Raw genomic sequence first — 86,466 nt, 5'->3', positions numbered from 1 at the left:
CCGCGCTTTGCGTTGTCTTGTTCCCGGTCAGTGGATGCGCATTATAGGGAGTCAGAAAAATCTGGCAACCCCTTTTTTGCATTTTTTTATTCAACTGCTGCATTCCACAGCAAAACTCCTACTTATACTGACTTATGCACGAAGTTATCCACAACCTGAAAATAATTTTAAAATTATCGCGCATTACGCAAACGTTTGCGTTACAATTGGTTCGAAATTTCAGCATTGATTTTGTTTTTATGTTCTGAAATTGTTAGTGACTTATATATTGTTATAGAGAAAGTTGGCAAATTCCGCTTTGCTTTCATCAATAGATATAATAGGTATATAAGAAAAGCTCGTTGAGTTTTTCACTGACTGATATTCGTTATTGCCTTATTTATTCAAATCCAAGGGATCTATCTCATGCAACTGCTTCGTCCTATTCGTCGTGCCCTGCTTAGTGTGTCTGATAAAACAGGGGTTGTTGAATTCGCTAAGGCGTTATCTCAACGTGGTGTTGAGCTCCTATCTACCGGCGGTACTGCAAAGTTACTCGCTGAGTCAGGACTAAACGTAACTGAAGTTTCAGATTACACAGGGTTCCCTGAAATGATGGATGGCCGAGTAAAAACATTGCACCCGAAAGTGCATGGCGGAATTTTAGGTCGTCGTGGTACGGATGATGCCATTATGCAACAGCATGATATTGCACCGATTGATATGGTCGTTGTTAATCTATATCCATTTGCCCAAACCGTGGCAAAACCAAATTGTACCCTTGAAGATGCTGTAGAGAATATTGATATCGGCGGCCCAACCATGGTGCGCTCCGCGGCTAAGAACCATAAAGACGTAGCAATTGTAGTAAATAGTAATGACTATCAAATCATTATTGATGAAATGGATAACCACGAAAACTCACTCAATTGGTCTACGCGGTTTGACCTCGCAATTAAAGCTTTTGAACACACTGCAGCTTATGACAGCATGATTGCGAATTACTTTGGTGAATTAGTTGCCCCTTATTATGGTGATACGACCCAGCCTTCTGGCCGTTTCCCTCGCACCTTGAATTTAAATTTTATTAAGAAACAAGACATGCGTTACGGAGAGAACAGCCATCAAGATGCCGCTTTTTATATAGAAGAAAACCCAAAAGAAGCGTCTATTGCAACTGCTCAGCAGATCCAAGGTAAAGCCCTGTCTTATAACAATATCGCTGATACCGATGCAGCTCTTGAATGCGTTAAATCATTCGAAGAGCCTGCTTGTGTCATTGTTAAACATGCAAACCCTTGTGGTGTCGCTATCGGTGATTCGATTCATGCTGCTTATGATAACGCATTCAAAACTGATCCAACTTCTGCTTTTGGCGGCATTATCGCTTTCAATCGTCAATTAGATAAAGAAACTGCTCAAGCCATTATCGATCGCCAATTTGTGGAAGTCATTATTGCGCCTTCTGTTGCTAAAGATGCACTACCTATTCTTGAGACTAAACAAAACGTTCGCGTACTTGAATGTGGCGAATGGAGCAAACCAGTTACAGGATTAGACTTTAAACGTGTGAATGGTGGTTTATTGGTACAAGACCGTGACTTAGGTATGGTTGAAAAGGAAGCGCTACGTGTAGTCACAAACCGCCAACCTACAGAGCGTGAATTAAAAGATGCTATGTTCTGCTGGAAAGTCGCGAAGTTTGTGAAATCGAATGCGATTGTTTATGCCAAAAATGACATGACCGTTGGAATTGGTGCAGGGCAAATGAGCCGTGTCTATTCTGCAAAAATTGCAGGTATTAAAGCCGCTGATGAAGGTTTAGAAGTCGCTGGCTGTGCAATGGCCTCAGATGCCTTTTTCCCATTCCGCGATGGTATTGATGCCGCAGCTGCTGTTGGAGTAACCTGTGTTATCCAACCAGGTGGTTCTATCCGTGATGATGAAGTCATTGCGGCGGCAAATGAACATGGTATCGCCATGATTTTCACTAATATGCGTCATTTCCGTCACTAATTATTAGGAGTCTAGTAATGAATATTTTGATTATTGGTGGCGGCGGCCGTGAACATGCCTTAGCTTGGAAAGCGGCTCAATCCCCTTTAGCAAATAAAGTGTATGTTGCCCCAGGCAATGCAGGCACAGCATTAGAGCCGACCCTTGAAAACGTCAATATTTCGGCAACTGATATCAATGGATTGCTTCAATTCGCCAAAGATAAGCAAATTGGTTTAACTATTGTCGGCCCTGAAGCACCATTGGTTATTGGTGTAGTCGATGCGTTTAAGGCTGCTGGCTTAACTATTTTTGGCCCAACCCAAGGTGCTGCACAGCTTGAGGGTTCAAAAGCATTTACCAAAGATTTTTTAGCTCGTCATCATATTCCTACTGCGGCTTATGAAAATTTTACTGAAATTGAACCTGCTTTAGCTTACTTAGATAAAGTAGGCGCACCAATCGTGATCAAAGCAGATGGGCTTGCTGCAGGTAAAGGGGTTATTGTTGCAATGACTCTGCAAGAAGCGAAAGAAGCTGTTCATGACATGTTAGCAGGGAATGCCTTTGGTGATGCAGGCCACCGTATCGTGATCGAAGAATTTCTTGATGGTGAAGAAGCGAGTTTCATCGTTATGGTAGATGGTGAAAATGTCATTCCAATGGCGACTAGCCAAGATCACAAACGTGTTGGTGATGGTGATACTGGCCTAAATACAGGTGGAATGGGCGCTTACTCCCCAGCGCCTGTTGTGACAGATGAAATACATAAACGCGTAATGGAACAAGTCATTTACCCTACAGTTAAAGGTATGGACCAAGAAGGAAACCGCTACCAAGGCTTCTTATATGCAGGTTTAATGATTGATAAAGCAGGTAACCCAAAAGTTATCGAGTTTAACTGCCGTTTTGGCGATCCTGAAACTCAACCTATTATGATGCGCTTGCAATCGGACTTAGTCGCTTTATGTTTAGCTGGCGCGAAAGGTGAGTTAGCAGGTAAAGATTCATTATGGGATGAACGCCCTGCTTTAGGGGTAGTAATTGCTGCAGGTGGTTACCCAGGTGATTACCACAATGGCGATGTAATTTCAGGTTTACCAACCACTGAAGCCACGGATAGTAAAGTTTTCCATGCTGGTACTCGCATGAAAGATGGAGAAGTCGTGACTGCCGGTGGTCGCGTCCTATGCGTAACAGCATTAGGTAATGATATTGCTAAAGCACAAGCCAAAGCTTATGAAGTCGCCAAAGCGATTCACTGGAATGATAGCTTCTACCGCAACGACATCGGCTACCGCGCTATCGCTCGTATAAAATAATACAAAGTACTAAACCATTCCCTGGGCTGATAAGAGGAAACTTTTATCAGCTTTTTTATTTTCTATTTTTTGAATTTGTTTTTGCCTTTGACCATTCACACAGACAATGGCTCTAAGTATTTCGAATCACAGCAAAGCTGCAAGAGAGAGAATCTCTAGGAACATACATAAGTATGTGACTAGAGTGAGCGAACGTAGCAATATAGCTGAGGCTCGAAAGACGACGAGCGATTATTTATAAGCTATCTTTAGAAGGTTGCCAGCGGCAAAAATCGGTATCAGCTACCATCAAAAGCTGGTTTCCCTCTGAAGACTCCAACCACGCTAAATTTAGCTGGGAATGCCACACTTTTGCACGGTTTTGCAACCAATTTTCAGCATAGGGTTCGAAAGCCACTTCACGCACATCACCCTCACAGGTGGTCACTTTGCCTTGTTGCCAGCGACCTTGATAGAGTTTGACGCCGCCGACAATCAGTGCAGTGTTTGTCTCGAGTATGCGTTCTGCTTCAAAGCGCCAACGCGTGATTTCATCAGCCGAAAGTGATGTTTTATGGCCATCTTGAGCACGCTGCATAAAAATAACGTCATTATTTTTATCGAAACGTAATTGTTCAGTGATATCACCATTTTTTTGATTCAAGATTTGGCTACGAATTTGCCAGAGGTTACCAGAGCGGTACTCGAAGAAATTAACGGAAGTGTCTGTGCCTTTATAGGGGCTATAAACCACCATTAAGACCAGAGGTTGGCTTTTTGCATTATTTAGCCGCCACATACGAATGACGCCATCATCGGCAATAAAACCGCTTGCACTAAACTCAGGTAGCTTTGGTGCATTAGAAGAACAGGCGCTTAGCATTGAGATGGCTCCCAATACCAGCAACCCTTTTTGAATAAACAAAAGGGGTAGTTTTTTACCCCTTCTGGTGATTCGTCTGTACAATGTTCTTATTTTACAGCTTCTTTCAGTGCTTTACCGGCAGAGAAAGCGGGTACAGTTGTAGCAGGAATTTGAATTTCTGCTTTAGTTTGTGGGTTACGACCAGTACGCGCAGCACGGTGGCTAACTTTAAAAGTACCGAAACCGACCAGTTGGACTTGCTCGCCTTTTTTCAGCGTTTCAGAAATAGCATTCAGAGTAGATTCTAATGCCGCTTTTGCCTGAACTTTGGTCAGGTCCGCTGATTCTGCGATAGCATCAACTAATTCAGTCTTATTCATAAATTATCCTTACACAGTGTGTTTATCGTTTGCAAAGCATCGAGTGCGTCGGATATGCCAAATTGACAGCCCCTGATACACGCCCCCGATAGCCACTTCTTCTCGCCCCTAAATGTAGACCAGAGTAGGGGCAAATGTGAAGTCTTAGTACTCAGCATTACTGCGTCAAGTCACGTTTTCGATAATGAAAATGCGAAAATCAGCTTAAAGTAATACCTATATTGCTCACCCCCGCTTCGCGGAGGTCAGATTTTAATCCTTTAATTAACTCTAAGTCGCGCTCTTCACAAGCTGCCAGTAAGCGGAAAATGTCCCACTGGATATCCCATTCCTCTTCAACGGCCGGGATTTCTTTGAGTTCTTCTTCTGTCATTTCCCGCCCTGCTTGAGTCATTTCGAGCATGGCAACTGTACGAATGGATGCTTCGCTAACCAATATTGCGTGTTCGAGGGTTTCACCGCTCAATTTCGAATGAATAATTTCACCTAATGCAATACAGGCATCAATAGCTGGATACACACCATACATATCGAAATCATCTGCTGATGGGATAATTTCTTCTAATTTTTCTAACTGATTGTCGAAATTGACTTTGCTATCTTTAATGACCAAAGTTTCCCAAACTAAATCAAGGATGGAACGATAAACTTTTGCATCGGCAAATTCAGTTTGCTGACAAAACATTTGAAAGTTCGGATACATTCTTTCACATAGGCTCGCCATGAAAGTTGTATGTTGCCAGCTTTCTAATTTTTCCAACCTCAAATGAATGGGATTTCTTAACATAATTTCTGACTCATCAATCTTAATACTTCGCAGTTTACCTGAAAATCTGTCAATGCCACATATTTTGCTGATAATTAGCTGATTTTCTCATTCATTCGCTTAAAAAACGTTCGATTTGATGCAATTCCGTCAGCAAAACGCGTCGGTTCCGGCAACCGATAGCCTCTTAGACACTGCTTAACCCACGCTAGGGAAGACGAAAAACCTACTTTATGCCCCGGCGAAACATATAATGGTTTGCAGCGTTTTTTACTCCGCAACACCCAACCGAGTTGATTTTCACCTGCCATTAACGGCTGAACACTTTCAGGCTCTTCACTTAACTCAACCGCATCACCACATAAACGGCTTTTTGCTACACCAATTGTGGCTATATTCGCTTGTAACCCAAAATGGCAGGCAACACCAAACCGCCGCGGATGTGCAATCCCTTGCCCATCCACAAGCACTAATTCAGGTTTGTTTTGTATTTTTTCCCACGCCGCCATTAACCCTGGGACTTCACGAAAAGAAAGTAATCCCGGAATATAAGGCAATTGAGTCGGTATTCGAGCTATTTGATACTCAACAAGTTCTAACTGTGGCCAAGATAGTACAGCTACCACTGCACGTGTAATAGTGCCTTGCTGTTCAAAGCCTACATCGGCTCCACCAATCAATTTGAGTGGTGGAAATTCATCCTGCAAAATGATTTTTGAAGCTTCGCTAGTTTGTTCTTTTCGTAATCGTTGAGTATCTAAAACCATCATGCGTCCATTGCTTATGAGATTTAATTATTCTTAATCATAGATGATAATGGTGTACTTACAAGATTCTATAAATACACCACAAATCAAGAAGATCAATAAACGATAGTTATTGATGATATTGGCGGGATAAACGGTGAACAGCATCCACAAATGTACCTGCATGCTCAGGTGGAACATCCTGATGGATACCATGACCTAAATTAAATACGTGCCCTTCACCTTGGCCGAAGCCTGATAGAATATTTTGCACTTCTTCTTCTATACGAGCCGGTGGCGCATATAACATGGATGGGTCCATATTACCTTGTAAAGCAACTTTATCACCGACACGACGACGAGCATCTGCAATTTCAGTCGTCCAATCAAGCCCTAATGCATCGCAACCCGTTGCAGCCATTTCCTCTAACCACTGGCCGCCACCTTTAGTGAATAAGGTGACAGGAACACGGCGACCGTCATTTTCACGAATTAAGCCATCAATAATTTTATGCATATAATTCAATGAAAACTGTAAATAATCACGCTTAGTTAAGACCCCACCCCATGTGTCAAAAATCATCACGGACTGTGCACCTGCTCGAATTTGAGCATTCAAGTATAAAATGACACTATCTGCCAGTTTATCTAATAACAAATGCAATGTGTTCGGGTCTTCGTACATCATCTTTTTGATTTTAGTGAATGCTTTGCTACTGCCGCCTTCCACCATATAAGTTGCCAGTGTCCACGGGCTACCAGAGAAACCAATTAGTGGCACACTACCTTCAAGCGCTTTACGGATGGCACGAACTGCATCCATCACATAACCAAGTTCCATTTCAGGATCAGGAATAGGGATATTTTTTACATCTGCTGCGCTCATAATCGGTTTATGAAAACGTGGGCCTTCACCCGTTTCGAAATATAACCCAAGCCCCATTGCATCAGGGATAGTGAGAATATCAGAAAATAAAATTGCAGCGTCTAATGGAAAACGACGTAATGGCTGTAATGTCACTTCACAAGCCAATTCGGTATTTTTGCACAGAGCAATAAAATCACCAGCTTCAGCGCGTGTTGCTTTATATTCAGGCAGGTAACGCCCTGCTTGACGCATCATCCATACAGGGGTCACATCTACAGGCTGACGTAGCAAAGCGCGTAGATAGCGGTCATTTTTTAACTCAGTCATTATTTACTCCATTATTATAAGTGGCCGCCGCAAATGGCTAAGAGCGAAGTTCATTATTGTATCATGTTAATGGTAACAATATCAGCGCTGTGCTATTTGCCCGTTTCATATTCACTCTGACGACACAATGCGACCGTATCTTCAATCAAACGTCTAGCGATTGTGTCTGCCGGTGGGATCAACGGTAATTCATTGTAATGATACCAATTTGCGCTCACCAGTTCCTTAGGGTCTACTTTAATATCACCACTCTCATAATCCGCGAGAAAGCCCATCATTAAGGAATGAGGAAAAGGCCATGGTTGTGAAGATACGTAACGAATATTTTTCACTTTTATATGGCTTTCTTCCATGACTTCGCGCATAACAGCTTCTTCTAATGTTTCACCAACTTCAACAAAACCCGCAAGTACAGTAAATAATGGATTTTGCGAATGGCGCCGGTGCTGAGCCAATAGAATATGGTCATCACGGCGGATCCCCACAATAATACAAGGGGCAATCTGCGGGTAATAACGCTCATGGCAATGGTCACACAAACACGCCCATTCTGTTTCGCTATGGCGCATTGCCGTACCACAATAGCCGCAATAACGATGAGAGCGATAGAATTCCGCCAATTGCACACCTCGCCCAGCAAGACGAAATAAACCTTCATCTTGCGCAGCAACGATACGGGGAGATGACATATCTGATGGCATTTTTTCGGCGATCAACCAGACAATTTCCCCTAGCCACTCACCGATTGGCGTTGCTGTTTTTCCTTCTAACAAATAGTCCTTTGCCATACCTCGTGGAATATCCCCATGAGGTAACCACAAACGCCCGGAAAAACAGATAAACCACCAACCACTTTCTGTTCCTGATAATTTTAACTTATTCATTTTTTACATCTTTTGTTAGTTTTTATTGTCGATAAGATCAATCTATTAATGACACAATACACTTCTTTGACACAATGTCATTCAAACGTTTGTTTCATTATTTTTCTTTGTCAATTTTGACACTTTTTAGACGTTCCATTCCATAAAATGTCTAAAAACTGTCATAAAAGGATCAACTAACTGTCACTTCTTAAAATTAGGATGCTAAGTAACCAATACGGTTCACCGTTCTGCAAAAGTGAGAAAATAATGAAAACTATCGTTCCTGCGATTTTACTATCATTGACCGCATCCAGTGTGACATTAGCTGCTGATGCTAATTTAGCAGAGTTAATCGATGCAGCGAAAAAAGAAGGGCAAGTTTACAGCGTTGGAATGCCTGATACTTGGGCTAACTGGAAAGGAACTTGGCAAGACTTAGCGGCACAATATGGCTTGAAGCATCAAGATACTGATATGAGCTCCGCTCAAGAAATTGCCAAATTTGCCGCAGAAAAAAATAATGCGACAGCAGATATTGGTGATGTCGGTGCTTCTTTTGGGCCTGTTGCCGTGCAAAAAGGAGTGACTCAACCTTATAAACCAACAACGTGGTCACAAATTCCTGATTGGGCAAAAGACAAAGACGGTCATTGGGCTTTAGCCTATACGGGGTCTATCGCTTTTATGATTAATAATGATTTAGTGAAAGATGCACCGAAAAGCTGGGATGATTTACTAAAAGGGAAATATAAAGTCACCGTTGGGGATGTTGGTATCGCTGCACAAGCCAATAATGCTGTACTAGCTGCCGCATTTGCCCGTGGTGGTGATGAAAATAACCTAAAACCTGCCATTGAGTATTTTGCTGAACTCGCCAAACAAAAACGCCTATCCGTTAATGATCCAACTGTCGCAAATATCGAAAAAGGTGAAGTCGAAGTTGGCATCTTATGGGACTTCAACGCACTGAATTACCGTGATCAGATCAATCGTGATCGCTTTACAGTTGTGATCCCATCTGACGGTTCTGTCATTTCAGGTTACACCACTATCATCAATAAATTTGCCAAAAACCCAAATGCGGCAAAATTAGCTCGTGAATTTATTTTCAGTGATAAAGGCCAATTAAACCTTGCAGAAGGCTATGCTCGACCAATTCGTGCACAATATTTAACCTTACCTGATGATATTAAAGCCAAATTACTACCCGAAGAACAATATAAAAATGTTCAACCCATTAAGAATGCAGAAGGTTGGGAAAAGTCGTCTCGTAATCTCCCTAAAATGTGGCAACAGCAAGTTTTGATCCACCAGCAGTAATTTAATGTATTGATTTTAGGAAAAAATTGATGTCTGAGAAAGTCATACTTGTTGTCCTTGACGGTTTAAGTTATTCAGTAGCCCATCATTGTATGGGCTATCTCAACGGTTTAATCAAAGCCGACAGTGCAACACTTTACCGATTAGAGTGCGAGCTTCCTTCGATGTCTCGCCCTCTATATGAATGTATACTAACGGGAGTTCCACCTGTCAAAAGCGGTATTGTAAATAACCAAATTGTCCGGTTATCCCATTTTGACAGCATATTCTCTCTTGCTCGCCTTGCAGGTAAAACAACTGCCGCCGCTGCTTATTATTGGGTGAGTGAACTGTATAACCGAGCACCTTTCGTAGCAACAAGAGACCGTTTTACCCATGATGAGTCGCTAACCATCCAACATGGCTGCTTTTATCAAGCAGATCATTACCCTGATGACCATTTATTTGTTGATGCGGAATATTTACGTAGTCAATTTGATCCTGATTTCTTATTGATTCACCCTATGAATATAGATGATACAGGGCATAAGTTTGGCTTTGATTCCCCACAATACCGTAATGCAGCACGCCATGCAGATATTATCCTGTCGAATTATATTCCTACATGGGTTGAGCAAGGTTATCAAATTCTGATCACGAGTGATCACGGTATGAATAATGATCGCAGCCACGGAGGGACACTCCCTGAAGAGTGTTTAGTTCCATTGTTTGTTGTCGGTTCGCAATTTTCTCATCAACCCTGCAATATTGAGCAAACTGAGATTTGTGGAACCATTTGTCGTTTACTTGGAACCCACTCTCTCGATAAACCAGTTTGTGATGCGCTGTTACAAGGAGATTTGTAATGGCTGATATTCCTGCCCCCTGTGAACAGGCATACCAACAACAGGGAAAAATTGCCATGTTAAAAAAACGCTTTGCTCGTTTTCATTGGCGTGCGGCACTGCTACTGCTGCCATTCTTTGTGCTGTTTAGTCTATTCCAAATCGCCCCAATGATTTGGGTGCTAATTAATAGCTTTATCTACGAAGAAGCATGGTCATTAGGTAACTACCTTGAAGTATTCAATAATGATTTTTACTTACAAGCGTTTGAAAATACCCTATGGCTTTCCGTTATTTGCAGTGTAATTGGCTTATTCATTTCCAGTATCACGGCATTTTCCATTTATAAAATGCAAGGGAAAATTCGCCGGATAATGATCTCCTTCACCACCATGGCCAGTAATTTCAGCGGTGTACCCCTTGCTTTTGCATTCATTATTATTTTGGGCTTCAACGGCGCGATTACCTTACAACTCAAGGCATGGGGAATTATCGAAGATTTTAATATATACAGTGCCAGCGGGTTAATGCTGTTGTATGTGTATTTTCAGATCCCATTAGGCGTTTTGTTGCTCTACCCCGCCTTTGATGCACTAAAACCGGAGTGGGAAGACGCTGCGAAAACAATGGGAGCAAGCAAGCTAACCTATTGGTTAAAAGTTGCTATTCCAGTGCTTTCCCCTGCTTTACTTGGTACTTTTATTATCCTAATTGCTAATGCCATGGGCGCATACGCCAGTACTTATGCCTTAACGAGTGGTAATTACAACCTTGTGACTATCCGAATTGCCAGTTTAGTTTCCGGCGATTTGTTTCTCGAACCGAATATGGCTGCTGCGTTATCAATGCTACTTATCGCTATCTTAGCTTTTATTACTGCTATCCATCATTGGTTAATCAAGCGGAGCTACCATGCAAAATAATAATGTGATTAGCCAAATGATAACCAATAACAATAAACCCTCTGGATTATGGCTCCATAAGTTAGTATTAATCAGTGTTGCTAGCCTATTAGCGCTACCTATTATTGCCACATTTTTGTATTCCATCGCCAGCTCTTGGGGAGCCACTGTGCTACCCGATGCCTTGTCCATCAAATGGTATCTACAATTGTGGCAAGACCCGCGTTTTCTCATGGCATTTGGTCGTTCATTAATAATTTGCTTTGGTACGTTGCTGGTTAGCACATTAATTATTTTGCCGATGACATTTGCGGTATTTTATCGGTTCCCTAAACTCAAAGGGGTGATAGATTTACTGATTATTTTACCCTTTGCGATTCCGCCTGTCGTCTCGTCGGTGGGCTTGCTGCAAATATTTGCCGATGAACCATTCATGTTAGTTGGCACTCCTTGGATCCTGATTGGTACTTATTTCACCATCACGTTACCTTTTATGTATCGTGCTCTTGCGAATAGCTTTCAAGGTATTAATTTACATGACTTAATGGACGCTGCACATTTACTCGGCGCCAGTACTTTCCAAGCTTTTATGATGATTGTGTTACCAAATATTCGCAAAGGTATGTTGGTCTCATTATTAATTTCATTTTCATTTTTAATGGGTGAATTTGTGTTTGCCAATATTCTAGTGGGAACACGTTATGAAACCTTGCAAATCTATCTTTTCAATATGCGACAAACCAGCGGACATTTCACTTCTGCTCTGGTGATGTCATATTTTCTGTTTACCTTATTGCTGACATGGTTAGCAATGCGATTAAATCGTTCAGGAGATGAATGATGAGTTATGTTATTGCGGAAAACTTAGCTAAATCTTTTGGTACTAATCAGGTATTTGCTGATATTCAGTTTACTATCGAAAAAGGCGAATTTATTACCCTACTGGGCCCAAGTGGTTGCGGAAAATCAACTTTATTACGCTGTATCGCAGGACTTGAACAACTTAATGATGGTGAACTTTATATTAATCGCCAGAATGTAACCCACCAAGCTGCGCAGCAACGCGGGGTGGGTATGGTGTTCCAAAGTTATGCGTTATTTCCCAATATGACTGTGGTTGACAATATCGCGTTTGGTTTAAAAATGCGTAAAATTGATAGCCAAGCAAGGTCTAAAGCAGTCGCTGAAGTGATCGAATTAGTTGAGTTACAAGGAAAAGAACAACAATTTCCCCATCAGCTATCAGGTGGACAGCGTCAACGAGTAGCACTCGCAAGGGCATTAGTCATGAAACCGCAAATTTTGTTACTTGATGAGCCACTGTCTGCTCTTGATGCTCGCATTCGCAAGCACTTACGCCAGCAAATTCGCCAGATTCAACGCGAATTAGGTTTAACGACAATTTTTGTTACTCATGATCAAGATGAAGCGATGATTATGTCTGACCGTATTTTTCTTATGAATAAAGGCCAGATAGTGCAAAGTGGCACGGCAGAGAATATTTATACCCAACCAGCAACAGAATTTGTCGCTCGGTTTATGGGGCATTACAACCTTGTTGACTCCAAAAAAGCCAATACGATGTTAGGTCTTAATTTACAAGGTACACTTGCTATCCGCCCTGAGTCTATATATGTCAAAGAAGCAGGTCGCCAATATGGTAGCCATATTTCTCACCCTGTTGATGCTATTATTGTTGACCATCAATTATTGGGAAATATCATTCGTTATAGCGTCGATACACCTGCTGGTCACATGACAGTTGATTTACTCAATCGCTCATCTGAGCGTTTATTTGAACCGGGCACTCGCCTTGAATTGATGTTTAATAAAAATGAAATTCGCGCACTTAGTTAATAAGTAGATAGGAATATAATGCAAAACCAACTGGCCATTTTTGACTTAGATGATACGTTAATTCAAGGTGATAGCAGCGTATTGTGGACGCAATATCTGTGGGACAGGCAAATTATCAACGACCCACAGTTTGTAGAGGCGGATAAAGCCATGATGGCGCAATATAATGCAGGCACATTAGATATGCCGACTTACTTACGTTTTAACCTGCAAACTCTCGCCAATGTAAAAACGGAACAAGTAGATATCTGGCTGGATGATTTTGTACAAAGCGTGATTTTACCGCGGATCTACCCTGAAGCGATTAGAACGATCGCAAATTATCGAGCTAAAAGGATCCCGATTATTGTAATCTCCGCAACTGTTTCATTTATTGTGAAAAAGATCGCCGAAAAACTTGGTGCAGACGTCGCCATGGGGATCGATATTAAACAACAAAATGGCTGCTATACGACCGAAATTGACGGTATCCCAACCTTTAAAGAAGGCAAGGTTAAACGCCTTATGGATTGGGTTCGCCACCAGCCAATCACTGATGCCTATGTATATTTTTATACCGATTCTGCCAACGACCTGCCCATGTGCCAATTTGCCGATGAAGTATTTATTATCAACGGCGACGAACGCCTAACGCAAGCCGCACTCGAACACAATTGGCCACAATATCAGTGGAATTTATAAACCTTATTTTTATCTCAGCCTTGATTTCAATTTTTTAGGTTTTAACTAACTCGCCTTTCAAAGGTTCCTCTAAATTATTCGTGCTAGAGGAAGGAGATAAATAGAATTATCCCAAGGAGCATACACAAGTATGTGACTTGGGGAACCTAGCGCAGCCAACGCACTTATCGCTTGAAGAATGACGAGGAAAGCTTATACTGAAATCTCTTGTCGGAGTGCCTAGCATGCATAGCATCGGGCTGAGACCGTTAATTCGGGATCCGCGGAACCTGATCGGGTTAATACCCGCGAAGGGAACAAGAGTAATCACTCAGCGTCTTTTTGCCATCTCTCATTTGGCTAAAAATTAAACGCAATGTCTTTTTATTACTCCTCCGAACTCCTGACAAGCAACTTTCTTTCGATAAACCCGCTACACACTTAGCTGTGATAGCCGTGACAATGTCAGGAAATTGCTATGTCCAATAATACACAACAAAATATCATCCCTACAGCTGATTTATCGCCACAAGCAGCACCCGCTCGCACTCGTAAAGCCCAACGTGATGCCGCTGAAAACTTTATCAACACTGTTTCTGGCGTTTCATTTCCCAATTCTGAACGTATTTATCTTCAAGGTTCAAGAGACGATATCCAAGTCCCAATGCGAGAAATTCAGCTTTCGCAAACCCTTATTGGTGGCGACAAAGACAACCCGCAATTTGAAGACAACGAACCCGTTCCTATCTACGACACTTCAGGCCCTTACGGCGACCCAACATCAGAACTCAACGTTCACAAAGGCTTGAAAAAAATTCGCGCGCCATGGATAAACGAGCGCTCAGACACCACTAAAGTAGAAAATCTCAGCTCTGACTTCACACAACAACGACTTGCTGATGCAGGCCTTGACCATCTACGCTTTAACAACCGTCCCCACCCGTTAAAAGCCCAAACTAACAAGTGTGTTACCCAATTACATTACGCACGCAAAGGTATCATTACCCCTGAAATGGAGTTTATTGCAATCCGCGAAAATATGGGACGTGAACGTATTCATGACGAAGTTTTATTGCAACAACATCCAGGCCAAGGCTTTGGCGCAAATTTGCCAGAGAATATTACCCCTGAATTTGTTCGCCAAGAAGTGGCGGCGGGTCGCGCTATTATCCCAGCCAATATCAACCATCCCGAATCAGAACCAATGATTATTGGTCGTAATTTCTTGGTTAAGGTTAATGCCAATATTGGTAATTCATCGGTCACCTCATCCATTGAAGAAGAAGTAGAAAAACTGATTTGGTCAACACGCTGGGGGGCAGATACCGTCATGGATTTATCCACTGGCCGTTATATCCACGAAACCCGCGAATGGATTTTACGTAATAGCCCCGTGCCTATTGGTACAGTTCCGATTTACCAAGCCCTCGAAAAAGTGAACGGCGTCGCCGAAAATCTCACGTGGGAAATGTTCCGTGACACATTATTAGAGCAAGCAGAACAAGGTGTCGATTACTTCACTATCCATGCCGGCGTATTGCTACGCTATGTGCCAATGACAGCTAAACGCCTAACAGGGATCGTCTCTCGCGGTGGCTCTATCATGGCAAAATGGTGCTTGTCTCATCACCAAGAAAATTTCCTGTATGAGCACTTCCGTGAAATCTGTGAAATTTGTGCCGCTTACGACGTTTCCTTGTCGTTAGGGGATGGACTACGCCCCGGTTCAATTCAAGACGCCAACGACCAAGCTCAATTTGCCGAGCTCCATACCCTTGGTGAGCTCACAAAAATTGCGTGGGAATATGATGTTCAAGTCATGATTGAAGGTCCCGGCCACGTACCAATGCAAATGATCCGCCGCAATATGACCGAAGAGTTAGAGCACTGCCACGAAGCGCCATTCTATACGTTAGGGCCTCTAACAACAGATATTGCTCCGGGTTATGACCACTTTACCTCTGGTATTGGTGCCGCCATGATCGGTTGGTTTGGCTGTGCGATGTTATGTTATGTCACCCCTAAAGAGCACTTAGGATTACCGAACAAAGAAGATGTTAAACAAGGGCTAATCACTTATAAGATTGCAGCCCATGCCGCTGACCTTGCTAAAGGCCACCCAGGTGCACAGATCCGTGATAACGCCATGTCCAAAGCCCGTTTTGAATTCCGCTGGGAAGACCAATTTAACTTGGCGTTAGATCCTGAAACTGCTCGCAAATATCACGATGAAACCTTACCACAAGCCTCTGGGAAAATTGCTCATTTCTGTTCTATGTGTGGGCCTAAATTCTGTTCAATGAAAATATCCCAAGAGGTTCGTGACTACGCGGCCCAAAAAGAAGCAAATGAAAAAGAAGCGGGTATGGAACAGATGTCAGAAGCCTTCCGTGCCCATGGCAGCGAACTCTATCACGGTGCTGAAATTGTGAATGCTGAGGTGGATGAAAATGCCAAAATTGCCTAATGCTATAACTCTCCCAAATAGCCCTTTTCCTGAGACTGCACAACGCCTTGGGCTTTATCCCGTTGTGGATTCCGTTGAATGGATTGAACGTTTGCTTAATGCAGGTGTTTCCACAATTCAATTGCGTATCAAAGACAAATCTGACGCAGATGTTCGTGATGAGATTCAACAAGCTATTGCGCTCGGGGAAAAACATAACGCACGCTTATTCATTAATGATTACTGGCGGTTAGCGGTCGAGTTTGGTGCTTATGGCGTACATTTAGGCCAAGAAGATTTGGAAACTACCGATTTATTAGCAATCCACCAAGCAGGCTTACGTTTAGGAATATCAACGCACGATGAGCATGAATTGGCTATCGCAAAATCGGTTCGCCCTTCCTACATTGCCATGGGGCATATCTTTCCAACACAAACCAAAGAGATGCCTTCTTCGCCTCAGGGTTTAGAAACACTTAAAGCCATGGTGGAAGCAACACCTGATTACCCAACGGTAGCCATTGGTGGGATTTCCATTGATAAAGTGCCTGACGTGCTAGCAACTGGAGTGGGGAGTGTCGCGCTAGTCAGTGCGATTACTAAAGCCGATGATTGGCGCGCCGCAACAGAAACTTTGCTGAATTTAATTGAGCGGGATCACGCCAATTAGTCGATTTTTAATCACAAAATTAGCCCTAGTTTATCGTCATAAAAACAGGGCTAATGATGATTTAAGGAATTCAATCATGTTAAGTGACCAAGAATTCATGCGTTACAGCCGCCAGCTATTACTTGAAGACATCAGTCCTGAGGGGCAACAAAAACTGAAAAATAGCAAAGTCCTAATTGTCGGTTTAGGGGGCTTAGGCTCTCCCGCATCCCTTTATTTAACGGGCGCTGGTGTCGGCGAATTGTGGCTAGCTGACCACGATGACTTACACGTTTCTAACTTACAACGGCAGGTACTTTACGATACCGATGATATTGGCCAGTCAAAAGCCCAGCTTGCCGCAGATAGGCTACATCAACTCAATCCGTTGGTAAGAACCCATGTTATCGCACAAAAGTTGGATGTTGAGACTTTAATTCCATTAGCGGAACAAGTCGACTTAGTGCTTGATTGCTGCGATAACATGGCCACTCGTCATGCAGTTAATGCCGCCTGTGTCATGACCAATACAACCTTAGTCAGCGGCAGTGCTGTTGGGTTTGGTGGCCAATTAATGGTACTTGAGCCGCCATTTAGTACCGGTTGCTATGCCTGTTTATACCCAGACCAAGATGAACCCGAACGCAACTGCCGCACTGCTGGGGTATTAGGGCCAGTGGTTGGGATTATCGGCACGTTGCAAGCACTGGAAGCCATTAAATTACTTGTCGGCCTTCCCTCTTCACTGAGCGGTAAATTGCGTTTATTCGATGGAAAACAGCAACAATGGAATACATTGCAATTAATGCCGTCACTGCAATGTCCAATCTGTCGGGAAGAAACATGCATATCATAATTAATGACCAACCTATGGAATTCGACGCCCCACTGACGGTTAATCAATTATTTTCCACTCTCGATCGCCCAATGGTGGGAACTGCACTTGCCATCAATCAAGTGATCATTCCGAAGAGTCAGTGGGATTCATATCTCATTAATGACCAAGATAATATCTTGTTGTTTCAAGCTATCGCGGGGGGCTAATGATGTTAAAAATCGCAGATTTTACTTTTCACTCACGCCTATTTACTGGAACAGGTAAATTTGCCAGCGCCAACCTCATGCAAGACGCCATTGCGGCATCCGGCAGTCAATTGGTGACAATGGCAATGAAACGTATTGATTTACGTGGGCAAGATGACGGTATTTTACAACCTCTACAACAATTGGGCGTGAAACTATTACCGAATACTTCAGGGGCGAAAAATGCCCAAGAGGCGATATTTGCTGCACGCCTAGCTCGTGAAGCCCTTGGTACTAACTGGGTCAAACTCGAAATCCATCCGGATATGCGTTATTTACTACCGGATCCCATCGAGACATTACTCGCCGCAGAGCAGCTCGTTAAAGAGGGATTTGTTGTATTGCCTTATTGCAGCGCAGACCCGGTGTTATGCCGTCGTTTAGAAGAAGTTGGCTGTGCCGCTGTGATGCCATTAGGCGCACCGATTGGCACAAACAAAGGCTTAGCAACGAAAGAAATGCTCCGTATCATTATTGAACAAGCTTCTGTACCTGTCGTTGTAGATGCCGGAATTGGTGCACCAAGCCATGCGGCAGAAGCCATCGAAATGGGCGCTGATGCCGTTTTAGTCAACACTGCAATCGCTGTAGCAAAACAACCTGTACTCATGGCAAAAGCGTTTAAACTCGCGGTCGAAGCGGCTGAATTAGCTTATCAAAGTGGTTTAGCTACGCCGAAGCAACAGGCGCAAGCGTCCAGCCCATTGACCAGTTTCTTAGGGGCCTTATCATGATCCCAAGCTTCCAAGAACGCTTACAAGCACTGGATTGGGTCGATACGACACTGCGGATAAACAGTAAAACACCTGCCGATGTAGAACATGCTTTAGCGGTGGATATACTCACACTCGATGATTTTATGGCACTGCTTTCCCCTGCTGCCCGTCCCTATATTGAGCTGATGGCACAAAAAGCTCAGAAACTCACCCGACAACGCTTTGGCCATGCCGTTGGGTTTTATGTTCCACTTTATTTATCGAACCTATGCGCAAACGATTGTACTTATTGCGGTTTTTCGATGAGTAATAAAATTAAACGTAAAACGCTAAATGACGCTGAAATTATCAATGAGTGCGAAACCATTCGCAAAATTGGTTTCGATAGCTTATTGCTAGTCACCGGAGAGCACCAGAGTAAAGTGGGTATGGACTATTTTCGTCACACATTCCCCATCATTCGCCCTTATTTCAGTTCCTTAATGATGGAAGTGCAGCCATTAAGCACAGATGAATATAAGGAATTAAAAACTCTGGGGTTAGATGGTGTGATGGTTTATCAAGAAACCTACCATGAGCCCACGTATCAACTCCATCACCTCAAAGGCAAAAAACAGGATTTTCACTGGCGCTTAGCCACGCCAGAACGCTTAGGAGAAGCGGGTATAGATAAAATCGGCCTTGGTGCGTTAATTGGTTTATCAAACAGTTGGCGTACTGATTGCTATATGGTTGCAGAACATTTGTTGTACCTACAGCAATACTACTGGCAAAGTCGTTATTCTATCTCTTTTCCTCGCTTACGCCCTTGTGCGGGTGGTGTTGAACCGGCATCACTGATGAATGAAGCCGAATTAGTGCAATTAATTTGTGCTTTTCGCTTACTGGCGCCAAATGTAGAGCTTTCACTCTCAACCCGTGAATCACCTTATTTCCGTGATAACGTGGTGCCATTGGCAATTAACAACGTCAGTGCTGGCTCGAAAACCCAACCAGGCGGCTATGCAGATACCAAAGAAGAGCTAGAACAATTTTCTCCAAATGATAACCGCAGTGCCGCACAAGTAGCGAATGCACTTGTGCAAGCCGGTTTACAGCCCGTTTGGAAAGATTGGGATGGTTATTTAGGCCGTTAGAATTTTACTGAAAAAGAGCATTAGCTGCACAACCGCTTAGTGCTCTTTTATTATTTAGGAGATTTTATCCCACTTGATCGTATTTTCTAAAATAAGAGCCAATATAATGCCCATAAGTAACCCATTACCCAGTAAAGAACTAAACATTGTTGGTAACGAATTTAGTACCGCAGCAGGGGCTGACATCAAAAAAATGCCAATAAAAATAGGTAATGCGAGGCGATAAATATTACGTGCATTCAGTTTCATATCCGCAAGAAATGAAAATGAAGAAAATAGCAGCGGCAAATAAGTCGCTAACATAACCGCGCTACCAATGGCTAACGGCAAAGAGCGGAAAAATTGAGTCAATACCGCAACGCCCCCCACGCATAAGAAAATAAGGCTACCAATCGTAAAAGAGATACGTGAACTGTCTTTTGTTTGAGTAATTAGACCAATTGATGAAACAAACGGTGAAAAAGGCACTACGCCTATCGGCGCTGCTAATATTGTTACAACTCCTGACATCATAAAACTACGCCGATATAAGGACTTAACGGGTAATGAATCGGGGTAAAATACATCCGTTCCTCGCATTGCTCCAAACGTATTTGATGTGTTTAATATCCCAGCCAAAATCGCTGTTATCACAATACTTATATTAATTTCATCGGAGCGGCCTAATGGAAATAGCCCCCATTCTCCTGATGAAACAGATGATATCGTGCTGCCAAATAACCCACTATAAGCAACCCACCCTGTGATTGTTCCTATTAGTAATGCATATTTACTAATATTCACGGGTAAATACACAATAATTCCTATCACAAATACCAGTACTGTGAGCGCCAAAAAGAATACAGGATAATTAACTGTAATATTTTCACTGCCAACACCAAAGGGTAGCCCTAACATCCCTTTTAAAAAAATAGTGACCAGCTGCGCGCCAAGTAAAAACATAAAGACCACCAGCACGCCTGGCTTAAACAAACCCGCTAACCAACCACCAAGACCGCTTAGGCCAATAAGAATAGTAATAATCCCAGACAGAAAAATCCCCATGGCCAAACTCCATCCAATCGTCTCAAGAGGAGTTCCTTGCATAGATTCTGACAAAGTTACGGTTAAAATTGTTGCCCACCACAACCCTGTTGGCCCCTCCATCACAGAGCGTTTATGGCCTATAAATGCCTGCAACAAGCAAGCCAAAGCTGTTAATAAAAAAGCATACTGAGTAATAACAAACGTGGTTTGTGGTGACAAATGAAAAGCAGACTGTAACGTCGGGGGAATAACAACCGTATTACAAAAGATAAAAAAGAACCATTGAAAGCCAGAAATAATATTATTTTTTGTAATAGCAATATTCCGCATTTTCATTCCTTGCTTTATATTTATGTATACGCTTGCATATCTTTTTATTTGAATTTTTTATCGAACTACACAAGACAAATGTTATTTTGATTTCATCATGACAAAAAAGTCACTTATATGCTATTAAAAACACATGTGATTTTACATATATTAAATTTCACGCTACTTACTGATTTATTAACCTATTTTATTAATTTACAATTAGCTTCCCGTAAAAACAATATGGATACAAAATTAAAAAATTTATTATATTTGACATAAAAACAAGTAAAAACACTTAATTAGTAATTATCAAATAGATATTAAAATTATAATACAAATAATAAAAACAATAACCATCAGTTAATTATCTCTATAAAGTAACGAATTAAGATATTAAAAACCATTTAAAGTTACATTTACATATTAGAAAACATACATATAAAAATATGCAATATTATTTACATAATATTTTTATTAATTGGTGATTTATGTATTTATAATTAATTTAAGATAAGACGAAGAAAAATATTTTGTTAACAAAAACAAAAAACAATTACTCTTTAATATCAATATGTTAACAATGCAAAATAAGATAGGAATAAAGTCGCTCATTTTAATTCATTATGCGAATAATGCCACTATTAATTATCAATTTTATATTCCCACTAGCATTTCTTAGAAAAATTCAACAGGTCTGATATTCAGAATATCTTCAGTTGTGATACAAGAATAATACTGTGAAATGAAATTACAGTCACAGATATAACTAATGTAAAACGCATTTTATAAGATGCTGGGGAATTAAAAGAATGAATATTGTTGAGCGATTTATTTCTTACACCAAAATTAACACCACCACTGATAGGGAAAAGGGCGCGGCAGGGATTATGCCATCCTCAGAAGGGCAACGTGTCCTTGCGAAACAATTGGTTCAGGAGCTCGAGGCTCTGGGCGTTGAAGACATTAAACTGCGTGACACTGCCATTGTCACCGCAACGTTACCTTCCAACCTTGATTATGATGTCCCAACCGTCGCTTTCTTCGGCCACTTAGACACTAGTGCAGAACAAACTAATGATACTAAGGCGCAAATCTTGCCATACACCGGTGAAGATTTATGCATGAATAAAGAGCTTAATATTTATCTACGTAAGAGTGAATTCCCTGAATTGGTGAACTACATTGGTGATGACATTATTGTCACTGATGGAACCAGCCTATTAGGTGCTGACGATAAAGCGGCAATTGCCTCTATCATGGATATGCTGCAATACTTTAAGCAAAACCCAGAAATCAAGCACGGAACCATTAAAATTGGTTTTGTTCCGGACGAAGAACAAGGCCTCCGTGGCGCAAAAGTCTTTGATGTTAAAGAGTTTGGAGCAGATTTTGCTTACACCTTAGACTGCTGCGGTATTGGTGAACTTGTGTATGAAAACTGGAATGCGGGTGATGCCGAAATCATCTTTACGGGTAAATCAGCTCATCCAATGTCTGCGAAAGGCAAACTCGTTAATTCATTATTAATGGCGCAAAAATTTATTACCATGTTACCCGGCGGTGAAGCCCCTGAATATACAGATGGTCGCGAAGGCTATTATTGGGTGAAACAAATGTCAGGTAATAGCGCTCGTACCGTGTTAAAAATGGACATTCGCGATTTTACCGAAGACGGCTATCGCAAACGTATGGCTTTCTTAAAACAATTAGCAGAAAGCTGTGAAAGTCTCTGGGGCAGCGAAAGTATTGTTTGCAAGCTATCAGATCGCTATTCTAACGTTTACAACAGCCTACAAGGTGATAACCGTTACCCTATTGATATTGCTGTTGACGCCTACCAAGCTTGTGGTATTACACCAAAAGTCATTCCTATGCGTGGTGGCTATGATGGAGCCGCATTATCACAAAATGGATTACCTTGCCCTAACATCTTCACAGGTGCACATAACTTCCATTCAATCTATGAATATCTACCTGTTAAATCCCTACATGCCGCCAGCGATGTATTAAAACAAGTGGTACAAATCACCGCTGAACGCTTCAAACCAGGAGCTAAAGCATGATCCCAATTCTAACGGTTCTGATTATCGTTGTTTTGGTTGCGCGGTTTATTTTGAAGGGATACAAAGCTGAGCCGGTATTATTAATTGCTGGCTTAGTATTGATGATATTCACCCTAGCCCTTGGCTGGGGGCCTATCCTCCCTAAAAATGTCGCCACCACCGGTATCACTTGGCTCGATCCATTTGAAGTCATGCGAGATTTATTCAGTAGTCGTGCAGCAGATCTCGGTTTAATGATCATGGCATTGATGGGCTTTGCGCACTATATGGACCATATCGGTGCCAATGAAGCGGTAGTACGTGTTGCAACCAAGCCACTGAAAAATATGCGTTCACCTTATGTACTACTATTTTTCTCTTTCTTGTTGGCGAGTATCTTGCAATTAGCCATTCCATCAGCAACGGGCTTAGCGGTATTGTTAATGGGTACCATGTTCCCCATTATGATTGGTTTGGGATTATCACCTGCTTCTGCGGCTGGGGTTATCGCTACATCCCTTGGTGTGGCCTATACTCCAACGGCAATTGATGCTATCCGTGGCGCAAAAGCTGTCGATATGTCTGTTGTTGAATATGTACTTTACTATCAAGGCCCTGCCGCGTTAGCCACTGTATTGGTGGTCGGTATTACCCATATTTTCTGGCAACGTCATTGTGACCGTAAGCAAGGTTTCGTACCTGAAATTGGTAAAGCTGTTCAGTCCCATGAAAAAGAGGAAACGACTAAGTCCGTTCCTGGATATTATGCAATTCTTCCTATGTTACCCATTATTATGGCAGTAGGAACATCCAATTTGTTCTTTTCCGGTATTCACTTAGATGTTGTGACTATCGTACTGATTGCGATGGCAATTTGTATGGTGATTGAAACACTTCGCGTACGTAATTTCAAAACGGTTTGTAATGGCTTCCAAACATTTTTAAATGGTATGGGTCATGCATTCAGTAATGTAGTTGGCTTATTGGTTGCTGCTGGTGTATTCGCTCATGGTATTAAAGTCAGTGGAGCAATTGACCAACTGATTTTAGGCGCTGAGTCCGTCGGCTTGCCACCATTTGCCATGGCGATTGTATTTGCATTAGTGACCCTTGCAGCAGCCATTATTATGGGTTCAGGTAATGCACCATTCCTTGCATTCGTTGAGTTAATTCCACAAATCGCGCATAGCATGGGCGCTAACCCAATCGCCATGATCCTACCAATGCAACAAGCTTCACACATGGGTCGAGGTATGTCACCAGTCGCGGGAGTTATTATTGCCGTATCGAGTGGGGCAAAACTGCAACCTTTTGATGTCGTGAAACGAACCGCTGTGCCATTGATGGTCGGGTTTGTCGCGCACTGTGCAATTATTGGTATTTTTTATTAATCACGAAACTTACCAGTAATAATTACAAAGCGGGAATCTTTTCCCGCTTTTATTTTCATAACACAATATTAATGTTTACACTGGCATGAATCATCATGTTTCGTATCTGAGTCTATTGGGCAACAAGAGTTGATAGTTTTATTGATGATATCGGACAATGTATTTACTGTATTGATAATTAATGGCAAGTTGTCACACACCGCATCACAATTTAATAAACCTTTATCTGGTTTTACTGGTGGTGTTAAGCTGTCACACAATATTTCCTGTAAAACCAAGGAGAAATTTGCAATCCCTGTGGTGTAAATGTACGCACGTCCGTCGGTTTCTTTGGCTAGTCGTTCATACTCCCTCGTCACGTTATCTCTATCAGCAAGAGTCGGAAAACGATCTAGATTTGTTGGGCTATCATCCAGTGTACCTTGGTAGGTATACACCTTAATTCCTCTTTCTTGAGCGACAGATATGGCTTCATTATTTTTTGCAATTGCAGCACGAGTAAGAATTCCGCCACCACCTTCCATCCCTTCATCACCCAGCACAAAAATAGCCCTACGCGCATCATCTCGCCAATCAAAGTGTTTACTAATATCAATAACAGCACGACATAAATCTTCTTTATTTCCAGCATGGTCTTGCCCATCAGATTCTTTAAATGGCAATCTAGCTTGCAGATCCCTTTCGTTCGCACCGATCTTAATTAAATATTCACTGGCAGATTGATCAAACTTAGTGTTTGCCCAAGTTCCTTCAATACCTAAAAATGTGGCACGAAGATGCGATGGACATTTTGCTGATGCCGCTTCAATCGTCGCATCAATCTGTTTACTTAAATCCCCTGCTTCATCAGCCATTGAACCACTGGTGTCGATAACAACAACTAAATCTAACGCAATTTGTCCGTTCCCAGTGACTATCTGAGATGTATTCATTACCCCTAATGAATTTGATAATAAACCATGATAAGCCGAAAGGCTGGCTTGATTTGTATCTACCTGTTCATTTGTCTTTTTTTTATCCATCGTATATTCCTTTTATTTATTCCTATTAAATAATTTGAAAGTGATTTTTGTATTATTATTTTTATTACCGTTTAATTTTTAACCCGGAAAATTATTATTACGTTTTTTCACTGGCCGATATATTTTAAAAATAGAAATACGTATTACATATTCAGATAAATTTAAGAAATAAAAGGATTTATTGATGAATTCAAATTAGAAAAATAAAAATCAATTTATCATTTTATTAGATATAAAAAAGCCAGTACCTTTCGGTACTGGCTTCTGTCAGGAATTTTGCAGTGAAATCAGAAATTAGTTCTGGTTGTCGCTGCTGAAACCTGCATTTAACAGCTCAGCTAAGTTCGCTGTTGCTTCATCTGCACTGACTTGTGGTGCATCCACAACATCGTTCAGATGACGGCGGCGGATACGGTCTTGGTGATACGCAAAACCAGTACCTGCTGGGATCAGACGTCCAACAATTACGTTTTCTTTCAGACCGCGCAGTTCATCACGTTTACCTGCAACTGCTGCTTCAGTCAGTACGCGTGTCGTTTCTTGGAACGATGCTGCTGAGATAAAGGATTCTGTTGCCAGAGATGCCTTAGTAATACCCAACAGGTCACGAGCAAAGTTCGCTGGAATTTTGCCTTCTTGTTCCAGTTTACGGTTAGAAACTTTAACACGTGAGTACTCGACTTGTTCACCTTCGAGGAATTCAGAACTTCCTGCATCCGCGATAGTGACTTTACGCAGCATCTGACGAACGATAACTTCAATGTGTTTATCGTTAATCTTAACGCCTTGTAAGCGGTAAACTTCCTGAACCTCGTTAGTGATATAACGCGTAACAGCATGGACACCACGCAAACGCAGAATATCGTGTGGAGATTCTGGACCATCGGAAACCACGTCACCACGTTCAACGATCTCACCTTCGAACACGTTAAGCTGACGCCATTTAGGGATCATCTCTTCGTACGGATCGCTACCATCTAATGGTGTGATAACCAGACGACGCTTCCCTTTGGTTTCTTTACCAAACGAGATAATACCGCTGATTTCAGCCAAGATTGCAGGCTCTTTCGGACGACGTGCTTCGAACAAGTCAGCTACGCGTGGCAGACCACCCGTGATATCTTTAGTACCCACAGATTCTTGTGGAATACGCGCTAAGGTATCACCGACATTGATTGCGATGCCATCATCTAACTGAACAATTGCTTTACCCGGTAAGAAGTACTGAGCAGGCATGTCTGTGTTAGGTATAAGAACGTCGTTACCATTTGCGTCAATAACACGTAAAGCAGGACGTAGGTCTTTACCACCACTGGTACGTTCCGCAGTATCCAGAACAACGATTGAAGACAGACCGGTTAATTCATCAGTCTGACGCGTCATTGTTTGACCATCAAGCATGTCAGAGAAGCTGATAATACCCGATACTTCACTGACGACTGGCATGGTATGTGGATCCCAGTTCGCAACAGTTTCACCGCCCGTTACTGCATCGCCATCGCCTTTCGTCAAGTGCGCACCGTAAGGGACTTTATAGCTTTCTTTAGTACGACCGAATTCGTCAATCAGACGCAGCTCTGTATTACGTGAAGTAATAACCAGTTTACCTTCTGAGTTCGTAACGAATTTTGCGTTAACCAGTTTCAGAGTACCTGTGTTACGGACTTGAATGCTAGATTCTGCCGCCGCACGAGATGCCGCACCCCCGATGTGGAACGTACGCATCGTTAACTGTGTACCCGGCTCACCGATTGACTGTGCCGCGATAACCCCGATAGCTTCACCTTTGTTGATGATGTGACCACGAGCAAGGTCACGACCATAACAGTGAGCACACACACCGAAGTCAGTTTCACAACTTACAACTGAACGAACTTTAACGCTGTCGACTGAGTTAGCTTCTAACAGGTCACACAGTTTTTCGTGCAGTAATGTATTACGTGGAACTAGAATGTCCGCAGTTCCTGGGATCAGGATATCTTCTGCAGTCACACGACCCAGTACACGTTCACGCAGTGGTTCTTTAACGTCGCCACCCTCGATAACCGGAGTCATCAGGATACCTTCGTGAGTTCCACAGTCGTCTTCAGTTACCACCAAGTCCTGTGCAACGTCAACTAAACGACGTGTCAGATAACCGGAGTTCGCTGTTTTCAATGCGGTATCGGCAAGACCTTTACGCGCACCGTGCGTAGAAATAAAGTACTGGAGAACGTTCAGACCTTCACGGAAGTTTGCCGTGATTGGTGTTTCGATGATTGAGCCATCTGGCTTAGCCATCAGACCACGCATACCGGCTAGCTGACGAATCTGAGCTGCAGAACCACGAGCACCGGAGTCGGCCATCATAAAGATACTGTTGAAAGAAACTTGTTGTTCTTCGACGCCATCACGGTTAATAACCGCTTCAGTCGACAAGTTTTCCATCATCGCTTTAGCAACACGTTCGTTTGCCGCTGCCCAGATATCGATAACTTTGTTGTAACGTTCGCCTGCTGTAACCAGACCAGACTGGAACTGTTCCTGAATTTCTGCAACTTCAGCTTCTGCTTCGGCGATAATTCCAGCTTTTTTCTCTGGAATAACCATATCATCGATACCAACTGATGCACCAGAACGTGCCGCATAGGCAAAACCGGTATACATGATTTGGTCAGCAAAAATAACAGTAGGCTTCAGGCCCAGAACACGGTAACAGGTGTTCAGCATTTTAGAGATCGCTTTTTTACCTAACGCTTGGTTAACCAATTCGTAAGGCAGACCTTTCGGTACGATCATCCATAAAATTGCACGACCAACAGTAGTGTCAACTAAGCCCGTGTTGATTGTGATGTTACCTTCCGAATCTTTTACTTCTTCAGTGATACGGACTTTAACGCGGGCATGCAGTGACGCATGACCTGAACGGTAAACACGCTCAGCTTCTTTAGGACCGGCTAATACCATGCCCTCGCCTTTCGCGTTTACGCAGTCACGTGTCATGTAGTAAAGACCCAATACAACGTCCTGTGAAGGAACGATGATAGGCTCACCACTTGCAGGTGACAGGATGTTGTTGGTTGACATCATCAACGCACGTGCTTCTAACTGAGCTTCCAGAGTCAGAGGAACGTGTACCGCCATTTGGTCTCCATCGAAGTCGGCGTTATATGCCGCACAAACGAGTGGGTGCAATTGGATAGCTTTACCTTCGATAAGAATAGGTTCGAAAGCTTGGATACCCAGACGGTGAAGTGTTGGTGCACGGTTCAGCATAACTGGGTGTTCACGGATAACTTCATCCAAGATATCCCAAACAACCGCTTCTTCGCGCTCAACCATTTTCTTCGCAGCTTTAATGGTTGTTGCCAGACCACGTAATTCTAATTTGCCATAGATAAATGGTTTGAATAACTCAAGAGCCATTTTCTTAGGCAGACCGCACTGATGCAGACGCAGGTATGGACCTACGGTGATAACAGAACGACCTGAGTAGTCAACACGCTTACCAAGTAAGTTCTGACGGAAACGACCTTGTTTACCTTTGATCATATCTGCCAAAGATTTCAGAGGACGTTTGTTAGAACCTGTGATTGCGCGACCACGACGACCGTTATCTAACAGGGCGTCAACCGCTTCTTGCAACATACGTTTTTCGTTACGTACGATGATGTCTGGCGCAGCCAGATCCAGGAGGCGTTTCAAACGGTTATTACGGTTGATTACGCGACGATACAGATCGTTTAGATCTGATGTTGCGAAACGACCACCATCGAGTGGAACTAATGGACGCAGATCCGGTGGTAATACAGGTAATACGTTTAAGATCATCCACTCTGGCTTGTTACCAGATTGGATAAATGCTTCTAGCAGTTTGATACGCTTAGTCAGCTTCTTACGCTTAGTTTCAGAGTTAGTTTCGTTTAACTCTTCGCGCAGCGTTTCACACTCGTTCTCAAGATCGAGGTTTTTCAGCAGGCCTTGGATTGCTTCCGCCCCCATTTTCGCATCAAATTCGTCACCGAACTCTTCCAGCGCATCTAAGTATTGCTCTTCTGTCAGAATCTGTGCACGCTCAAGGCTAGTCATACCGCCTTCAACAACTACATATGATTCAAAGTACAGAACGCGTTCGATATCACGCAGTGGCATATCAAGCAGCAAGCCGATACGGGATGGCAGTGATTTTAAGAACCAAATGTGTGCAGTCGGAGATGCAAGTTCAATGTGACCCATGCGCTCACGACGGACTTTGGTCTGTGTAACTTCAACGCCACACTTCTCACAAATCACACCACGGTGTTTTAAACGTTTGTACTTACCGCACAGACATTCGTAGTCTTTTACTGGCCCGAAAATACGCGCACAGAAAAGACCGTCACGCTCAGGTTTGAACGTACGGTAGTTAATGGTTTCTGGCTTTTTAACTTCACCGAATGACCATGAACGGATCATATCAGGTGATGCCAGAGCAATCTTGATAGCATCAAACTCTTCGGTCTTGGTTTGCGCTTTCAGAAACTTTATTAAGTCTTTCACAAAATGCTCCTGTCGGAGTTAGACCTGTCAGGTGAGTGTTCAAAGACACTCTCCCCAAATCCCAGTGCTTACATGTGCCGGAAAGCAAGCTTTCCGGCATAAAACGAATTACTCGTCTTCCAGCTCGATGTTGATACCCAGTGAGCGAATTTCTTTCAGTAATACGTTGAAAGATTCCGGCATACCAGGTTCCATCTGATGGCTGCCATCGACGATGTTTTTATACATCTTCGTACGGCCGTTAACGTCATCCGATTTAACTGTAAGCATTTCTTGAAGAGTATAGGCTGCACCGTATGCTTCCAGTGCCCACACTTCCATCTCCCCGAAACGCTGACCACCGAACTGCGCTTTACCACCCAGCGGTTGCTGAGTAACCAAGCTATAAGAACCTGTTGAACGGGCGTGCATCTTATCGTCAACCAAGTGGTTCAGTTTCAGCATATACATGTAGCCAACAGTTACTTGGCGCTCAAAGCGCTCGCCAGTACGACCATCGAATAATGTAATCTGACCTGAAGTTGGCAGACCACCCAATTTCAGCAGTTCTTTGATTTCTTTCTCTTTCGCACCATCAAATACTGGTGTTGCAATTGGCATACCTTTTTTCAGGTTCTCAGCCAAACGCATAACTTCTTCGTCAGAGAAAGTGTTCAAGTCAACTTTCTGGCGTGGATCATCACCTAAATCGTATGCTTTTTGGATAAACTCACGCAGTTTGGCAACTTCTTCTTGCTGTTTAAGCATAGCATTGATTTTCTCACCAATACCTTTCGCTGCCATCCCTAAGTGAGTTTCCAAAATCTGACCGATGTTCATACGTGATGGTACGCCCAGCGGGTTCAGAACGATATCAACTGGGTTACCGTTTTCATCGTAAGGCATGTCTTCAACTGGGTTGATTTTTGAGATAACACCTTTGTTACCATGGCGACCCGCCATTTTATCACCCGGTTGGATCTGACGTTTAACAGCCAGATAAACCTTAACAATTTTCAGTACACCCGGTGCTAAGTCATCACCTTGAGTAATTTTACGACGTTTTGCATCGAGTTTTTTCTCGAACTCAGATTTCAGTTCGTCATACTGTTCAGCTAATTGCTCTAACTGGTTTTGCTTCTCTTCGTCAGCTAAAGATAACTCTAACCAACGGTCGCGAGGCAGTTTGTCCAGTTTTTCAGCTTCAATTCCGCCGTTAACCAGTACAGAACGGATACGTGCAAACAGACCTGCTTCGAAAATACGTAGCTCTTCTGTTAAGTCTTTCTTCGCATCACGTAACTGAGTTTCTTCGATCTCTAATGCACGTTTGTCTTTCTCTACGCCGTCACGGGTAAATACTTGTACGTCAATAACCGTACCAGATACACCGTTAGGAACACGTAAAGAAGAGTCTTTAACGTCTGATGCTTTTTCACCAAAGATAGCACGTAACAGTTTCTCTTCTGGCGTCAGCTGAGTTTCACCTTTAGGTGTCACTTTACCAACCAGAATATCGCCGCCTTTCACTTCCGCACCAATATACACGATACCGGATTCATCAAGTTTAGACAGTGCAGCTTCACCGACGTTTGGAATATCTGCAGTGATTTCTTCAGGCCCTAATTTAGTGTCACGAGACACACAAGAGAGCTCTTGAATATGAATAGTTGTAAAACGGTCTTCTTGAACAACACGCTCAGAAACTAAGATGGAGTCTTCGAAGTTATAACCATTCCATGGCATGAATGCCACGCGCATGTTTTGACCAAGTGCTAATTCACCGAGGTCTGTTGAAGGACCATCCGCTAACACGTCACCACGTTCAACTGGCTCACCTAAAGATACACAAGGCATCTGGCTAATACAGGTGTTCTGGTTAGAACGGGTATATTTAGTCAGGTTATAAATATCGATTCCAGCTTCGCCTGGATACATCTCATCTTCGTTAACTTTGATAACGATACGAGAAGCATCAACGTACTGAACCGAACCACCACGTCTTGCAACAGCAGTAACACCAGAGTCAACCGCTACTGCACGCTCCATACCTGTACCAACTAATGGTTTGTCAGCACGCAGAGTAGGAACCGCTTGACGTTGCATGTTTGCACCCATCAATGCACGGTTGGCGTCATCGTGTTCAAGGAATGGGATCAGGGACGCACCAACAGAAACAACCTGTTGAGTCGAAACGTCCATATATTCAACTTGTTCACGGCTGAATAAGCTTGATTCACCTTTGTTACGACACGTAATCAGTTCTTCAACAAAGCTACCATCATCACCTAAAACGGTGTTCGCCTGAGCAATGATGAAGTTACCTTCTTCAATTGCAGACAGATAATGGATTTCGTCTGTCACTAAGCCATCACGTACTAAACGGTATGGGGTTTCTAAGAAACCGTACTCATTGGTCTGTGCATAAACAGATAATGAGTTGATCAGACCGATGTTTGGACCTTCAGGCGTTTCGATTGGACAGACACGACCGTAGTGAGTTGGGTGAACGTCACGTACTTCGAAGCCCGCACGCTCACGAGTCAAACCACCTGGGCCTAACGCAGAGATACGACGTTTGTGCGTAATTTCAGACAACGGGTTGTTCTGGTCCATAAATTGAGACAGCTGGCTGGAACCAAAGAACTCTTTAACTGCGGCTGAAATTGGTTTCGCATTGATCATATCTTGTGGCATTAATGCATCAAGGTCGCCCAGAGAAAGACGCTCTTTCACTGCACGCTCAACACGAACCAGACCGACACGGAATTGGTTCTCTGCCATTTCACCAACAGAACGAATACGACGGTTACCTAGGTGGTCGATATCATCCACTTCGCCTTTACCGTTACGGATATCGATGAGTTTACGCATAACATCAATGATGTCTTCTTCACTCAGGATACCTGAACCTTCGATTTCTTCACGGTTCAGTGAACGGTTGAACTTCATGCGACCTACCGCAGACAAGTCGTAACGGTCTTCAGAGAAGAACAGGTTCTCGAACAGGTTTTCTGCAGCTTCACGGGTTGGTGGCTCACCAGGACGCATCATGCGGTAGATTTCTACCAATGCACTCAGACGGTCGTTAGTTGGGTCGACACGAACGGTTTCAGAAATGTAAGCACCGTGGTCTAAGTCATTGGTAAACAATGTTTCGATTGTTTTATGACCAGACTGGCTCAGACGTGCCAACATATCTAAAGAAAGTTCCATGTTCGCTGCACAAATCAGCTCACCGGTGCTTTCATCAATATAGTCTCTAGCAACAACTTTACCTGCGATATATTCAACAGGAACTTCGATGCTATTGACTTCTTCTTTCTCTAACTGACGAATGTGACGTGCAGTGATACGGCGGCCTTTTTCTACATAGACTTTACCGTTCGCTTCGATATCAAACGAAGCAGTTTCACCACGTAAACGCTCAGGAACCAGCGTCATCATCAGTTTATTATCACGGATTTGGAATACTGTTTTTTCGAAGAACAGATTTAAGATTTCTTCGGTGTTGTAATCCATTGCACGCAGAATAATGGTCGCAGGTAATTTACGGCGACGGTCAATACGTACAAACAGGTTATCTTTCGGGTCGAATTCGAAATCAAGCCATGAACCACGGTAAGGGATAATACGTGCGTTATATAGCACTTTACCTGAAGAGTGTGTTTTACCTTTATCGCTGTCAAAGAATACACCTGGACTACGGTGTAACTGAGAAACGATAACACGCTCAGTACCGTTGATAACGAAAGTTCCGTTTTCAGTCATGAGTGGAATTTCACCCATGTAAACTTCTTGTTCTTTGATGTCTTTAACAGTTCCTTCCGGTGCTTCACGCTCATAAACGATGAGACGTAATTTCACACGTAAAGGCGCAGAGTAAGTTACACCGCGAATTTGACATTCTTTAACATCAAAAACAGGCTCGCCTAAACGATAGCTGACATATTGTAATTCAGCATTACCGCTGTAGCTCTGAATTGGAAACACAGAACGGAAAGCTGCTTCCAGCCCATTCTGGCCATCTGGATCTTGCTCGATAAACTTCTGGAACGAGTCAAGTTGGATAGAAAGGAGATAAGGTATGTCCAAAACTTGTGGACGCTTACCAAAGTCCTTACGGATACGTTTTTTCTCGGTATAGGAGTAAACCATAGGTTTCCTCAGCTCGTTGATCAGTGACCCAAGTGGTTAGCTCTTAGTTTAAGAGACTGAACCGCAACGCGTTTTTATATAAGAAACGGAAAATGAATACTTTCCTTAATACTCATTGCTATTACTCTTAAATCATTTCATTGCGTTGCCATTGCTACCGAGCTACCCGAGCGGGTCGTAGCGAAGAACACAGTATATTAAGTCGTCAATAGAAAGAAGTATTGGAGGGTTGTTGTTAACATTAAAACTGCGTGAAAAGCTGTTAACACCCATCACGCCTTACAGCGCAAAAAGGCTGGTGATTAAAAAATCACCAGCCGTCAGCCTAATTAGATCAGGCTGCGTTCTTGAAATTGAACTTATTTAAGTTCAACAGAAGCGCCTGCTTCTTCAAGAGATTTTTTCAGAGCTTCAGCTTCGTCTTTGCTTGCAGCTTCTTTAATAGTAGCTGGAGCAGATTCTACCATGTCTTTAGCTTCTTTCAGGCCAAGACCGGTTGCGCCACGAACTGCTTTGATAACTGCAACTTTGTTACCGCCAACAGCTGACAGTACAACGTCGAATTCAGTTTTTTCTTCAGCAGCTTCAGCTGGGCCCGCAGCAACAGCAACAGCTGCAGCAGCAGAAACGCCGAATTTTTCTTCCATCATAGTAATCAGTTCAACAACGTCCATTACAGACATTTCTGCAACTGCATCAAGGATTTGGTCTTTAGTGATAGACATAACAAGTGTTCCTAAAATTCAGAAATAGTTTATACGTTAAAAAGCAACGAAGGAAAGGGCTTATGCAGCTTCTTTCTGATCGCGCAGAGCAGCCAGAGTACGAACCAATTTGCCTGCAGCGGCTTCTTTCATGGTTGACATCAGGCGTGCGATTGCTTCATCGTAAGTTGGGAGAGTTGCCAGACGATCGATATCTTTCGCTTGGATTAACTCACCTTCAAAGGCCGCAGCTTTAATCTCAAATGCTGGATTCGCTTTCGCGAACTCTTTGAACAGACGAGCGCCAGCGCCCGGGTGTTCGTTAGAGAAAGCAATTAAGGTTGGACCGACAAACACGTCTTTCAGTACGTCATAAGAAGTACCTTCAACAGCACGGCGGATCAGTGTGTTACGAACAACACGGATATAAACGCCAGCTTCGCGACCTGCTTTACGCAGTTCAGTCATTTTTGCTACAGTTACGCCGCGTGAATCAGCAACAACTGCAGAAAGCGCGCCTTTGGCTACTTCGCTGACTTCAGCAACAATCGCTTGTTTGTCTTGAAGATTTAGTGCCATTAGCTTCTTGCTCCTGGATTAACCGGGAAACCCCGGGACTCACATCACTCAAACACAACATTATGTAAGAGCGCTAAAACACGGTGAGCAGAATAGAAATCCAGAATTAAATTCTAGGTATCTCTGTCACCGTCTACGCAGGTAAATTAAGCAGCGGTTAGACTACACCTGCGGTCTTGGACGGGGTCTGGAAAGGCCAGACTCCATACCGAAATTTGTGGTTTGTTGAGTATATTGCTATACCCAACAAACTCAAGGCGTCAAATTTTATACAAATTTGACGCAAAGGTAAAGCCTAATTACCAATTAGCCGAAGCTATAGCAATTAAACTGTCGCTGACAGACCAGCTTGGTCAACAGCAACACCTGCACCCATAGTGGTAGACAGGCTAACTTTCTTGATGAAAACACCTTTAGCAGAAGCTGGTTTTGCTTTTTTCAGCGCGATCAGCAGTGCTTCTAAGTTTTCTTTCAGTTTGTTAGTGTCGAAATCAACTTTACCGATAGTGGTGTGGATGATTCCGTTTTTGTCATTACGGTAACGAACCTGACCTGCTTTAGCATTGTTAACTGCTTCAGCAACGTTTGGAGTTACAGTACCAACTTTCGGGTTTGGCATCAGACCACGTGGGCCCAGAACTTGACCTAATTGGCCAACAACGCGCATTGCATCTGGAGAAGCAATAACAACGTCAAAGTCCATTTCACCAGCTTTGATTTTATCAGCCAGATCTTCCATACCTACCAGTTCAGCGCCTGCAGCTTTAGCAGCTTCAGCGTTTGCGCCTTGTGCGAACACAGCAACGCGAACTGAACGGCCAGTACCGTGTGGCAGTACAGTTGCACCGCGAACGTTTTGGTCAGATTTACGAGCATCGATGCCCAGGTTGATAGCTACGTCAACGCTTTCTACGAATTTAGCAGTTGCTAATTCTTTCAGCAGTGCAACGGCTTCGTTGATGTCGTACTGTTTAGTTGCATCAACTTTTTCACGGATATTGCGCATGCGCTTAGTCAGTTTAGCCATTGTCTTAGTCCTCCACTACCAGGCCCATGGAACGAGCAGTACCTTCAATTGAACGCATCATTGCGTCAACATCAGCACCAGTCATATCCGCAGCTTTAGTTTCAGCGATTTCGCGAATCTGAGCAGAGGTCACTTTACCAACTTTATCTTTGTTAGGCTTGCCTGAACCAGACTTAACGCCAGCTGCTTTTTTCAGCAGAACTGCTGCAGGTGGAGTTTTGGTAACGAAAGTGAAAGAACGGTCTGCGTAAACAGTAATAACAACAGGAATTGGTAAACCTTTTTCCAGGCTGTCTGTTTTTGCGTTGAACGCTTTACAGAATTCCATGATGTTAACACCTTGTTGACCCAGAGCTGGACCAACTGGTGGACTTGGGTTCGCCATACCAGCCGCAACTTGCAGCTTAACGTAGGCTTGAACTTTCTTAGCCATGATATTTCCTCTAGATGGGTGATAGCGCCTTACAGTTTGCAAGGCTCCCCGTTACATTAAACATGTCCCGCACATTAATTTGCGCCGAACATAAAAACAAAAGGCGCGAAATTGTAGTCAAATTTCACGCCTTTTGCAAGTCAGTTTTGTCGCTTAGATTAGGCTTTTTCTACCTGACCAAAATCCAATTCGACTGGAGTTGCGCGACCGAAGATAGAAACAGAGACTTTTAAGCGGCTCTTTTCATAATCAATTTCTTCAACAACACCGTTAAAGTCAGCAAATGGACCTTCGCTAACACGAACCATTTCACCTGGTTCAAACAGTGTTTTCGGACGTGGTTTATCACCAACTTGTTGTAAGCGGTTCATGATAGCGTCAACTTCTTTATCGCTAATTGGCGCTGGACGATCTGACGTTCCGCCAATGAACCCCATTACACGCGGTACACTACGCACTAAGTGCCAAGAGTCATCGTTCATGACCATTTGGACCAAGACATAGCCTGGGAAGAATTTACGTTCACTCTTACGGCGCTGACCGCTACGGATTTCAACAACTTCTTCTGTTGGAACCATAACTTCGCCAAAAGAATCTTCCATAGCATGTAATTTGATATGTTCACGTAAAGATTGTGCTACGCGACCTTCAAAACCAGAGAATGCCTGAATGACATACCAGCGCTTTTTAGGTGAATCGGACATTTAGAATAACCTCAGGCTTGTAATAAATGAAACTAAACGCACCAGGATACCATCTAGTCCCCACAGTATTAAAGACATTACAGCCGTTACTGCAGCAACAATTAAAGTAGTTTGCAATGTTTCCTGGCGAGTAGGCCAAATGACTTTTCTCATCTCGACGCGAGCTTCGCGTGCAAACGCCAGTGTTGCTTTACCTTTTGTAGTCCATAAAGCGACAGCACCTGCAATAGCGACAACAGCCACAACTGCAAATGCACGCAGCGCGAGATTATATTGACGGAAGTAATAATTGCCAACAATAGCAATTATTAATAAGGCACAGACAATGACCCACTTGAAGATGTCTGCACTGCGTCCACTTCCTTGAGCTTCGCTATTCGCACTCATAATTCAACCTGTTACCATGAAGTATGTACATAGCCTGCTTGCTTACAAAGGTAAAACAACCAAGCCAAACCAATAGAATATGCCAACATATCCCTCAATTACTACAAACTAAGCCTGCAAAATTTGATAGGGATATCAATAACATCACCTGCGATCTAAAAGTAATTAGCCTTGTTAATGGAGGTAATTAGCGTTATTCGTTCTGCAAACACAACAAGTTGCAGTAACATTTTATTTCGCAAGTACTACTTGTATGTCAGTACTATCACTTTACAAGTGCTACCCATTTCACAAGTGCTATTCCATTTTGCAGGAATTTCAGCATGCTCAGCAAATTTTTTAACTACACCAATAAGAAAATGACTTTCTTTTTGTGGCAGCGGTAAAATATACCATATCTTCCGAGCAAAACCTTAATAAATCTCATATAACTGCGCAAAGGAGCCCGCACAGTTATCAATTCGTTGTTTCAGAGCCTATCTCACCAATAATTATACAAATGATTGATGAGATAGGTTCTTAATTTTGCAACGTCTGAATTTTGCAATGTATAAAAAGGACGTCTATTAGACGCCCTTTTTTACTAAGTGGTTCTTTCTTATTCAGAAAGAGCGGTATTATGCAATAATTTTTGCAACAACACCCGCACCTACAGTACGGCCACCTTCACGGATTGCGAAACGTAAACCGTCGTCCATCGCGATTGGGTGGATCAGGGTAACGATCATGTTGATACGACTCTATTCCTTATGGAGTTCCCTCTTCACGATAAAGAAGGAACTTAAATTAAAGTTGTTAACCGATAAAAATCGATTATTTAGCGTTACGAGCTTCGATTACAGCTTGTGCAACGTTGTTTGGTGCTTCATTGTACTTCAGGAACTCCATAGAGTATGAAGCACGACCTTGTGTCTGAGAACGCAGGTCAGTAGCATAACCGAACATTTCTGACAATGGTACTTGTGCACGAACGACTTTACCAGTAGGCAGGTCATCCATACCTTCAATCATACCACGACGACGGTTCAGGTCACCAATAACATCACCCATGTAGTCTTCTGGTGTTTCCACTTCAACTTTCATGATTGGCTCAAGCAGAACTGGTTTAGCTTTTTTGAAGCCATCTTTAAACGCGATTGAAGCCGCAAGTTTAAACGCCAATTCAGAGGAGTCAACATCATGGTAAGAACCGAAATGTAAACGAACACCCATGTTAACAACCGGGTAACCAGCTAATGGACCAGATTTCAACTGTTCTTGGATACCTTTGTCAACCGCAGGGATGTATTCAGTAGGAATTACACCACCTTTGATGTCGTTGGCAAATTCGTAATCCATTTGAACGCCGTCTTTATCGTTTTTGTTCAGTGGGAACATATCGATAACGACATGACCATACTGACCACGACCACCAGACTGTTTCGCGTGTTTACCTTCGATATCAGTCACTTTCATAGTGATTGCTTCACGGTAAGCAACTTGAGGTTTACCAACGTTCGCTTCAACTTTAAATTCGCGACGCATACGGTCAACCAGAACGTCCAAGTGCAATTCACCCATACCAGCGATGATAGTCTGATTAGTCTCTTCATCACTTGATACGCGGAATGATGGGTCTTCTTGAGCCAGACGGCCTAATGCGATACCCATTTTTTCTTGGTCAGCTTTAGTTTTTGGTTCGATTGCAACAGAGATTACTGGCTCTGGGAATTCCATACGCTCCAGGATGATTGGTGCATCAACCGCACATAAAGTATCACCTGTAGTTACGTCTTTCAGACCGATAGCCGCCGCGATGTCACCAGCGCGAACTTCTTTGATCTCTTCACGTTTGTTAGCGTGCATCTGTACGATACGGCCAAAACGTTCTTTCTTCGATTTCACTGCGTTCAGAACTGTGTCACCTGAGTTAACAACACCAGAGTAAACACGGAAGAACGTTAAGTTACCAACGAATGGGTCGGTTGCAATTTTAAATGCTAATGATGAGAATGGCTCATCATCACTTGCGTGACGCTCTGCAGGAGTGTCTTTACCGTCGTCCAGAATACCATTGATTGCAGGTACATCTGTTGGCGCAGGTAAGTAATCAACAACTGCATCCAGCATCGCCTGAACACCTTTGTTCTTAAATGCAGAACCACAGGTAACCAGAATAATTTCGCTTGCAAGAACACGTTGACGTAATGCAGATTTAATTTCTGCTTCGGTCAGTTCTTCACCGCCCAGATATTTTTCCATCAGTTCTTCTGATGCTTCTGCTGCGGTTTCGATCAGGTTGTTGTGCCACTCTTCAGCAGCTTCTTGCATGTTCGCAGGGATATCTTCGTATTCGAAGGTAACGCCCTGATCTTCATCGCTCCACTTGATTGCTTTCATTTTCAGCAAGTCAACAACACCAGTGAACGACTCTTCTGCGCCAACTGGTAATTGCAGTGGAACTGCGTTAGCAGCTAAACGTGATTTTAATTGCTCAACAACACGTAAGAAGTTCGCACCCATACGGTCCATTTTGTTAACGAACGCGATACGTGGAACTTTATATTTGTTAGCCTGACGCCATACAGTTTCAGACTGTGGCTGAACACCACCAACCGCACAGTAAACCATTACTGCGCCATCAAGAACACGCATAGAACGTTCTACTTCGATGGTGAAGTCAACGTGTCCTGGGGTGTCGATGATATTGATACGGTGTGGCTCATACTGTTTTGCCATACCAGACCAGAATGCAGTAGTCGCTGCAGATGTGATAGTAATACCACGCTCTTGCTCCTGCTCCATCCAGTCCATTGTTGCAGAACCTTCGTGAGTTTCACCAATTTTATGGTTTACACCAGTATAGAACAGAATACGTTCAGAAGTTGTGGTTTTACCGGCGTCGATGTGTGCACTGATACCGATATTACGATAACGTGCTATGGGCGTTTGACGGGCCATTTTTTCCTCTCTCGTGGGCGTTCAATGCTTCATATAAAGGGTAGCAAATGGCTACCCTGAGATACATCACTAATGTGGGTAAGAAATAATTACCAACGGTAGTGTGCGAACGCCTTGTTAGCTTCTGCCATACGGTGAACGTCTTCACGTTTCTTAACAGCGGAACCTTTGTTCTCAGCAGCGTCTGATAATTCATTTGCCAGGCGAAGCGCCATAGATTTATCACCGCGTTTACGAGCAGCATCAACGATCCAACGCATTGCCAGGGCATTACGACGAACCGGGCGAACTTCAACTGGAACTTGGTAAGTTGAACCACCAACACGGCGGGATTTAACTTCCACAGTCGGACGCACGTTATCTAGTGCTAATTCGAATGCATCAAGTTCAGTTTTACCAGAACGCTGAGCAAGGGTTTCAAGTGCGTTATATACGATTGCTTCAGCAGTAGATTTTTTCCCGTCTACCATCAGGATATTTACAAACTTGGCCAGTAATTCTGATCCGAACTTAGGATCTGGAAGAATTTTACGTTGACCTATTACGCGACGACGTGGCATGGATATGACTCCGTTGTTAATTCAGGTTTGTCCAAAACTCTACGAGAGTATTTTGACATTAAGATTAAAATGTTTGGCCTTACTTAACGGAAATCCATTAAGCCTTAGGTTTTTTCGCGCCGTATTTAGAACGAGCTTGCTTACGGTCTTTAACACCAGAACAGTCCAGTGCGCCGCGAACGGTGTGATAACGCACACCTGGTAAGTCTTTAACACGACCACCACGGATAAGGATAACGGAGTGCTCCTGCAAGTTGTGGCCTTCACCACCGATGTAGGAAGAAACTTCGAAACCATTAGTTAAACGAACACGGCATACTTTACGTAATGCTGAGTTTGGTTTCTTAGGAGTGGTAGTATATACACGAGTACATACGCCACGTTTTTGCGGGCAAGCTTCCAGTGCTGGAACGTTGCTTTTAACAACTTTCGAGCTACGAGATTTGCGTACCAGCTGATTAATAGTTGCCATTATTAAAAAAGCTCCTGGTTTTATTGCTTCGTAAACACGGATTTTGACCTCGTTCGCCAACATGACGATACACGAGGACGCGAAATTTTATTGCTGACTGGCTCAGGTGTCAAGAAATATACAACTTTTAGTGCCTTTATATGGCAAAATGTTGTTTTTGGACTTCTGTTAGCTTCACAAAACCTTGATATGTGATTACAGAAACTGCGGTTGAGAGGGTATTTTGCAACCCGCGAGCATTGATGTCGGCATCCAAAGCGTACAACTGCGCACCTGTTTTTTGTAATGCAATAAGAAAAGGTGACTGTGCGACTGCCGCAACCACGCCATCTTGCATCAGTAAAACTACGTCTTCCGCCGTAATAAAGCCTAGCATCGCAGAAAAATCACATTTAAATGGAGATGTTGCTAATGTATACAGCATAGAAAAGATCCTACTATAGATCAAAACTTAACCCAAGCTCAAAATTCACACAACCGATCAAAAATTAAGCACCACATCACATTCAGCTATTCTCGCTCTGATCTCTTTCTTGTTGAGAATTGTTGGCGTCACGACCCATTTGGTATTTTCCCCTAACCCTCGTTCTTGTAACGAAGAGCTGCAGAGATAAATTTTTTCAATGTCATATAATGGCAATATTTTAAATGTTGCGATGTAATCCCGAGCAAGCACTTCAGCAGGGTGTTGGTTTGCCAGAAGCTGATAGACGCCATCAGAGAGAAAAAACACCTGAATGTCTTCTGTCAGTGCTGAAGTTGCTAATAATGCATCTAGCCCTTCTCGACCACTGGCATTTCCATGGGGCATGGTTGTAAAGACAAAAGCTATTTTTTTCACACGATACCTTGTATTGAGCTGTTCTTAGAATTGAATTGTCCGGTCTGTGGTTATCATCGCTTCCGCAAGGCTTCCTAACCCACTCATTATAAAGCCCTCAGCAAGGTTGGCCGTTGGAAGTGATAAACTTTGCGCTTGTTCTTGGTCAACAACCCCTCGGCGCAAAGCTGCAGAAACACAGATATGCATTTCACACCCTGATTGTTTTGCCAGTTCTTGCCAAGCTGAAACTAAATTGAATTCATCTGTTGCCGGCGAGGTAAGCTGATTCGCATTGAAAACACCTTCACGATAAAAAAATAATGTTTTCAATATATGCCCTTCTTCAAGAAGGGCTTTTGCAAATTGATACGCACTCGCTGCTTGTTGTGTACCGTAAGCGGGACCTGTCACAACTAAGCAGTAGGTTAGCGAATTTGTATTACTCATTCACCGCTCTTGAATTGACGAATATATAAGTAAACCGTGTGTTTAGAAATATTCAGGCGGTCAGCTACTTGGTTGATGGCGTCTTTAATATCAAAAATACCTTTTTCGTATAAGTTAAGAACCACTTGCTTGTTTTTTGCGTTATTCGAGACATTACGATCACCACCCACTTCTTCAATCGTATATTCCAATGTTTGCGCGACAAGGTCATCAACTGAAGAGGCAAAGTTCACATCTGAAGTGACTTCTTGTTTAGTTTCTGGAACAAACGATTGAATAATTTCAGAGAACGGTACATCTAAGTTCATATTGATGCATAGTAAGCCAATCACACGTTGCTTACGGTTACGAATCGCAATAGTAACGGATTTCATTAAATCACCGCTTTTCGCTTTCGTAAAATAAGCTTTCGAGACATTCGATTCTTCGTCTGCCATATCGTGCAGCATTCTCAACGCTAGGTCTGTAATCGGTGAGCCGATTTTACGCCCAGTGTGCTGACCATTTGCGATTCTGACTGCAGAGCAGTTTAGGTCTTCTAAAGAGTGAAGAACAATTTCACAGTGCCCACCGATTAGCATTGCCAGACCATCCACAGCAGCTTCATATGATTTTAAAATCTCATGGTCTGTCTCAGAAAAGGGCTGGTTATCCAATATGTTAATATCGCTGAGGTCGTGTGATTGTATAGAATCAGACATTTCAACATCATCCTTCTAATGTAAAAACTCATCCTGTTGACTAAAAAGGCGTTCATTATTCGACTATTTGGCCTTCATTACTTTGTTCGTAGCCAACAATTGTGATGATAAAAAATAAAATAGAGTCTTCTGAAGTTAAAACTCCACGGCGTTGCCGTCAAGCGAATGAATGCAAGACAGTCTGTTTTATCACAAGTTTTAAACAATTTGAGAATTTTTTTTGATGAGAAATACAAAAAAGCCCAACGCATGAATGTGTTGGGCTTCAAAATACACTTAACTAATGCTTAGTGAATCATTATTTAGCAGCAGGTTTGATATCTAATAATTCAACATCAAAAACTAATGTTGAATTTGCAGGGATACCTGGCACGCCATTTTCACCATAAGCTAACTCAGCAGGGATCACTAACTGCATTTTGCCTCCTTTTTTCAGGTTAACTAAACCTTCAGTCCAGCCTTTAATCACTGAGTTTAATGGGATAGTCAGTGGCTCGTTACGTGAATATGAGCTATCGAATTCAGTGCCATCAATCAGAGAACCTTTGTAGTGAACGACTACAGTTTCGTCTGCTTTAGGTTTAGCACCTGTACCGTCTTTTTCAATTTTGTACAGCAGGCCTGATTTGGTTTTTACAACGCCTTTTTCTTTCGCGTATTTTTCGCGGTACTCAGCACCTTTTTTCTCATTGTTGGCTGATTCTTCTTTCATTTTTTTGTCGGCAGCTTCTTTGACTTGACCTTCAAACTGACGCAATGTTTCCTCAACTTCTGCATCGGTCATTTTGCTTTTGCCGTTAAATGCATCTTGGACACCAGCAAGTAATTGGGCTTTGTCCAAGTTAATACCAATTGTTTTTTGCTCTTCTAAAGAATTCTGCATGTAGCGACCTAAAGACGCACCTAGTGCATACGCATTACGCTCTTCTGCGTTTTTGAATGCGCTGCTTTGTGCTTTGGCTTCCGCTGCCATCACTTGCGGAGCAGCAAAAGTAAATGCTAGCGTAGTTGCTAAAAGGCTTGCCTTAAACAGTGATTTCATCCTAGTCTCCGATAACTTTTATTCGATTATATTCGAATAGCGAACTATTCGTTTTATGGGTAGGGCTCTTTAAGTTTAGACCCCGTTACTCCATTGAGTATTAAAAAAATATAATAACTACTGAGACCACATTAACAAAAAGTCGTTTCGTCGCCTATATCTTTAACTAAAACTTATCTATTGATTTGTAATGTTCAGTTATTATGATGGTTTAATTACGATATAAACGCTTAAGGAGAGTCGGATATGGACTCATCTGATACATTTGAACAACGCTTAGAACTTTTAGAAAGTAAAGTTGCCTTTCAAGAACTGGCGATTGAGCAACTTAACCAGGTTATTACTGACCAGCAAATGCAAATGAGCCGCCTTCAAGAGCATTTACGCATTGTGGCTGAAAGACTGAAATCATCCCAAGATTCTCACTTAGCAAGGCCAGAAGAAGAAACACCACCGCCACACTATTGATTTCAAAGATAAAACTCTTGATTTCAAATACAAAAAAGGAAGCTTTCGCTTCCTTTTTTTACAAACACTAATACAAGGTATTAGTGGCAGCCGCAGCCGCCTTGTTTGTGTCCGTGACCTTCGCCGCCACCGCAGCAACCACCTTCTGAACCATGGCTATGACCACCACCGCCACAGCAACCACCTTCGTGGTCGTGGTCATGGTCGTGACCGCCTGCACCATGGACGTGGCCATGTGCAATTTCTTCTTCTGTTGCTTCACGGATAGCCATGACTTCAACATTAAATTTCAGGTTTTGGCCTGCTAACATGTGGTTACCGTCAACGATAACTTCATCACCTTCAATGCCTGTGATTTCGACAGGAACTGGGCCCATGTCAGTGTCAGCTAAGAAACGCATACCCACTTCTAGCTCATCAACACCCATAAATACATCTTTAGGAACACGTTGAACTAAGTTGTCATCGTATTGGCCATATGCGTCGTCTGAAGCGACTTCAACATCGAAGTTTTCGCCCACAGAACGACCTTCTAATGCTTTTTCTAAACCTGAAATTAAAGACCCACGACCATGCAAATAGTCCATTGGTGCGCTTGCTGGTGATTCATCAACTAAAACACCGTCTTCTGTTCTTACTTGATAAGCCAAGCTGACCACCAAGTCTTTTGCTACTTTCATGACATCTCCTACTACCCGTAAGGGAAAAATTTTTGCCAATTGTACCGAAAAACTATGATGATGTATTGAGAATTGACAAATTTCTATTATTCAGGTGTAAAAATTCCAATAACCTGCTCTTTTTGCCTAACATGACCAGTTGCTTCATCCCCTGCTTGGCGTTGTTGATCGCCGCAATTGACACACTCAACGACATCAATTTTATCTTCACGCCACATCATTAATGTGTCTTGTGACTTGCACTTAGGGCAAGTCGCTCCAGCAATAAAGCGTTTACGTATTGAAGCCATTTCTAACCCTTACTGTTCATTATTCCAACTATGGGGCTGGCGATGCTCTCTTTGCATTTCTTTCTCAAAGAGCTCATTAAGTTCACGACGCGCCTCTTTAATGCGTGAAATTTGCCCGCTATCACTATTTTCATTTTCAGGGTAGATATCCCTGAGCATTTTCATGTCTAAACGACGGAAATGCTGCTTGGCACGATAAGCTTTATGAGGGTGCATCCCCGTACTGACTAAAGCCTTGCTGCCAAGTTCAAGCGCACTCGAGAATGTTTCACGGCTAAAGTCAGTCACGCCACATTGCAATAGCTCATGAGCCTCAAGACGACCTTTAGCACGAGCAATAATATGCAAGTTAGGGAAGTTTTCTTGGCAAATTTGCACAATTTCCATCACTTCTTCAGGGACATCACTGGTAATCACAATAGATTTGGCTTTATCAGCTCCTGCTGAGCGCAATAATTGCAGTTCACGTGCATCGCCGTAATATACTGTATAGCCGTAGCGGCGCATGGTACTAATCGCCGTAACATCTTGTTCTAGTACTGTAATTTTAACCTTATTGGCCATTAATAATCGGCCAACTACCTGACCCATACGACCAAAACCGACCAAAATAACATGCGGGTCATTATCCTCTACAAACGGTTTTTCACTCGAGGCCGGCTGTTGATTATAACGATAGTTCAAATAAGCATCTATCAATTGCATCACAAGTGGAGTGGTCATCATCGAAAGCGTGACAACCACCAGCAATAAATCCATTTGCCGTTCATTAATCACACTTGCACCAAAGGCGGTTGCATAGATTACAAATGCAAATTCGCCACCTTGGCTAAGCACACCAGAAAATTGCGCTCTCGCACCATTTCGAAGCCTAGCGGCTAAACTCAGTCCGTAAAGTACTAACGCTTTGACAGCGACCAATACTACAACAGCAATCAATACTTGCGGTAAATAGGCCCACAACACATCTAAATTCAATGACATACCTACTGAGATAAAAAATAGCCCCAGTAGCAGACCTTTAAACGGTTCGATATTAATTTCCAATTCATGACGGAATTCTGTTTCCGCTAACATGACCCCTGCCATAAAGGTTCCCAGAGCCATAGAAAACCCAAGGCTTTCCATAATGAGTGCAGAACCTAATACCACCAATAAGGCGGCAGCCGTAAAAATTTCATGAACGCCAGATTTAGCAGCAAGCCTGAACATCGGCCGCAATAAGTAACGGCCAACGACCCATAAGCCTGCGAACGCCACTATCTTCAAACCAATCTTTTGCCAATCACTGGTTGCTGAATCCCCTGCTAACAATGGGATCAGCGCCATAATCGGGATAACGGCCATATCTTGGAATAACAAAACAGAGAAACCGAGTTGCCCACTTTCTTTGTTGGACATCCCTTTTTCGTTCATCAATTGAAGTGCCATTGCCGTTGATGACATCGCCATACCTAATCCACCGACAATAGCCGCTTGCCAAGAGAATTTGGCTAAAAATAGCAGTGACGCCATGATAGCTGCGGTCACGACCACTTGAAGCGTGCCCACACCGAAAATAGAGCGCCTAAGTTCCCATAATTTAGAAGGTTTTAGCTCTAACCCAATAAGAAACATCAGGAACACCACCCCCATTTCGGAGAAGTGTAAAATATCATCAACATTGCGAATAAAGCCGAAAACAAATGGCCCAATCATGATCCCGGCAAGCAAATACCCAAGCACAGCACCTAAGCGGATTTTTTGTGCGATAGGTACCATAACGACCCCTGCACAAAGGAAGATGATAACGGATTCAAATAGCCCCAGTTCTGACATTAGGATAACCCTCCCGCACCTAGCGGTTGCTGCATCCATTGACGGTAGTCATCGATAAGCTGTTCAAAGCGTTCTTTAGGCTGCCGACGTGCTGCATAAATAATGGTTGGTTCTAACCACTGCATATCACACATTAATGCGGTCAATTCAAATGGGCGAAGTATTTCTGTAAGCGGGTAATGATTATACCCATCATGTTGATAAGCGTGGATAGGCTCCCCCGTCGTGATCACCGAGCGCCAATATTTGCCTTTTAATTTCTGGTACCCCACGTCGGTAGCAAAACGGCGAGTTAACACGCGATCAAACCACTCTTTTAATAAAGCAGGGCAACTATAAGTATAGAGAGGATGCTGAAAAACAATGATATCGTGCTGACACAATAATTTTTGCTCCGCGGTAACATCAATAAAATAATCTGGGTAAATTGCGTATAAATCGTGCACAGTCACATGGTCAAAATCACGTACTGCCCCCAATAACGCCTTATTAGCCATCGATTCGTCGGGGTCCGGGTGAGCGTAGACCACCAACACTTTCGGTGTATTTGACATCTTTCCCTCCTCAAAGGCGTGTCAGACGGAACATTTTCCGTTACCATGCAGCCTGCTAAATAGAGTTTACACCCTAAACATTGCAGTCTTTGTATTATTATTCGGGTGTGTAGATTTGGGTAATTTAACATATTTTTAATAGACGGTTGCTATGATTGTTTTCTCTTCACTCCAAATTCGCCGAGGTGTTCGTGTCCTACTGGACAATGCCACTGCGACTATTAACCCCGGCCAAAAAGTTGGTTTAGTGGGTAAAAACGGCTGCGGTAAATCGACGCTTCTTGCGTTATTAAAAGGCGAATTACAAGCTGAAGCAGGTTCTGCAACCTTTCCAAGCAATTGGTCTATGGCATGGGTGAACCAAGAAACTCCCGCGCTTGATGTGCCCGCTCTTGAATATGTCATTGATGGTGATCGCGAGTTCCGAGCCTTAGAACAAAAACTACAGCAAGCCAATGAAAAAAATGATGGCCATGCCATCGCAGTAGTTCATGGGCAGCTTGATGCGATTGATGCATGGACCATTCGTTCTCGCGCCTCCAGTTTGCTACATGGCTTAGGTTTCAGCCAAACACAGCTAGATTCCCCAGTAAAATCATTTTCGGGTGGATGGCGGATGCGTTTGAACCTCGCGCAGGCACTGCTTTGCCGTTCTGACCTGTTGTTACTCGATGAGCCAACCAACCACCTTGATTTAGACGCGGTCATTTGGTTAGAAAAGTGGTTAAAAAGCTACCAAGGCACCCTGATTTTGATTTCCCATGATAGGGATTTCCTCGACCCGATTATTGATAAAGTGCTGCATATCGAACAAGAAACCATGTTCGAATATACGGGTAACTACTCGTCTTTTGAGCGCCAACGTGCGACAAAACTCGCCCAGCAGCAAGCGTTGTATGAAAGCCAACAAGCTAAAGCTGCGCATTTACAAAGTTATATTGACCGCTTTAGAGTGCAAGCCACCAAAGCCAAGCAAGCACAAAGTCGCATTAAGATGCTTGAAAGAATGGAAATGGTCGCACCGGCTCATGTGGATAACCCATTCCATTTTTCATTCCGCAAACCAGAAAGCTTACCGAATCCATTATTAAAAATGGAAAAAGTCAGCGCAGGCTACGGTGAAAAGGTCATTTTGCAATCCATCAAACTGAACTTAGTCCCGGGGTCACGCATTGGTCTGCTCGGGCGTAACGGCGCAGGTAAATCAACTTTAATCAAAATGTTAGCTGGCGACTTACCTCCATTACAGGGAGAAATTTCCCTCGCAAAAGGGATTAAACTCGGTTATTTCGCCCAGCACCAATTAGAGTATTTGCACCCTGAAGAATCCCCCTTGCAGCATCTTGCTCGCCTTGCCCCTGAGCAAACTGAGCAGCAATTGCGTGACTATTTAGGTGGTTTCGGTTTTAAAGGTGACCAAGTTACTGACCCAAGTGGCCGTTTTTCTGGTGGGGAAAAAGCGCACTTAGTTCTCGCTTTAATCGTCTGGCAGCGCCCTAATTTACTGTTGCTCGATGAGCCAACCAACCACTTGGACTTAGATATGCGCCAAGCGCTTACTGAAGCCTTAATGGCCTTCGAAGGCGCTTTAGTTGTCGTTTCCCATGATAGGCATTTATTGCGTACCACGACCGATGAACTGTATTTAGTCCACGGCGGTTCTGTAGAGCAGTTTGATGGTGATTTAGAAGATTACCAACAATGGCTAGCTGAGCAAAACAAGCTCGAATTACAGCAAGTGCGTGATCAACAAGAGAAAGATAAGCCAGCAGCCGCTGCAACGGTGACGGCACAAGATAGAAAAGATCAAAAACGTCGTGAAGCTGAATTTCGTCAGTTAACTCAGCCTATCCGTAAAAAAATTACGGAATTGGAAAAGCAGATGGATAAACACTCTCATGCCCTGAGTGAGCTTGAAGCAAAACTTTCTGATGCAGCCATCTATGAACAAGATAAAAAAGCTGAATTGACGGAATGTTTGAAAAAACAAACTGAACACAAAGCAGCGCTTGAAGACGTGGAAGTGGAGTGGATGGAATTGCAAGAGCAGTTAGAAACCATGACTAGTGAGTTTGAATTAAATTAATTCGTTATAAAACATCACAATCCATTAAAATCACGAAAAGCTATCTTTTGATAGCTTTTCGTTTTTATCATCACTGAATCTTATTCTTTCACACACATCACATAATACTGGCCATCAATAATTTCAGTGCCTTCGGTTTCGTGTTCAAAACCAGGGAATTCGCTATCCCATGCTTGAAGACTATGTAAATAGCCGATATGTGGGCTATTTTTATCGCCAAAGCTTTCCCCCGATAACAACATTGGGATACCCGGTGGATAGGGAATAATCGAGTTAGCAGCAATACGCCCGGCGAGTTTATCTAAAGGAACCGACTCAACACGGTTAGCAACAATTTCTTGGTAGGCATCGCGCGGGCTCATCATCACTGCAGGGAGTTGTTCATAAGCCTGATTTAGTTGGCCTCCAGGGTTATTTTTTTGTAGATACACAAACATTTTATTCCCTAAATCACGTAGCCCCATCTCACTATAGATCTCAGGAGCCGCTTCAACCACTTCAGGCAATACCTTTTTCAGTGCCGTATTATTGTCATAGTGGCGCTTAAACGACAGCAGCGCATTGACCAATGTCCCCCATTTTCCTTTCGTAATTCCCATCGAAAACAAGAACATAATTTGGAAATCGGTCGTACGGGTTGGCACAATACCATAATGATTTAACCAAGCTGTGACTAAAGCAGCAGGAACTCCGCTATCCAGTAATTTACCGTCATCTCCCATCCCTGGCGACAAGATACTTACCTTAATTGGGTCAAGCATCGCCCAATTTTCAGGGATATCTTTAAAACCATGCCATTTATCTTCAGGATTCATCACCCAGCAACTTTGCTCTTTCATCAACAGTTCAACAGGGGCATCTTCAAATGCATAGCGTTTACCTGTTGCTGGGTCTTTCACCATTTCTTGATTCCATGGTTTGAAGAACCACTCATCATCATTGATAAATTCTTTGTATAGGAAGCCCAGTGATTGACGGAAGTCGATGGCTTCACGGATGACTTCATCAGTGAGTGAACGCCCACTGTTGCCGTCCATCATATCTGCGGCAATATCATTCGAGGCACAAATTGCATATAGCGGCGAGGTGGTCGCATGCATATGATAAGCTTGGTTAAAACGATTAAAATCAATCGCATTACGGCCATTTCGGACGTGGATAAATGAAGCTTGTGAAAGTGCATTCAATAATTTATGCGTAGAGTGGGTCGCAAAAACGGTAGGTTCATCGTCTTTTCTAGGGTCATCACGCATCGCAAAGTGGTCACGGTAGATAGGGTTAAAGCGCGCGTAGCCGTACCATGCCTCATCAAAATGGATTCTATCCAATGATTCATCAAGCAAATCCTGAACTTTGCGTGCGTGATAGCATACGCCATCGTAAGTACAGTTAGTTACTACACTATATGCGGGTCGTTTGCCTATTTTATCCGAAGTTAATGGGTTTTTAGCGATTTTTTCAGTAATCGCTTCCGGTGTCATCTCTTGAGGGTAAATAGGACCAATAATGCCATAACGATTACGGCTTGGCGTCATATAAACCGGTTTTGCTCCAGTTAAAATCAAACCTTGCTCAATAGATTTATGGCAGTTACGGTCAATGACAACAACGTCATCATCCGTCATACAAGCTTGCATAATCGTTCGGTTCGAACCTGATGTTCCCACGACCACTGAATAAGATTGGTCAGCACCAAAAATACGGGCGGCATTTCTTTCACATTCACCAAATGCGCCAGTATGGTCTAACAGTGACCCCACGGCAACTCGCTCGATACCAATATCGGTACGAAACAAGTTTTCTCCAAAGAAATCATGATAAATGCGGCCCGCCGGGGTTTTGGTGAACCCAACACCGCCCTGATGACCCGGTGCTGCCCATGAATATTCATGTACATCACTGTATTTAATCAAGCTTTTCATCAAAGGGGGCAATAAATTAGCGCGGTAACGGATTATCGCGGCAAGAACTCGACCTGCGATAAAATCAGCGGAGTCTTCTAAAATCCAAGCAAACTCATCAACTTGCTCCATCATTTTGCGGTCGAATGCCGTCAAAGCTTCTTCACGATCACTTAATAAAAAAACAGGCACATCTTCTTGTCTGCGATGAAGTTGGGTAATTAATTGATGTGCCTGAGTTTGTTCTTGCTTGTCTGACATATCTCGGCCATATAACAAGCAATCAATACTGGTATTTGATCGAATGTATGCCATCCCATCTTCAAAATTACGAATGATCACGGTTTCTACGTGCTCATCTTTAAGTTCACTAGCAAGTCTTGCTACAGCATGGCTAATCACGGAGTCGTCATCGGTTAATTCCGTATAAACTATGAGTGCTCTCATCAATAACTCCCTTTTAACTTTTTAAAATCAAAATACTGATAATATTAGTCTTAACGTAAATAAGGTTTGATTGCAAAGTTATCGATGAGGATTCAAGCCACTAATCACTCATCTAATTTATTAATCACTACTCTTGCATTCATAACTAACGACTTTGCTTTCGCTTCTCGCCGTTGCAATAACGCCATAAAAATCAGGTCAGTAAGCGTATTTTGTGCGGTTCTTGAAGAAATTGATGAACTACGCCATTCATCTTCCTCCGCGATACTTTCAAGAACGTAATCAGCAATTTGCCCCAGTGGTGAATCACAGTCACGCGTAATCGCAATGACACATGCCCCTTGCTTACGTGCAATATTCGCTGCTGTTAGCATGTCTTTACGCTTCCCTGTAAAAGAAATAACGATTTGTACATCATGAGCATTGAGAGTGAGTGCCGCAGCAATTTGCACATGATGGTCTGACTCCACGAGCGTTGTAATACCAATTTTTTGTAACTTATAACTTAAATCTTTTGCAGTTAAGCCTGACCCACCAATACCGACAATCTGTACTCTCTGTGATTGGTCTATTCGCTCAACAATGCGTTCAAACTGTCTGAAATCAATTAATTTTGTTGTTTCTTTAATTGAATGATTTTTCTCCATTGCCAATTTCTGAGCAACAACCATCAAGTTATCATCAGGTGCAATGCGGTTATGTAAAGCGGAATGAGGTGCTCCCTCTTTCAGTTGCTGGCGTCCAATAATCTCACTAAGTGCAAGTTTCAAGGCGGGATACCCCTTCACCCCGACTTTTTGACTAAACTTAACGATGGCAGATTGGCTGACATCTAAAATTTCTGCTAATTGCTGAGACGATAAATTCAGTACATTTTCGGGATTTTCAAGGATAAATTGTGCAATTTTACGTTGATTTTCTGCTAATCGCGGTAGTGAGTAAGTAATGATGTCCAATAATGTCATGGTGACCTCTAATAATAGTTGTAATAGCCAGACCTATAGATAAAAAAATAATAATAAATTATTCCTCAACCAAGTCACTGATGCCTGATAAATAATACTTACAATTCAAAGAGTCGTAACTTTAGTCCGTAAAATAAATCACAAAATATTCTTGTATATTCACAAGATAGAATAGATAGCACCGTGATATTAGTCACATATAAGGAATAAATAATTCCTTAATATTAGCCCAATAACTGATCTAGGAGCAATTTTTATGACTATCGACTTAAGCAAAATGGTAACTGAAAGCCGTAATGCAGCCAGTACTAATATCGACCAACTATCAACGGCTGAAATGCTAAAGGTCATTAATAATGAGGACAAACTCGTTCCGTTAGCGGTTGAAAAAGTGCTCCCTGAAATTGCTCAACTGGTTGATAAAGTTGCAGAAGCCTTTTTAAAAGGCGGTCGTCTGATTTACTCAGGCGCAGGAACCTCTGGCCGTTTAGGAATTCTTGATGCCAGTGAGTGCCCGCCGACTTATGGAACGCCCCATGAGCAAGTTGTTGGTTTAATCGCCGGTGGTCATCAGGCTATCTTCCGTGCCGTAGAAAATGCAGAAGATAAACCTGAACTTGGCGAACAAGACCTCAAAGATATTCAATTCAATGATAATGATGTGTTAGTGGGTATCGCAGCGAGTGGTCGAACACCTTATGTATTAGGAGCTTTAGCATACGCGAATGCTATTGGTGCAACCACAGCTGCCATTAGCTGTAACCCAAATAGCCCAATAGCCAATGCCGCAGATATTGCTATCACTCCCGTTGTCGGTGCAGAAGTTGTCACAGGTTCTTCACGCATGAAAGCAGGAACTGCACAAAAATTGGTACTGAATATGATCACCACTGGGGCAATGATCCGTATCGGAAAGGTGTTTGGTAATTTAATGGTTGATGTTGAAGCAACAAATGCCAAACTCATTGAAAGACAAACAAAAATTGTGATGGAAGCGACCGACTGTGACCGAACTACTGCAGAAACCGCCCTTCAACAATGTAATCGACACTGCAAAACTGCCATTTTAATGGTGCTATCGGGCTTGAATGCCGATGATGCACGTCAACTGCTCTTAGACAACAACGGTTTTATTCGTACGGCACTCAATATGGCCTCATCCGCCTAATTTGCGGATTTTAATGGGATAAATAGTATGGCTAAAATAACAATAGAAATGATACAGCAGGTCCTACAACACGTTGGAGGACGCCGTAATATTAAATTAGCGGGTAACTGTATGACCCGTTTGCGCCTCACACTCAACGATGACCAGCTAGTGGATAAAGCCGCACTCAAACAAATCGCAGGAGTGCTTGGTGTCATTGAGAGTGATGAACAGCTGCAAGTGATCCTTGGCCCGGGTAAAGCACAAACTGCCGCAGACTTAATGAACCAACTGTTGGATAGTGGTGAAGAGGATAACCATGAGGCAACAATCCAGCCTCAGGATTTAAACGACATTGCCTCCGCAAATAAGCAGCAACTGAAAAAGAAACAAACCAGTGCCGTTCACCGGTTTTTATCCAAATTTGCCACGATATTTACACCGCTAATTCCGGGTTTTATTGCTGCGGGCTTACTATTAGGTTTTGCGACTCTCGCTAAACAAACCTATTTCCCAGCAGGGCTTCCAACAAAGCCTGAAGAGCAGACCCTACTCGTACATACTATTTTATATATGTCAGTATTTAGCAAAGGGCTGTTTAGCTTTCTAAGCATTCTCATTGGTTATAATACTCAAAAAGCCTTTGGCGGTAGCGCGGTAAATGGTGCCATCATTGCTTCACTGTTTGTTCTTGGATATAACCCTGAAATAGCCAAAGGGTTCTATTCTGACATGAATAGCTTTTTCGGGTTGGCTATCGACCCAAGAGGTAACATTATTGGGGTATTGATTGCGTGTATTTTTGGCGCATGGGTTGAAAAACAGGTACGCAAAATTATCCCAGCTAACCTTGATATGATTTTAACCTCAACAATTACCTTATTAATTGTTGGTGCTGCTGTGTTTATCTTTATCATGCCTATTGGGAGCTGGTTATTCTCTGGCATGTCATGGCTGTTTGTTCATTTAAGCAGCAACCCATTCGGAACTGCCATACTTGCTGGGCTATTCTTAATTGCAGTTATGTTTGGCGTGCACCAAGGTTTTGTTCCGGTATATATGGCACTCGTTGAAACTCAAGGTTTTAACTCACTCTTCCCTATCCTAGCGATGGCAGGTGGTGGCCAAGTTGGTGCAGCAATGGCGTTGTATGTTAAAGCCGCAAAAGATTCAGTGTTACGCAATCAGATTCGTGGGGCTATCATTCCAGGTTTCTTAGGTGTCGGTGAACCACTTATTTACGGTGTAACTCTTCCGAGGATGAAGCCATTTGTCACCGCATGTTTAGGTGGTGCCGCAGGCGGTTTCTTTGTTGGGCTAGTGGCTTGGATGGGTTTACCGGTTGGTTTGAATACCGTCTTTGGCCCTTCTGGCTTAGTCGCTATCCCAATGATGACGTCAGCTGATGGGGTGTTCCCTGGAATGTTAGTTTATGTGGGCGGGTTATTCACATCCTACTTATTCGGTTTTATTTTTACTTATTTTTTCGGAACTAAGAACGTCGATTTAGACTAATCGCCTCCCTTACATGTAAAAAGCAGCCCATGGGCTGCTTTTTGATGAGTCATATAAACTGCACTTTTATCAGAAAATCATTCCAACCAAATCAGGGGAACGCACAAAGCCGTTAAAATCCCCATTACCCAGTTAAAAATAAACCAAGCACGGCGGCTACGCAAAAATAGGCTGATTAATGAACCAAACCCCATCCAGATTAAACCCGCCACTAAGTTAACCACCACAAATGCGATACTCATCATTAAAATAGATTGAGTAAATAACTCACCGGGTAAGCTAAATCCCCCTACGGCTCCCAAACCCATCATCCATGCTTTCGGGTTTAAAAACTGCAATAAGCCACCTTGATACCAAGTCACGCTTTTCGCAACTTCGCTATTCGTCTTCAGTGGTGCATAATTTGCCGTCGCTGTTTTCCATGCGAGCCATAACAGGTAGATGCTTCCGGCGACTTTTAAGGCGATATGAATCGCAGGATAGAGCAATAAAAGTGCAGCAATACCGAATGCAGAAAGATAAAGTATGGACTGCATGCCTAACATAATACCAAGGCATAATATAATCGTATGGCGAAAACCGTAGTTTGCTGCACTTGACGTTAGCAACATATTGTTAGGGCCGGGTGTGACTGCTGCAATGAATAAAAACGTAAAAAGAGAAAAAATCAGCCCCAGTGTCATTTATAATTTAGCCTCAAACTCAAATTTGTTTACTTGCATCACAAAAAAATAACAGTATGTTATGTGACTCACAAGAGTCTCCATTAAATAAAAATAAGGCTATGTCAGAAAACTTTCGTCCAATAAGTTGGGCTAAAAATCCACACCTCCAAACATTACTGCCAAGGATTTTCCGTAGAACACCGAAAATCAAACCTATATGGCAACGGCTTGAATTGCCTGATGGCGATTTTATCGATCTCGCTTGGAGTGAAAAACCCGAGCTAGCAGCGCATAAGCCACGATTAGTGATTTTCCATGGTCTAGAAGGTAATTTTAAAAGCCCTTACGCTCACGGAATGCTAGAAACTGCCCAAAAACATGGTTGGTTGGGTGTGATTATGCATTTTCGCGGTTGTAGTGGTGAACCCAATCGCCAACAGCGAATTTATCATTCAGGAGAAACAAATGACGCCCGCTATTTTCTTCGTTGGCTAAAACAGACCTTCGGTGATGCGCCAACCGCTGCAGTTGGTTATTCTCTTGGTGGCAATATGTTAGCCTGCTATTTAGCTGAAAGTGGCCAAAATGCAGATGTCGATGCGGGTGTTGTTGTTTCTGCTCCTTTGATGTTAGAAGCCTGCTCTTTACGCATGGAAAAGGGCATTTCTCAGTTTTATCAACGTTACTTACTAAATGGCTTGAAACGCAATGCCACCCGGAAATTAGTCCGTTATCCAGGCTCATTACCCTTAAACCTCTTACAATTGAAGCAGCTTAAGCGGATCCGTGAGTTTGATGATGTGATTACTGCTCGTATTCATGGATTTGATGATGCGACAGATTATTATCAAAAATGCAGTGCATTACCCAAGTTAGCTTATATCACTAAACCAACGTTAATTATTCACGCCAAAGATGACCCATTTATGGCGCCTGAAGTTGTTCCTGATTTATCATTTTTACCCCACAATGTGGAATACCAAATGACAGAACATGGCGGGCACGTCGGCTTTGTGAGCGGTACATTGAGAAAACCGCAAATGTGGTTAGAAAGCCGTATTCCTCAATGGCTAACCCCTTATTTAGATAAGGAAATAATGTGATTATTCCTTGGCAAGAACTTGAGCCTGAAACATTGGAAAACCTGATTGAGAGCTACGTATTGCGTGAGGGAACCGACTACGGCTCCCATGAAAAAAGCCTGCAAGATAAGGTTAACGATGTGAAACGGCAGTTAGTTTCTGGCGAAATTGTGCTAGTCTGGTCTGAATTGCATGAATCGGTTAATTTCATGCCTAAAGGAAGTTTTTCTGTATGATGTTTTTATTCCATGGTTCATTTTTACGTCATCTTTTGTCATAAAAAAGTTGCGTGTTTTCCAACATAATCATGTCGTAAAACCATCAAATAAGGCTCACAACCCTAACACCCGTTAATCCGCTTCATGCACTATTGATTAAAATAGTGCTTATAAGCGCAGCACAGGGAGTCCACGATGTCTAAAAAGCACCCAATCATTGCTATCACCGGTTCAAGCGGGGCTGGCACAACGTCAACTAGCCAAGCATTTCGTAAAGTCTTTCATCAATTAAATATCCAGCCTGCAACATTAGAAGGGGATAGTTTTCACCGCTATACACGCCCTGAAATGGATATGGCTATCCGAAAAGCCAGAGAACAAGGCCGGCACATCAGTTACTTTGGCCCCGAAGCGAATGATTTTGCTTTGCTTGAACAAACTTTAGTCGACTATGCAAAAACGGGTTGTGGGCAATCCCGTAAATATCTACATACTTATGATGAAGCGGTACCTTATGGCTTGCAGCCCGGGACATTTACCCCTTGGGAACCGCTGCCAGATAAAACGGATATTTTGTTTTATGAGGGGCTACATGGCGGTGTTGTCACACCGGAACATAATGTCGCACAACATGTTGATTTACTTGTCGGTGTTGTCCCTATAGTCAACCTAGAATGGATCCAAAAATTAATCCGTGATACGACAGAGCGAGGGCACTCCCGCGAAGCCGTTATGGACTCTGTCGTGCGTTCTATGGGTGACTATATTAATTACATCACGCCACAATTTTCTCGCACTCACATCAATTTTCAACGCGTTCCGACGGTAGATACCTCCAACCCATTTTCGGCTAAAGCCATTCCATCACAAGATGAAAGCTTTATTGTGATCCGCTTTCGTGGGCTAGAGCAAATTGATTTCCCCTATTTGCTATCAATGATATCTGGCTCTTTCATTTCTGCAATGAATACAATTGTCGTCCCCGGAGGAAAACTAGGTTTAGCCATGGAATTAATTATGGCGCCAATAGTCGAAAAACTAATTAATCAAAAGGACAACAATTAAATTATTTTTTGATTAATAAATAAGATGCTTATCATTAATTAAGGTAAGCATCTTTTAATTCAAATATACCAATAAAAATTAAATTTATTTTTAGCTTTTTATTTCAAAGCTGTGTGTGACTTCAACGGTTTTCTCTAACATCAATGCGACTGAACAATATTTTTCAGCAGAAAGTTGAACGGCTCGTTCGACCGCTTTTTCCGTTAATTCATTCCCTGTTACAATAAAATGTAAATGGATTTTCACAAAATAACGAGGGGCTTCTTCGCGACGCTGTGAGGTTAATTTCACCTCACAATCCGTAATATCATAGCGGCCTTTTTGTAGAATCGAAACGACATCAATCGCGCTGCAACCACCCGCAGCCATTAGCACCATTTCCATTGGGCTTGGAGCTTTATCACCTGCATTGCCGTCCATCATCACTTGGTGCCCAGACGCAGACTCCCCTAGAAAAGAAAGTCCTTCAACCCACTTAACTCTTGCTTCCATTATATTTCCCCTTGAAATGAAATCGGTTTAAAGGCTACATTGTTCCATAGATACAATGAATGTTATATCAACTTTATTTGGCTGAAGCGATACAGGGAAGACTTTCTTTATTGGATATGCTACAAACAATACTTAGTTGATAGGATTAAGATCAAAACTCAACGGTTTAATTGATCATATTATAGTGTTGATATCAATTTGCGTTACCCAAAGCAATCAAAAACGCTGAAGCAATCAGCTGTTAGATTATTTAAAGGTATATAAGGCAAATTAATATGCTAAGCTAGTGACTTTAAAGCCAGCCTTTCTAGTATGTTTTTCTGAATGGCTGCAATAACATACAGAGGATAACGCTAATGGTTCTCGGCAAGCCACAAACAGACCCTACTCTTGAATGGTTTTTGTCACACTGCCATATTCATAAATATCCATCCAAGAGCACTCTTATCCATCAGGGTGAGAAAGCAGAAACCCTTTACTATATCGTTAAAGGTTCGGTGGCTGTTTTAATTAAAGATGAAGAAGGCAAAGAAATGATCCTCTCTTACCTGAATCAGGGGGATTTCATTGGTGAGCTTGGGTTATTTGAAGAAGGGCAAGAACGTACTGCGTGGGTTAGAGCCAAAATAGCCTGCGAAGTTGCTGAAATTTCTTACAAAAAATTCCGTCAATTAATTCAGGTAAACCCTGATATTTTAATGCGCCTTTCTGCGCAAATGGCTAGTCGCTTACAAACAACATCTGAGAAAGTCGGTAACCTCGCATTCTTAGACGTTACAGGCCGTATTGCTCAAACGCTATTAAACTTAGCTAAACAACCTGATGCAATGACACACCCAGACGGTATGCAAATCAAAATTACTCGTCAGGAAATAGGCCAAATCGTGGGTTGTTCCCGTGAAACAGTCGGCCGTATTCTAAAAATGTTAGAAGACCAAAACCTGATCTCTGCACATGGTAAAACCATTGTTGTTTACGGTACTCGTTAATTAACCTTTCAGCCTGGCCACCTTTGGCTGGGCTATTTATTTATCATATTAAATTCTAATAAAATCGCTTCTTTATATTCTCTTTATCACTTCCCCTTATAGAATAATAATTATTATCTTATTAATTAGGGAAATATTTATGACCATTACATTAGACTATTTATCGGGTAATCCGACGATTTTCAAAAAAATCATTAATTCCGATGATTTCATCAAAAAAATTTTTACGATTACCTCTTCACTGAAAAAAAGTCCACTTGATACGAATAACCAGCTAAAACCAACTCGTACCTGTAGCACTGAGAGTATTGATTCCGCCTATGAGAGCGACTTAGAAGAAACCAATAATATTAAGTGTTTAAGCACTGGTGAATTTTACGAAAAAGTCAATCAATTGAAAATTAAGCTATACGGAAAATATTCATCTACTTTTCTTTCTGAGCAAAGTACAGACTCATTAATAAAAGAAAATAGAGTTATTCTTGACCAATACAAAGAACTCCCCAAAAAAAATGCTGAATATGCTGATTTTTTATATCGCGATATTAGAATCCCTGGCATTAACAATAAAAGTCTACAAGAAAAAAAAGAGATTATAAAAAAATTTGTATTACCTAAACCTCTAACTAATAAAAATGGTTCAATGCTTCCTTTAAAAAAACAAATCATTCAAGAGTCTATTCGTCATATCACACTACCTTCCGTGGGTATAAAATATAAAACAGAAAGCAAATTTAATAAGAAATTAGTTTATATACATTACAAAATTTGTGAAGAAAATCGGCCTAATCAAAGAATCACCTCTTTGCCAAAAACCACTTTTGAGTTCAAGGGAAATATACCGCAAACAAAGTCATCATTACTAAGAGCACAACGAATAAAAGAACATTATAATTTATCGAGTAAAATTACCACACAGAAAACCAGCCTTAGCAAAGATAACTTAGCAAAAAATAAAATTTTAGTTAATAGTTCTGATTTATTAAAAATAATAGAAAAAGAATACCAATTGACCCAAGAAATGAATAACCATATAAAAATAATCGCTGAAATAGACGCCCAAATGAAGACTAACTCTCAATTACTAGCACTTTACAAGTCACCAATAATAAAATAAGTAAAATCGACTTATTATTCAATCAATTAAAATATTTGCATTGGCTAGAACAAATCCAAACACAAATATCACACACATGTAAATAAATAATCATAAACATCGATTTATTATATTAACTAACCTAAAAACAACCCAAAATAGCATTAATTGATAATTAAGGATCTCTCATGCACATAGACACCATCAATAGAAATGTAAGCAATCCCATCTTTAAAAAAAACATAGCATTAGAAATAGCGGAAAATTATTTCCCAATAATTAAGAAAATACGTAATACTAGATTGAATAATTTCATTCATTTATTTAGTTTTAACAAAAAAAACAAAGTAAATATGGATTCAAAGTTTTACTTAGAGTTAAAAAAAATAGAAACCAAAAAAAATGAGAATAACTCACGATTAAAAGTCGAATTAAATCAAAATAAAATAATATCATTAGAAAATGAACTACTTAAAAAGTCGTTTGAAATATCCCCAACAGTAAAAAACACTAAAGATGAAATTAATAGAAAAATAAGTAACGCATTAAAAATAGACAAGCCCTATGTAGAAGAATTAGTCAACAATAAAATAATTAAAGAACAGAATGACCTAATAGACCATTACACATACCATATTAAAAATATAGAATTAATTGAAACTAAAGAACAATTAAAAAATGATATATACAAATTAAAATTAGAGATAAAAAACGAGTCAAAAATAAGAGGGATTTATTATCTTGAAAAAAAACATGAAATATTAGAGTCATCATATAAAGAGATAGAAAATACATTTGGGGTGGAAGACCAAAATGAAAATTTAAAATCATTAATTAATTTACAATTAATCATTAAAAATTTATTAATTAAAGAATTAGATGATATTAAAAACAAAATTCATAATATAACGTTAAATAACTATAATAAAAAATCCATTAACCCCAAAAAAAGTCAAATATCGAAAAAATTAATGGAAGAAAAAAACAGCGTAACCCCAGAAGAGTCAATAATTAAAAAAAATTTAATTATCTGTGATGAAGATGGTACCCCTATTTATCATGATGAGGACCATAACTTTGATTTTGATGACGAATTAACTTTTTTAGCGAAGCCCGAAACCAATGAAATGGAAGATTCGTCATTAGTTAAAACACTAAGACTCGAAAATAGAGAATTAAAAAACTCGCTAGAGGAGTTAAGCAATAACTATTTCACTCTGCTTGATAAATTCCATCATAGGTCACACGAATACATTCTAAATACAATAACTCTTACTGACGTACCTCTAGATGATTTATCTACAAATGAAGAAACTATCGTCAAGCAGCCAAGTGAAATTAAACAAAAAACAATAGATAGTAAAGAGAACGTCACGGCAAAAAATACACAGAACAATCGTAGTTTAATGCAGAAAAAAACAGTTGTGAATTATTCACATTCCCATAACAGTCAATGTCTGGCTGCTGGCATCACCATATCCAGCACACCAGAACAATTGCAACAAAAACAAATAGAATTAAAAGCGAAAAATACAATAAAAATATCTGGCCGAAATAGAACGTAATATTAACGATACAAGTTGCAGAGACAGAAATGCCTCTGCAACTTTTCAATAAACCACTAATTCAATAACTTACCAATCGCCGTTTCTAATTTCGCCATGCCGCTATTAATTTCTTCCTCGGAAATAATCAGTGAAGGCGTAAAACGTAAAACATTGGTGCCGGCATTGAGCATCATCAGACCTTCTACTGCACTGGCTTGCAGGATATCTTTCGAGCGATTCAATAGTTTGCCATCTAATTCAGCGCCAATTAATAACCCCATTCCTCTGATCTCAGAGAAAATGTGATATTTATCATTCAGTTTATTTAAATGAGCGACAAATAATTCACGACGCTTTTCGACACCATTTAATACTTCCTCAGTATTAATAATATCAAACGCCGCATTACCAACTGCACACGCTAAGGGATTGCCACCATAGGTGGTACCGTGCGCACCCACTTCCATGGTTTTTGCCACTTCTTCAGTGGTGATCATTGCACTAATAGGGAAACCGCCACCCAATGCTTTTGCCGTGGTTAAAATATCAGGCACAATATTGTAATGCATATAAGAAAATAATTTACCTGTACGGCCCATACCGCTTTGTACTTCATCAAAAATCAACAAGGCATTATTTTCATCACACAGCTTACGAACTCCTTGCAGAAATTTCGCTGTTGCTGCGGTGACGCCACCTTCACCTTGTACTGGCTCAAGAACAACTGCGCAGGTATTTTCATCAATGACCGCTTTGACAGCATCAAGGTCATTAAATGGCACATGAATAATATCCGCAGGTTTTGGCCCAAAACCATCCGCATATTTTGCTTGCCCACCGACCGAAACAGTAAATAATGTGCGTCCGTGGAAAGCTTGTTTGAAAGCGATAATCTTAGTTTTATAGGGGCTGTATTTAGTAATAGCGTAGCGGCGTGCTAATTTAAACGCAGCTTCGTTAGCTTCTGAGCCGGAATTCACAAAAAATGCGCGGTCAGCAAATGTCGCATTCGTGAGCTTTTGTGCTAACTTTAGCGCCTGCTCGTTAGTGAAAATATTACTGACATGCCATAGCTTTTCGCTTTGTTCACGCACCGCAGCCACCAAACTAGGGTGGCAATGCCCCAAAGCAAGAACAGCGATCCCACCAGCAAAATCAATATATTCTTTACCTTGCTGATCCCAAACGCGGCTACCTTCGCCTTTAACTGGAATAAATTCCGCTGGCGAAAAAATAGGTAACATAACTTGATCAAAAGTTTGCCGATTTACTACTGGTTGCTCAGACATACCCCTCACCTGCTCTTATTTAATGCAATTATGAAAATATAAGCATTAAATATGAATAAAAAATCAAAAAAGAGCAATAGCAAAGGGCATAATATGCATAATTAATTTTTTCTGAATACGATTGCTAAATTAATATTTTAGAAAATTGTTTAGTAATTCATGGCCTTGTTCACTCAGAATACTTTCAGGATGGAACTGAACACCTTCTATAGGCAAGGTTTTGTGCCGTATTCCCATGATTTCATCAACATCGCCATTATTCAGTGACCATGCGGATACATCAAAAGAAACAGGGAGTGTCTCTGCTGCAATCACTAACGAGTGATAGCGTGTCACTGTTAAGGGACGATTTAAGCCTTTGAATACACCTTGATGATTATGGTGGATAGCAGAGGTTTTACCGTGCATAACTTCTCGTGCTTTGACGACTGATGCACCAAATGCTTGCCCAATCGCTTGATGCCCTAAGCAAATGCCTAAAATGGGCAGTTTACCTGCAAAATATTTTATCGCCTCAAGGGAGATGCCAGCCTCATCCGGTGTACATGGCCCAGGTGAAATCACAAGATGTGTAGGCGAAAGCTGTTCAATTTCTTCGATGGTAATTTCATCATTACGTTTTACTACAACTTCAGCCCCTAACTCACAAAAGTATTGGTATAAGTTGTAAGTAAATGAATCGTAATTATCAATAAGTAGAAGCATATTAGCCTATCCGACTGATTTTTATCATTATATATTATTTTCTTATGCATATTTTTATCATGTTGGCAATCAGAACGATGATTAAAACACCATAAAAATAATAAGGGCGGCTATCATAGCACAGCCAAAGCAGGAAAATAGCCTATTTAAGTCAATGATTGTTTTTTCTCAGAGAAAATTTCCATATAAAAATCATGGAATTATATTTACATCCCTATAACAAAGCTGTATTTTGGTTAAGAATTACTTTAAATACAATGAAATAAAAGGCTGTTAAAAAGTAGCAAGCGCTGACACATTTTAACTAACATAGTTAATGAAGAAAAACTCAAAGAGGAAGGAAAAGCGTTTTTTAAGAAAAGTGGGCACGTTAAAACAACCTACCCACAGTATTCGACACGACAGTTTTTAATGACTATCGTTTTTAATCGCTACGGTTTTTTAATCACTTCAGCAGAAATAATTGTAACAGGTTCAACTGGGACATTTTGATATGGCCCTACGTTTTCCGTTTTTACTTTAGAGATTTTATCTGCAACATCCATCCCTTTTACCACTTTACCAAACACAGCATAACCAAAGTCACGTTGGCCGTGGTCTAAGAAAGCGTTATCAGCAACATTAATAAAGAATTGGCTCGTTGCGCTGTCTTTATTTGCAGTACGCGCCATAGAAATAGTACCGCGTAAATTACGTAAACCGTTATCCGCTTCATTTTTGATTGGAGCGCGGGTTTGTTTTTGCTGTAAATCTTTATTAAAGCCACCACCTTGAATCATAAAACCTGGGATTACACGGTGGAAAGTGGTTCCGTTGTAATAACCTTCATTAACATACTGAACGAAATTTTCTGTCGTAACAGGGGCTTTTTTACTATTCAGTTCTAATTCGATATCACCCGCCGACGTGACTAATTTAACATAAGTCTCACCCGCAGATAATGCAAGAGAAGATGCGCTCATTGCGCAGATGGCCAAAAGTGGCACAAAAATTCGTTTTAACATGTAAGGTCCCTTTCGTTATAGCTCATTACAACTGCAATCAAGCAATTCTAGAGTGAAGCCAACAAGAATGCTGAAGATTTACCTATATTTACGCCAAAAAATAAAAACACACCAAATGCGCTAAATTCTAGACCAATTTTAGTGAAAAACGTCATTAATAATGGTTATTTTTCTATTATTACAATTTCGCAGACTACAACACACAAAAAATAATACCTGACACCAAGGGAAAAGCGGTTAAGAGGATATTTCGAGTTGTCGGGAAGCGCTAAGCAAAGCTATAATCCTCGAGCCTTTTGAGGCTAACTCAGGGAGAAAGACAAATGGCAATTAAAAATCATAACTACCAGATGGCAAAATTTGTCATCAGTGCACCCGATATCCGTCATCTACCTAAAGATACCGGAATTGAGGTGGCTTTTGCTGGCCGTTCTAATGCGGGGAAATCCAGTGCGTTAAACGCATTAACACAGCAAAAAAGCTTAGCACGCACCAGTAAAACACCAGGAAGAACTCAGCTAATCAACCTATTTGAAGTTGAGGAAGGCGTTCGCCTTGTTGACCTTCCAGGTTATGGTTATGCCGAAGTTCCTGAAGAAATGAAACGTAAGTGGCAACAAGCACTCGGGGAATATCTCCAAAAACGCGAATGCATTAAGGGGCTTGTTGTATTAATGGATATCCGTCATCCATTAAAAGACCTCGATATGCAAATGATTGAGTGGTCTGTCGCAATGAATGTGCCAGTTCTGGTTTTACTCACTAAAGCAGACAAATTGGCTTCTGGAGCAAGAAAGAAACAGTTAATAGAAGTGCGTCAAGCACTTGCTCCACTTGAAGGGGATATTGAAGTCGAATACTTTTCAGCACTGAAAAAGATTGGTGTCGATAAACTCCGCATTAAGCTAGATAGTTGGTATAACACACCGGCTTGATTTCTTTAGTAGTGAGCCAGAAATGGTTCATTACACCCTCATACCTTCTAATTCACTGAATTTTAGATAAAAAAATGCTCCAGTCAAATACTTGACTGGAGCAGCTAATATTCAGCTAAATCCGATTACGTGAAGTAAAAGGTCTGAAAGATAGAACATCTTACCTCTGTACCCTACGCCTATTAATGTACTTTATTTTTCGCTCGAAAAAAAGCCTTTTTGTAATTTTTTTTCAAAGCTGTCTACGATTCAGCATGATAATACGAATGAAATAAGACAAAAAACGGATTTTAATTACATATTTATGAGATATATGTCGCATAAAAATGTTAATCATATCCTCAAATTTCATCATGAAATAATTGATTTATTACAGAATTATATTAAATTTCTAGTTAATAATTTCAAATGCATAATTATCTGTTATGTATTCGCTTAAACATAAAAAAACCCCCAATAACGTATTGGAGGTTTTGTAGATTCAATATTGTTAAAAATTAATGGGCTTCATCCCAGTTATCGCCTATCCCCACATCCACTTTTAATGGTACATCCAATTTCATGCTTTGTTCCATTAACAATTGGACCTGAGCTTGGACACGCTCTAACTCAGATTCTTTCACTTCAAAAACCAATTCATCATGAACTTGCATTAGCATATCTGCATGTGGCTTTTCGGTTTGCAACCAATTATCAACAGCAATCATGGCTTTTTTAATGATATCCGCTGCAGTTCCTTGCATTGGTGCGTTGATCGCTTCGCGTTCCGCGGCTTTACGGCGCATCCCATTACTGGACTTAATATCTGCCAGATATAAACGGCGACCTTCGAGGGTCTCTACATAACCTTGCTCAGACGCCTGCAAGCGTGTGTTTTCCATATAACGTAATACACCAGGGTAACGTTCAAAGTAAAGATCCATATAGCGCTGCGCCTCACCACGAGGGATCCCTAATTGACGCGCTAAACCAAACGCACTCATGCCATAGATAAGCCCGAAGTTAATCGCTTTGGCACTACGGCGTTGGTCACTAGTGACTTGTTCCAGTGGTACACCAAAGACTTCAGCGGCTGTTGCTTTATGGATATCTTTCCCTTCCGCAAACGCAGTTAATAGGCCTTTATCTTGGGATAAATGCGCCATAATACGCAATTCAATTTGCGAGTAATCCGCCGCCATCACTTTATAGCCATCACGAGCAATAAAGGCTTGGCGGATCCGGCGCCCCTCTTCAGTTCTAACAGGGATATTTTGTAAGTTAGGATCTCGAGAAGACAAACGCCCTGTTGCTGTGACGGCTTGGTGGTAAGAAGTATGAACGCGCTGAGTACGCGGGTTAATCATTAGCGGCAGTTTATCCGTATACGTGGATTTTAATTTGGCTAAACTACGGTGCTCGAGCAACAATTTTGGCAATGCATGATTCAGCGCCAATTCCTCAAGCACTTCTTCATTAGTCGACGCTGCCCCACTTGGTGTTTTCTTTATCACCGGCAATTGCAATTTTTCGAATAAGATAGTTTGCAATTGTTTTGGCGAAGCGAGGTTAAACTCTTCCCCTGCAAGCTCGAAAGCCTCTTTTTCCAGCTCAGCTAAACGAGCGGTAATCACCTTTGACTGCGCTGCAAGTACGTTTGCGTCAATTAAAACACCTTTGCGTTCCATGCGGACTAACACAGGCACAAGTGGCATTTCAATATTTTGGAAAATATGATTAAGCGTTGGCTCAGCTTCTAATTGTGGGTATAACGCTTGGTGCAGTAATAACGTGACATCCGCATCTTCCGCGGCATAATTAGCTGCTTCTTCTAAGGCGATTTGATTAAATGTCAGCTGTTTTTTACCTTTACCCGCGATTTCTTCAAAGCTCACAGTTTTGTGGTTCAAATGGCGATCGGCCAAGCTGTCCATATCATGGCGCCCCATTCCCGCAACACTATTTAACACATACGATTCCAGCATGGTGTCATAGCCAATACCTTTTAATTCAATGCCGTAGTTTTCAAGAACTTCTGCATCATATTTCAAGTTCTGGCCAATTTTGAGAATTTTTTCACTCTCAAGCAAAGGTTTCATAACTTCCAAAACCTCTTCCAGAGGGAGTTGTACTGGCGCATCAAGGTAATCGTGACCTAATGGCAAATAAGCGGCATGCCCTGGCTCAATTGCAAATGACATGCCCACTAAACGGGCTTCTTGGGTATCTAAGCTATCGGTTTCAGTATCAAAAGCAAATAACGATGCCTTGCTCAGTTTTTCAACCCAGCGCTCTAAATCCGCTTTTTCTAAAATCGTTTGGTAATTTTCAGCACTCAATGTTGGTGCTGTTGGGATTGATGGCTTGGCAGCTGACGTTGCTGGCGTTGGGCTCACTTTTGTACTTGTGCCTTTCCCCTCCATCCAAGTCCCATTTTCAACATCCGTTAACCAACGTTTAAATTCATAACGGCTGAATAATTGATGTAGTTTATCCACATCTGGCTGAACAACTTGTAATTCTTCACAGGTTTTTTCCAGCTCAACATCCGTTTTAATTGTCGCTAATTGATATGATAAAAAAGCAACATCACGGTTTTCAGCCATTTTAGGGGCTAAGGTTTTAGAGCCTCTAAAACCTAATGGAGCGATAGCTTCAAGGTCATTATAAATTGCTTCTAAGCTACCAATGCCTTGCAGTAAGGCTAGTGCTGTTTTTTCACCAACACCAGGCACGCCAGGAATGTTATCTGACGAATCCCCCATTAAGGCTAAAAAGTCGATAATAAGCTCAGGAGGCACACCGTATTTTTCTTTGACTTCATCAGGCCCTAGAATAGTATTATTCATGGTATTGATGAGCGTAATATTAGGCTCAACTAATTGCGCCATATCTTTATCGCCCGTACTGATTAACACTGGCATACCTTTTCGGCTTGCTTCACAAGCTAATGTCCCGATGACGTCATCGGCTTCCACCCCTGAAACAACAAGTAAAGGTAACCCCATCGCTTCCACCATTTCATGCAATGGAGCGATTTGAGCGCGCAAGTCATCAGGCATAGGTGGGCGATGAGACTTATAGCTTTCGAACAATTCATCACGAAATGTTTTTCCCTTCGCATCAAAGACAACCGCTACATGGCTAGGTTTATACTGCATAATTAAACTGCGTAGCATATTAAGCACGCCATACATTGCCCCTGTAGGCTCACCAGCACTATTGGTCAGTGGAGGGAATGCATGATAAGCACGGTATAGGTAAGAGGAACCATCAACCAAAATAAGGGGGTTTTCTGCAATCTGAGCCATAATCTGTCATCATCTTTTAGTCAGGAACGAATACTAATAGGATGCCATAATGTCGCCTCAGATACATCCCAAGTTTTATATTCCGCTTAATCGCATTGTTAAAAGCACATCAAATCATTCACGATTTCAAATACATTATTTATTACGATTAGTTAAAATTATTATTTACAATTAAATTAATCACACCAATGTACTAAATACCTGATTAACATCCTGTGGATAACCTTGTGTGTAAATTTGTGTTACTCAGTAAATTCAATAAGTAATATGAAGATTAACAGTATAAACAGGAAAGTAAAATCAAAGAGTTAGCACAAGATTGAGTAGATTTAATACACCAGAGAGAACGTCTTAGAATTGTGGATATTGATAGGAGAAAAAAGACGATGGTAAATTTACCACCGTCTATTTACGATTATTTTTTACTGACTAAGAAGTTCACAACGTTAGAGAACTCTTTGCCGTAATCAGCGGCATTATCAACTGAGATACCGTTATTACGAACTTGGTATTTACCATCAACAAATAATGCAGGAACACCACGCAATTTTAAGTCTTGCGCTGCATTTTGCTGTTTCGCAACGATAGATTTTACAACGAAGCTATTTAAAGCTGCATCATACTCATCACCAGAAATACCCGCTTTGATAAAGGCATTACGAATATCTGCTTTGCTATTGATAGTTTGCGTTTTTTGGATACCTTCAAACAGAATAGGCGTCACTTTGTCTTCTGCTTTCAGGACAATCGCAACGGCCCAAGCTTGGGTTAAATCAGCACCTAAAGGACCAAGAAAATCAACGTGATAACGTTCCATTTTCACGCCTTCTGGCAAGTTTTTCTCTACGGTTTGAGGCACTTTATACACACTCTCAAATTGATAGCAGTGTGGGCAATAAAATGAGAAGAACTCCAGAACTTGCGGTAAATTTGGTACAGCTTTAACATCAGTATACTCTTTACCTTCCGTGTAGTTTGCCGCTGCAGCACTAAAAGACATGGCAATACCAAGCAAAGCCAACATAATTTTTTTCATAGACTACATTCTCCAAAAACAAAAACTTAAAAGTTAAAACTGAGGGGTTAACTGCAAAGGGGCGTCTTGCAACCGTTCAATCTGTTGATTAAATTCGAGCGATTGTTTTTGCCAAAAATCATCAGCTTGTAGCCAAGAAAATGCTCGAGGAAATGCAGGGTCTTGCCAACGGCGGATAATCCACCCGAGATAATGTACCATGCGCATTGCTCTAAGAGGTTCAATAAGCTTCAGCTGTTTTACATCAAAATCACAAAACTCATTATACGTTTCTAATAACGTATCCAATTGAATGACTTGTTCTTGGCGAGAGCCATTAAGTAGCATCCAAAGGTCTTGGATTGCAGGCCCGTTTCGGGCGTCATCAAAATCCACCAGACAAGCTTCATCGCGCCATAGAATATTGCCTGGGTGGCAATCACCTTGTAGACGAATAGATGAAATTGAGCTAGGCCACTGCAATTTTACTTGTGCAATCAATGCATCTAAAGACGTTATAAATTGGGACTTATAACGTTCTGCAATTAAAGGGCTCGATGCTATCACTTGTCGAGGTTGTGCCAAATATTCATCAAGGCCTATTGTCGGACGAAATGCAAAATTTTTACGCTGACCAATTTGGTGTATACGCCCTAATAAGTGGCCGACACTTTCTAATTGAAACAAGTTATCTGTTTCATATTGTCTGCCACCGACACTCGGAAAAATTGCAAATATAAACCCACCAAATTCCAATACCGTTTGCCCTGCAAATTCAAGAGGTGCAGCTACAGATAACCCTTCATCTCGTAGCTCTAAAGTGAAATCATGTTCTTCTTGAATTTGCGAACGATTCCAACGCTCGGGACGATAAAATTTAACCACAAAGCGTTGCCGATTTTCGTCTTGGAACTGATAAACTCGATTTTCGTAGCTATTTAATTCAAGCAGCCCAGATTCGGGATAAACCCCAACTTCCATTAAGGCGTCTAAAATTAAGTCGGGGGAAATTCCACTAAAATGGAAATTCGAATGTTCTATTTGATCCATCACGTTTTAATCTTTAATAATGCCACGGGCACGCAAAATAGCGGTTTTAAAGTCATCTTCATAATCTTTTTTTAAACCAGGGATCGCTTCATTGCTGTCCGAGCCACGCATTTTTAAATGATAAATCAGCACATCATCTGTTAACTCAGATAAACTGCCTTTAAAACCCGCTTCGTCAGCCAGTTTTTGCAATAATTCTACTAAGTTTAAATCTGAATTATCTTTCCAGACAGGGTGCAGAAGCTCAATAACTTCATTTAAGCGATGGCATTTCATGTTTATTCCTTTATCACGAATATTCGATACAAGTTACCAATAATCATACAAGAGAAAAAGCGAACTGTTGTCAATCTACGTAAAGTTTAACTGCAATACGCGGGAATATTCATTGATTTTATAGCAAAATAGAATAAATTTTAGTAATTACTATACTCGAAAGTGTTTTCTACGAATGTTGAAACATTTTCTTGAAGATATTCAAGGATATTGAACATGTCATTTCGTCAGTCAATAACCGGTGTCATACTTGCAGGCGGCCGAGGAAGCAGGATGGGTGGGCAAGATAAAGGCTTAGTTCCTTTACTCAGTAAACCACTCTACCAGTATATTTTAGCGCGTTTAAGCCCCCAAGTGGGCCAAGTCATTATCAATGCAAACCGCAATCAAGCGCGTTATCGAGAAAGCCAGTTGACCGTTATTTCTGATTTAAATAGTGATTTTTCTGGTCCACTCGCTGGAATGCAAGCTGCACTACACTATGCTAAGACAGAGTGGTTGCTATTTGTACCTTGTGACGTTCCTGATTTTCCACTTAATTTAGCTAAAAAAATGTTTAGTGAGAAAGGCACTCACCTTGCCTGCTATGCACAAGATAATGAGCGAGAGCATCCAACATTCGCTTTACTACACAACTCGCTTAAAACTCGCCTTGATGATTACCTTGCAAGAGGCGATCGCAAACTGATGCTATTTATGCGTGAAATCGACGCAAAAGGTATCATTTTCACGTCAGAGTCTGACACGTTTATTAATTTAAATACTCCGGAAGATAGCCGTCTATGGGAGCGGCAACGAAAATAGCCATGAATCAGAATACTCTACCTCTACTTGGCATTACCGCTTATAGCGGCACTGGCAAAACAACATTATTAAAAAAAGTGATCCCGTTACTTCGCAAACGTAATGTTCGCGTTGGTTTAATTAAACATACCCACCATGATATGGAAGTGGATAAACCGGGCAAAGACAGCTTTGAATTACGTAAGGCAGGTGCAGACCAAACGCTCGTTGCTAGTGAAAAACGTTGGGCGTTAATGACCGAAACCCCCGACGCTAATGAAATGGATCTACGCTATTTAGCCAGCCGTTTCGATCCAGCTTCGTTGGACTTGATCCTCGTTGAAGGGTTTAAACATGAGCCGATCGATAAAATCGCATTATTTCGTGCTGAAGTTGGCAAACCCCTCAATGAGTTAATCGATAACTATGTCGTTGCCATTGCCAGTAATGAAATCATTGAGACTCATGTGCCGCAATTAGATATCAATAACCCAGAGCAAATCGCTGATTACATTGTGTCTTGGTGGCAAAAAAGCCAATAACATCGTCATATTGCGTCTATTTTATAGCTCAAATAGGCGCAATTGACCTTCAACCTAAAGAATTTACATACGCGAATGACCCGTACCCAACGTTTACTGACTTTATTACAGATACTCAAAGATAATCGCTATCCTATTACCGCTGAAGCACTTTCATCACAACTGCAAGTCAGCGTGCGTTCTATCTATCGAGATATTGAATCCCTACGAGACCAAGGTGCTGAAATTGTCGGGGAAGCCGGTATTGGCTACCAATTAAAAACGGGTCTATTACTACCGCCTTTAGCTTTCGATGAAAATGAACTTGAAGCCTTAATATTAGGTTTACGTTGGGTAAAAAGTAATGCAGATAGTGAACTAAAAAACTCCGCAATACGGGCGATAAGTAAGATTAACTCCGTGGTGGCAGGTCATTCACAGAAAATTCTAAATCAAAATACCTTATTTGCTCCTACCACACATTTCTATGAAATTAACGATATCATCGTTAAAGACTTGCGTTTAAGTTTACGAGAAGAATGCAAAGCCAAAATGACTTATCTTGATGGACAAAACCAGCCTAGTGAACGAATTATTTGGCCAATTGCAATTGGTTATATGAAAGATTCACAAGTACTGGCTGCTTGGTGTGAATTACGGAAAAGTTATCGCCATTTTCGTTTAGACCGCATTCAATCTTATTGTGCTCTTACTGACAAACTCCCTTATCCAAAAAACTACCTGCTAGAACGCTGGCAAAAAGAAGTATTGTGCGTCTCTCCTGACAATTTCTGACACTCAACTCCCTTATAGTAAGTGCTCAATTTCATATAAGGAAATCACCATGAGCGAACTGGTTCTTTTTACTAATTCAATGTCACGTGGCAACACGGTCGACCTACTATTAAAAATTTTAGATGTTCCTTACAAGCGTATTGAATTAGGTTATGGTGCAGATATGCATACGGCTGAATATCTTGCAATTAATCCGATGGCGAAAGTTCCCGCACTTGTTGATGGTGATGCGATTGTGACGGAAACGGCGGCGATTTGTCTCTATCTAGCCGATAAATTTATTGAAAAAGGCTTAGCGCCTGCATTGAATGACCCTAAACGTGCAGATTATTATCGCTGGTTCCTATTTACTGCAGGGCCCATTGAATCTGCATTCACTATCAATAACTTAGGTATTCGATTAGATGAAGAGCAGCAAAAATCTTCTGGTTTTGGTTCTGTCGAACGCACCATGGCTTGCTTAGAAATCGGCTTAAATAACGCTAAACCGTTTATTTGTGGTGAGCAATTTACCGCAGTGGATGTGTATGTCGGGGCGTTTGTCATGTTTTTAGTCAAATACCAAATCATGGAAACGACTCCTGCGATGAAAAAATACCTTGATAGCTTAGCAGTCATTCCTGCGATTGCAGAGCTGTTGGCAAAATAATACAAAAAAAGCTAAGTTCAGATGAACTTAGCGCTTTTAATTTTAGATAACCAATGCTTAACGCATTGTCACAAATTCTTCTGCCGCTGTTGGGTGAATAGCCACCGTATTATCAAAGTCTTTTTTGGTTGCACCCATTTTTAATGCAACCGCAAAACCTTGTAGGATTTCATCCATTCCGAAACCAATACCATGGATGCCAACGATTTTTTCATCTTCACCAACACAAACTAATTTCATACGGCAAGGTTGACGGTGTGAAGTGACGGCGGTATACATTGCAGTGAAAGATGATTTATAACATTTCACTTTATCAGCACCATATTTTTCAATCGCTTCAGGTTCAGTTAAACCAACAGTGCCAATTGGTGGGTGCGAGAATACCACCGTTGGGATATTACTGTAATCTAAGTGTTCATCCGGTTTATTATTAAATAAACGTTCAGATAAACGACGACCAGCCGCAACCGCTACAGGAGTTAACTCAACCGCGCCAGTGTTATCACCAACCGCATAAACACCCGGCACATTGGTGTTCTGGTATTTATCAACCTTGATATAGCCTTTTTCATTCAGTGCGACGCCTGTTGCTTCAATATTCAGGTTATCTGTCATTGGTTCACGACCAATAGCCCAAATTAATGCATCGACCGTTTGTTCTTGGCCATTTTCCAGTTTTAATGTTAGTGAGCCATCTGCATTTTTCACGACTTCTTTTGGAATTGATTCCGTATGCAGTTTAGGGCCTTCGGTATTCATGACTTCCACTAATGTTTCGACAATCAGCGGGTCAAATGAGCGCAGCGGGGCGTGTTTGCGCACAAATAAATGCGCCTCTGCACCTAAACCATTTAATACACCGGCGAGTTCAACGGCAATATAACCGGCACCCACAACCGCAACACGTTTTGGTAATGCTTCAAGTTCAAAGAAACCGTCAGAAGTCATACCATATTCTGCACCTGGGATAGCAGGGATCACTGGGCGGCCACCCGTCGCAATCAAAATATGGTCTGCGGTGTAGGTTTCACCATTTACTTCAACAGTGTGTGCATCAATAAAACGCGCAAAACCATTGATGACATCAACTTTATTATTACCTAAGACACGGTCATAAGACTGGTGAATGCGGTCAATATAAGCAGTACGACTATCAATAAGTGTTTTCCAATCAAAACGATTAATTGTCGCATCAAAACCATAATCAGGACCATAATTGCGAATAGCTTCTGAGATTTGTGCTGCATGCCACATCACCTTTTTCGGTACGCAGCCCACGTTAACACAAGTCCCACCTAATGCTTTCGCCTCAATTAAGGCACATTTTTGCCCATACATTGCTGCACGGTTCATCGACGCAATACCACCGCTTCCGCCACCAATTGCGATATAGTCGTAATGTTTGCTCATAATTTGGTTATTCCCATTGATTGAATGATTTATGAATGCATTTTCTCGCATCATGCTATTGATTGTCATGGCATAAATAGCGCTTTACGGTAGATAACACCTGTTAATTTAATCGGTATTACCTATCAAAAATACAGTTTACTCTGGAACAATCCACTCAACTAACGTATGTCCAGTCCCTTCAGGGACGAGTGTTTTGTGTAACCACGGCAGCACATTCTTCATTTGCTGCTCAAGTTTCCAAGGTGGGTTGATAACAATCATACCGGATGCCGTCATTCCACGTTGATCGCTATCAGGACGTACCGCCAATTCAATTTGTAGTATTTTTCGAATGCCTGTTGCTTCTAATTGATTGACCATACGCTTAATTTGTTGACGCAATACAACAGGATACCAAATTGCATATGTTCCTGTTGCAAAGCGTTTATAGCCTTCCACCACCCCTTTCACGACCGCTTCATAATCCGTCTTCATCTCATAAGGTGGGTCCATTAGCGCAAAGCCACGTCGACTCTGTGGGGGTAATTTAGATTTCAGTTGTTGATAACCATCTTCTCTGAAAACCTGCGCGCGGTTATCCCGTGAAAATTCCGTACGTAATAATGGATAATCGCTCGAATGTAATTCAGTTAATACCAGCTTATCGTGTTCACGTAATAAATATTTTGCCAATAATGGTGAACCTGGATAATAGCGTAAACGCCCATTATCATTCAGCTGGCGCACAATATTCATATACGGCAATAATTCCTCAGGTAAATCCGGTTGCTCCCAAATACGCGCAATCCCTTCAAGATATTCACCTGTTTTTTCCGCATGTTCCCCCGTTAATTGATAACGGCCCGCACCTGAGTGCGTATCTATATACAGAAATGGTTTTTCTTTCTCTTTCAGAGATTCAATGATCAAGCTCTGTACCGTGTGTTTTAGCACATCGGCATGGTTGCCTGCGTGAAAGCTGTGACGATAACTTAACATGTAACGTTTATTTCCTGAGGAAATTCAATATTAGCCACTAAGATGACTATTATTAAATAGGTTCTTTAAAGATAGCCTTTTTGAACAAAAAATAGACCGGATTTATTCTTCCGCCTCATTATAGCTAAATTTAGCAACAAATGTCATAACCATAGTCATGCTAAAATTCACATGACCAGAATGAAAGAAAACGCTATCCTAAACACAAATTTAAAAATAAACAGAGGTAAATTATGAATAAGTTACTTATCACCACCAGCGCTTGTGTTTTATTTTTTGCTAGCTCATCGGCAATGGCAGCAAAAACACAAAACGGCTGCGAAATAAAAAAACAACGCATCGAAGAACAAATCAATTACGCTAAGCAACATGGAAATCAGCATCGAGTAAGAGGCTTAGAAGAAGCATTAGATAATGTGAATCGTTATTGTACGCCGGAATCTTTATACCGTGATAGCCAAAAAGAGGTAGCAGAGAAAACAGAAAAAGTGCAAGAACGTGAAGCTGAATTACAAGAAGAAAAACTAGAGGGCAATGACCGTAGCAAAATTGAAAAGCGCGAGAGAAAATTAGCAGAAGCACAAGCTGAATTAAAAGAGGCCCAAGCTGAGCTGAAAATTTATAAAGATGCGCTTTAGCCTATCGCCCCTTTTCCTCTGATTAATTAATTAGTTACTTTAACTTTAAACAAACATCCCAATGACTATTTATCTCATAACACAGTCATTGGGATGAATTTATTGGCCAATTTAAGCTATAGTATTGTGCATATCATTCATTTATAGGCATTAAATAGGTCGAAAAGTCAGACAATTTTAGTTGCGGGAAAAGGGGATTAAATGTCGAATACGCAGGAAGAAGAACAAAAAGATACCAATAAACTGAAAGCGACACTGAATAAAAGTATTGATGGCAGTAAAAAAGCATTGACCTTCTCAATGCGAGTTGTGAACTTTATTTGTGCGATTCCTTTTATTGCTCATATCATTCGTACTGCACAACGTTTTAACGACCGAATGGGAAACCAGTTTGGGGCTGCAATTACCTATTTTTCCTTTCTCTCTTTAATTCCTGTTTTAATGTTTTCATTCGCCGCTGCCGGTTTTGTATTAGCCAGCAATCCTGAATTACTTGAAAAATTAGTTCGTGGAATTTCTGCAAATATTACTGACCCTACGCTCGCAAATACATTAGAAAGAACAATCGATACGGCAATACGTCAACGTACGACAGTTGGATTAACCGGGTTAGCTTTAGCCGTATACTCCGGAGTTAATTGGGTTAATAACTTACGCTTGGCTATTTTGGCGCAATCACGTTCTGTATGGGAACGTAATGAAGATGAACATGAAAATATTATTTTCCGCTACATTCGCGACTTCTTTGCTTTAATTGGTCTACTTATTGCCTTAATTGTGACAATTACCCTGACTTCTGTTGCTGGCTCTGCACAGGCGACGATTGTCAGTACGCTTGGGCTAGACGGTATAGAATGGCTAAAACCTGCTTGGACACTGATTGGTTTAACCATATCCATTACAGCCAACTTCCTATTATTTTTATGGATTTTTTGGATCCTACCGCGCATGCAACATCGCCGCAGATCACTATTTAAAGGAACATTGCTGGCGGCCATTGGGTTTGAAATCATAAAATCCATTATGACTTGGATTTTGCCTAACCTTGCTTCATCGCCTTCTGGAGCCGCATTTGGTTCAGTCCTTGGGCTAATGGCCTTCTTCTACTTCTTTGCGCGTTTAACTTTATTTTGTGCAGCTTGGATAGCCACTGATGAGCCAAAAGGTTCATTGGATAACGAAATGGTTGAATAGCAGCTTATTGAGGGCGGTGATGTAACCCGCCCTACCACGCTTAAAACTAGCGTTTCATTTCTTCTGCTAACGTTTTAACCAATAAAGACGCTGGCATCTCGCGAGCTTTCGCCACACTCTGCCCCGCCCAATATGCCGCAAACTCATCGCTACCTGACTTCATTGCCGCCGCATTAAGTTGCTTACCAATATCATAAACTAATGGGTAATCAGGTAATTTACTTGTCTCGTAGCCGTTGCCTACTTGAATAAATTGATTAATAATCCCTCTCGCTGGACGCCCTGAAATTGCAGAAGTGAGTTGAGTGTGATCCCCAGTTTGCTGCTTGATCTTAGCTCGGTATCCTGCATTCGCAGCAGATTCAGGACAAAGCAAAAATGCCGTTCCTAATTGCGCGGCGGCAGCACCGCACTCTAAAGCCATATTGATAGCTTGTCCATCCATCATGCCACCAGCTGCAATCACTGGTAAATCAATATGTTGAGAGATTAACGTCACTAATTCATAAGTGGTGAGTTCTTCATCTAAAGCTTGCAAATCAAACATGCCTCGATGCCCTCCCGCTTCAATACCTTGTGCAACAACGGCGTCAATTCCAACCAATTCAATTTGTTGTGCTTCGTGCAAATTAGTAGCCGTCGCCATGGTATAGATACCGTGTTGCTTGAATTGCTGTATCACCTCGGTGGATGGAATATTAAAATGAAAACTCACTACTGCAGGTTTTGTTTCGAGTAACATCGATAACATTTCTGAGTTATCTAAAAAAGTTTGATAAATTTCACTGAGATAAGTAGGGGGAGTCTCATTAAATTGGGCGAAATAAGGTGCTAAATACTGGATCCATCCCTGCTCATTAGCGGGATAACGTTTAGCCGGTAAATGGCAGAATAAATTGACATTGAATGCTTTACTTGTCAGTGCTTGCGTTTGAGTAATCAATTGGCGAGCTTGTTCCACTGAATTTGCGCCTAAGCCTAGCGAGCCAAGCCCACCAGCCTCTGAGACCGCAGCGGCTAGTGTTGGAGTAGAAACACCCGCCATCGGCGCTTGTATGATGGGATAACGCAAACCTAACCGTTGTAGAAATATATTCGAGTTGTTCATGTTCTTTCCTTTACTTCAATATCCGGGTACATTTTATGTTCTTATATTGAAGATAAACATAACACCAAATTTATATAAAAAGAAAAAACACTTGCCATCATATGGTCGCCAACTTGTTTCTTTAAGCGCATTTAAAGCGTACATTGAATTGTATAAATATGATTAAGATGGCATGCATCTTCATCTTAATCATTTAATAATGAGATTATTATGCCCCTCCCTATTCAACAGCTCGAAAATTTAACTTGTGGTGTCGTCCTTTACTACCATAATCAAACCAAAAATAGCGTGAATACCTTCTGTGCTAGAGGGGCGGATATTGAAGGTATGCCTCTTACTGTTGATACACCGCTGCGAATTGCCAGTAATACAAAGACATTTACCGCCGCTGCCATTTTACGCCTTACTGAAATGGGAAAACTCAGTATTGATGATGCAATACCTAAATATATTGACCCGCAGTATAATGCACTACTCAGTAGCCAATATAACACTCAAGCTATCACTATCCGCCATTTACTAGAACACAGTAGTGGTCTACTAGACCATGCAGATGGTGACTACCTCAAAGCCGTTCTTAAACAACCTAATTATGTTTGGAGCCGAACCGAACAAATCGAAATGTACATGCGTAAACAGTTTCCAACATTTTCGCCTGCTGAATCCTTTATCTATTCAGATACTGGATATATTTTGCTCGGTGATATTATTGAACGGATTACAGGTAAATCCCTTGGCCTAGCTGTTAGAGAGCTTTTGCATTTCGACACTATTGGTCTTGAAAGTGCCTATTGGGAATCATTAGAACAACCATCCCAAGACTCAGCCCCAAGAGCACGTCAATATTTAGGGAAATGGGATGGAACTCATATTCACGCCTCCATGGATGCCTATGGTGGCGGTGGCTTAGTTATGTCATCGAAACAAATGGCGATATTTTTAGAAGCACTGTTTGAGGGGAATATTTTTTCATCACCGAATACACTAGAGACGATGCTAAGTATGGGGTCTCACGAAGGTGCAGAACACTATCGATTGGGCATTATGGTGAATGTTGTCAATGGCATCACCTTGTATTCCCATTTGGGTTTTTGGGGGTCTGTCGCCTATTACGCACCTGAAGCAAAAACCAGTGCAGCAGGGTTTGTTGATGACAAAGAATCACGAGAAGCGCTAATTTGTGTGATTGAATCGCTATTAAGCCAACAACATTAAATTAAAAGATAGCCACTGAATCATTCAATAGCTATCTTTCATATTTCTATTTTGCCCACTTATTGTGCGGCTGGCTTTTCTGCAACAGGCTTAACAGGAGCCACTTCTATTGATGCTGGCGCGGCAATTTGCGGCCATAACACCTTGGTAAATTTCTGACGAATTCGTTCTGCATCCATCATTTGCTTATCTTTTGGCTGCGCTAATACAAAAGCAGCTTCTTGAGATAACAACCGACGGGCTTCCATATTTACCTGTTCAAGGCTTTGTGAAGCCAAGAAAGTTTGCCTTAACCGCTGGTACTGTTCAGGGGCGATGTCAACGACCCCATTTTGTTGGGAAATCAGACGTTGGCTAATCAAAACATCGGTACTTGTACGCGCGTAAGCAGCAAATAATTGCGATAACTGCACCTGTTTTTCTTTGAGCATGTCGTCAAATAACTCAGCAGCAATACCATTTTGGTTAATCGATGCAAGTTCACTCGCGACGATATCTGTCACCGCTTCCATTTTTTCAGGCGCTGCCGTCACCGTTAATGTGCAACTGGCTTTTTGATATTGCACGCGGCAATCTAGCCCTGGAACAACTTCCCCTTGATTAAATTTCTGATTGAACGCTTTTTGCAAAGAGCGATAAACTGCCTCACGCGCTAAGTCACTCGACCAATAACGCAGTAAAACGTTTGAATCTTTAATGGGTAGCCAATCAATGTCCCAAATTAATGAAAGCGTATCCTGCGCAGGTTGTTCCTGCAAAATATCAATAGATTGCGGTTTTACTGCTGATAATACCGCAACAGAAACAGGCTCAGAGCGCTTACCTTCCAATGAAGAGAACGTTTGTGAGATTGAATCAGATAACATTCGAGAATCTACATGGCCCGCAACATACAATGTCATCACATCCGGTGTGTACCATTTTTGATAAAACGAGTTCACACTATCAAGAGCGACAGTACCATTCGGTTTTTGGCCAGGGTCATACCCCATCATCGTTGAACCCTTTAAACGCGCTCGCCAAACAGGATCGTTGGCATTTAAAGGTAGTGTTGCAACTGGGACATTTTGTGCCGTCAAGCCGTTATGCAATGTCGTTTCTGTATACTCAGCACCTGCAACAGAAGTCGCTAGCCAGCTTAGGGCTTGCTTAATTAAGTCAGGGCGATTATTTGGTAAGCTTAAGCTATAAATAGTGTAGTCATAGGAAACAACCGCGGGTGGAATTGGCATATCAGGGTCTGCGGCCTGGCGCCAGAATTCTTGCAATGTTGTTGTTGGAAATGCTTCAGTTTGATGAAACAACGCCATTTTAGGTATAAGGTAACTGTATCCTTTCTCGCTCGCTTTTTCTGTTAATGAGCCTGTTTTAATTGCTAACCTGAGCTGGATACGGTCATTTGGACGTTGTGGTGTTTGTAATAATTGCCAGCTAAAGCCATTTTCTAGCTTCCCTTGCTGCCATGCTGGATCAGGTTGTAAAGGCTCAGCGCCGGCTAAATGCGCGACTGAGAATAATACAACACCAATGATATACCGAACTTTCAAGCCCTGCATGTAAACCCCTATGTGTTTTATATCTTTATATTTAACCGCAAATAACGACAGATAAATTAACGAAAAACGCGAACTTATCGGGTTAAACGATATAGTTTGGCTTTATTCCATTTTTCATTGTCACCACTATAACGATATTAGACCATAAAGCTGAGTCCATGTTCATGGCTTAGTCTGATTTTTGCTGTTTTCTTTGACGATTATACCCTTTTGCTAGCAAACCTAGCTCATCGTCACGATGATATTCAGACACAGCAATTTGATTAACTTCAGAATTTGTCTGTAACTCAATTGCGATTTTACGCAGTGGCCTTATTATCATACGACTGACACACCACGTCATTCCAATAGCAATAATGAGCACCAACAACAAATAAGTTGTCGTCATCAAAGCAAGGGTGTTGAGCGCAAACCGATAAACACGGTTCGGGTCAACTTGTAATGTCAAATACCCTTGAGGCTTAGCCTGCAACACAACATTCCCGTATGCATACAGTGGCACGGTCATTTCGACAGGGATACCCACAAAATGAGTCACCCAATTAGGTATCGGCTTAGGCGTTGCAAAGCTTAGATTCATTACCGTTGTACCATCAACAGTAATAATCGCATTTCCCATAATGCCTGATGTCTTTAAACTTATCAGTAGCCGTTTAACTTCGTTGAGGTCAGAGCTTAACAATGAATCTGTTAATGGTTTTTGAATTTGTACTACAGCGTTACTGAGTTGGTCTAAATAATCTTGCTTACGTTGCTCAACTAAGTAACTGAATTGAATAGCTAAAAAAAGCGCAAGTGATAGCAACGTAATCATAAAGAATACGACCATACTTTTTAATGTTAGTGAGCGTTGGACTCGGGTATTCATTTGGCCACAACCTTTCTAATCAAGCAGCTTTTTAAAGAAAATGGAAACATCAGCCAGTATACTTGATTTTATCTGCAAAAGAGTAGTTTAAAAAGAAAGATTGGGTATTTAGGACAAACAGCATGTTAACGCCATTTAAAGGCACGATGAAATAAAAAACGGCAGAAAGTTAACCTTTCTACCGTTTCACATATCAGCTCACCGTTATCGTCTGTTTTTCATCTTCATCAACTGCAAAACACGCAACCAACTGTTGGTCATATTCCTTCAATGTTGGCTGGAATTGCGTACATTGGCCAAATGCTCTACGGCACCGCGCTGCAAATGCACATCCCGGTGGTGGGTTTAAAGGGCTTGGTAACTCTCCCGTTAACTTAATACGTTCACGCCGAGCATCTGGATTCAGCCTTGGTGTTGCTGATAATAACGCTTGGGTATAAGGGTGAAGAGGGTTATTAAAAATCTGCTCTTTTGTCCCTTTCTCCACACAGCGCCCTAAATACATCACCATAACTTCATCAGCAATATGCTCTACCACCGATAAATCATGTGAAATAAAGACATAAGACAAACCTAGATCTTGCTGTAAATCCATCATCAGATTTAATACTTGAGCACGAACAGAAACATCCAGCGCGGAAACCGGTTCATCAGCAACCACGATGTCAGGGTCAAGCATTAAACCCCGTGCTATCGCGATACGTTGACGCTGCCCGCCAGAAAACATGTGAGGATACCGGCTATAGTGTTCTGTTTTTAAACCCACTTTTGCCATCATAGATAATACTTTTTCTTTGCGCTGCTCTTTCGACAATGAAGTATTAATCAATAACGGCTCTTCCAAAATTTGCCCCACCTTTTTACGAGGGTTCAAAGAGCCATAAGGGTTTTGAAACACAATTTGGATTTTTTGACGACGCAGTTTCTCTGCAGACTTATCTTTTACTAACAAGTTTTGCTCTTGGTAATACAACTCGCCCTCAGAGGGTTGCTCAATCATGGTTAATAAACGACCTAATGTCGATTTACCACAACCCGATTCTCCAACTACTGCCAATGTTTTGCCTCTTTCTAGCTCAAAAGAAACGCCATCCAATGCTTTCAAGGTTTTTTCCGCAGCAAAAACCCCTCTTTTGACAGAGTAATATTTTTTCAAATCCACCGCTTTGAGCAATGGAGCATGTTGTTTGTCACTCATAATGTTGG

At 41.7% G+C, this 86,466-nt stretch carries 80 protein-coding genes, 1 pseudogene and 1 riboswitch; of the genes and pseudogenes, 34 read left to right on the top strand and 47 right to left on the bottom strand.

The genetic code is table 11. The features are described 5' to 3' along the window. The first annotated feature begins 405 nt into the window (after positions 1 to 405). Both purH and purD read left to right on the top strand, forming a co-directional pair. On the top strand, positions 406 to 1,995 hold the full coding sequence (purH, locus tag ACU696_RS04250; protein ID WP_109913179.1) for a bifunctional phosphoribosylaminoimidazolecarboxamide formyltransferase/IMP cyclohydrolase: 1,590 nt from the start codon (positions 406 to 408) through the stop codon (positions 1,993 to 1,995). A 17-nt stretch (positions 1,996 to 2,012) separates the two neighbouring features. Continuing rightward, positions 2,013 to 3,296 carry a phosphoribosylamine--glycine ligase gene (purD, locus tag ACU696_RS04245; protein WP_109913180.1) on the top strand — a complete coding sequence of 428 codons (1,284 nt, stop codon included), beginning with the start codon at positions 2,013 to 2,015 and terminating at the stop codon, positions 3,294 to 3,296. A gap of 235 nt (positions 3,297 to 3,531) precedes the next feature. Here purD and ACU696_RS04240 read toward each other — a convergent pair whose 3' ends face one another. The 6 genes from ACU696_RS04240 to nudC all read right to left on the bottom strand — a co-directional run bounded on the left by ACU696_RS04240 (position 3,532) and on the right by nudC (position 8,111). Then, positions 3,532 to 4,158, bottom strand: a complete 627-nt coding sequence (locus tag ACU696_RS04240) for a DUF1481 domain-containing protein (protein WP_109913181.1) — start codon at positions 4,156 to 4,158, stop codon at positions 3,532 to 3,534. Positions 4,159 to 4,247: 89 nt separating this feature from the next. Beyond that, on the bottom strand, positions 4,248 to 4,520 hold the full coding sequence (locus ACU696_RS04235; protein ID WP_004264522.1) for an HU family DNA-binding protein: 273 nt from the start codon (positions 4,518 to 4,520) through the stop codon (positions 4,248 to 4,250). Between the two features lie 199 nt (positions 4,521 to 4,719). After that, complete coding sequence (locus tag ACU696_RS04230) at positions 4,720 to 5,307, bottom strand: YjaG family protein (RefSeq protein WP_109913182.1); 588 nt, start codon at positions 5,305 to 5,307, stop codon at positions 4,720 to 4,722. Between the two features lie 74 nt (positions 5,308 to 5,381). Beyond that, positions 5,382 to 6,053 (bottom strand): deoxyribonuclease V, encoded by a 672-nt coding sequence (gene nfi, locus ACU696_RS04225; RefSeq protein ID WP_109913198.1) that lies wholly within the window; start codon positions 6,051 to 6,053, stop codon positions 5,382 to 5,384. A 109-nt stretch (positions 6,054 to 6,162) separates the two neighbouring features. Continuing rightward, positions 6,163 to 7,227, bottom strand: a complete 1,065-nt coding sequence (hemE, locus tag ACU696_RS04220) for a uroporphyrinogen decarboxylase (RefSeq protein ID WP_109913183.1) — start codon at positions 7,225 to 7,227, stop codon at positions 6,163 to 6,165. A gap of 92 nt (positions 7,228 to 7,319) precedes the next feature. Beyond that, positions 7,320 to 8,111 carry an NAD(+) diphosphatase gene (gene nudC, locus ACU696_RS04215; protein ID WP_117163045.1) on the bottom strand — a complete coding sequence of 264 codons (792 nt, stop codon included), beginning with the start codon at positions 8,109 to 8,111 and terminating at the stop codon, positions 7,320 to 7,322. A 249-nt stretch (positions 8,112 to 8,360) separates the two neighbouring features. Here nudC and ACU696_RS04210 point away from each other — a divergent pair, with 249 nt between their 5' ends. The 12 genes from ACU696_RS04210 to thiH all read left to right on the top strand — a co-directional run bounded on the left by ACU696_RS04210 (position 8,361) and on the right by thiH (position 19,686). Continuing rightward, positions 8,361 to 9,413 carry an ABC transporter substrate-binding protein gene (locus tag ACU696_RS04210; RefSeq protein ID WP_109913185.1) on the top strand — a complete coding sequence of 351 codons (1,053 nt, stop codon included), beginning with the start codon at positions 8,361 to 8,363 and terminating at the stop codon, positions 9,411 to 9,413. 29 nt (positions 9,414 to 9,442) lie between these two features. Further along, positions 9,443 to 10,258, top strand: a complete 816-nt coding sequence (locus ACU696_RS04205; protein ID WP_109913186.1) for an alkaline phosphatase family protein — start codon at positions 9,443 to 9,445, stop codon at positions 10,256 to 10,258. Next, the gene (locus tag ACU696_RS04200; protein ID WP_109913187.1) at positions 10,258 to 11,160 is read left to right on the top strand and encodes an ABC transporter permease; all 903 of its coding nucleotides are present in this window, start codon (positions 10,258 to 10,260) and stop codon (positions 11,158 to 11,160) included. The genes ACU696_RS04205 and ACU696_RS04200 overlap by 1 nt, the downstream gene beginning before the upstream one ends. After that, positions 11,150 to 11,980, top strand: coding sequence for an ABC transporter permease (locus tag ACU696_RS04195; protein WP_421667219.1), 831 nt, complete (start codon positions 11,150 to 11,152; stop codon positions 11,978 to 11,980). Before ACU696_RS04200 ends, ACU696_RS04195 begins: the two co-directional genes overlap by 11 nt. Further along, positions 11,980 to 12,996 carry an ABC transporter ATP-binding protein gene (locus ACU696_RS04190; protein WP_109913189.1) on the top strand — a complete coding sequence of 339 codons (1,017 nt, stop codon included), beginning with the start codon at positions 11,980 to 11,982 and terminating at the stop codon, positions 12,994 to 12,996. Before ACU696_RS04195 ends, ACU696_RS04190 begins: the two co-directional genes overlap by 1 nt. A gap of 18 nt (positions 12,997 to 13,014) precedes the next feature. Next, on the top strand, positions 13,015 to 13,677 hold the full coding sequence (locus ACU696_RS04185) for an HAD family hydrolase (protein WP_110731451.1): 663 nt from the start codon (positions 13,015 to 13,017) through the stop codon (positions 13,675 to 13,677). A 201-nt stretch (positions 13,678 to 13,878) separates the two neighbouring features. Then, a riboswitch (TPP riboswitch) is annotated at positions 13,879 to 13,990 on the top strand. A 144-nt stretch (positions 13,991 to 14,134) separates the two neighbouring features. Then, positions 14,135 to 16,123, top strand: coding sequence for a phosphomethylpyrimidine synthase ThiC (thiC, locus tag ACU696_RS04180; protein ID WP_209102817.1), 1,989 nt, complete (start codon positions 14,135 to 14,137; stop codon positions 16,121 to 16,123). Continuing rightward, positions 16,107 to 16,772, top strand: a complete 666-nt coding sequence (gene thiE, locus ACU696_RS04175) for a thiamine phosphate synthase (RefSeq protein WP_109913192.1) — start codon at positions 16,107 to 16,109, stop codon at positions 16,770 to 16,772. The genes thiC and thiE overlap by 17 nt, the downstream gene beginning before the upstream one ends. A gap of 76 nt (positions 16,773 to 16,848) precedes the next feature. Further along, complete coding sequence (locus tag ACU696_RS04170) at positions 16,849 to 17,607, top strand: HesA/MoeB/ThiF family protein (RefSeq protein ID WP_004265857.1); 759 nt, start codon at positions 16,849 to 16,851, stop codon at positions 17,605 to 17,607. Continuing rightward, complete coding sequence (gene thiS, locus ACU696_RS04165) at positions 17,595 to 17,795, top strand: sulfur carrier protein ThiS (protein WP_004265860.1); 201 nt, start codon at positions 17,595 to 17,597, stop codon at positions 17,793 to 17,795. The genes ACU696_RS04170 and thiS overlap by 13 nt, the downstream gene beginning before the upstream one ends. A gap of 2 nt (positions 17,796 to 17,797) precedes the next feature. Next, positions 17,798 to 18,568, top strand: coding sequence for a thiazole synthase (locus ACU696_RS04160; protein ID WP_110732256.1), 771 nt, complete (start codon positions 17,798 to 17,800; stop codon positions 18,566 to 18,568). Further along, the gene (thiH, locus tag ACU696_RS04155) at positions 18,565 to 19,686 is read left to right on the top strand and encodes a 2-iminoacetate synthase ThiH (protein ID WP_117163047.1); all 1,122 of its coding nucleotides are present in this window, start codon (positions 18,565 to 18,567) and stop codon (positions 19,684 to 19,686) included. The genes ACU696_RS04160 and thiH overlap by 4 nt, the downstream gene beginning before the upstream one ends. Before the next feature lie 54 nt (positions 19,687 to 19,740). Here the strand turns inward: thiH and ACU696_RS04150 are convergent, their stop codons facing one another. Further along, positions 19,741 to 21,042 carry a uracil/xanthine transporter gene (locus ACU696_RS04150; RefSeq protein ID WP_004265869.1) on the bottom strand — a complete coding sequence of 434 codons (1,302 nt, stop codon included), beginning with the start codon at positions 21,040 to 21,042 and terminating at the stop codon, positions 19,741 to 19,743. 791 nt (positions 21,043 to 21,833) lie between these two features. Between ACU696_RS04150 and pepT the strand changes: the two genes are divergently transcribed. Together pepT and dcuC are read left to right on the top strand one after the other, a co-directional pair. Continuing rightward, positions 21,834 to 23,087: a peptidase T gene (gene pepT / locus ACU696_RS04145; RefSeq protein WP_209102816.1), complete on the top strand. Its 1,254-nt coding sequence runs from the start codon at positions 21,834 to 21,836 to the stop codon at positions 23,085 to 23,087. After that, a complete protein-coding gene (gene dcuC / locus ACU696_RS04140; RefSeq protein ID WP_109913195.1) occupies positions 23,084 to 24,457 on the top strand; it encodes a C4-dicarboxylate transporter DcuC in 1,374 nt (457 codons plus the stop codon). Before pepT ends, dcuC begins: the two co-directional genes overlap by 4 nt. Positions 24,458 to 24,525: 68 nt before the next feature. On the opposite strand, the gene ACU696_RS04135 is transcribed toward dcuC, so the two are convergent. The 18 genes and pseudogenes from ACU696_RS04135 to fkpA form a co-directional block, all read right to left on the bottom strand. Further along, a complete protein-coding gene (locus ACU696_RS04135; RefSeq protein ID WP_447343041.1) occupies positions 24,526 to 25,479 on the bottom strand; it encodes a VWA domain-containing protein in 954 nt (317 codons plus the stop codon). A gap of 294 nt (positions 25,480 to 25,773) precedes the next feature. Further along, positions 25,774 to 29,997, bottom strand: a complete 4,224-nt coding sequence (gene rpoC / locus ACU696_RS04130) for a DNA-directed RNA polymerase subunit beta' (protein ID WP_109913197.1) — start codon at positions 29,995 to 29,997, stop codon at positions 25,774 to 25,776. Positions 29,998 to 30,105: 108 nt separating this feature from the next. Next, positions 30,106 to 34,134, bottom strand: coding sequence for a DNA-directed RNA polymerase subunit beta (gene rpoB / locus ACU696_RS04125; RefSeq protein ID WP_004265877.1), 4,029 nt, complete (start codon positions 34,132 to 34,134; stop codon positions 30,106 to 30,108). Positions 34,135 to 34,493: 359 nt separating this feature from the next. Continuing rightward, positions 34,494 to 34,859, bottom strand: coding sequence for a 50S ribosomal protein L7/L12 (gene rplL, locus ACU696_RS04120; protein ID WP_004265879.1), 366 nt, complete (start codon positions 34,857 to 34,859; stop codon positions 34,494 to 34,496). 60 nt (positions 34,860 to 34,919) lie between these two features. Next, positions 34,920 to 35,417, bottom strand: a complete 498-nt coding sequence (gene rplJ / locus ACU696_RS04115; protein ID WP_004264381.1) for a 50S ribosomal protein L10 — start codon at positions 35,415 to 35,417, stop codon at positions 34,920 to 34,922. A gap of 325 nt (positions 35,418 to 35,742) precedes the next feature. Beyond that, positions 35,743 to 36,444 (bottom strand): 50S ribosomal protein L1, encoded by a 702-nt coding sequence (gene rplA, locus ACU696_RS04110; protein ID WP_004265881.1) that lies wholly within the window; start codon positions 36,442 to 36,444, stop codon positions 35,743 to 35,745. 4 nt (positions 36,445 to 36,448) lie between these two features. After that, positions 36,449 to 36,877 (bottom strand): 50S ribosomal protein L11, encoded by a 429-nt coding sequence (rplK, locus tag ACU696_RS04105; RefSeq protein WP_004264379.1) that lies wholly within the window; start codon positions 36,875 to 36,877, stop codon positions 36,449 to 36,451. A gap of 158 nt (positions 36,878 to 37,035) precedes the next feature. Next, positions 37,036 to 37,581, bottom strand: a complete 546-nt coding sequence (gene nusG, locus ACU696_RS04100; RefSeq protein WP_004264378.1) for a transcription termination/antitermination protein NusG — start codon at positions 37,579 to 37,581, stop codon at positions 37,036 to 37,038. After that, positions 37,582 to 37,968 carry a preprotein translocase subunit SecE gene (gene secE, locus ACU696_RS04095; RefSeq protein ID WP_004265885.1) on the bottom strand — a complete coding sequence of 129 codons (387 nt, stop codon included), beginning with the start codon at positions 37,966 to 37,968 and terminating at the stop codon, positions 37,582 to 37,584. Between the two features lie 617 nt (positions 37,969 to 38,585). Then, a pseudogene (locus ACU696_RS04090) lies at positions 38,586 to 38,702 on the bottom strand (EF-Tu C-terminal domain-related protein); the annotation flags it as partial. A 79-nt stretch (positions 38,703 to 38,781) separates the two neighbouring features. After that, positions 38,782 to 40,908: an elongation factor G gene (gene fusA, locus ACU696_RS04085; protein ID WP_109912909.1), complete on the bottom strand. Its 2,127-nt coding sequence runs from the start codon at positions 40,906 to 40,908 to the stop codon at positions 38,782 to 38,784. 89 nt (positions 40,909 to 40,997) lie between these two features. Then, positions 40,998 to 41,468, bottom strand: coding sequence for a 30S ribosomal protein S7 (gene rpsG, locus ACU696_RS04080; protein WP_004262486.1), 471 nt, complete (start codon positions 41,466 to 41,468; stop codon positions 40,998 to 41,000). 97 nt (positions 41,469 to 41,565) lie between these two features. Then, positions 41,566 to 41,940 (bottom strand): 30S ribosomal protein S12, encoded by a 375-nt coding sequence (rpsL, locus tag ACU696_RS04075; RefSeq protein WP_004265905.1) that lies wholly within the window; start codon positions 41,938 to 41,940, stop codon positions 41,566 to 41,568. A gap of 136 nt (positions 41,941 to 42,076) precedes the next feature. After that, positions 42,077 to 42,364, bottom strand: a complete 288-nt coding sequence (gene tusB, locus ACU696_RS04070) for a sulfurtransferase complex subunit TusB (RefSeq protein ID WP_004265906.1) — start codon at positions 42,362 to 42,364, stop codon at positions 42,077 to 42,079. Between the two features lie 57 nt (positions 42,365 to 42,421). Next, entirely contained in the window at positions 42,422 to 42,781 is a 360-nt protein-coding gene (gene tusC, locus ACU696_RS04065) for a sulfurtransferase complex subunit TusC (protein ID WP_109912908.1), read from the bottom strand. Between the two features lie 24 nt (positions 42,782 to 42,805). After that, the gene (gene tusD, locus ACU696_RS04060; RefSeq protein ID WP_115166426.1) at positions 42,806 to 43,210 is read right to left on the bottom strand and encodes a sulfurtransferase complex subunit TusD; all 405 of its coding nucleotides are present in this window, start codon (positions 43,208 to 43,210) and stop codon (positions 42,806 to 42,808) included. Further along, positions 43,207 to 43,911, bottom strand: coding sequence for a helix-turn-helix transcriptional regulator (locus ACU696_RS04055; protein ID WP_004262503.1), 705 nt, complete (start codon positions 43,909 to 43,911; stop codon positions 43,207 to 43,209). Before ACU696_RS04055 ends, tusD begins: the two co-directional genes overlap by 4 nt. A gap of 298 nt (positions 43,912 to 44,209) precedes the next feature. Next, on the bottom strand, positions 44,210 to 44,953 hold the full coding sequence (gene fkpA, locus ACU696_RS04050; RefSeq protein ID WP_004262506.1) for an FKBP-type peptidyl-prolyl cis-trans isomerase: 744 nt from the start codon (positions 44,951 to 44,953) through the stop codon (positions 44,210 to 44,212). A 246-nt stretch (positions 44,954 to 45,199) separates the two neighbouring features. Here fkpA and ACU696_RS04045 point away from each other — a divergent pair, with 246 nt between their 5' ends. Next, complete coding sequence (locus tag ACU696_RS04045; RefSeq protein ID WP_004262507.1) at positions 45,200 to 45,421, top strand: SlyX family protein; 222 nt, start codon at positions 45,200 to 45,202, stop codon at positions 45,419 to 45,421. Positions 45,422 to 45,501: 80 nt separating this feature from the next. On the opposite strand, the gene slyD is transcribed toward ACU696_RS04045, so the two are convergent. The 4 genes from slyD to kefG all read right to left on the bottom strand — a co-directional run bounded on the left by slyD (position 45,502) and on the right by kefG (position 48,763). Further along, on the bottom strand, positions 45,502 to 46,101 hold the full coding sequence (slyD, locus tag ACU696_RS04040) for a peptidylprolyl isomerase (RefSeq protein ID WP_004265922.1): 600 nt from the start codon (positions 46,099 to 46,101) through the stop codon (positions 45,502 to 45,504). Positions 46,102 to 46,187: 86 nt separating this feature from the next. Continuing rightward, positions 46,188 to 46,391, bottom strand: a complete 204-nt coding sequence (locus ACU696_RS04035) for a YheV family putative zinc ribbon protein (RefSeq protein ID WP_115166425.1) — start codon at positions 46,389 to 46,391, stop codon at positions 46,188 to 46,190. A gap of 9 nt (positions 46,392 to 46,400) precedes the next feature. Then, positions 46,401 to 48,209 (bottom strand): glutathione-regulated potassium-efflux system protein KefB, encoded by a 1,809-nt coding sequence (gene kefB, locus ACU696_RS04030; RefSeq protein ID WP_004265926.1) that lies wholly within the window; start codon positions 48,207 to 48,209, stop codon positions 46,401 to 46,403. Next, positions 48,209 to 48,763 (bottom strand): glutathione-regulated potassium-efflux system ancillary protein KefG, encoded by a 555-nt coding sequence (gene kefG / locus ACU696_RS04025; RefSeq protein WP_004265928.1) that lies wholly within the window; start codon positions 48,761 to 48,763, stop codon positions 48,209 to 48,211. The genes kefB and kefG overlap by 1 nt, the downstream gene beginning before the upstream one ends. 151 nt (positions 48,764 to 48,914) lie before the next feature. Here kefG and ACU696_RS04020 point away from each other — a divergent pair, with 151 nt between their 5' ends. Beyond that, the gene (locus tag ACU696_RS04020; RefSeq protein ID WP_447343040.1) at positions 48,915 to 50,849 is read left to right on the top strand and encodes an ABC transporter ATP-binding protein; all 1,935 of its coding nucleotides are present in this window, start codon (positions 48,915 to 48,917) and stop codon (positions 50,847 to 50,849) included. Between the two features lie 80 nt (positions 50,850 to 50,929). Here the strand turns inward: ACU696_RS04020 and adiA are convergent, their stop codons facing one another. Together adiA and ACU696_RS04010 are read right to left on the bottom strand one after the other, a co-directional pair. Then, positions 50,930 to 53,197, bottom strand: a complete 2,268-nt coding sequence (gene adiA, locus ACU696_RS04015) for an arginine decarboxylase (protein ID WP_042851454.1) — start codon at positions 53,195 to 53,197, stop codon at positions 50,930 to 50,932. A gap of 104 nt (positions 53,198 to 53,301) precedes the next feature. Further along, positions 53,302 to 54,162, bottom strand: coding sequence for a MurR/RpiR family transcriptional regulator (locus ACU696_RS04010; protein WP_447343039.1), 861 nt, complete (start codon positions 54,160 to 54,162; stop codon positions 53,302 to 53,304). A gap of 256 nt (positions 54,163 to 54,418) precedes the next feature. On the opposite strand from ACU696_RS04010, the gene murQ reads away from it, so the two are divergent. Next, positions 54,419 to 55,330, top strand: a complete 912-nt coding sequence (murQ, locus tag ACU696_RS04005; RefSeq protein ID WP_115166423.1) for an N-acetylmuramic acid 6-phosphate etherase — start codon at positions 54,419 to 54,421, stop codon at positions 55,328 to 55,330. A gap of 27 nt (positions 55,331 to 55,357) precedes the next feature. After that, on the top strand, positions 55,358 to 56,824 hold the full coding sequence (gene murP / locus ACU696_RS04000) for a PTS N-acetylmuramic acid transporter subunit IIBC (RefSeq protein ID WP_209102390.1): 1,467 nt from the start codon (positions 55,358 to 55,360) through the stop codon (positions 56,822 to 56,824). Positions 56,825 to 56,901: 77 nt separating this feature from the next. Here murP and ACU696_RS03995 read toward each other — a convergent pair whose 3' ends face one another. Then, positions 56,902 to 57,507: a LysE family translocator gene (locus ACU696_RS03995; RefSeq protein ID WP_109912902.1), complete on the bottom strand. Its 606-nt coding sequence runs from the start codon at positions 57,505 to 57,507 to the stop codon at positions 56,902 to 56,904. Between the two features lie 101 nt (positions 57,508 to 57,608). Here ACU696_RS03995 and ACU696_RS03990 point away from each other — a divergent pair, with 101 nt between their 5' ends. The 3 genes from ACU696_RS03990 (at position 57,609) to ACU696_RS03980 (ending at position 59,854) form a co-directional block, all read left to right on the top strand. Beyond that, positions 57,609 to 58,592, top strand: a complete 984-nt coding sequence (locus tag ACU696_RS03990) for a hydrolase (protein ID WP_209102388.1) — start codon at positions 57,609 to 57,611, stop codon at positions 58,590 to 58,592. Next, positions 58,589 to 58,807, top strand: a complete 219-nt coding sequence (locus tag ACU696_RS03985; protein ID WP_004262551.1) for a YheU family protein — start codon at positions 58,589 to 58,591, stop codon at positions 58,805 to 58,807. The genes ACU696_RS03990 and ACU696_RS03985 overlap by 4 nt, the downstream gene beginning before the upstream one ends. 177 nt (positions 58,808 to 58,984) lie before the next feature. Then, positions 58,985 to 59,854: a phosphoribulokinase gene (locus ACU696_RS03980; protein ID WP_110731455.1), complete on the top strand. Its 870-nt coding sequence runs from the start codon at positions 58,985 to 58,987 to the stop codon at positions 59,852 to 59,854. A 90-nt stretch (positions 59,855 to 59,944) separates the two neighbouring features. Here the strand turns inward: ACU696_RS03980 and ACU696_RS03975 are convergent, their stop codons facing one another. Further along, on the bottom strand, positions 59,945 to 60,346 hold the full coding sequence (locus tag ACU696_RS03975; protein ID WP_209102386.1) for an OsmC family protein: 402 nt from the start codon (positions 60,344 to 60,346) through the stop codon (positions 59,945 to 59,947). Positions 60,347 to 60,702: 356 nt separating this feature from the next. On the opposite strand from ACU696_RS03975, the gene crp reads away from it, so the two are divergent. The 3 genes from crp to ACU696_RS03960 all read left to right on the top strand — a co-directional run bounded on the left by crp (position 60,703) and on the right by ACU696_RS03960 (position 63,996). Further along, positions 60,703 to 61,335: a cAMP-activated global transcriptional regulator CRP gene (crp, locus tag ACU696_RS03970; RefSeq protein WP_004262556.1), complete on the top strand. Its 633-nt coding sequence runs from the start codon at positions 60,703 to 60,705 to the stop codon at positions 61,333 to 61,335. A gap of 139 nt (positions 61,336 to 61,474) precedes the next feature. After that, positions 61,475 to 62,452 (top strand): hypothetical protein, encoded by a 978-nt coding sequence (locus ACU696_RS03965; RefSeq protein WP_209102384.1) that lies wholly within the window; start codon positions 61,475 to 61,477, stop codon positions 62,450 to 62,452. A gap of 167 nt (positions 62,453 to 62,619) precedes the next feature. Next, positions 62,620 to 63,996, top strand: coding sequence for a hypothetical protein (locus ACU696_RS03960; RefSeq protein WP_164528295.1), 1,377 nt, complete (start codon positions 62,620 to 62,622; stop codon positions 63,994 to 63,996). A gap of 56 nt (positions 63,997 to 64,052) precedes the next feature. Here the strand turns inward: ACU696_RS03960 and ACU696_RS03955 are convergent, their stop codons facing one another. The 3 genes from ACU696_RS03955 to ppiA form a co-directional block, all read right to left on the bottom strand. Then, complete coding sequence (locus ACU696_RS03955) at positions 64,053 to 65,267, bottom strand: aspartate aminotransferase family protein (protein ID WP_109912898.1); 1,215 nt, start codon at positions 65,265 to 65,267, stop codon at positions 64,053 to 64,055. A gap of 129 nt (positions 65,268 to 65,396) precedes the next feature. After that, positions 65,397 to 65,972: an aminodeoxychorismate synthase component II gene (locus ACU696_RS03950; protein WP_004265957.1), complete on the bottom strand. Its 576-nt coding sequence runs from the start codon at positions 65,970 to 65,972 to the stop codon at positions 65,397 to 65,399. A 431-nt stretch (positions 65,973 to 66,403) separates the two neighbouring features. Continuing rightward, positions 66,404 to 66,976, bottom strand: a complete 573-nt coding sequence (gene ppiA / locus ACU696_RS03945; protein WP_004265959.1) for a peptidylprolyl isomerase A — start codon at positions 66,974 to 66,976, stop codon at positions 66,404 to 66,406. A 323-nt stretch (positions 66,977 to 67,299) separates the two neighbouring features. Here ppiA and yihA point away from each other — a divergent pair, with 323 nt between their 5' ends. Continuing rightward, the gene (gene yihA / locus ACU696_RS03940; protein ID WP_004265967.1) at positions 67,300 to 67,911 is read left to right on the top strand and encodes a ribosome biogenesis GTP-binding protein YihA/YsxC; all 612 of its coding nucleotides are present in this window, start codon (positions 67,300 to 67,302) and stop codon (positions 67,909 to 67,911) included. Positions 67,912 to 68,022: 111 nt separating this feature from the next. Here the strand turns inward: yihA and ACU696_RS03935 are convergent, their stop codons facing one another. From ACU696_RS03935 to ACU696_RS03915, 5 genes are all read right to left on the bottom strand, one after another. Next, positions 68,023 to 68,070: a hypothetical protein gene (locus ACU696_RS03935; RefSeq protein WP_438361642.1), complete on the bottom strand. Its 48-nt coding sequence runs from the start codon at positions 68,068 to 68,070 to the stop codon at positions 68,023 to 68,025. A 338-nt stretch (positions 68,071 to 68,408) separates the two neighbouring features. After that, complete coding sequence (gene polA, locus ACU696_RS03930) at positions 68,409 to 71,201, bottom strand: DNA polymerase I (RefSeq protein ID WP_004265970.1); 2,793 nt, start codon at positions 71,199 to 71,201, stop codon at positions 68,409 to 68,411. A 415-nt stretch (positions 71,202 to 71,616) separates the two neighbouring features. Then, the gene (dsbA, locus tag ACU696_RS03925; RefSeq protein WP_004265973.1) at positions 71,617 to 72,237 is read right to left on the bottom strand and encodes a thiol:disulfide interchange protein DsbA; all 621 of its coding nucleotides are present in this window, start codon (positions 72,235 to 72,237) and stop codon (positions 71,617 to 71,619) included. Between the two features lie 33 nt (positions 72,238 to 72,270). After that, positions 72,271 to 73,266: a serine/threonine protein kinase gene (locus ACU696_RS03920; protein ID WP_247602668.1), complete on the bottom strand. Its 996-nt coding sequence runs from the start codon at positions 73,264 to 73,266 to the stop codon at positions 72,271 to 72,273. Between the two features lie 6 nt (positions 73,267 to 73,272). Further along, on the bottom strand, positions 73,273 to 73,542 hold the full coding sequence (locus tag ACU696_RS03915; protein ID WP_004262581.1) for a YihD family protein: 270 nt from the start codon (positions 73,540 to 73,542) through the stop codon (positions 73,273 to 73,275). Between the two features lie 216 nt (positions 73,543 to 73,758). Here ACU696_RS03915 and mobA point away from each other — a divergent pair, with 216 nt between their 5' ends. The 4 genes from mobA (at position 73,759) to ACU696_RS03895 (ending at position 76,290) form a co-directional block, all read left to right on the top strand. After that, positions 73,759 to 74,346, top strand: coding sequence for a molybdenum cofactor guanylyltransferase MobA (gene mobA / locus ACU696_RS03910; RefSeq protein ID WP_004265977.1), 588 nt, complete (start codon positions 73,759 to 73,761; stop codon positions 74,344 to 74,346). A gap of 2 nt (positions 74,347 to 74,348) precedes the next feature. Then, positions 74,349 to 74,867 (top strand): molybdopterin-guanine dinucleotide biosynthesis protein MobB, encoded by a 519-nt coding sequence (gene mobB / locus ACU696_RS03905; protein WP_209102382.1) that lies wholly within the window; start codon positions 74,349 to 74,351, stop codon positions 74,865 to 74,867. Between the two features lie 75 nt (positions 74,868 to 74,942). Next, complete coding sequence (locus ACU696_RS03900; RefSeq protein ID WP_209102380.1) at positions 74,943 to 75,641, top strand: helix-turn-helix transcriptional regulator; 699 nt, start codon at positions 74,943 to 74,945, stop codon at positions 75,639 to 75,641. A 49-nt stretch (positions 75,642 to 75,690) separates the two neighbouring features. Continuing rightward, positions 75,691 to 76,290, top strand: a complete 600-nt coding sequence (locus ACU696_RS03895) for a glutathione S-transferase family protein (protein ID WP_110731460.1) — start codon at positions 75,691 to 75,693, stop codon at positions 76,288 to 76,290. A 57-nt stretch (positions 76,291 to 76,347) separates the two neighbouring features. Here the strand turns inward: ACU696_RS03895 and gorA are convergent, their stop codons facing one another. Together gorA and ACU696_RS03885 are read right to left on the bottom strand one after the other, a co-directional pair. Continuing rightward, positions 76,348 to 77,700: a glutathione-disulfide reductase gene (gorA, locus tag ACU696_RS03890; RefSeq protein ID WP_004266020.1), complete on the bottom strand. Its 1,353-nt coding sequence runs from the start codon at positions 77,698 to 77,700 to the stop codon at positions 76,348 to 76,350. A gap of 138 nt (positions 77,701 to 77,838) precedes the next feature. Next, positions 77,839 to 78,681, bottom strand: coding sequence for a 23S rRNA (adenine(2030)-N(6))-methyltransferase RlmJ (locus ACU696_RS03885; protein WP_004266023.1), 843 nt, complete (start codon positions 78,679 to 78,681; stop codon positions 77,839 to 77,841). A gap of 233 nt (positions 78,682 to 78,914) precedes the next feature. On the opposite strand from ACU696_RS03885, the gene ACU696_RS03880 reads away from it, so the two are divergent. Continuing rightward, positions 78,915 to 79,319, top strand: coding sequence for a DUF1090 domain-containing protein (locus ACU696_RS03880; RefSeq protein ID WP_209102375.1), 405 nt, complete (start codon positions 78,915 to 78,917; stop codon positions 79,317 to 79,319). A gap of 201 nt (positions 79,320 to 79,520) precedes the next feature. Then, a complete protein-coding gene (gene yhjD, locus ACU696_RS03875) occupies positions 79,521 to 80,513 on the top strand; it encodes an inner membrane protein YhjD (RefSeq protein WP_004266030.1) in 993 nt (330 codons plus the stop codon). 46 nt (positions 80,514 to 80,559) lie between these two features. Here the strand turns inward: yhjD and ACU696_RS03870 are convergent, their stop codons facing one another. Beyond that, a complete protein-coding gene (locus ACU696_RS03870) occupies positions 80,560 to 81,621 on the bottom strand; it encodes an NAD(P)H-dependent flavin oxidoreductase (protein WP_109912892.1) in 1,062 nt (353 codons plus the stop codon). Positions 81,622 to 81,831: 210 nt separating this feature from the next. Between ACU696_RS03870 and ACU696_RS03865 the strand changes: the two genes are divergently transcribed. Beyond that, the gene (locus tag ACU696_RS03865) at positions 81,832 to 82,836 is read left to right on the top strand and encodes a serine hydrolase domain-containing protein (RefSeq protein ID WP_123382629.1); all 1,005 of its coding nucleotides are present in this window, start codon (positions 81,832 to 81,834) and stop codon (positions 82,834 to 82,836) included. A gap of 59 nt (positions 82,837 to 82,895) precedes the next feature. Here ACU696_RS03865 and ACU696_RS03860 read toward each other — a convergent pair whose 3' ends face one another. The 3 genes from ACU696_RS03860 to dppF form a co-directional block, all read right to left on the bottom strand. Beyond that, entirely contained in the window at positions 82,896 to 84,392 is a 1,497-nt protein-coding gene (locus tag ACU696_RS03860) for a M16 family metallopeptidase (protein ID WP_123382630.1), read from the bottom strand. A gap of 169 nt (positions 84,393 to 84,561) precedes the next feature. Next, positions 84,562 to 85,260, bottom strand: coding sequence for a HAMP domain-containing protein (locus ACU696_RS03855; RefSeq protein WP_004266042.1), 699 nt, complete (start codon positions 85,258 to 85,260; stop codon positions 84,562 to 84,564). 193 nt (positions 85,261 to 85,453) lie between these two features. Beyond that, entirely contained in the window at positions 85,454 to 86,458 is a 1,005-nt protein-coding gene (gene dppF / locus ACU696_RS03850) for a dipeptide ABC transporter ATP-binding subunit DppF (protein ID WP_004266044.1), read from the bottom strand. Positions 86,459 to 86,466 lie beyond the last annotated feature (8 nt).

It is taken from the genome of Providencia sp. PROV_01 (assembly GCF_053098325.1).
Note: the sequence above shows the minus strand (reverse complement) of the source record. Positions and strands in the feature narration are given on the sequence as shown.

Bases quoted from the DNA above. Each gene is read 5' to 3' on its own strand.
- purH (WP_109913179.1), top strand. From the start codon at position 406: ATGCAACTGCTTCGTCCTATTCGTCGTGCCCTGCTTAGTGTGTCTGAT.
- purD (WP_109913180.1), top strand. From the start codon at position 2,013: ATGAATATTTTGATTATTGGTGGCGGCGGCCGTGAACATGCCTTAGCT.
- ACU696_RS04240 (WP_109913181.1), bottom strand. From the start codon at position 4,158: ATGCTAAGCGCCTGTTCTTCTAATGCACCAAAGCTACCTGAGTTTAGT.
- ACU696_RS04235 (WP_004264522.1), bottom strand. From the start codon at position 4,520: ATGAATAAGACTGAATTAGTTGATGCTATCGCAGAATCAGCGGACCTG.
- ACU696_RS04230 (WP_109913182.1), bottom strand. From the start codon at position 5,307: ATGTTAAGAAATCCCATTCATTTGAGGTTGGAAAAATTAGAAAGCTGG.
- nfi (WP_109913198.1), bottom strand. From the start codon at position 6,053: ATGGTTTTAGATACTCAACGATTACGAAAAGAACAAACTAGCGAAGCT.
- hemE (WP_109913183.1), bottom strand. From the start codon at position 7,227: ATGACTGAGTTAAAAAATGACCGCTATCTACGCGCTTTGCTACGTCAG.
- nudC (WP_117163045.1), bottom strand. From the start codon at position 8,111: ATGAATAAGTTAAAATTATCAGGAACAGAAAGTGGTTGGTGGTTTATC.
- ACU696_RS04210 (WP_109913185.1), top strand. From the start codon at position 8,361: ATGAAAACTATCGTTCCTGCGATTTTACTATCATTGACCGCATCCAGT.
- ACU696_RS04205 (WP_109913186.1), top strand. From the start codon at position 9,443: ATGTCTGAGAAAGTCATACTTGTTGTCCTTGACGGTTTAAGTTATTCA.
- ACU696_RS04200 (WP_109913187.1), top strand. From the start codon at position 10,258: ATGGCTGATATTCCTGCCCCCTGTGAACAGGCATACCAACAACAGGGA.
- ACU696_RS04195 (WP_421667219.1), top strand. From the start codon at position 11,150: ATGCAAAATAATAATGTGATTAGCCAAATGATAACCAATAACAATAAA.
- ACU696_RS04190 (WP_109913189.1), top strand. From the start codon at position 11,980: ATGAGTTATGTTATTGCGGAAAACTTAGCTAAATCTTTTGGTACTAAT.
- ACU696_RS04185 (WP_110731451.1), top strand. From the start codon at position 13,015: ATGCAAAACCAACTGGCCATTTTTGACTTAGATGATACGTTAATTCAA.
- thiC (WP_209102817.1), top strand. From the start codon at position 14,135: ATGTCCAATAATACACAACAAAATATCATCCCTACAGCTGATTTATCG.
- thiE (WP_109913192.1), top strand. From the start codon at position 16,107: ATGCCAAAATTGCCTAATGCTATAACTCTCCCAAATAGCCCTTTTCCT.
- ACU696_RS04170 (WP_004265857.1), top strand. From the start codon at position 16,849: ATGTTAAGTGACCAAGAATTCATGCGTTACAGCCGCCAGCTATTACTT.
- thiS (WP_004265860.1), top strand. From the start codon at position 17,595: ATGCATATCATAATTAATGACCAACCTATGGAATTCGACGCCCCACTG.
- ACU696_RS04160 (WP_110732256.1), top strand. From the start codon at position 17,798: ATGTTAAAAATCGCAGATTTTACTTTTCACTCACGCCTATTTACTGGA.
- thiH (WP_117163047.1), top strand. From the start codon at position 18,565: ATGATCCCAAGCTTCCAAGAACGCTTACAAGCACTGGATTGGGTCGAT.
- ACU696_RS04150 (WP_004265869.1), bottom strand. From the start codon at position 21,042: ATGCGGAATATTGCTATTACAAAAAATAATATTATTTCTGGCTTTCAA.
- pepT (WP_209102816.1), top strand. From the start codon at position 21,834: ATGAATATTGTTGAGCGATTTATTTCTTACACCAAAATTAACACCACC.
- dcuC (WP_109913195.1), top strand. From the start codon at position 23,084: ATGATCCCAATTCTAACGGTTCTGATTATCGTTGTTTTGGTTGCGCGG.
- ACU696_RS04135 (WP_447343041.1), bottom strand. From the start codon at position 25,479: ATGGATAAAAAAAAGACAAATGAACAGGTAGATACAAATCAAGCCAGC.
- rpoB (WP_004265877.1), bottom strand. From the start codon at position 34,134: ATGGTTTACTCCTATACCGAGAAAAAACGTATCCGTAAGGACTTTGGT.
- rplL (WP_004265879.1), bottom strand. From the start codon at position 34,859: ATGTCTATCACTAAAGACCAAATCCTTGATGCAGTTGCAGAAATGTCT.
- rplJ (WP_004264381.1), bottom strand. From the start codon at position 35,417: ATGGCACTAAATCTTCAAGACAAACAAGCGATTGTTGCTGAAGTCAGC.
- rplA (WP_004265881.1), bottom strand. From the start codon at position 36,444: ATGGCTAAACTGACTAAGCGCATGCGCAATATCCGTGAAAAAGTTGAT.
- rplK (WP_004264379.1), bottom strand. From the start codon at position 36,877: ATGGCTAAGAAAGTTCAAGCCTACGTTAAGCTGCAAGTTGCGGCTGGT.
- nusG (WP_004264378.1), bottom strand. From the start codon at position 37,581: ATGTCCGATTCACCTAAAAAGCGCTGGTATGTCATTCAGGCATTCTCT.
- secE (WP_004265885.1), bottom strand. From the start codon at position 37,968: ATGAGTGCGAATAGCGAAGCTCAAGGAAGTGGACGCAGTGCAGACATC.
- fusA (WP_109912909.1), bottom strand. From the start codon at position 40,908: ATGGCCCGTCAAACGCCCATAGCACGTTATCGTAATATCGGTATCAGT.
- rpsG (WP_004262486.1), bottom strand. From the start codon at position 41,468: ATGCCACGTCGTCGCGTAATAGGTCAACGTAAAATTCTTCCAGATCCT.
- rpsL (WP_004265905.1), bottom strand. From the start codon at position 41,940: ATGGCAACTATTAATCAGCTGGTACGCAAATCTCGTAGCTCGAAAGTT.
- tusB (WP_004265906.1), bottom strand. From the start codon at position 42,364: ATGCTGTATACATTAGCAACATCTCCATTTAAATGTGATTTTTCTGCG.
- tusD (WP_115166426.1), bottom strand. From the start codon at position 43,210: ATGAGTAATACAAATTCGCTAACCTACTGCTTAGTTGTGACAGGTCCC.
- ACU696_RS04055 (WP_004262503.1), bottom strand. From the start codon at position 43,911: ATGTCTGATTCTATACAATCACACGACCTCAGCGATATTAACATATTG.
- fkpA (WP_004262506.1), bottom strand. From the start codon at position 44,953: ATGAAATCACTGTTTAAGGCAAGCCTTTTAGCAACTACGCTAGCATTT.
- ACU696_RS04045 (WP_004262507.1), top strand. From the start codon at position 45,200: ATGGACTCATCTGATACATTTGAACAACGCTTAGAACTTTTAGAAAGT.
- slyD (WP_004265922.1), bottom strand. From the start codon at position 46,101: ATGAAAGTAGCAAAAGACTTGGTGGTCAGCTTGGCTTATCAAGTAAGA.
- ACU696_RS04035 (WP_115166425.1), bottom strand. From the start codon at position 46,391: ATGGCTTCAATACGTAAACGCTTTATTGCTGGAGCGACTTGCCCTAAG.
- kefB (WP_004265926.1), bottom strand. From the start codon at position 48,209: ATGTCAGAACTGGGGCTATTTGAATCCGTTATCATCTTCCTTTGTGCA.
- kefG (WP_004265928.1), bottom strand. From the start codon at position 48,763: ATGTCAAATACACCGAAAGTGTTGGTGGTCTACGCTCACCCGGACCCC.
- ACU696_RS04020 (WP_447343040.1), top strand. From the start codon at position 48,915: ATGATTGTTTTCTCTTCACTCCAAATTCGCCGAGGTGTTCGTGTCCTA.
- adiA (WP_042851454.1), bottom strand. From the start codon at position 53,197: ATGAGAGCACTCATAGTTTATACGGAATTAACCGATGACGACTCCGTG.
- ACU696_RS04010 (WP_447343039.1), bottom strand. From the start codon at position 54,162: ATGACATTATTGGACATCATTACTTACTCACTACCGCGATTAGCAGAA.
- murQ (WP_115166423.1), top strand. From the start codon at position 54,419: ATGACTATCGACTTAAGCAAAATGGTAACTGAAAGCCGTAATGCAGCC.
- murP (WP_209102390.1), top strand. From the start codon at position 55,358: ATGGCTAAAATAACAATAGAAATGATACAGCAGGTCCTACAACACGTT.
- ACU696_RS03995 (WP_109912902.1), bottom strand. From the start codon at position 57,507: ATGACACTGGGGCTGATTTTTTCTCTTTTTACGTTTTTATTCATTGCA.
- ACU696_RS03990 (WP_209102388.1), top strand. From the start codon at position 57,609: ATGTCAGAAAACTTTCGTCCAATAAGTTGGGCTAAAAATCCACACCTC.
- ACU696_RS03980 (WP_110731455.1), top strand. From the start codon at position 58,985: ATGTCTAAAAAGCACCCAATCATTGCTATCACCGGTTCAAGCGGGGCT.
- ACU696_RS03975 (WP_209102386.1), bottom strand. From the start codon at position 60,346: ATGGAAGCAAGAGTTAAGTGGGTTGAAGGACTTTCTTTTCTAGGGGAG.
- crp (WP_004262556.1), top strand. From the start codon at position 60,703: ATGGTTCTCGGCAAGCCACAAACAGACCCTACTCTTGAATGGTTTTTG.
- ACU696_RS03965 (WP_209102384.1), top strand. From the start codon at position 61,475: ATGACCATTACATTAGACTATTTATCGGGTAATCCGACGATTTTCAAA.
- ACU696_RS03960 (WP_164528295.1), top strand. From the start codon at position 62,620: ATGCACATAGACACCATCAATAGAAATGTAAGCAATCCCATCTTTAAA.
- ACU696_RS03955 (WP_109912898.1), bottom strand. From the start codon at position 65,267: ATGTCTGAGCAACCAGTAGTAAATCGGCAAACTTTTGATCAAGTTATG.
- ACU696_RS03950 (WP_004265957.1), bottom strand. From the start codon at position 65,972: ATGCTTCTACTTATTGATAATTACGATTCATTTACTTACAACTTATAC.
- ppiA (WP_004265959.1), bottom strand. From the start codon at position 66,976: ATGTTAAAACGAATTTTTGTGCCACTTTTGGCCATCTGCGCAATGAGC.
- yihA (WP_004265967.1), top strand. From the start codon at position 67,300: ATGGCAATTAAAAATCATAACTACCAGATGGCAAAATTTGTCATCAGT.
- polA (WP_004265970.1), bottom strand. From the start codon at position 71,201: ATGGCTCAGATTGCAGAAAACCCCCTTATTTTGGTTGATGGTTCCTCT.
- dsbA (WP_004265973.1), bottom strand. From the start codon at position 72,237: ATGAAAAAAATTATGTTGGCTTTGCTTGGTATTGCCATGTCTTTTAGT.
- ACU696_RS03920 (WP_247602668.1), bottom strand. From the start codon at position 73,266: ATGGATCAAATAGAACATTCGAATTTCCATTTTAGTGGAATTTCCCCC.
- ACU696_RS03915 (WP_004262581.1), bottom strand. From the start codon at position 73,542: ATGAAATGCCATCGCTTAAATGAAGTTATTGAGCTTCTGCACCCTGTC.
- mobA (WP_004265977.1), top strand. From the start codon at position 73,759: ATGTCATTTCGTCAGTCAATAACCGGTGTCATACTTGCAGGCGGCCGA.
- mobB (WP_209102382.1), top strand. From the start codon at position 74,349: ATGAATCAGAATACTCTACCTCTACTTGGCATTACCGCTTATAGCGGC.
- ACU696_RS03900 (WP_209102380.1), top strand. From the start codon at position 74,943: ATGACCCGTACCCAACGTTTACTGACTTTATTACAGATACTCAAAGAT.
- ACU696_RS03895 (WP_110731460.1), top strand. From the start codon at position 75,691: ATGAGCGAACTGGTTCTTTTTACTAATTCAATGTCACGTGGCAACACG.
- gorA (WP_004266020.1), bottom strand. From the start codon at position 77,700: ATGAGCAAACATTACGACTATATCGCAATTGGTGGCGGAAGCGGTGGT.
- ACU696_RS03885 (WP_004266023.1), bottom strand. From the start codon at position 78,681: ATGTTAAGTTATCGTCACAGCTTTCACGCAGGCAACCATGCCGATGTG.
- ACU696_RS03880 (WP_209102375.1), top strand. From the start codon at position 78,915: ATGAATAAGTTACTTATCACCACCAGCGCTTGTGTTTTATTTTTTGCT.
- yhjD (WP_004266030.1), top strand. From the start codon at position 79,521: ATGTCGAATACGCAGGAAGAAGAACAAAAAGATACCAATAAACTGAAA.
- ACU696_RS03870 (WP_109912892.1), bottom strand. From the start codon at position 81,621: ATGAACAACTCGAATATATTTCTACAACGGTTAGGTTTGCGTTATCCC.
- ACU696_RS03865 (WP_123382629.1), top strand. From the start codon at position 81,832: ATGCCCCTCCCTATTCAACAGCTCGAAAATTTAACTTGTGGTGTCGTC.
- ACU696_RS03860 (WP_123382630.1), bottom strand. From the start codon at position 84,392: ATGCAGGGCTTGAAAGTTCGGTATATCATTGGTGTTGTATTATTCTCA.
- ACU696_RS03855 (WP_004266042.1), bottom strand. From the start codon at position 85,260: ATGAATACCCGAGTCCAACGCTCACTAACATTAAAAAGTATGGTCGTA.
- dppF (WP_004266044.1), bottom strand. From the start codon at position 86,458: ATGAGTGACAAACAACATGCTCCATTGCTCAAAGCGGTGGATTTGAAA.